The sequence below is a fragment of the Nostoc sp. genome, from assembly GCF_036917195.1.
GTDB lineage: Bacteria > Cyanobacteriota > Cyanobacteriia > Cyanobacteriales > Nostocaceae > Nostoc.
This window is the reverse complement of the sequence record NZ_JBALDG010000071.1, coordinates 57,672-173,014: the sequence shown is the minus strand read 5'-3', so window position 1 is coordinate 173,014 and position 115,343 is coordinate 57,672. Positions and strand designations below refer to the sequence as shown.

The window sequence follows — 115,343 nt, the reverse complement described above, 5'->3', positions numbered from 1 at the left end:
TCTGCTGTAATTAGGTGGACTTCATGCCCTAGCTTTACCAGTTCCGGGTACAACTCCGCTACATGCCGCGCAATTCCCCCAACAATCCTCGGCGGAAACTCCCAACTCAGTACTAGTATCTTCATCTGCTAGACTCCCCGACGCTTTACAAATATCTAAAAAACTACATTTATCTAAAAATACAAGGATGCTGAATGCAGTGAGTATGTTTACTAAAATTTTTAGATGTCTTTAACAGTGATTTTGTTAAAGCTTATCAAAGGTTATCAACTGTATGCTATGGATAATAAGCAAGGTCAGGGTAAGCGCATCTTGTCAATAAATCCTCAAAGATGATCAATAAGTAAGCATTATTGATCATCTTTTAGGCGACGCCAAATAGCCCATCATAGACATTGCTTTGAGCCTTACGAAACAAACCAAACGAGAAACTCTGATTATTCGTTCATTCACAAACCAAGGTTTTTGTCAAGACTAATTTAGATGCGTTTACCGTGTAAGCGAGGTACAATTCTAATTCCTAATGACGCTCGCGGACTCGCTACCGCTACGCTAACGTAATTCGTAATTAGGACAATTGAGCGCCCCTTTTGCAACTAACTCAGGCTTTAAGAAGGGGTAAGTAGCTGTTCAGTAATTTCTAGGTTTTCAAAAGCATTTGAGCCTGGAGAAAAAGATTGTCTAATACTCATTTCACTTTAATAATGATACAAATACGTTAGTAGGGGCATGGCAATGCCCATAGGTGTCAACTTAACGTAAAACCGTTGTCAAGACATAATCTTGAATTTACTCACTTACCATCAGTCTTCGCGTTACCCCACCCCGGTTTTGTCTAAAGCCAAAACCGCCCCTCCCCTTACCAAGGGGAGGGGTTGGAGGTGGGGTAAAACGTATGTTGTGTAAGCGTTTGAGCTTAAGTTGACACCAATGGACAGAGACTGGAAACGAGGTTTTAAAAGAGTTTTAGCTTAAGTTGACACCAATGGGCTTTGACTCCCCCAACCCTACTAGTAAAGGGGGTTAGGTCTTCTTTTATGTTTTTTCAGGTTGAGATGTAGACGCAGCCAATTGTCTCTGAGGATTAAGCACTTTTAAATTAGCTTTGATCCAAGCGCAGTACTGCCATAAAGGCTTCCTGGGGTACGTCCACGGTACCTACAGATTTCATTCGCTTTTTACCTTTTGCTTGCTTCTGTAATAGTTTCTTCTTCCGGCTGATGTCACCGCCGTAGCACTTGGCTAGCACGTCTTTCCGCAAGGCGGGGATGTGTTCGCTGGCGATAACTTTACTGCCAATAGATGCCTGAATTGGCACTTTAAATTGATGGCGGGGAATTAGTTCCTTGAGTTTTTCTGCCATTGACCGCCCGACGTTGTAAGCTTTATCCCGGTGTACAATCATCGCCAAGGAATCTACGGGATCACCGTTAATCATGATATCCAGCTTCACCAGAGGATTTTCACGGTAGCCAATCAGGTGATATTCCATGCTGGCATAACCGCGCGATCGCGACTTCATCTGGTCAAAAAAGTCAGTCACAACTTCCGCCAAGGGGAGTTCGTAAGTGAGGGTGGTTCGTCCTTGGGTGAGATATTTCATATCCTTGAAAATGCCACGGCGATTTTGTGACAACTCCATCAAGGTGCCGACATAGGTTTCCGGCGTAATCATCTCTACTTGGACGTAGGGTTCTTCAATTTTTTGGCGATCATTGGGAGAAGGTAGACGGCTGGGATTATCAATGTACAGTTCCTCCCCTTTCAGGGTAATCACTTTATAAACCACCGAGGGGGCTGTAATGATTAAATCGAGATTATACTCTCGTTCTAGCCGTTCCTGGACAATTTCCATGTGCAGCAAGCCCAAAAACCCGCAACGGAAACCAAACCCCATCGCGCTAGAAGTTTCTGGTTCGTAGTGCAGCGCCGCATCGTTGAGTTCGAGCTTTTCTAAGGCTTCCCGCAAGTCTTCAAATTGATCAGCATCAATGGGGAACATCCCACAATAAACCATCGGGTTGGCTTCTGCGTAACCTGGTAAGGGTGACTCTGCTTTGGCCTTACTTAGGGTAATTGTGTCTCCCACCCGAGCATCAGCTACAGCTTTAATTGCCGCTCCTAAATAGCCGACTTCCCCAGCGTGCAGTTCTTCAACTTGCTTTTGAGTTGGAGAAAGGACGCCTAACTCATCAATTTCAAATTCTTTACCAGATGCCATTAAATGGATGCGATCGCCTTTTTTCACGGTGCCATCCATCACTCGGAAATACACAATTACTCCCCGATAGCTGTCGTAATAGCTATCAAATATTAACGCCCGTAAGCGTTCATTTATCGTATTGGGTGGTGGCGGTATCCGCTCGACAACTGCTTCTAAAATCTGATCAATACCAATACCTTCTTTAGCAGAGGCCAGAATTGCACCACTGCAATCTAGACCGATAATTTCTTCAATTTCGCCTATTACCCGTTCTGGTTCAGCCCCTGGCAAATCAATTTTATTCAAAACCGGGATAATTTCCAGGTTATTCTCTAACGCTAAATATACATTCGCCAAAGTTTGCGCTTCCACACCTTGGGACGCATCTACTACCAATAGCGCTCCTTCACAAGCCACAAGAGAGCGGGAGACTTCATAAGAGAAATCCACATGTCCCGGAGTATCAATTAAATTCAGCACATACTGCTGACCATCCTTAGCTGTGTAGTTCATCCGGGCAGCTTGCAGCTTAATTGTAATCCCGCGCTCCCGTTCCAGATCCATATTGTCGAGAAACTGTTCCTTCATCTGTCGGTCTCCAACAGTGCCAGTAGCTTGCAGCAAGCGATCGGCAAGGGTTGATTTCCCGTGGTCGATGTGAGCAATAATACAAAAATTGCGAATGCGAACTGCGGGAACGTCAGTCATATACTATCTTTGCCTTAGCAGCAACCAAAGTTAAAAGAGCAATTTACTTAATGTATTTTAATGCTTTCTTAGCCAAGACGCTCCTAGCTTTTAATGCTGAGTTCTGTTAGCGGATAGCTATGGTTTAGCCCGTGCTGAGTTAGGAGTTAAGAGTTACTATTATCTCTCCTGCTCCCCTGCCCCTCTGGTTACTGAGCTTGTCCTGAGCGTAGCCGTAAAGCCTACGGCATAGCTACGCTCGTTGGCGCAGCCTCTAGGTAGAGAAGGGCGCAGTCGTAAAGCCTGCGCCATAGCTACGCTCGTTGGCGCAGCCTCTCCAAGAGTTGTATGCCCTTCTGCCTCCCCTCTTCACCCCATCTTTAAGTTTCGATCTAAATAGGTGGACTTTTAAGAATATTATGAAAGTCTATTTGTCACTGCTAGTAATCATCAGCTAGGAGCGTACAATAAATGTAAATAAGTACATGTAGGGATCGTGGGCAATTACCACCCGTAATTGCCCGGAATCACTGATTTATCGGCAAAACTTCTAGAGCCATTGTCTAGTCAGTTATATGAAAAATGCGATTTGAAAGTTAAAGCTGTTACTTTGGTGCTATTTCAGGGAACTATGTAACTGTGCCCTTGAAGATTTTTCAGCGAATTAGCCCAAATGATGAATATAACTACTTTACAAAGCTTTAGACAAAACCAATTCAGAGTATATCAAATCTATGAATATGCAAGGGAAAACTACCGAAGCGGAAAACACACGAGCCGATAAGGTAGAAATTGCTGTCCGCCTAGACTCCGAGTTACTAAAGCAAATTCAGCATCTCACCAATGACCCAAGTAAAGTCATTGAGGTGGCGATTCGCCAGTGGTTACGGGGTGAAATCCTTAGGGATGACGAACTGACGCGCACCCCTGTGCGTACCCCTGTTCCTCCTCGGGGTGAATGGAACGATTGACGTAATCAATCTGCTGTCAATGCAAGTTAAAAAAATGAAGTTTGCCAATCTAGATTTCAAAACACCAAGAAATACCCAATAAAACGAAAAAGCTGTAAAAATTTCTGCATAAATTTGAGCAGCTTTAGTAAAATTACGGTCGGATACCCTTTGTCTATCCAACTCAATTAATGACTATTACTGCCAATTCCCAATTGCCGAATGTATTTTCCCAAAATCTGGAATCTATCACCAGTAAGACTGATGGCTCATTACCAACTCTAGGAGCCGAGTTGGTGTATACGCAAGACGGGGCAGGGCGCTATCTGACCTTTTGTTGGCAGCAGAGCGAACTTCTGGGGTTAAATACTGAAAAAGTAGTTGACGATCTCAACCAGTCCCAAACCTTTGCCCCAGTGGATAAGGTTACTTATTTGGAACGATTGCAGCGAATTTTGACAAGTTTGATGCCAGAAAGGTTTCAGTGTTGGTTTAGCTACCACCAGAAATTATTTGAATTGGACTTAGTGATTAGTCCGATTATGCCAAGTTTGGGAACGACTGCCACTACAGTTTTAGTGATGGGACGGTTAGTGCAAGCGACACTAAACAAAAAACAAGTGCGTGTGGCATCAAAAACGCCCACACAAATAGAGTTGGCTTTACGTTCACAGCAACACCAAAAACTGGTAAATCGCATTACCAGAAATATTCGCCGGACATTGGATTTAGATATTATTTGGCAGCAAACAGTTGACAGTTTGGGAAAAGCACTGCGGCTAGAGCGCTGCATTATTTGTCGTCCTTACCAGCCTTGTAGCTTAAAAGTGAAAGTGATGGCTGAGTATCATCAGCCAGAACTCAACTCAATCATACTAGGCTCAGAAGAAATAGATATAGCTTCTGAGCCTGCCTTTGCTCAGGCTTTGACAACCCTAGAACCAGTTGTAATGGAAGTGCCTGGATACAAACAGTCTGGGCGGCAGAAAACTTTGGTGGTTGCGACTTGCTATCAAGACCAAGCCAATGGATTGGTTGCCTTGACTTGGCAGGATGAATGCTACACACTAACAGAATCGGAATTAGAACTGGCAAAAGAAGCAGCAGATCAATTGGGAACTGCGATCGCACACGCTACTTTATATAAAGAATTAGAAGCAGCGCGTCAAAAAGCGGAAGAAGCTTCCCGCCTCAAAAGCGAGTTTCTGGCTAATGTATCCCATGAAATTCGTACCCCCCTCAACGGGATGATCGGCTTTTTGAAGCTGATTTTAGAAGGGATGGCAGATGACCCAGAAGAACAAAACCAATTTTTGGCAGAAGCTCACCAATTATCGATACATCTGCTGAATATCATCAACGATATTTTGGACATTGCCAAAATTGAAGCGGGCAAAATGGATCTAGTTTACGCTCCAGTCAAGCTAGATGAGCTATTCAGTGATGTAGAAAGTTTCATGCGTCCCCAAGCAGAAATGAGAAACCTCAGCCTCCGGATGCAAATGCCTGCTACCTCTGATGAAATCATTGTCCTAAGCAACTACCAACGATTGCTACAAGTTATGCTCAATTTACTTGGTAACGCCATCAAATTTACCCATGAAGGTGGTGTCACTGTCAGTGCCGATTTAGTACTCAAAAAAGCGAAGCCGAACTTTCAAGGTCAGGAATTTCCTGGGATGGTGAGAGTACGTGTGGCAGACACTGGCATCGGTGTTTCTTTGGACAAACAAGATAAACTGTTTCAATTATTCTCTCAGGTGGATGGCTCCCGCACTCGTCAGTACGGCGGTACAGGTTTAGGACTGGCAATATCCCAGAAGCTAGTGGAGGCAATGGGCGGCGAGGTACATTTTTATAGTCTGGGCGAAGGACTTGGTTCAACAGTGACATTTACAGTGCCACTATATCAACAGCCAGTCATGGTTTCATCTAGTGATAGCGACTCAACAAACAGTGCTGAGTGCTGAGTTAAGAGTTAGGAGTTAGGATACTTGGCAATACTGGGTTTTAAGTTTTAAACATTATTATTTAATAACAAAATTGGGGATTGGAGATTGGAAAGAATTCCGTCCATAGTCCACAAAAAAATTGTATAATTATAAGCTGGGTTGAGGAAAAAAACACAATAAACGCCTAAATGTTGGCTTTTGCTTTGCTCTACTCAATTTACGAAAAATAATATTTTTGACTTCTTTTTACGGTGACGTATAGTTAAGAGCATTAAATCCTGCGTTCGTCGGACTGCAAAGCAGAATCTAAAGGCTAGAGTAAAGTAAGCAGGCTCACAGCAACGTAATTACTGTCTTCTTTATCAGGCGCCCTCTCTAGGCAGCCTCAACTCTTGGAGAGGCTGCGCCAACGAGTCCGCCTAGAGAGTGTCATTAGTAATTACGAATTACGAATTGTTAATGCCCAATGACGCCACTTGCCTCAACCGGAGGAACCCCGGCAACGCAGTGGCTCTCCCCAATGCCCATCATTAACTTAGCAGGTCTAAAACTATGGAACTTACAATTGACAACGTTGAAACAGTCTTAGATGAAATGCGCCCTTATCTGATGTCTGATGGCGGCAACGTGGAACTCGTAGAACTCGATGGGCCTGTTGTAAAACTGCGGTTGCAAGGTGCTTGTGGTTCTTGCCCCAGTTCTGCAATGACCCTGAGAATGGGTATTGAGCGCCGCCTCAAGGAAATGATTCCCGAAATTGCAGAAATTGAGCAAGTGGTGTAAAAGTTAGGAGTTAGGAGTTAGGAGTTATGAGTTTTGAATCAACTCCTAACTCCTCATTCTTAACTCCTAACTATTTTTATGTCCCATCCTCTTTACATTGCTTTTATCTGGCATCAACATCAGCCGCTGTACAAATCTCCTGGCAGCGGCGTTTCGCTATCTTCGAGTCAGCAGTACCGTCTACCTTGGGTACGTTTGCATGGGACTAAAGATTATTTGGATTTGGTATTGCTCTTAGAGCGGTATCCTAAGTTACATCAAACGGTGAATTTAGTTCCATCGCTGATATTGCAACTTGAAGATTATATTGCTGGTACTGCTTTTGACCCTTACCTTACAGCCAGCTTGACACCAGATGAACAACTCAACCAGCAACAGCGGGAATTCATCATCCAACACTTTTTCGATGCCAATCACCACACCCTGATTGACCCCCATCCCCGCTATGCCGAGTTGTACCAGCAAAGGCAGGAGAAGGGGCAAGCTTGGTGTTTGGCAAATTGGGAATTGCCAGATTATGGTGATTTGCTAGCTTGGCACAATTTGGCTTGGATCGATCCGCTCTTTTGGGATGACCCAGAAATTGCTGCTTGGTTAAAACAGGGACGAAATTTTACTTTAAGCGATCGCCAGCGCATTTATTCCAAACAGCGACAAATCCTCAGCCGCATTATCCCCCAACATCGGAAAATGCAGGAGGCAGGACAGCTGGAAGTTACCACTACGCCCTACACTCACCCGATTTTGCCCTTGCTAGCTGATACCAACTCTGGTCGGGTAGCTGTGCCCAATATGATATTGCCTGAGCAGCGATTTCAGTGGGCAGAAGATATTCCCCGCCACTTGCGGAAAGCTTGGAACTTCTATAAAGAACGCTTTGGACAGATACCTCGTGGTTTGTGGCCTTCGGAACAGTCAGTAAGTCCACAGATACTTCCAGACATTATTAACCAAGGATTTAAGTGGATATGCTCAGATGAAGCCGTCTTAGGGTGGACGCTGAAAAACCTTTTTCATCGGGATGGGGCGGGGAATGTGCAGCAACCAGAACTGTTGTACCAACCGTATCGCCTGCAAACCGCAGAGGGCGACCTGTCAATTGTGTTTCGTGACCACAGATTATCAGATTTGATTGGCTTTACTTATAGTGCGATGCCAGCAAAACAGGCAGCAGCAGACTTAGTGGGACATTTGCAAGCGATCGCTAAAATGCAAAAAGACAGTCAAAGTGAACAACCTTGGCTAGTTACCATCGCTTTAGATGGGGAAAATTGCTGGGAATTTTATCCCCAAGATGGCAAACCCTTCCTTGAAGCTTTGTATCAAAGTTTGAGTGATGAACCCCACCTCAAACTCGTTACTGTCTCCGAATTTTTGGAAGAATTTCCAGCCACAGCCACTATTCCCGGAGGGCAACTACATAGCGGTTCTTGGGTGGATGGCAGCTTCACCACTTGGATCGGCGATCCTGCGAAAAATCGTGCTTGGGATTACTTGACAGAAGCCAGGAAGCTGTTGGCAAGTCATCCTGAAGCAACGGAAGAAAACAACCCACAAGCGTGGGAAGCATTATATGCCGCAGAGGGTTCTGACTGGTTTTGGTGGTTTGGTGCAGGACACTCCTCAAATCAAGATGCCATCTTTGACCAGTTATTTCGAGAACATCTGTTTGGCATTTACAAGGCATTAAATGAACCTGTACCGCCCTATCTCAAGCAACCAGTGGAAATCCACGAAGCACAGGGAAACCACACCCCACAAGGGTTTATTCATCCCGTCATCGATGGTAAGGGTGATGAACAAGATTGGGACAAAGCTGGACGCATAGAAATCGGTGGGGCACGGGGGACAATGCACAATAGCAGTGTCATCCAGCGACTTTGGTATGGGGTGGATCACCTCAATTTTTATTTGCGGCTGGACTTTAAAAGTGGCGCAGCACCAGGGCAGGATTTGCCAGCAGAGTTGAATTTGCTGTGGTTTTATCCAGAAAAAACAATGGTCAACAGCCCAGTTCCCTTGGCAAATTTACCAGATGCAGCCCCACTTAATTACCTTTTCCATCATCTTTTGGAAATTAACTTGCTGACACAATCGATTCAGTTTCGGGAAGCTGGAGACAATTGTCAATGGCATCCCCGTTTCAGTCGCGCTCAAGTAGCTTTAAATAGTTGTTTAGAGTTGGCAGTGCCGTGGGCAGACTTGCAAGTTCCGCCAGATTATCCGTTGCGCCTGATTTTGGTGCTTGCGGATGAAGGGCATTTTTCCAACTACTTACCAGAAAATGCTTTGATTCCCATTGAGGTGCCTTAGAACTCGCTACCCCTGGTGTCACAAAATACTTATACCAATTCTTTGTGAAATTGCACAAAATCAGGCTTGGTAAGACTTGGGGCAAAATTCCCTTGTTCTACGTAACCTCATAGGTAATCAGTATTAGTACAGTGGGTACGTAAATTCAGCTACCATCTCAATTAACAAGACTTGGGGCTTAACAAGGGGCTTAACAAAAGGATTTTGCCCCTTGTTAAAGGTCGGCAAAGTTGCGCCCCTACAGGTGATTCATGTGTTGCAGAGATTTTTGGAAAACATATTTAATTCTTTCTTGTGAATTCGTAAGTTCTACAAAAATTTATTTTTGCTTTTTGAATTTTTAACAGAAAAGTAATGATGATTTGGCAAAGATGCAGTAATTTTACTGTTGCCAAGGAATATTTGTCGTAAGATTAGAGACATTTCAAAGTAAATATCCTATACTAATGAATCGCTTTTCTCAGAAAACAACGAATTCTCAAGAGAGCATTTCACAGCAAACTCAACTTGGTCAGATGTGTGGTTCCAAGAAGCTATTTCGCGATCGCTATGAAATATTGCAAATTTTGGGTAGAGGTGGTTTTGGCATTACCTTTTTAGCTAAAAATACCGTATTACCTGGGAAGCCTCTGTGTGTTATTAAACAGCTTTGTCCGAAAGTGACTAATCCGCAAAGTTGGCAAAGGGCATGTATGCGCTTTGAAAAAGAGGCAAGAACTTTGGGTCAACTCGGTAGTCATTCGCAAATTCCCATGTTATTAGACTACTTTCAGGCGAATGGAGAGTTTTTTTTAATTCAAGAATACGTACCGGGTTTGACTTTGGCACGAGAAGTGCGGCAAACTGGGCCCAAAAGTGAAACCTCAGTTAAACAGTTTTTACAAGAATTATTACCAGTATTACAGTATCTTCATCAACATCGTGTAATTCATCGGGATATTAAGCCCCAAAATTTATTGCGGTGTGAGGATGATGGGCGGGTAGTGCTGATTGATTTTGGTGCGGTGAAAGAGCAATTAGTTGATGTTTGTGAAAAGTCAATTAATCAAGCTGTAAACACCAATTTTATTGGGACTAGAGGATTTGCACCACCAGAACAGTTTTCTCTACATCCAGTTTATGCCAGTGATATTTATGCACTGGGTATAACTTGTATTTATATGTTGACTGCTAAAAATCCTTTAGAGTTTGAGTACGACGCGAATTCTGGTGAGATATGCTGGCAAAAAGAGGTAAATATTAGCAACAGTTTCGCTCATATTTTAGGAAAAATGGTGAAAGTTACGTTAAATGATCGGTTTAAGACTGCTGATGAAGTGATGAAAGCTTTAAGTAATAAAAGCTATTTGCCTACTTTGGCTAACTGTCTAACTACCCAAAAATCAAATAATAAAAGTATTACACAACACGAAAATTCTCCCGAAAATCCTGATGTATACATACCACCTGTTGCCAGAACTGCTAGTGCTATTCGGAAATGGAGAGCAAAGCTCAAGTAAACAAGGTGACAGAATTAAGTTGAAGCTTTATTTGGCTAAGGTATCAAATGAATAATTAATCATCGGCGATTTAAAATATTAAAAACAAATTTAGTAAGCATTTTGACTTGATTTCATAGTCAGTAATGGTTAATTAATCAGGGTTTAACTTAATACTTAGTCACTTGTCGCTTGCCAATATACAAGCAAAATTACTAGGGCTAATATTTCAGAAAAAATTTCTATTCAGATTATTATATAATCGAAAGAATAATTAATCCTATGGCTCTCGTAGTTTTCCACAGATAAGGAAGACTGACTACTATTTACAAACGCAAACGATATAAGTAATTCCCCAATCCCCAGACAGGGTTTTCTACCACAAGTAAGCGAGAGTCAATTTTCTTAAGGGAAAGTTAGGGGCAAACTTAGCCTAAGTTGTCATGCAGTCGCGCCTGTCAGATCATGATCTGCTGCTTAAATCCCGATTGCCCAAATCCCCTGAATCCCAATGGAAAGAAGTTTTGCCAAAGTTGTAGCACCCCATTGGTGTCACTTTTAAGAAATCGCTTCCGTGTCATTCGAGTCCTTTCAGATGAGGGGGGATTTGGCAGAACCTATCTATCAGAAGACGTAGATAAACTCAATGAACGCTGTGTTATCAAGCAATTAGCTCCAAAATTCCAAGGAACTTGGTCGCAAAAAAAGGCGATGGAGTTGTTTGCAGAAGAAGCGCAGCGACTACAAGACCTTGGGGAACATCCCCAAATTCCGACTTTGCTAGCTTACTTTGAGCAAGATGGCTGCCTATATTTAGTGCAGCAGTTTATCAATGGGGAGAATTTGTTAAAGGAGTTGCAACAGCGCAAGGCATATAAAGCTAGGGAAATTCAATCTATTTTGCTAGATTTACTGCCCATCCTCAAATTTATCCACGATCGCAAAGTCATTCATCGGGATATCAAGCCGGAAAATATTATCCGCCATAAAAGTGATGGGCGATTAAGTCTGATTGATTTTGGTTCGTCAAAGCAATTCACCGCGAGAGTTCAGCAGAAATCTGGCACATCCATTGGTTCGCATGGTTATTCTCCCCTAGAACAGATTAGAGATGGTAAAGCTTTTCCCGCCAGTGACTTATTCGGTTTAGGGGCTACCTGCTTTCATCTGCTAACGGGAAATTCCCCCTTTCAGTTGTGGATGGAATCTGGGTACGCTTGGGTAAGTAATTGGCGGCAATATTTGCGGAGTCCATTAAATCCGGAGTTGGATTTTGTGATCGACAAGCTTTTGAAAAAAGACATCCAGCAACGTTACCAGTCAGCCGATGAAGTCCTCACAGACTTGACTCCAAAACAACTACTTGCACTACCACCAGCCGCGAAATCCTCTGGAAAAATACCACCAACTAGAGCACCATATTTACCAAAAAGTTATTTCTTACTGAGAATTTTAATTTTGTTAAGTGCTTTGATTCTGTTGTTCGGATTCCAAAAATCTTGGTATAAACATTTTCGCCGGATTCAGACTAGTTTGGTCTCTAGGCTTCAGCACAATAGCCCTGGCAAAGATGAAGCGCTTTTAGGTCAACCGCCAAAGATTACCTTGGCAAAGGTTTCCTTAGCTAACACCCTCCAAGGACATGGAAACTCGGTTTTATCTGTCGCCATCAGCCCCGATGGCAAAACCATTGCCAGCAGTGGCGGCGATCGCACCATCAAACTTTGGAATCTAGCAACCGGAAAAGCAATCTCTTTACTCAACGGGCATTCTCAGCAGGTAAATGTTGTAGTCATCAGCCCAGATGGCAAAACTCTGGTTAGTGGTAGTGATGATAACACCATCAAAATCTGGAATCTGACAACGCGAAAGCAAATTCGCACTTTGCAGGGGCATTCTGACTCAATTCATGCCCTAGCCATCAGTGCCGATAGCGAGACTCTAGTTAGTGGCAGTGATGACAACACCATCAAAATCTGGGATTTGGCAACAGGAGAGCAAATTCGGACACTAGCAGGGCATACATTTTGGGTGCGATCAGTAGCCATCAGCCCTGATGGTGTGATTCTTGCCAGTGGTAGTTTTGACAAAACGGTCAAAATCTGGAATCTAACAAAGGGATACTCAATCCGCACACTAGAAGGAAATTATCAAACAGTAACAACCGTAGCAATTAGCCCAGATGGGAGAACTTTAGCCAGTGCTAGCCGCGATCGCACCATCAAACTTTGGAATCTACCTACGGGAAAAGAAATTCGCACACTGGCGGGACATGGCAACACTGTCACATCCGTAGCCTTCAGTGCCGATGGTAAAATTCTTGCTAGTGGTAGCCGCGATCGCACCATCAAACTCTGGAATCCAGCTACAGGAGAGGAAATTCTCACATTGGCAGGGCACACCAACACTGTGACATCCGTCGCCTTCAGTCCTGATGGCAAAACCCTTGTCAGTGGTAGTGAGGACAATACTATTAAGATTTGGCGGTTGTCTCAGTGAGGAGAAATCATCTTGAATGTAGTCAAAACAAGGTTTGGGATCTGAGCAGCCAAGGCAGAAAGCGTGGTTAGTAGGTAATCTCTAATTTGGATGCACTGGAAGGGAGCATAGTCTTGTTGCAAAGCAGAAAACTTTCTATACAAAAGTTTTGAATTGATGAGTAATTTTGATAGATTAAACCTTTTAGATTTTCTTAAATCCATGTGAGTTCGATAAACCTCTCCCTGTCTTGAACTAAAGTTCAAACCTCTGCCTCTGGGACTCCTAGAGGCACAGGTTTTGCCTAGTAAAACCTCTGAGAGGTTTTTTATTCGACATAAAGCGATTGTTTCAAATAACCTAAATTATCAGAAGATAGTCAATCTGTATTTACCGAGTTCATGTGGATTCCAATATTTTAATTATTAAGCCCACCCCTGACCAAAATCACTGAATTTTTAAACCAGAGGCGATCGCTGCGGAAATATTGCTTTCACTTATCGGCATCTGTCATCCCTGAAGACGTAATTTTTAGTTTTAAAAAGAAATATTTTCCCTTCTGGAATCGAGCTAGCTTTAATGCGATCGCTAACTACACTATTGCCTAATTTGCCATGCATCGGAATCTATATGTATACCAAAATGCTTATTTAGCTGATCACAAATGCAACTTTAAGCAGATTTATATTTGCAGCTAAAGATTGATGCTGGTTCTGCCAGAATTTAATAAACTTTAATTACAATTAAGAGCAATTTAACTGAGGAATGTAATCGTGAAACGCTTTAATGTCTCTAAAATTCTGGGAAGTAGTGTTCTAGCTTTAAGTTTGGCTACGTTGCCCACAGTTCTACCTGCTTCTGCTCAGACAACAACCACTCCTGATGCTAGTGTTACAGATACTACTACAGGTCGCACTGCTACTGACGGAAATCATCGGGATGGTGATTGGGGTTTACTGGGCTTGCTCGGTTTATTTGGTTTATTTGGTCGCAAGAGCCGCAGAGGCGATGATATTGTAGGTGATGGTGACTCTAATGTGGTAGGCTCCTCTGGCTCCCGTTCTAACTTTTAGGCAGCATGTAAAAATAAGTTGTACAAATTTGATTTTGAATGGGTTGCTAAATATAGCTTTCACATGAAAATTGTTCAGGTTATTTTTACACAGTTCCTTGATAAGGAGTTGCATTGTAATTTGGCGTAAGTTCTAAAGATAATTATAGGTAAAGCCTGCATTGGCAGGCTTTGTTTATGTGTTTACATTTTTTTGTATACATATAATTGGTAAAAAATGGAAGATTCAGTATTTATTATATTTCTTGCCTTTGGGTGTATTTGGATTTTGATGGGAGTTGTAGGTTGGATTGCGTTTTTAAAATCTGAAGGTGAGGAAATCAAGTTTGGCAAGTGGGGACTTATAGTTGCTATTCCAATCCTAATACCAATAATTGCTGCTTTGATTATTGGCATATTTTATCATTAACTGTTAATTGCACCCCTAACCAAAATCACTGTACTTTCTATACCAGAGGCGATCACTTCTGGAATATTACCTTGAATCGCTTGCTGCAACAATCCCTTATGCGAAGCTCCCAAAACTACAACATCTTAACCTTCGGTTTTCACTAGGTTAATCACACCTTCAGCTACTGAATTCGCTTGGACTGGGAGAGCAACTACAGTACTGGATAATTGGCAACGACGCATCAAATGGCGGATGGATTTTTCAAAAACTGACATATCTGGCTTGTGTTTAGATGGCTTAAACACTTGTGTCAGGCGAATTTGCGGTTTACTTCTCAATGTAATTAAAGCCGGTAGCAATTTAATCGCTAACGGGGAATTGGGGCCACCAGCCATTGGGACTAGCCAGCGATTGAAGGAGGGCTGAGAATGAAGTGTTAATAACCCCAAAATAAGACCAATTGCCGGTAATGCTAGCCATGTTGGTAACAGGTGGGCACTATGGACTCGCCATGTCCCCAGCAATCCTGATCCCACTTTCAGGAACACCGCAGATAAGGCAGCAACCAGACCGATCACACAAGCTTCGGCGATCGCTATACCTCTTCTAGGTTACAACCAGTTGCGAAAGCGCTGATTCATACCAATTTTGGATTTTAGATTTTGGACTTTGGCTTACCTCGACTTCGCTACTTCGGCTTCCTTCAGCACAACTTGCTCAGTCAAACGATTTTGGATTACAAGTCTCTTAATCCCCTGATTTTTAAGGAGGAAAAGAGAGGATAAAGCCTTAACCCAAGTGTATTGGACTACACAAGTACTGTGTTCAATTAAGAATTACCTAGCTTGCTTCTCGCCTCTGGCGAGTATTACGTTAGCGTAGCGTCATTACGAATTATCTAATTGCTTCTCCCCGTGGTGGATAGCCCTTCTACTATCAGAGATGGAGTATAACAAGAACCATTCCAATCAGCATCGTTGCCCAGTGCAACCAATTGCTTCAGGGCTGTGTAGACATTACCTGCAACCATCGTATCTTTAACGCGCCCAATTACCTGACCATTTTGCACGCGGTAGCCTAAATCAACGTTGATAGAAAAATCTCCAGAAATACTGCCGCCATCACCCAGCATTTGATCCACAATCAAGCCATCATCTAGTTGTTGAATTAAATCTGGTAGTGATGCCGAACCTGGCTGGATGAGAAAATTAAATAAACCAGGAGTGGGATAGCTACCTAAACCAGGGCGAAAACCATTTCCAGTGGTGTCACTACCCAGTTGGCCTTTGCTGGTACGATCGCCATAAAAACGCTGTAAAGTCCCGTTTTGAATAAAAACTAAAAATTGAGTCGGAGTGCCTTCATCATCGAAAGGACAACTGTAAGGGCCCGCTTTTGGGTCTTGGTAGAGGGTGAGGCTGGGTGCAACTACTTGCTTCCCCAAACGTTCTCCCCAAGGGGAAGCTACTTCTAATACTCGTTTACCATTCAAAGCTTCTTGCACAGTACTCCAAAGCATATCAGCGGCTTTAGAAGTGAATAAAACCGGGACGCGACCAGTAGGAGGTGAGACATTTTCTCTGGCCCAAATTAACCTCTGTAAAATTTGATTAGCTAATCTCTCCGAGTGGAGTTCCCCCCGCTTAGTTTCACCATCGGAAACACTTAAAAAATCATCGCCACGCACCCATTCTGCTGATATATAGCAACTGAGGGTAGTGTCGGTGTAGTGACAATCTAAACCTTTGGTATTGATTAGTCTAGTGGTTTCAACATCACATTCCCAGTCACCATTGCACACAACATCGGCATAGGCATCGCGGATGAGTGCGATCGCTTCTTTGCCCCAGTCTACCAAAACCTCTATCGGCACACTTTCCCCTAAATCTGGGTAGGAGGGTTGAAAGTTAGAGCCTAATTCTACTGTTTCTTGTTGATTTAGTTGACTTAGTGCCAGAGCTTTTTCTACCATTACCTCGGCGAGGACAGAACCGTAAGCCACCGTAAGTCCCGGACGCCCGTTTCGCCAAAGCCGCAATGCTGTGCCTTCAGATTGGTTGGTTTCTAGCTGTTTGAGTCGGTTTGCCTCAAAAAACACTGGACGAGAAAGCGATCGCGACTGATACACCTCAGCAGCTTCGGCTCCAGATTTTATCGCTAGTTCCAGCAACTGTTCGGCTAGTGTATCTTGTGACAAATTTTCAGAACCCATGACCCTTAGTGCATTGTGGATTTTGAACCGCATATCAACGCTGTCTCAAGAAAAGTGCGATGTCTACGACGGGCTACGCCTACGCACTTTTTGCTGATGGACGCAGATAACTATCAAAAAATCATCAGCGTGTTTTTGCAGTTGTGATTTGGAACCGCAGATTAACGCTGATGGACGCAGTTAATTATCCCAAATCATCGCCATGTCTTAACGGATCTTAGCGATCGCCATTTTCAGTCATTAGTCATTAGTCATTTCTGCCCAATCTCCATTTTCAAAGGTTAACCTCTTGCAACAGCCAAAAACCAGCAAAAGATTCTGCTTTGGGATCAGACTGGACACCGAGAAAATGCACCCCGTTAGCTTTTTGCTTGGCTTGTTCAAAACCTTTGGCTTCTGCTAAGATTTGAGGTTTTTTGATATTTGCCACAATCCAGCTTTCAGTTACACCAGTTTCTAAAAGCAATCTCGCCTCTTGGCTGCTGTCAAATTTTAAGAAAGCCAACTCCAAACCAGACATCCAGCCTGCCAAGGGCAATGCTCTAGATGAAAAAATCAAAATACCAGGAATACGGGCTTCGGGTGAAACTTGCGCCAACTCTAGGGGGAAAGCTTCACCAAACCCAATTTCCCACTCTGGCATATCTGCAAAATCCACAGCATCTAAGGTAACAAATACCCACTGCTGTCCTTCCAAAGCATCTGGTAAACGTTGCGGCAAAGGTTTTTCTAAACGGACTGAGGGATTAGTCCCCCCTTGATACCCTGATTCTTGAGGATACACTTCCTCCATCCGCTGTTCTAACCATTGGTTGAGAACCAAAGTGCGGCGGCTAGGCTGGGCGGGAATACCCAAGTCAAGGCATGCTTTAGTAATCATGTTGTTCATTTGGCGGCGGAAAAAGCGGATTTTAATTGGTGCTTTTCCAGCTTGGTTAATAGCCTCCTGTAATGCTGTCCGCAACCAGCCCGAATTTACCTGGGTACTGGGACAATATTGAGCATAGCGAAACAAAGAATCTGCTTTTGTGCTGATATCCAAGGGGCTTTCGCAGACTAAGACTTCCCAAACTTTTTTCTGATTAGCGTCCAATATCGGACGGGAGTAAAAATCGATTTCCCAAATACTGCCCATGTTTTGCGGTAAAAATCTGGCTGTTATGTTTTCCTGATATTTTGATCATACGAGTGTTAGGGCAGCATTGGGCATTGGGCATTGGGAATGCAGATTTTGAGTATCTGAGGTGGATGAATGAGTCTTTGAGGTGGATGAATGAGTCTTTGAGGTGGATGAATGAGTCTTTGAGGTGGATGAATGAGTCTTTGAGGTGGATGAACGAGTATCTGAGGTGGATGAACGAGTCTTTGAGGTGGATGAACGAGTCTTTGAGGTGGATGAATGAGTCTTTGAGGTGGATGAATGAGTCTTTGAGGTGGATGAACGAGTCTTTGAGGTGGATGAACGAGTCTTTGAGGTGGATGAATGAGTCTTTGAGGTAGATGAATGAGTCTTTGAACTTAATGCTTCAAGTTCTAAGGGAACTCCAAAAAATAAATTATTCAATTTCTGGAATAAAAACGATGTTCCATCCCCCAGCTAAGTGCCCCCTGCTCCCCTGCCATAAAAGCAATGGGATATTTTTTTACTTGGAAGTCCCTAACTTTTCACCATCTCCCTTATTTCTTATGACAGTTTGATAAATTACAGTATAAATAATCTGTTATAGATAATTAATATGAGTAGATTGCAGAAATTTGGCTATTGGACTTATGTCTTCTTAACTATTGCTATAAGTTTACTTGTACTCCGAGTTAATTTTTGCTTGTTAACAGTGTCAGCCAAAGATTATGCACCTGGACAACTTAGTCCTGATGCACTAATGCAATTAAAGAACATCAAACGACGGTTAAATGCAGGTGAAGGAAAAACGATGCAGGCGTTTTTCCCAGAAGGATGGTTTTTTAGCCATATAGTCTATGGTTACAGTTGGGTGAATGTTGCTTTGTCTTCAAAGTCCGAACCTCTTCGCCAACAAGCAATTCAAGAGGTGCGTTGGGTTTTATCTCAAGTAGATACACCCGAAGGACGCGCACCTTTTACAGCAGATACCCAAGTTGCCAATGGCGTCTTTTATTTAGGTTGGAGTAATCGGTTGTTGGGTGGACTATTAAAAATTCAGTCACCAAAAGAGCGATCGCTCCAAGATATTACTCAATTTCGTGCCCAATCTCAAGAGTTAGCCCAGGCGTTTACAAAAAGTCCTACTGTAACCATTGATGCTTATCCCGGACAAGCTTGGCCTTGTGACCAAACCGTAGCTTTAGCATCTTTAGCTTTGCACGATGAATTGTTTGATAGTAATTATCAACCAGTAATTCAGCGTTGGGTTAGCTATACTCGCCAGCATCTTGACCCACAAACAAATTTAATTCCTCATAAAATTGACGCTGTGACTGGTGAAATTAAGATTGGCGCACGAGGTACTAGTCAAGTCTATCTTTTGCCGTTTTTACTAGAATTAGATTCAAAGTTTGCAAAACAGCAGTATGCTCAGTTTCGCAAACAGTTTGTTCCCTCAGTCTTAGGCTTTTTCCCCGTGAGGGAGTATCCCCTCAACGCTGATGGCCAGGCAGATGTTGACTCTGGGCCACTTATCTTTGGCATTGCCCCAACCAGTACAATTGTCAGCATTGCTCCAGCACATGCTCATCAAGATACTCAGTTGTTTGAGAGTACGCTCGCTATCATTGAAATTTTAGGATTACCGCTAGTATGGGGTGAGGAAAAGTCCTATGCTTTGGGGTTATTGCTAGTAATTGATGATTTTTTGGTTTGGGGCAAAACTTTAGTACCCTGGACGCAGGTTAATAATTCCGTCTACACCGAACAAAGACTTGCAAACAAGATTCAGTTCTTGATTTTAGGTTCTGGAGTTGTGTTGCTTGTGCTTTGGAGTCCAATTGTTGCCAAACAGTTTTTAAACAAATATGCTTGAAATTGTTGACTGATACACCCTAAGATTCCACTTCAAAAATTTGGCGTTGCTGAATTGAAAGTATCCCCTCATTTTCCACGATTGATCCAAACGCCTCTGAGGCCAGCTGCTTTAGCTCCGTGATAGTCTTCTATGATGCTATCGCCAATATGCCATGCTGCCTCTGGGGAACATTTATGTTTGTGTAAGGCAATGGCAAAAATTTGAGGATCAGGTTTAGCTGCACGTACCTGGGTAGAAATGGTAACCGAGCTAAAAAACTCTTTCAATCCCAAACTTTGCAATACTGAGTAAATTCGAGAATCAAAATTGGACAGCACCCCCAAAGTAACTCCCAACCGCCGCCAGTTGATCAAAGCTGGTAAGACATCAGGATAGATAAACCACGGTTCCCCAGTACCAAAGTGAATGTAAAGTTCGCTAAAAAAAGCTGAAAAGTCAGAAAATTGCTTGAGAACACCAGCACTTTCAAAAGTGTTCAGGGCAATTATCCGCCACCAATCAAACTCACGCTGGGGAATATCTTGTAGTTCTGCATCTAGAAATATCGGCGGCGGCGCGGCTTTAAAGCTTTTGATGAAGGCTGTATTCAATCTTTCGGCTGAAACTGTAACGCCAAAATCCTGGGCTATCTGACCATAAACTTCGCCCACACTGCCTTTAACGTCGAAGAGTGTGCCCACACCATCTAACAAAATAACTTTCGGTTGTTCCATCAAAGTTTGAAGATTTTGAATGTTGAATTTTAGATTTTGGCTTGTTAGAGAGCTTCTGTGGGTAGTAGTCTAACATCTGCTAAGTAGGTTGGCGCAAATAAAGCAAATCATCGTAAATGTCTTGGTTATTTACCAACGCCCCTCAGGAGTGCTGTTAGCGGATAGCTATGGTTTAGCCCGTGCTGAGTGAGGAATCTCAGTTTTTTACTCAGAACTAGGAACCTCAAAAAAGAGGAACTGTTTTGCCCCATGACGCTAGTTGCTCCAGCGGATAGCAAGTCATCTACCCAAAGGGAGACGCCAAGGGCGAACGAGCGTCACGAGCGTCGGGAACCTCCGCAACGCACTGGTTCACCAATGCCCAACCTTAAAGTTACCGAGAAAGTGTTTCTATGATCGGACGGACAAGCCAATTAAAACCAACTTTAAGTTGATGGTCTAAAGTTGGCAACCTATATAAATAGGCAATCCGCCGGGCGACAGATGCCAAGCGTCCATCTAGTTTAATTCCCAAACCAGTGAGGGTGGCGTTGTCTATTCCTAGTGCCATCATTTCTCCTAACTGTTGGTAGTGAAAGGGAAGGAGGGGGCGATTAGTCAGAGTTGCCCAAATATTCCAAGCAGTATAATCAGCTTGTTGGAAAGCCGCTTGTGCGGTGGCGGGGACTTGCTGTCCTTCAGCATCATGACAGTCTACTAAATCTCCCAAGGCAAAGATTTCTGGATGATCAAGGACTTGCAGATTGGATGTAATGCTGATTTGACCACGCTGATTTTGCTTCAGGGGAAGAGATTTCACTACGGGCGCAACCCTGGTTCCCACAGTCCAAATTACCAAATCCACGGGAATCTTGTCTAACTGATTTTTGTACTCTAGGGAGATGGTATTTTGCTCTATTAATTCCACTTTGGTTTCTAAATCCAGAAACACGCCACGCGCTTCTATTGCTTTCTTTGCTGCTTCCCGGTTAAACTCTGGGGAAGTTCGCAAAATTTGGTCAGCGATTTCAATGATCCGAAAGCGTCCTCTTTCACCTAGTCTGTCGGCTAACTTACAAGCTAACTCTACACCACTGTAGCCAGCCCCAACGATCGCTACCCGAATTTTATCAGCATCGGATTCTTCTAAAAATCGCAGGCGTTCTTCCAAACGGTAAACATCAGAGATTGTGCGGAATGGGTAGGCGTAAGATGTTGCACCAGGGACTAAATCTAACGGTGTCTCACCTCCTAGCGCCAGCACCAATCGGTCGTAAGGGATTTCTGGCCCTTCATGTAGATTTACCCGTCGCTGGTCGATGTCAATTCCAGAGACAAGCCCTTGATAAAAACGCACTCCTGTGCCTTGTAAAAGTTCTTCAAAGGGTGGGGCAATTTCCCAGGTTTGCAGTTCACCAGTGAGTAATTCGTAAAGTAAAGGAGAAAATAGGAAGCGATCGCTTTGATCTACCAGAACAATTTCGGGTTTTTGCGTAGATTCCCAAGGTAACTGGCTTAAGCGCAAGGCTGTGTAGAGACCACCAAAGCCTCCGCCAAGGATACAAATTCTAGAAGTTTGTTGAGTCATCGATTCTATGTATGGGACGGTCAATGCTAGCTGGGCAACTAACTTCAGTCTAGTCAGTTAAAGCGGACTTTTCAAAATCCCCTAAAGTTTTTGAGAGATAAGTCATTAGTTTTAGTCCACTTGTCGCGGTTATCTAATTGAAGATTCGCTATATTTAACGGTTAACAGGCAACGGCTAAAAGGAGTTAAAGAGATGGAAATTAAGCCAACTGACCCATCGCTAGCACTCATGGAAATTCCCTCTGGCTATCTCAACATTATGGGTTACGTTGATCAGTCAGAAGTTAATGGCCCTGGTTGTCGTGCAGTCGTCTGGGTACAAGGTTGTCTTCGTGAGTGTCCTGGCTGCTTTAATACTGACTCTTGGTCATTTGAAGCTAACCAATTGATTGCTGTTGATACCCTTGCCGAGAATATTCTTAGCAATTCTCGCAACACAGGTGTAACCTTCTCTGGTGGAGAACCCTTTTGGCAAGCAACTGCACTGGCGTCTTTAGCTCGTCAGGTAAAAGCTGCTGGGTTAAATGTAATGTCTTTTTCTGGGTTTACTCTGAAGCAACTACAGTCCCAATCTGCACCGCCAGGTTCCCAAGCTTTATTAGAACAACTCGATATCCTAATTGACGGGCCTTTTGTCCAATCTCTGGCAATTAATTCTCCTAACTCTCCAGTTTCTTCCAGCAATCAACGGGTTCGTGTGTTAAATCCAGCTTTCCAAGACCAGATTACTTGGGCTAGCGATCAGATAGAAATCCACATCCTCAAGGATGGTGGCCGCATTGTCACTGGCTATCAAGGTGGGCTGGAATTAACGTAGTGGGGCATTGGGCATGGAGAGTTAAAACTTGAAGGTTGACCTTCTAAGGGTCAAATTAACAATTTCCCCGCTCTCTCAATTGAAGAGAAGCTATAGCGTTCTCATTTGGATGCAAGGGGCACAGCGTTACTGTGCCCTTACGAGTAGTTTGTATTCGATGCAATTCAGGGACATAGCAATGCTGTGGCAAATATTCCTGATCGCAATTCCTTTAGTAGCGTGGATGGGAGCTATTTTGACTTCAGTGATCGTTATTTTGCTCAGTCGTACAGATCGGGAATTTTAGTAGAGCGGTTGATTTTAGGCAAAGTGGTGGTGAGTTCTTTATTTGTTGCTGTACAAAGTACATTGCTGCAAAAAATAAAGCCAATTATGCAGGTGGCGATTATGTTGGGGTAAGTTCAAAAGGCACGTATGCACAATGTCTTTGGGCTAGTTTTGTAGTGGAATGTTTTGGGAAAGCCAATGATACATGAGCCGCCTAATTTCTATCCCCCATCAACTTGCATTTATGCCAATTACCCCGATGATTATTAAAGCGATTGACATAAGTTTGATGAATGTGGCAGATTCACGAAACCAGATAATACCAATGATAGCAATTAGGATAGTTCCCAATCCAGCCCAGACAGAATAAGCCACACTCACTTCAAGTCTCTTGAGAGCAAAGGTAAAAGAAGTAAAACAAAGTCCATAGAAAACAAATATTAATACCGAAGGGAGTATTCTAGTAAATCCTTGCGATAACTTCATGCAAGTTGTGCCTGAAACCTCAAAAAGGATTGCTGCAATAAGGTAAATCCAACTTGTTGACATATCTGTTATCAGCAGTTTGTTAGGAATCTCTTATTATCTCTGTGAAATTCAAAAAATACAAGAGGTCAGCCCCTTTAAGGAAGTCAAAAGTCATTTGTACTGAGCGTAGCCGAAGTAAAAGTCAAAAGTTAAATTTTTATCATTAATCGCATGAATATACAATAAATTTGTAGGATACATTACACATACAAGCTTTAAGAGTAGGGGTATAGGTGACGCTCGTACCGACGTTTTAAATAAAATTGCTATATTTCAAGTCTACTTTTGTAGAGTTTACCGAAAACACACTATTTGAAATTACCGTACTTATTATTAAGGAAACTTATGGTTCGGTAATCTTCCCAAATCAGGTGATAAAAACCGAATTTAAACCACTTTTATTTTTTAATACTATGAGAACAAAGCAAGGAATCAAATCCTCAATTAGTTGGACAGTAAAGATACTGATTACCCGAAGTAGAGATATGACATTAGTACGTTGGAACCCTTGGCAGGAATTTAACACAATATAACGCCAAATCAATCGCTTATTTGATGAAGATATGCCAACTACATTTTTGGATAGAGGTTTATCCAGAGTTCCCGCTGCTGAGTTAAAAGAAACTGAAGATGCAATTCATCTAAAACTAGAACTTCCGGGAATTGAAGCTAAAGACCTGGATTTGCAAGTTACAGAAAATGCTGTATACCTTAGTGGTGAGCGAAAGTCTGAAACGAAATCTGAAGATAAAGGTGTGAGCAAAAGCGAATTCCATTATGGTAAATTCCAACGTGTAATTCCTTTACTTGCTCGGATTCAAAATACTAACGTCACGGCAGATTATAAAGATGGCATCTTGAACCTGACACTACCCAAAGCTGAAGAAGAAAAGAATAAAGTTGTCAAAGTTAATCTAGCATCATCTGGCTAATTTCAGCTTGATATCTGCTAACTATCTATGAAACTAAATAAAAAGCGCTCCCCTTTTGGAGAGCGCTTTTTAATGTGAATTACTCAGCCTATAAAGATTTATTACGAAAGTGCAAAATTTTAAATCTAGTAGAGTGTGTTATCGCTGAGAGTACGACACCACCTCAGATTTGAAGTGCGCTAGGGTGAATGTTCTAACGCACCCGACAAAACTTGCTCTTTATTAAATCCACATTTCTTAGTTAAGCGTTAAGCGCTTCTTCTTGATTGGTTTCGATAACACAGTCAGAAGTGGCATAGGCAACGCAGGTGAGAACCCATCCCTCGTCCATTTGATCGTTGTCTAAGAAATTCTGATCTGATTGGTCAATTGTACCTGAAACCAGCTTTCCGGTGCAGGTAGAGCAAGAACCAGCGTTACAGGAATAGGGCAAGTCCAGCCCATTTTCCTCGTTAGCGATCTCTAAAATGTACTCATCATCAGGAACTTCAATTGTTTTTTCTCCATCTGGAGTACGTAATGTAACCTTGTAAGTTGCCATGTAAAAATTCCTAGCTAAATCTAAACCCTATGTTCGATACTACGGGTTTATGTGCAGCTCGTCTAGAGTCAAATGTGGTTGATTACTCTACATCACCAAGGGCTTAGTGTGAACTAGAAGTGAGAGTAAAAAATGTTGCGATCGCTTCAGCAAATCCTTCAAATGAACTATAATCTTTGGACACAATAGAGACATCTACACCCAACTTTTGGGCATTGGCAGTTGTATAAGGGCCGAAACATGCAATAATACAACGTTCATAATCGTTTTGCGAGTTAACCATTGTCAAAAAGCTTTCTACTTCCGCCGTGCTACTAAAGGCAATTACATCAATCATTCCTTGACGCATCAGGTTTAATTCAATACTGTAGATACTTGTGTCTAAAGCCTGTGTAATATATGTAGGTACGCGAGTTACTTCTATGCCCAATTGTTGCAAATCCGTAATTAAATTGGGTACAACATCAGGCTCAGGCAAACCAAGAACTTCTGGAGCCGGGAGCAGGACTTTTTTCTTGTGAATTTCGGGTAGTTTCGCTAATTCAGCCACAATTCCGGCTGGGCTAGATTCTGTGGGGATTAAATCTACTTTGCCACAAAAAGATGATAAGCTTTCTGCGTCTTCTCCTAAAGCACATAAGTGGCATTTTTGTACCACAGATACGGGAATATCTAAATCATTCATCCGCTGAAAAAATGCAGTGATACCGTTTCTACTGGTGAAGACAATCCAATCAAATTCATCTATATGGCCTAGAGCGGCATCTAACTTAGTATAGTTTGATAAATAGCAGGTTTCGATAGTAGGCATGAAAACAGGTAAACCACCTTGTTTGATGATTTGTTCAGCTAACCTATAAGCATAATTTCTCGGTGCTGTGACTAAAATTCTCTTGCCATATAGAGGTAATTCTTTAGATGGAGTGAGCAGGTCGATTTCTATTGATGGGGTGTGCATTTGTTTATCTGTCATTTCATTGCTATTCCACTTTAGAATGCAATCCGCTTGGTGTTTGTGATATTTTGCCCACATTTCTGTAACGATTCAGGATTACTTTCAAGGTACTTCTGGCATATCCCTTCCACTACAAAGGGCTTCAATTGCATCAGAGCCAGAATTCCCAATACGAATCAACGTGTCATCGTAGCCTGCATATACTCCTCCATTTGAGTCCATCATTAGAGTCATATGATAGCTGAAAGCCTGACCGATTAAGCAAAGTGGTACACCTATCCGTTCGCTGTATTTTTCCACCCAACCTGAATCAATATCTGCAACAGCAACAGTCGGATTGATGTAAAATTGGTCTTTTTCGTCTTTAACGCGGTGGTGTGGATATACTATTAGCAAACCTCCAAAACGTTTCAAAAAATCCAATACAACCTCATGAAGGGAATAACCTTCTGACTGTAAGCTTTTCTCATATTCGCTGGTATCCACACAACGGTCTTCGCTCCATCCTGACTGTTTTAGCAATGCCCTTGTTTCTGCTGAAAATACTGCCATAAGTAATTATATTTATTAGGGGAGGGAATCAAGGCAGAGGATTTAATTGGGGAGAGTAATGAATAAACTATATAGATATGAATTAAGTGAACTATTTCTAATAATTATTAGAAATACAGAATATCAAGCAAATACTCTCACTTTTTGAATGTTTACATAAATATAACAGTTATATTTTTTAGCTTTTCCTCAGCATAATCTATTACTACTATTTGAAGTGCCAAATGTGGGCTATATAAATCCTAGCCATTTTTCTAGGGTGAATTCTCCCCATTTTTCCGATGCCATCTGTGCATACAAAACGTCACGATATGAACATCTAAGAACGTTTGCACAAAAATCTTATGTCTTCATTACTAGACCTGTCAAACAGTTTAGCTGACACCGTAGAACAAGTTGGGAGTACTGTGGTTGCGGTGAATGGGGGTACACGTCGTTCCTCAAGTGGCATTCACTGGCGTCATGGAATCATTGTTACCTCTGATGAATCCCTCCAGCGCTATGACGACATCACCATTACTCTATCAAATGGTAGCACTGCACCAGTAACCCTCGTCGGTCATGACTCTAGCACCGATATCGCTGTTTTTAAACTAGAAAATGTTGAAATACCTGTGGCAAAAGTTGGCGATGCCAAAACGCTCAAAGTCGGTCATCTGGTACTAGGACTAGCAAGAGGTAGCGAAGGTGACTTAAAGGCGGCGATGGGTGCAGCGAGTGTGGTTAGCGGTAGTTGGCGGAGTATGAGTGGCGGAAATATTGACCAATTCATCCGCCCAGACATCAACCTTTACTCTGGCTTTGCAGGTGGGCCGCTCGTAGATGCTGGTGGTTTTGTAGTAGGTATGAATACATTGGGGCGACGTGGTACTGCTCTGACTATTCCCACTGCTACAGTCGATCGCGTGGTTGACCAATTAGTAGCAAAAGGACGCATTTCAAAGGGCTACTTGGGTGTGGGAATGCAACCTGTACGTTTACCAAAGAATCTGAAAACTGCTCTTAATTTAACTTCTGCAACTGGGGTAATTGTCGTTAATGTTGAGCCTTCTGGGCCAGCTGACAATGCAGGTGTGCTGCTTGGCGATGTTTTGGTAACGTTCGATGGCGTCACTGTGGGCGATACAGGTGATGTGCTGGGGCTGCTCAATAGTAGCGATCGCATTGGTAAACCTGTCAACGTGCAAGTTGTCCGGGGTGGAGTGTTAATTGAGTTAGCGATCGCAGTTGGCGAACGACCTACTAAGGAGGAATAATCCCAATTTGGGATGGGTTTAACTAGCTCTGTGAAGATTTATCTAAATTTTCTATTCATTTGAGCTTTTAAACTTGGAACTTCCACCTTTTTACTCGAAGGTTGAGCTTCTGAACTCGGAACTTCCACCTTTTTGCTCGAAGGTTGAGCCTCTGAACTCGGAACTTCCACCTTTTTGCTCGAAGGTTGAGCCTCTGAACTCGGAACTTCCACCTTTTTGCTCGAACATTGAGCCTCTGAACTCGGAACTTCCACCTTTTTGCTCGAACATTGAGCCTCTGAACTCAGAACTTCCACCTTTTTACTCGAAGGTTGAGCCTCTGAACTCGGAACTCTCAGAATTTGCTTTCCAAAGTTAGGTTGACTGATATCTTGCAGCATTCTCAATTATCCCAACCCGACTAAAAACTATTGTCAGCCAACAGATTCTACTTTGACATGGGGAAAAATTGTATAACATGGCAAACACAACATTAACTAACATCGCTGCTGAATTGACAGAGGTAGCTGCTAAACTACGCGATCGCACTGTCAAAGTGAAAAGCGGCTCTTTGGGAGTCGGTTCCGGTGTAATTTGGCAACCTGACGGACTAATTATCACTAATGCCCATGTAGCAACCAGCAACCGCGCAACTGTGGAACTGGCAGATGGAAGAGTATTTGATGCCGTGCGTACACAATTTGATCCACAGCAAGATTTAGCAGCCCTGAAAATTATCGCCACTGATTTAACTGCTGCAACTATTGGCAATTCTGAGGCGCTACGAGTGGGTGAATTAGTTTTGGCGGTGGGTAATCCGTTTGCTGATAGTGGTGCTGTGACAACTGGGATTATCTATGCAAATAATCAGCGGGCTGTTATGGCTGATTTGCGGCTGTATCCTGGAAATTCTGGGGGGCCGCTTGCCGACTGTCAAGGCCTTGTCGTGGGAATTAACACCATGATTGTTAATGGTTTGGCTGTGGCAGTTCCCAGCAGCACCGTTGAGCGTTTTTTACAAATAAATAGTCGTCCGCAACTGGGAGTTACACTGCAACCTGTGCTTTTAAATCGGCGTAACTTGGGTTTATTGGTGTTGTCAATTTTACCTGACAGTGCAGCGGAAACTGCTGGTGTGCAAATCGGCGATGTTTTAATTGGAGTTTCGGGGCAATTATTCACTAGCATGAATGACTTACCCAAATATCTCCATGACAGTAAAGGATCTGTGCCGCTACAACTCCTACGCGGTGGGCAGCAATTCGTGATTTATGTTGCCGTGCAAGCTGGGAAAACTGCTGTGGAGGCGACATGATCCGAGTGATGGTAGTTGCTACTTCCCCTGTAGTCCGGGCAGGGTTATCAGCTGTGGTAACTACCAATCCTCGGCTGACGGTTGTGGGGAGTGCATCCGATTTGGATGTATTGGCAAGGGAAGTTGGGCAATTACAACCAGATGTGGTGCTGGTAGATTTGAGCAGCAATCTTCAACAATCGGTGTGGGAAAAATTGCTGCTTATTCAAGAGGAGCAATATCCATTAGCAATGATCGTTATTGTTGAGGAACTCGACAGCATCGATTTAGAGACGGCATTACGTTCTGGTATCCGGGGGATATTGCCCAGTAGTAGCACAGAGTCAGAAATTGTCGCTGCTGTGGAGGCGATCGCTTTTGGTTTGGTGGTGCTGCACCCAGATGCTATAGAATTATTATCTATCCGGGAAAAAGTGGTGGCGAATCCCGTACAAACCTTGACACCACGAGAGATAGAGGTTTTAGGAATGCTTGGGTCAGGGTTGGGAAATAAAGCGATCGCTAAACGCTTGCACATTTCTGAGCATACCGTCAAATTTCATCTCTCATCCATTTTTCAAAAGCTCAGTGTCTCCAGTCGCACTGAGGCTGTTGCTGTGGGTGTGCGACTGGGTTTGATTATGCTTTGATCTGTAGTGATTATTAGTTGAATGCAATTGATCATGAGCTAAGTACAGCATTTCATCACAGCAGTTTTCATGTATTTGAACCACATCTGTCGTAGGGGCACAGCAATGCTGTGCCCGTAGAGCGTGGTCTATTTATCTGAAAATAAAGGACGCGAAGATGATTGGAACACTTCAACTCAAATGCTCAGAACGTAAATGAGATAGAACCAATGACGGAAAAAGGAGTGCCAGCGAAAGCGTCACGAGATTCACTTGAGCCTGTGTAATAGGTTATGTCGAACAAATTCTGGAAGTTTATCTGTGCTTTCCAGTTGTTCCGGCGGTAGAAGATAGAGGCATCAGTGCGGAAGTAACTGGGAATCTCAAACGAATTGTCTAAATCTCCTGCTTTATCACCTACATAATAAAGCCCTAAACCAAATCCTAAATCCTTGAAATTTCCTTGTTGAATTTGATAAGTGTTCCACAAACTTGCAGAGTGACGAGGCGTGTTAGTAAATCGATTGCCAACAGGAATTATATTGTCTTTACTCACGAAGACATCGGTATAAGCATAGGCAGCGATAATGTTCCATCCCGGCAGAATTTCACCTGATAGATCAAACTCGACACCCCTACTTTTTACCTCTCCCGATAAAACAGAAAAATCTAAATTTGCTCGATTGGGATCAGCCGTTGGTACATTCGTCTTCGTAATCTCAAAAGCAGCAGATCCAAGAAATTGAGAAAAATTTCCCCAATCAACAATCTTTCTCAAAAATCTTACCAGGAATAGATTTTTTGTGAATGAGTCTGTCTTCTTCGAGAGCGACTTTTTCTTCTTGCAGCGCGACTTTTTTGGCAAATGCTCAACAGCGTTTCAAATAATCTCCAGGATTGATGCCGAATTTTTTGCGAAATGCAGCATGAAACGAAGTTGGACTGGCATAACCAACAATTCGTGCAACTTGTTTAACACTTAATTGCCCCGCAATCAAAAGCGTAGGCGTAGCCCGCCGCAGGCATCGCGCCTGTTCCATGCGATAATCATGCAAATAGCCAAACACTGTTGTGCCGAAAAGCTGACGAAAGCCCTCTTGAAGTTTGCGTTCATTTAATCCGGCTTGTATTGCTAACTCTGTTAAAGAGGGTGGATTGTCAAAATTTCCTAATAAAAGATTTCTCGCCAAGTGTATGCAATTAAGATCATCTAGTTTCAATGCAGTAGAATTGTGCTTGCCCTGTTTTACTTGCAACTCCTCTTCAACCGTTAGCATCATTAATTCCAGCGCCTTGCTCTCTAGATACATCCGTTTAGTCATTCCGTAGTTAGGACAGCGCACTATTTGCTGTACAATTTCTTGCATTGCTGGTGCGATCGCTCCACTACGGATATATCTTTTTTGTGTTGGTTTTCTGACTAGATGTTTTAGCTGTGGGGAAACTTCTCCTTCAACATTACCTGTAAAGGAACGAAATAGCTCTGGTGACATCGAAATATTTACTTGCACATACCGTTCGTTTGCTAAACTTGCATTAACTGCACTGGGATATACACCATTTCCAAACAACCAATACTGTCCTTGCTTCCAGGTGAAATGATTCTTTGGATGCCCATCCCAACCTTCACCACCTCCTGAAACATAGAAGCCATAATTTATACAGCCTTCACGTTCTGGGACTTTAATAATTAGGCGCTCATGGAGTTGATAATTGTTGATTAGTAATCCCAATCCCTCGCGTAATTGAATATCCCGGCTATATCCTTCGCCAAACTGAGATGGGTACTGCCAAAGAATATCAAATTCATCTGAAGGATCGGATCGTAGCGTTGTTTGGTTTGTTCAACTTCAAAATAGACATCCCAAAAGAGATTCCGCGAAATGGTGATGGTCATCTTTGAGCTTCAGCGATTGCAATACTTGCAATAGTTTCTCATAAAGTCAGTGTGAAGCGATGTCTATTGACAAGCCGAGGAAGCGTCTGTGCTTTTGTCAATTCGTAATTCGTAATTAAGAAAGCTAGACTATATCAGGGTTTGGTGGTTTGAATGTGTTGCCTCATTTTAGATGATGCGATCGCGTAAAGCCTACGGCATAGTTACGCTTAAGGTACAGCCTAAAGTAGAGAAGTGACCCAAAGAGTATCGCCTAAAATGTCAGATAGCTGTGTGTCAAAACTCCCAAGAAATTGTTCCCTGCACTGTGAACGGATCACCATAGAAAACGCGATCCCGATACGAGGCAGAGTCAAAATCGATATTGAACAAATTCTTGAAATTGAGTCCTACCCGCAGACCCTGGAGTTTGTAGAAGATAGCAGCATCGGTACGGAAATAACTAGGTAATTCAAACGTGTTGGCTAAATCTCCCTGCCTGTCTCCGGCAAAGTAAAATCCCACTGGAACAAACGTCAAGGCAGAAGTTACTTCCGGCTGCGCGAAACACGGTTTCGTCACGGCAGAAGTTACTTCCGGGATGACAGAAGTTACTTCCGGTTGCGCGAAACACGGTTTCGTCACGGCAGAAGTTACTTCCAAGACGACAGAAGTTACTTCCGGTTGCGCGAAACACGGTTTCGTCACGGCAGAAGTTACTTCCAAGACGACAGAAGTTGCTTCCGGCTGCATGAAACACAAAAGTCTTCTCTTGGCACGAGTGTTTAGATATCTGAATACTCAGATCCCCGACTTTTTAAACAAGTCGGGGATCTAGCACCTGAAAGGAGCTGAACACCAGTATATAGATTAACGTTGACTTGTGCGCGATCGCCAGTTGGGGATTTGAGTCTGAAGCGCTCAAATGCATGATTAATTAAAATAGGACTTACGCAAAAACCCTCTCAAACTCTCATTTCTCCGTGACCTCTGCGTCCTCTGTGGTTCGTTTTCTGTTGCCTGTGCGTAAGTCCTATAAAAGATGCAAACATTGGCTTGCAAACGTGCGATCGCTACGAGTCAAGTCATAGAATGCTAAAGTAGCAGTTAGGCGATCGCACATGATCACACATATATAAGAAAAGTTAGAGCGGAGGTTTCCTTCGTTGGCGCAGCCCGCCGTACTCTTACGGAGAAGCAAGCTACGCGTAGCGTCTCGCAGAGAAGGCATCTAAACTTTGTCAGGACTTACGCAAAAATAACGTAATTTCATCATTACGAGCGATAGCGAAGTTATCCCCCCTGATGCTGGGATTGCTTCCCTACACTCCGTTTCGGTCGCAATGACAATATGGCGTTGCTTCAGAGGGAGTAGGGAGTAGGGAGTAAGGAACCCACCCTTAAAAGAGGTGGGATTGAAGCAAGGAAGTTTTATGTCTCGTACTACGTATCTCGACATAATTATTTGTTCTTAAGTGGGCTTTATACCCACAAAAGACAGTTTTTTGCACATGCATCATCCCTACTCCCTCTTCCCTACTCCCTACTCCCTTTTTGGTAAGTCCTATTTGTAAGAGAGGGGCTTGAAACCATTTTTCTTTTTCTTTCTTTTGCCTTGTTTGGTCAAAACTCCCAAGAAATTGTTCCCTGTACTGTAAAAGGATCACCATAGAAAACGCGATCGCGAAACGAGGCAGAGTCAAAATAATCAATGTCAAACAAATTCTTGAAATTCAGCCCAGCACGCAATTGCCCACGTTTGTAGAACAGAGCAGCATCGGTGCGAAAGTAGCTCGGTATTTGAAACGTGTTGTCTAAATCGCCCTGTCTATCTCCCACATAGTAAAATCCCAAACCAGCCCCGAATCCTTGCAGGGCACCAGATTGAATTTCGTAAGTTGTCCACAGGTTAAAGGAGTGTTTCGGAATATTGTTGATTTGATTGCCCACTATAGGTGTATTGTCTTTGGTAACTTCGGCATCAGTGTAAGCATAGCCAGCAATGACGTTCCATCCTGGCAAAATTTCACCTGTGACATCAAACTCAATCCCCCGGCTGCGCTGTTCTCCCACTAGGATAGAGAACAACGGGTTATTGGGATCTTCGGTGGGCAAGTTCGAGCGAGTCAGATCATAGAATGCTAGAGTCGCGGACAGACGGCTACTCAAATCTGCCTTGACGCCCACTTCGTATTGGGTACCACGCTCAGGCTTGGCTTGACCTTGGGATACGGTTGCTACTTGTGGTAGAAATGATTTGCTGTAGCTGGCGTAGAGAGAAATAGCTTTTATCGGTTGATAGACAATGCCCAATCTGGGACTAAATGCTTCATCTTGTTGGAAGTCATTGCTCACAATGTCTAATCGACGAGAATCACTATTGCCAATGTCGAAGCGTCCACCTAACAGTAGCTTGAGGTTGTTTGCCAATGTGATTTGATCTTGCAGATAAATACCCAGTGCGTCGTTCCTGATACGATAGTCCAAGATATCAATGGTCGGTCCGGTTAGTCTACTGCCGTATTGAGGATTGAATAGATCCAGCGAAGCGAGTTGGCGACTGGTATTGGTGGCAAAGGTATCCTCTCTGTATAGATTTAATCCTGTGACCAGTTGATGTTGAATACTGCCAGTAGCGAACTTGCCAACAACATAAGTATCGAAATTGTAGAAGTCATCTTTGTAGTTCTGTCCGCCGTAACTTCGATTAAAGGTACGTAAATCTGCTTGTAGGGAGCCAAAAACAGCTTCCCTATTTAGACGCAGAAATGAAGTTTGCAAGGCACTACGCACTTGCCAGTTGTCGCTAAAGCGGTACTCAAAGTTATAACCAACTCGATAGGAGCGACTATCGCTATCGTCAACTGAAGGTTCACCCCGGAAGCGATTGCGCGGAATCTTACCGTTAGGATTTGGCAGGACAGTACCATCTGCTGGAAGACCGTAATCGAAGGGTCCTTTATCTTCGTAATACTGGGCTGCCAAGGTGAGCTTGGCTCTGTCATTGATCTGCCAGCTTAAAGAAGGTGAAACGTTGTAGAACTGATCTTGATAGAAATCAACAAAGCTTTCGGTCGTCCGGGCGGCAACACCTAAACGATACAGCACCGTTTTGTCAGCATTCACTGGACCCGACAGATCAATCGCCCCTCGATAAGAATTGTAACTCCCCGCAGAGCCTTCTAAAAAGTAGTAAGGTTCCCTCAATGGCTGTTTTGTGACGACATTAACAATACCCCCCAGTGACCCTTGCCCAAACAGAACCGAGGCAGGTCCTTTGAGAACTTCGATGCGCTCTACTGTGACAGGCTCGTAGCCACCAGTACTCAGCGAACGATCTAAGAGTCCGTCTTTGAGGACATCAGCGTCAAAACCCCGAATCGAAAAACTATCAAATACGCTGCGCGGAGAGCTTCCTGACTGTACCACACCTGGTACGTTTTTTAACACATCAACCAAGCGGTATAGTTGCTGGTCTTTAATCACCTGTTGCGGCACCACCTGAATGGACTGAGGAATGTCGCGCAAAGGTGTATCGGTTTTGGTCGCAATTGATGCATCCGGTGCATTGTATCCGTCTTGCTCCCCCGTTACTACCAACTCAATCGGCTCATCACTTGTTGATGGTTTTGGCTGTGTCTGATTTTCTGGCTGACTAGCTTGGGGTGTTTGAGGTGGCTGTTGTGGAGAAGTCGCTGTTGCTGTAGTTGCTACTGCAAAAACCAGCCCTGCATGATCATCAAATAACTTAACCGTGGGCATAGCTGCAACACCGACCACTGTCTTGCATTACTGCTGTAGTTGTTCCACTGCCGCCATAACAGGACTGTTCTGTTGGACTAATAAGACATTTTAACGCTGAAGGAATTTCTCTTTCAACATTGCCTGCAAATGAGCAAAATAGCTCTCGTGCCATCCAAACAGACACAGCCAGATGATGTTGCTCTGGTGAAATTGCACAAATTTCGCTAGTATCTGCGCCACTACCCCTGAAAGAGTACTGTCCTGCCCCTGCTGTTTGATGATTTCCTGTATGAATATCCCAAATTTCATGGCTTCCTGAAAGACGAAAGATGTACTGTATGTCATCGCCTGCACGTTCTGGGACTTTTACAACTAAGCGGTCATCAAGTCGGTAGTCGTTGATCAGCAGTCCCAATCCCTCTCGTAACTCAATGGTTCGGCTGTATCCTTTGCCAAACTGAGATGGGTACTGCCAAATCATGTCAAATTCGTCTGAAGGATCGTAGCGTTGCTTGGTTGGTTCATCTTCAAAATAGATTTCCCAGAAGTAATTCCGCGAAATGGTGATGGTCATCTTTGAGCTTCAGCGATTGCAATACTTGCAATAGTTTCTCATGAAAGTTAGGTGTGAGGTGATGTCTATTAACAAATCGAGGAAGCGTCTGTGCTGAGTGTTAGTCTCCCTGAGCAGTTAGACAGTAAATGTATAAATGTAGTTAAATTGCTAGAATCTAGACAGCTTGAGCATTCTCATCAGATGCTTTTTCTGCAACAGATTTTAAGCGGCTAGGGGACTTCCAGAGAATAAATTAACTAATAATTTATTTAGATGATAGTTTTCTTTCTCTCCCCTGTTAAGAGCTCCCTGCCCCCTGCCCCCCGCTGCCTATTTGTATCAATCTTAATGTGAAACGGTATAACCAGCGCTTGAAGTCTTCCCGGTCTTGAAGGGGTATACCGAGAATTTCTGCTCATGATATCTTTTATTGATGACACGCCCCTCAACGCACACATTTCTACGATTGAAAGAATTACCATGACTTCTGACAAACATTCTGTATCTTTGGATGACGCACGAGGAATACTAGCGGCTGGAGAAGCGAAGGCTCGTGCAATCGGACAACCAATGAATCTTGCGGTTATTGATGCTGGCGGGAATCTTGTTGCTCATATTCGGATGGATCGTGCATGGATCGGAAGTATCGATATCTCAATTAACAAAGCATTTACTGCTCGTGCGTTTGATCTCTCTACCAAATCCCTTGCTGAGGATGCTCAACCAGGAAAACAATTTTATGGTATTCACGCCTCAAATGGAGGACGAATCATGATCTTTGCCGGGGGTATACCACTTCAACGTGATGAGCAGATAGTTGGTGCGATCGGAGTAAGTGGTGGTAGCGGTGAACAGGATCAAGCTGTAGCTGAGGCAGCTGTCGCAGCTTTCTAATACCATTACGTTCTTGAGGAAAAAGTTTTCGATTTACTGAAATATTTGTTAGAAACTCTTGTAATATATTACATGTTCGTGTATGCTTAGTCCACGAATCGGTTCTGACGGGTGCTACCCCGTGAGAGGAAACAGGGAAAGTGTAGTGAAACTCTACCGCTGTCCCGCAACTGTAAACTTCAGCTATCAGTCATCTGTTTTCAGTTATTTACTGTTTACTGGTCACTGCTGACTGGAGAAGTCAGAATGCCTGCCGAATCAATTAATATCGTCTGATCTGCGAGGTACAAAATGACGGTTCAATCTTCTAGTTCAGTTCAGCAACAAGTTGCCGGTCGGGTGCTATCAGTACCTGTACAATCAGCGCTCTATGTCGCACTATGTTCTTTGACTCTGTGGACAGTTTATTTCACTACATACCCTGCGATCCATGACACGACTCATACTCTGCGTCACCACACACTGATGGTCAGTTGCCATTAGTTGATTAGAGTCAATGATTAGCAGGAGTGAAGAAATCAAATGACAAAACTTAAGTGGTCTAAGCTGATCGGTGCGATTTGCATGATCGGAATCGTCCTGTATGGTTGGATCGGACTTTCCCAATCCCCTCAACCATCGGTGCGGCTAACAACGAATCCACCGATTAATCAGGTTCGACCCCTTGAGGCTGAAGCCACCACAGTTTTGGGATCAGGGCACTACAATCGGCCAGTGCAGCTGATGCTGCAAGCTGTAGATGCTCAAGGGCAATCTTTAAAGGATGCCAAAATCCACTTGCAATTGTTTACCGCTGCTAAAAACCCCTGGTTCACAACAGATTTTCCAATCGTCGAGGGGACAAAGTTGCTGGACATTGAGGGCAATGCACCAACAGGTCAGTTGCAGGTTCAACAAACCCTGCCGATCCGGGGAACGTATCAACTCCTGGTAGCAGTTACTCCGCTCGTTGCCAATGCGTTTGAGCCGATTCAGCAAAAGCTGACGCTGACGTTGCCTGAAAATTCCTTAAAGTTCCGCTACTTTGGTATCCTGGTTGTGATTTTGCTGGCAGTTGGACTATTAGGAGGTTGGGTGATTGGGGGCAGACAAGCGATTCAACCGGGAGAAATTGCCCCGCAACAGGTACGATTGTTGTTGAGTGGATTGATTGTAGTAGCGATCGCTGCACTCCTCTGGGTTAACATCAGCGCTGAACTTGCCGAATCGCACCATAATATGTCGATGCCAGGCATGGGAGAAGAAGTTCCCTCCTCTGGTAAGCCCGCCAAATTGCAGTCTCAAGGACTTTATATGCAATTATCGGGTGACCAGAGTGCAACGGTGGGTCAACCTGCCAAATTGCAGGTCAGCCTCAGTGATCCCACAACCAGCCAACCTGTGACAGATGTACTGTTGAAGGTAACAACTACCCAACTCGAAAATAATTGGGTGGCGTTTGCTTATCAGGGGACTCCAGACAGCAACGGAAAATTGGCGTGGGAGCAGGAATTCTTTGACGGTGCCCCCCATAGTATTGTTGTCGAGGTTGCACCGCTTGCAAACGCAACCCGGCAATTTCAGCCATTCCAAGTTGCAGAGAATATTCCAGTCGAAGGTGTCGCTCCGCCGATGTCTGTCCGATTGATTTCGCTGACTTACTTCACCGGAATTGTGGTAATTGGTTTGCTGCTGGGACTGTGGCTGCGACACCGGCAGACTCCGCGTAGTGGGATGACTTGGAAGCGTAGCGTTTCTTAGTCAATGTCAACCAGCGTTATTGCTATATCAAACAGTTTTGCCCGAAAGCGTAGCGTTTTTAATGCAGGGGAATACATTAACATTCCCTTGGAATGCATTGGCATTGCATTGAGATGCATTAACAATGCATCCTGACGCATTAACAATGTATCCCGATGCATTAACAAGGCGGCCGATGCATTAACAATGTATCCCGATGCATTGGCATTGCAGGGTATTGCTAAATTTAATTCGCTACGAATTAATGAAATGCTGTACTTAATTTCTTTGCCCAATGACCAAACAGGCTAATTGCCTAAAATCCATGTCGGATACCATTAAGTGTTCGACATGAATTTTTATAGACACATGAATCATCAACACATTATATTCGTCTGTACAATTTGTGGAAGTAGTCATCAGACAAAACAGTATGTTGCTAAAAGCGACGGTGAACTGCTGCTAGAGAAATTACAAACCCTATATCATGACTGGGTGTTACAAGACGAGTTCTCGATTCAACCCGTTGAATGTATGGGTGTTTGTGAGCAGGCTTGTGCAATTGCTTTCGTCTGTTTTAACAAACACACCTACTTATTCGGCGATCTACCTGCTGATGCTGAACGTGTAGAGAAGACAGCAACTGCTGTACTTGAGTGTGCTAGTCAGTATCACGCCAAGCCGGATGGTTTACTCCCCTACGCCAAGCGCCCGGAACCGCTCAGAGCCGGAGCGATCGCCCGGATTCCACCTATGCCGACGGAACTTTCAAAAGCGGACATTGCAAATCATTTTCCCTGATCATGAATCGTCTTGTAGGCGATTTGATGGGTGGTATTTATGGGGATTGTAATGCGTAAATTTTGAATTCGGAGCGTCCCTTGCGCGTCTTGGTAGAAAAGCGACGTGACATATAGCCTCCTATGAGGTCATGGTGTATGTATCACATTTGATTCATCACTTTTATGAACATTTTAATGCTATCTTCCACCTTTCCCTACCCACCAACGCGCGGGGGAACTCAAGTAAGGACATTTAATTTACTTAAATACCTGAGTCAACGCCATACTGTTACCCTCGCAACTCAACGCGAAGGCGATGTGACAGACGCAGAAGTAGCAGGATTACGCGATTGTGTGGATCATCTAGCCGTTTTTGAACGTCCGCCAGATTCTGGAACCACCGGAATATTAAAGAAAATACAGCGATTCGGTAGATTTTTGCAACAAGGGACACCGCCAAGCGTACTCAATCGCTACTCAATTGAGATGCAAACGTGGGTTGATAACTGGGTGGAAGCGGGAAAATGTGATGTGATTACCTGCGAACATAGCGTCAATGAAATTTATGTACCATCGCATTTTCAGAAACAGCTAAAAACTATAGTTAATGTTCATAGTTCTGTTTACGCAACTTGTCGCAACCAATTAGCAACGGGTATTTCAGAAAATTCCCTCAGAGACAAAATTAATTTGCCACTTTTGCGTCGTTATGAGCAAAATTACTGTGCTAAATTTTCGGCAATTGTAGTGACAACAGAAGAAGATAAAATTCAACTACAAGAGCTTAATCCCAATAGTGAAATTACAGTTATTCCCAATGGCGTAGATTTAGTTTCTTTCCCAAACCGTAGCACCGATCCAGGAGGACATCGCTTAATTTTTATCGGTGCAATGGATAATTTGGCAAACATTGATGCTGTCTGCTTTTTCAGCAACGAAGTCTTGCCCGAAATTCAAAAACTTTATCCTGATACAACTTTCGATATTGTCGGTTCTCATCCAGTCCCAGAAGTTTTAGAACTTGCTCAAAAACCAGGAATTAATGTGATTGGGCGTGTACCTTCGATGGTAAAATATCTACATCAAGCCACCATCTGCGTTGTACCCATGCGAACTGGGTTTGGCATTAAAAATAAAACTTTAGAGGCAATGGCAGCTGGTGTACCCATAGTGGCAAGCGATCGCGGCTTAGAAGGATTAGCCGTAGATGTTGCTAGTGATTCTTTACGGGCATTACGAGCGAATAAACCGGTAGAGTACGTCACCGCTATTAGTCAACTATTTGATCATCCACATCTGCGTTCAGAATTGTCTGACAACGGCAGACAACTGGTAGAAACAGAGTTCACTTGGGATATTGCTGGTAAAAGCTATGAACAAGTTTGTCTGAGGAGAGAGTAATATTAATTCGTAATTAGCACACAGATAAAAATGCTTAGTCTAATAAATATCCCACCACTAGCTTCTAGATAAATTCTAATTGTTCTTTCTTGTCGGTGTGGGACAAATATGTGTAGAGACGTTGGATTGCAACGTCTTTACTTCAATTGTGCAAATTATCTTATCTAAATCGTATTGGTTCAGGGTTAGCTCGTGAAGAAGTACGTCAATTATTGTCAAACCGAGTTGAAGACCCTAACACAAGTAATTTCTTATGCTTACGTTTATTCTTATTTTTGAGGGTAGTCAAATAATTATCAACGTAGCGAAAAGCAGCGGCACCGTCGTAATCAGCAATGGCTATAGCTTGCAAGAAAACCTTTGAAGGAATTTCAAACTCTAAAAATTTTTCCGTCAAAATTAACAAATCTTTATCTGTAGCGGGAAAAGTAGTTTCTTCTGCTTCTTCTGGATCATGGAAGATATCTTCAATTAATGTTTTGTACACTTTGTACCTCCCCAAATGCATAAGATGCAAAGCCTGTGATAAAGTTTAGCTGCTGCTCGCGAGTTTGTAAGTTAACTGGGAGTTCAGTTCCAGGACATCCTATCTCCTGTAAAATCTCTAAACAATAAGCACTGAGTTCAGTGTGTGGAGCTTGCTCCAACTCTTGAGCTAGTTCTAGAGCCATCTCCAGATTGACTTGGATAACCATCGTTACAGGGTTGGTCATAAACACGCCCTAATAAACTGGATGCTCTAAGTTTTGATCACAAGTACAAATAGCGTAACGGTGTTTTTGCGGAATTTGTGAAGAGGACAAAATAAAGTATCAGCGCATTTGCGGTTAATGTATCCGAAATTATCTAAACTATGCTAAGAGCTAGACAATTTCAATCTGAGTGCGATCGCTGCACCAGAAAATGTTGGCGTAACCCTTTGGAGATTTTGCTGGGCGCAGTGTGTCGTAAAGCCTGTGGCATAGCTTCTCTTCGAGACGCTGCGCGAACGCTTAGGGCGCAACCTCTGGTAGAGAAGACAAGCGATCGCTCTAAAAAATTAAGTACAAATGCCTAATAAATAATAAGCCATATAAATTATAGATGTCAACGGGTCGCGCTCAGGATTAAGAGACTTCATTGATCTTGTTGGGGACGCCATTTGAGAAAAAGAGGCAAGGGAGAAAAAGGATTTTCGGTACGAGCCGCCGCCATTAGCGGCGAAATCTTTTGATATTTGAGCGCTGTTCTGCCTTACCCCTGCCAACAACTGCCTCTCGCTGACGCATTGACACAGAAGCCAAAATAGCAGATGTGGTTTTCAAGGCTTGTAGCTAAATTTTTCAATTACCTTTTAGCCATGCCTGGGTTGGGCTACATCTATGCAACTAATAAAAGGTGATTAGCAAAAGGCTGAAACAACCTATTGACGTTGATACATAAGACGATGATTTTGTATAGTCTGTAGATCACAATTTTATTACTTCTCAATATTTCCGACACAATAACAAATTTTTGAGAAACCTAAATTTTTATGCATTTTTCTTTCACTACATATATAAAATAAAATTAATTATATTTAGGTATATTTCATCAGAATTTTATAATTACGAACATTGTAATATGTAAATATTACAACGATCAAATATATTTGAACCGTAAAACTACAAAGGTATATATTATTATGTCCATTAATGTAGCGAAGCAACCCCAAACCCTTGCAATTCCTTCATTTCACTTCACTTGATTCACAATGACAAATGTATATTTAATTTTGCACTACTACTTAGATATGTCCCAATCTTTGCCTGGGGTATCTGCCACAGCTGACCTGTAAGCTGAAACTATCTGTGCCAATAACTTTCCTCGTCATGATACAAACATAAGTAATTGTCTTTGTACCTCATGTCAACTCTCACCATCTAGCCCTGAATAAGTTTTGGCAACAAAACCATTAAATATAGCAGTTGCTTCTCCTGTCAAAGACGCTACGCGAACAACTATCTCGACCAGAGCAATGCATTGCCTGATTCTGGGTGTTGAATTATTGCATTTTGATGATATTTATTTTTCTAAAAAATTAAGGAGGAAGGCTTGTGCCCTTTACGAGCAATCAATTATTTAAATTATCTGTCAAATATCTACCAGCAATCACAGCTATAATAACGGTTCTTCCATTACCAGTTAAAGCAGCTACATTTTTAGTAACTGAACGCGCTGTTTTGGGAAGCAATGATCAAGTCGATTGGGGAAGTTTAGGTAAAGTATTCAATCCCTCCGCTCCTGACTTTTCTACTTTTTTAGCTAACTCTTTTTTAGCAACATCACAAGGTGGTTTAGGGTTAGATATAAATATAGCTCCAACTAATAAACCTCAGATTACTCCACCGTTTGTCTTTCAAACTTTACCTCCACCTGGCATTCGGACTAACTTCGCTCAAGGAGATTTTGTTCTCTTTGGAGGTATAGATCCAACAGGTTTTCAACCTCTTCCTCCTGGTGCTCCTGATCCTCGTCCTCAGGGGAATGGAGGGCCTTTTAGCATTAGTTTTGCCCAGCCAGTTTTTGGCGCTGGTGCTCAGATAGCTGTAGACATTAGTAATTTGGAAGTTGAAACTTTTATCACCGCTTTTGATAGCACCAATAACCTGTTGGGTAGTTTCTCCGTTCTAAGTACTTCGTCATTAGCATTAGATAATTCGGCAGTGTTCTTGGGGATTCGTAGTGATACTCCAAACATCTCGCGACTCGTTTTTAGCAGTTCTGAGCCACAATACGGCTTGGCCATTAATCAGTTAAGTATTCTTGCAGTTCCCGAACCAACTTATACCTTGGCGATATTAGCTTTTGGTGTTTCAGGTGCTGTTTTGAAACTATGCCAACACGTTTGACACTCCCATGAAGTCAAAATACTTCATTTAATAAGTTAGAGGTTTCGGACATATTCAAACTTCTGTAATACCAATTACTTATGAGGTTGCTCGCGAAAAATGGGCTTAAGTCCATTCTCTCACCAAGCTTTATTTTATGCAGTCTCACAAAAAATTGGTATAAGTTCGTAAGTTCCACATAATTGTTATCTTTAGCCAAATTAAAGTCAATGTCATACAAAGAATTAGAAAGCATTATAGACGCTAAGATCCAAAAAGCTATACGGAAGCACGAGTTCATAGTTGCTTTCATTAGTAGTATTATTGGCTTGATTTTTATAATGGGTTTGTTCCATGCTATTTTGCTAAACCACACTCAAATTAATGCATTTTGCTTGAACTGATTAGTGGTTGCATTCAATGGAATCTTTATTATTAAGTGTTCCCTAATGTCCATAAAACTAATCTAAGTTACACATATTTTTTATAAAAGGGAATTGCACTTATGGAGAGTACAAATAATAGCAGGTCTATATTCGTCTTATTTTTAACTGTATTTATAGACTTGCTCGGCTTCGGAATTATCCTGCCGATACTACCTTTGTATGCTGAACAATTCGGCGCAAAACCTAATGAAGCGACTCTACTTATAGCTATTTATTCTTTAATGCAGTTCTTATTTGCACCATTATGGGGTAGTTTTAGCGATCGCTACGGTCGCCGTCCGATTTTATTATTTACTTTATTAGGTTCTGTAATTGCATACGCTGGGTTAGGCTTTGCCAACTCATTATGGGTTTTGTTTATTGCTCGTAGTATTGCCGGGATTATGGCAGGGAATATTGCCACTGCTCAAGCGTACATAGCAGATATTACCACGCCAATTAATCGATCTCGTGGTATGGGCATAATCGGAGCAGCTTTTGGTCTTGGCTTCATTCTAGGCCCAGCGATTGGAGGTCTTTTGATTGGGTCTGATGCGGACAACGCTAACTTCCATTTACCCTCGTTGTTCGCAGCCGGATTATCTTTATTGGCATTGCTTTGTGCTTTGATGTTACTTCCAGAATCTCTAAATTCTGAGACTAAAGCCAAAATCAAAGCTTATCGCTACCGTCAGCAACGGCTGAACTTGCTACATCTGTCACAGCGTCCCCAGTTTTGTATGCTTGTTGGTATCTATTTTTTAGTAACCTTTGCTGTTGCGGCTATGGATTCTACATTGGCTTTATGGTCTAAGCAGCAATTAAACTGGGGTCCTCAACAAACTAGTTATCTTTTTGCCTTCATGGGGATTGTCAGCACAATCATTCAAGGAGGACTCATCGGATTCCTCAAGAAACACTTGGGTGAAATAAAGTTACTTATCTTGGGGATATTAGGGTTAGGTTTAGGATTGCTGCTAATTGGATTCTCACAAAGCTTAACTTTATTGTTGGTGTCCACCACGCTTGTAGCATGGGGAATTAGTGTCAGTCAACCAATATTGAACAGCCTGATTTCCCAGATGACCCCCCCAGAAGAACAAGGACAAATATTAGGAATTGCCAGTTCTTGCTCTGCGTTGGCACGCATTGGTGGGCCAACGTGGGCAGGGGCTAGTTTTATGAAATTTGGGAGTTCTGCTCCTTTTTTGAGTGGATCTTTAGTAATGCTGATAGCTTTTACTCTTAGTTTGCGAGTGACTAAAAGCGCATCTGAATCAAAGACAGAACGTGTAGCTTGAAAATCCTGATTTCAAAGTAAAAAGGTAAGGATTCAGGATTCAGAAAGCTTTGAGAACCAAGCTTAATAATTTTTTGAACAGCCTTGTACTAAAGACTTTAAATCCCAAATCTAAAATCTAAAATATAAAATCTAAAATTAATATGACAGGTCGCCGAGTATTGTTTTTAGGCATCTTTGTAAGCATCCTCCTCACCTACGCAATTTGGATCGGTGGGAGCATTCCCGCAAGCATCATCAAACTTCCTGATCAAGGATTAAACTGGTACTACTGGAAGCTTCCCAATCCGACCTTTTGGAGTCGAGCCACGGCTTGGGGCATGTACCTTGGGCATCAGTTTAGCATCTGGGCATGTATCTTGTGGGCGCAGCGATCGCAGTTGAAATACAAATCAGCGTTGCACCCGATAAATTACCTTATGCTTGCCATTAATGGTGGATTCATTGCTTTACACTTTCTCCAGACCTATATTTGGTACGATGCTCTAGCTCAAGATACTTCAATTTGGGCTTCCCAAGGTGCGGTTGTCCTTCTACTGGTCTTCGTACTGATTTTGGAAACGCCTCGACGCGGTTTGTTTTTCGGCAATTCTGTTCCATTCCATCAACAGTTTTTGCAAATTATCAAGCTGTACCATGGCTACTTTTTCTCCTTTGCCGCTATCTACACCTTCTGGTATCATCCAATGGAAGCGACTTTGGGGCACTTAATTGGTTTTCTCTATATGTTCTTGCTTCTGCTCCAATCATCATTGATCTTTAACCGCACCCATGTAAACCGTTGGTGGACATTCACTTTGGAAATTACGGTGCTTTTACATAGTGTCGTTGTGTCGTGGATGCTAGGACAAAGCAAGTGGCCAACATTTCTCTTTGGTTTTCTTGGCATTCTGGTGCTTACCCAACTCCACGGTCTACCTGTAGGTATCTTGACTAAACGTACAATCTACGGAGCCTTTTTAGTGAGTGTACTGGCCGTTTATGGACTGACTGAACGCGGCTTGGGCAGAATTTACGAAGTAACCTATATCCCTCTGATAGAGTTTGGGCTGGTTGGGGCAATTTACTTAATCTTCCTGCTCATCTTATGGACAATTTCTCGTTTACCTGTGAAGACGTAACTTCTCAATGAATCCCCCCTCCTCTAGCCCTATTCGTTGCAACGCTTCCCGTAAAATCCGATCGGCGCTCGATGCGTGAATGTGATTCAGTGCATGTCTGCCAGGGAACTAATGCAGATTCTTGCCCCTGGCGCTGGCGTTGATAGTCGGCGTGTAGGCTTCAAGATATGCTTTCAGAATCGGGTGAATCTGGATTTCCCGCGTGTCCCGTCCGCAACAATACTTTCCTAATTTGGTTCAGTTGCCAGCATTCTCAATCTAGGAGTTTCAGTAATAGGGTTTACCATAGTAATCAAACGTTTAGGTGAAATTGAACAGCGCCTCAAACTTATACAGAAAGATGTCAAGCAACTAAATCATAAATTTGATCTTTCTGTCTATGCAAATTTTCGTCTAAACCTTTAGATTTACAACTATGTAATAATTCAATTTTTATGTATTCTTAAAAACGACGGATTATGGCGCGGTGATTTGGCAACGGAAAATATGGTCTAAGATGCCATAGTGCGGTATTGCACAAGATAACTGAATCAACCGCCATAACCACAACATCGAAAAGGAATCCCAAACATGCAAAAAATCAAATTGAACAATGGTGTCGAAATGCCGATCCTCGGCTTCGGCGTCTTTCAAATGAAAGACCTCGGCGAATGCGAAAACGCGGTGGTCGATGCGATCCAGGCGGGCTATCGGCTGATCGATACGGCTTCATCCTACGGCAACGAGGAAGCCGTGGGAAAGGCCATCAAGCGCAGCGGCGTGCCGCGCGAGGAACTGTTCATTACCACCAAGTTGTGGCTTAAAGACGCGGGCGACGGAAAGACGAAAGCGGCGTTCGAGACATCGCTGCGTAAGTTGCAGTTGGATTATCTCGACCTGTATCTGATCCACCAGCCTTACGGCGATGTGTATGGCGCGTGGCGGGACATGGAGAAGCTGTATCAGAACAAGAAAATCCGCGCTATCGGCGTCAGCAATTTTCATCCCGATCGGCTGATGGACTTTATGCTGAACAACAAGGTGAAGCCCGCCATCAACCAGATCGAGACGCATCCCTTCCATCAGCAGGTCGAGACGCAAGCATTCCTGAAAAAAAACGATGTGCAGATCGAATCTTGGGGACCGTTCGCCGAGGGGAAGAACGATCTTTTTACTAATACAGTGCTGCAAGCCATCGGCGACAAATACGGCAAGTCGATCGCGCAAGTCGTCCTGCGCTGGCTAACACAGCGCGGCGTCATTGCCATCCCGAAATCGGTGCGCAAGGAACGGATGGTTCAGAACCTTGATGTTTTCGACTTCGAGTTAAGCGCGGAGGATTTGACCGCGATTACCGGGCTGGACCAGGAAACGTCCGCTTTCTTCGACCATCGAGACCCGGAAAAAGTGAAATGGCTGGTGACCCGGTAAGCAGTCGGCGCGATGCCGGCCGCCGGCGGCACTTTTGGCCTGTCTCAAAAACGACCGTTTTTGATAATCTCTGCGTGAGAGTCACCGTGGCATGTAAAAATAAGGCGTCGCCATTCTCATAAATAGTTCTTGAATCAGCGATGGAGCAAAAACCCCCTCCAGGTGAGGTTTACGATTGCACATAGGACAAAATGGCTCTTTCGTTAGCCCGCTCCCCTTTGTGGCAAGTTCAAAGTTCGTTTCCAGATCACCCCCTTTTTTTAAGTACCTGCCTTAATCAGTCAGGGCTCGGGAAAAATTGTTTCCAAAATACCACTTACGACTTTAGAGTGTTGAAATAACTCAAATAGCTATTTATCTGAAGGCGAGGTATGACAACAAACTTTAGTCGGCGTCAATTTATCTTGTTTGGTTCAGCAGCGTTTGGTACTAACTTACTGGTGCAAGCTTGCAGTAGTAAGCCGACGACACCAACAGCGACAACAACGGGTGGTGCTAAAGGGTTTAAAATAGCGATCGCTCTCCCTGGAATGATTACCGACAAAGCCTGGAATCAATCTGGTTATGAAGGAATAAATCTAGCAAAACAAAAGCTAGATGCAGAAACCGCCTATGTAGAAAAAGTAGCACAAGCTGATCAAACAGAAGTATTAACAGATTTTGCTCGGAAAGACTACAATCTCATCTTTGCCCATGGCGGACAATTTGATGCCGCAATTGAACAAGTCGCCTCACAGTTCCCCAACACATTTTTTGTTGGAGTAAATGGTAATCTCAAAGGTGAGAATATTGCTTCTTTACGAATAGATCACCTACAAGCTAGTTATTTGTGTGGCATTATCGGTGCTTCTATCACTAAATCTAATAAATTAGCTTATATTGCTGGAGAGAAGTTTCCCGCTACCGAGGGAGAACTGCGGGGATTTGAATTAGGGGCAAAGTCTGTTAAACCAAATATCCAAATTATTTCTACTTTTACGGGTGATTGGAATGATGTTGCCAAAGCCAAGGAAGCGACTATCGCATTAATTTCTTCCGGTGCTGATGTCATCTATCAATGGTTAGATAATGCTTCAGCCACAGTCTTACAAACAGCAGGTGAAAAAGGGGTATATGCTTTTGGTAACACAAATGATCAATTAGACGTTGCACCAAATGCTGTCTTAACCAGTGCTGTCAAACGCTTAGATTTAGCCATAGCATATATAGCAGAATTAGCTAAACAAAAACAAATCAAAGGACAAATATATACAATTGGGCTAGAAAAAACAGATATATTATTTCTAGGAAAGTTTGGGGCAATGATACCGGAGGCAGTTAAACAAAGAGTATTGAATGCAAAGCAAGAGATTGTTAATAAAAAAATCGTTTTTGAAGACTGCAAAGAGGCTGGTAAGGATACACGCTGCGTGAAGAGAACAACATAGGTTTAGCATATAGATATCTTAAAAAACTTTTGTAGTCAGGACTATAGTCATAAAATCTGGGCTGAGTCCTGACTCCGAGCTATCAGTTTTGTAAACATGAACTATTTACGCTTAAAAAATATTACCAAACGCTTTGGTTCTTTTATCGCTAACGACAATATCAGTCTCTCTGTTGCATCTGGAACCATTCATGCAATACTAGGCGAAAATGGTGCAGGCAAGAGTACTTTAATGAATATTATTAGTGGACTCTATCAACCTGATGCTGGTCAGATTTATCTTCAAGAACAACCAATAAAAATTACCTCACCAAATGAGGCAATTAAACTCGGTATTGGCATGATTCACCAACACTTCATGCTTGTACCTCAATTGACTGTCACAGAAAATATTATCTTAGGAACAGAGAAAACTTGGCGGCTGAATCTACAATATAAACAGCAAGAAATCGCCGCATTATCCCAAGCTTATGGATTAGAAACTGACCCTACTGCCAAAGTTGAAAATTTATCTGTTGGGGCACAACAACGGGTAGAAATTCTCAAAATTCTCTACCGTCGAGCAAAATTGTTGATTCTTGATGAACCTACAGCCGTTTTGACACCGCCAGAAGTAGAATCATTAATTGCTATCTTGCGCCAATTGGCAGCCGCAGGCAACACAATTATTTTTATCAGTCATAAATTAGAAGAGGTAATGAATCTCTGTGATTCAGTAACAGTTTTGCGCCAGGGAAAGGTAGTAGCAACAACATCAACTTCAGCGGCGACACCTCAGCAGTTAGCAACATTGATGGTAGGACAGGAAGTAGCTTTCCAGTTAAATAAAAGTCCTACATTACCAGGAGAAATTATCCTGTCGGTACAAAATTTACAAGTTGCTGATCAAAGAAGTATTCCTGCTGTAAATAATGTATCTTTTGAACTGCGGGCGGGAGAAATTTTAGGAATTGCTGGTGTCGAAGGGAATGGACAGCGAGAATTAGCTGATGCGTTGGCAAAGCCCGTCGCAGACATCGCTCTTTTGCGGACTATTAAGCAGGGTAAAATTGAGTTTACGCACAAGCATTCCTTAGTGGGCTACATCCCAGAAGATAGGCAGACAATGGGATTGGTGTTACAATTTAGTATTGCCCAAAACTTGATTTTAAAAGCTTTTAAATATCTGCCATTTTGTCGCCGTTTTTTGTTACAACAAGAAGTGATCGCAAATCATGCCCAAGCTGCAATGCAAGAGTTTGACATTCGGGCGAATGGGATTGATATCAAGGTAAGTCAGCTTTCAGGAGGAAATCAACAAAAAGTAGTGTTAGCGCGAGAACTGGCGCAAACACCAGCTTTAATTATCGCCATGCAACCCACAAGAGGGTTAGATGTAGGGGCGACAGCAGCCGTCCATTCTCGAATATTAACAGAACGCGATCGCGGTGCCGGAATTTTGTATATTTCTACTGAGTTAGAAGAAGTGATGACAATGAGCGATCGCATTGCCGTAATCTACAGAGGTGAGTTTGTCGCTATTTTGGATGCACAGACGGCGACAGTGGAAGAAATTGGTTTGTTGATGGCTGGAGGACAAATAGGGAATAAAATACCAAATCTTTTTGGAGTCTAATTACAGAGGTAATAAATGAAAAACTTGCATAGCAAAATTGATCCTGGAGTGAAAGCAGCAATTGCATCAGCCATTGAACAGTATCGCCAGCTTGGTCAATCAATTAGCATTACGCAGGATGAGAAAATTGTAACTTTAACTGCTGATCAGATTTCAGCAATTTTGAATCAACAGAATCGCAGAGAAGGCGATCGCTTTAGGAAAGTTTCAAAATGCAATTTTCTATATTCCCAGTTATGCCCCAGTACAGAGGTGTGCTGGGATTCATAGGAATTAAAGAAATGAGATATAAATGACACTAATTAATCGGATTCATCCAAGATTGCTGCCCATACTATCACCGCTAATTGCGATCGCCTCCGCCCTGATCGTCGGTGCTGTCCTGATGCTAATTGCTGGGGCAAATCCCATCACCGCATACAGCATCCTATTTCAAGAATCTCTCTCTACTTACTTTGGATTTGGTAACACCCTCACCAAAATGACACCGCTATTGTTCACCAGTTTAGGCGTGTTAGTAGCATTGCGGGCTGGGCAATTTAATATCGGTGGGGAAGGACAAATTTATCTGGGTGCATTGGGAAGTACTTTAATTGGGTTATATGTGCAAGGATTACCTGCGGTGATTCATATCCCCCTAGCACTTTTGGCAGGATTTTTCTTTGGTGCAATTTGGGGTTGGATTCCTGGTTATCTCAAAGCAATGCGCGGAGTGAATGAGGTAATTACTACATTGTTGCTCAACTATATCGCAGTGAATTTAGTTAGCTACCTCGTACAAAATCCATTAATGGCAACAGGTGCGCCTAGTCCTTATTCGCCATTAATTGCTAAAACATCCCGTTTGCCGATTATATTACCACAAAGCCTCGCTCATGCTGGTATTTTATTCGGTTTAATTGCCGCAGCTATTTTATGGGTATTGTTAGTGCGATCGTCTCTAGGTTATCAAATTACGGCAGTGGGATTTAACCCAATTGCCGCCCGTTATGCCCACATATCTGTTGAACGTACCATTATGCTGGTAATGGCTGCTGCGGGTGGTTTAGCTGGGTTAGCTGGAAGTTGTGAGGTGATGGGGTTGAAATATCGGCTATTTGAACAAGTTTCACCAGGTTATGGATTTGATGCCATTGCGATCGCTTTTTTAAGTCGTGGTAGTGTTGTCGGTGTAGTATTGACTTCTTTGTTTTTTGCGGCGCTTCGTAGTGGTGCGAATCTAATGCAGCGTAGTGCAGGTGTGCCGGTAACTGTGGTTTATGCGATTCAGGGTTTTATGGTGTTGTTTATTGCTATCAGTTTCGCAATTGAAAGAGAGATAAGAGGAAAAACCCAGAAGAGCGCAAATGTTTAACGCACAATAACACAGACAAAACTCTGCGAAACTTTGCGCTTTCCTCTGCGAACCTCTGTGTTTAAAAAAGCTCTATGAATAATCTCAACTTCTTCTCTGATTACTTGGTAGCTACTTTGCGTCTAGCTGTCCCCTTGGGATTTGCTGCCCTTGGAGGATTGTACTCAGAACGGTCGGGGGTGTTAAATATCGCCTTGGAAGGGATGTTGCTTACTGGCGCTTTTACTAGCGCTGCTGCCACTTTCTCCACTGGAAATCCCTGGCTTGGTATCCTCGCTTCCTTAATTGCTGGGGGATTAGTCGGACTACTCCATGCTGTTTTATGTGTGACTTTGCGTGTTGACCAATTGGTGTCTGGACTAGCAATTAATCTTGTCGCATCTGGGTTAACATCGTTTTTGGCCCGGTTAGTCTTTAATGGCAGTAGTACACAGCAGTTACCTGGAATCGGGGCAATTACTATTCCTGGTTTAGCCAATATTCCCCTGATTGGGCCGTTACTATTTCAAGAAGATATTTTAGTATATTTATTGTTTATGTTAGTTATTTTAACTACATATATTTTATTTAAAACTAGCTTTGGACTGACATTGCGAGCAGTAGGAGAATCTCCTAAAGCTGCTGAAACGGCTGGGATTTCGGTACAAACTGTCCGTTATATCGCTGTGGTGATTAGTGGCACTCTTGCAAGTTTAGGAGGTGCTTATTTAACTCTGGTACAAGTAAGATTTTTTGCCGAGGGGATGAGTGCTGGTAAGGGATTTATTGCGATCGCAGCATTAATTTTTGGCAGATGGCATCCTTTTGGTAGTGCTTTGGCTTGTTTGCTGTTTGGGGCTACAGAAGCTTTACAACTACGAATTCAGGCATTAGGGGCAAATATACCTTACCAATTTTTAGTAATGCTACCTTATGCGATCGCTTTATTGGCATTAGTGGGTAAGTTGGGAAAATCTACACCCCCTAAAGCTTTAGGTACTCCCTACTTTGGAGAAAATCATCACTCAGACTAAAAAAACGTTCCTTCGACGAATATTTTTAACCCCTGATCTAACGGCAAGAAAGTAAGATCACCTTTCAACCATCTGTCAAAAGTTATCTCAATCATCTCTACTAACGGTTTTTTGCTGTTGATAACGCAGTTTAAACTGCTGTTGTTGTATTTTATGATCCACAATTGGATCAGGATAGCCAACAGCATGACGTTCTAAAGGTGGAATTTTACCAGTAACTAAATATTCTGGATCTACAGACCGCAATTCTGATACCCATTGTCGAATATATTCCCCCTCTGGATCGAATTTTTGTGTTTGACTGGCTGGGTTGAAAATCCGCACAGGTTTGGGGTCCATGCCGCTAGAAGCACTCCATTGCCAACCGCCATTATTGGCAGATAAATCCCCATCAATCAACTTTTGCATAAAGTATTTTTCTCCTAATTGGGGATTAATTAGCAAGTCTTTGGTGAGGAAACTGGCGACAATCATCCGACAACGGTTGTGCATCCAGCCACTTTCGTTTAACTGGCGCATTGCTGCATCTACAATCGGGTAGCCTGTTCTCCCCTCGCACCAAGCTTGGAAATATTCTTCGTTAGTTTGCCAAGGAAAGTTTTTGAAGGTGTCACGGAAAGCACCATCAGCCAATTCGGGAAAGTTATACATTGCATGTTGATAAAACTCTCGCCAAGCTAATTCTTGTTGCCATGTGCGAATATTAACTGCTGTTTCCTCACTGCGGCTATTTTCTTGTGCTTCTATGGTGGCTTGCCAAACGGTGCGAATGCCAATTACGCCAAATTTCAAAGCTGCACTCAGTTGCGATGTTCCATGAACTGCGGGAAAATTGCGCTGTTCTTGGTATTCAGTAATAGCTTTAGCGGTAAATTCCTCTAGCCGTTCTTGCGCCGCCGCCTCTCCGGGTGAAATAATCAATTCTCCATCCCAAATAAATCCTAAATCTTTCGCTGAAGGTAATGCGATCGCTCCTGCAAGTTTGGCAATTTCCTGTTCAGCTGCTGTTAACCCCTCAACATTTTGCAGTGTTTCTACTGGTTGAGCCTTCGGCTTGCTAATCCAATTTTTCCAGAAGGGGGTGTAAACCGTGTAAGGACTGTTACCACCCGTGCGTAACTCATCTGGGGAGTTGAGGATTTGATCCCAGTTTTGGTTAAGAAACTGAATACCTTTTTCTTTGAGGGCATTTATAACGGTGCGATCGCGTTCTTGCGAATAAGGTTCTACATCCCAATTCCAAAAAACAGCTTTGGCATTTATTGCCTCTGCTAAAGCTGGTATCGCTTGTACAGGATTGGCGTGGAGTATTAATAACTGGCTACCAACTTTTGCATATCGCTCTTGGAGTTTCTGCAAACACCCAATCATATAAGTTACTTTCACAGGAGCAACATCATCCCGTTCCAGAATATGCGGATCAAGGCAAAACACCCCTACCACTTTCGGACTCTGCTGTTTTGCCGCAGCCAGTCCCGTATTGTCAGAAATGCGTAAATCGCGCCGATGCCAAAACAGAATTAAGTCAGACATTCCATACTGGATATAGTTCACCCGTACTAGCTTAGATGCTAGTGGTACCAATGAGCATCATTCTGGCGATAAATTTCTTCTGTAACTGGGGAAGGTCTCTCTGGGGATAAGGAGTAATAGGGAGTGAATTGACAGGAGTCACGAGGAAATTAAACTCCGGTTTGTCAATCGAGAATAGTGGTTTTTTAGCTCACAGTTGAGTATACTCTTCTTAACAGTTAATTAGTCTTTTTGTCATGGCTAACCTACTACTTGACGACGGCACAATTGAGAGTGATTTAGGCGAAATAGCTCGTGAACTTGCCCCTCTTAGCATTCAACTCAGACACTACGATCCAGGAACATCACTCCTCTTCCCCAACCTGCTAGACCAGGACGTTTTAACGGAGTCTGAGAAACGTTATTGTGTAGAATTCCATAACAGCGTTTTTGAATTTATTCACCAAGAAAATGGCGCTCTCTGGTGTGATTTGCTAAATATGCATCCAGGTTCCTTCAATCTTCACCACCTGATAGCAACCTACGGCCGTTACCACACTCATCCTGCGGCTGAACCCCTCTATGTGTTGGCAGGAGAGATGATCTATGGTTTCGTGCAACCTGATGGCAGCCAGGTACAGCTTTTAGTTCAGGCACAAGACTATCTCTATATCCCCGCTGGCGTTGAGCATTGGTGCAGCCCAACTGCATCGTTGAATTTCAAAGCAGTACGCTATTTTGCGATGCCTGCGGCAGGCTGCGCCAACGCCGAGGGTTGGGTTCCAAATTATACAGGAACTCAAGTGAGTGATTCGCTCAATAAGCCGCGTTAAATTACCATAGCGAAGAATAAATGTTGTGTGTAAAACGTAAAAGTAGTGATCTAAGCACCAGCAAGAATTTTCAGCCCTTATTATCTAAAATACACACATCTTGGCTCAATGCCTATTAGATTATCGTCCATTAGCAAAGAAAATAATAGATCAATCATGACTCTTAAACAAGACCAAGTGCTGCCAGAGGATATCGATGAGATTATCAAAGCACTTTATAAAGACACGACTAAAAAACTGAAAAACAAATTAAATTACTAATGAAGTTAGGGATATTACTAAAGGTTAATTAATATGTATGAGTGAGAGTAGAATAGTCCCTATAAAAATAAATCGCTTCGGCGAAGCCAAAATCCTTAACCCTCAAAAGATAACCTTACTATTTACTGAGGGACTTGTTAACCCCCCTACTCAATTAGAGGATTTAAGCAAGGCGCTATTAGATTTATCTACAGCCGACTTAAGAGAATATAGCAATCCTAAATGAGTCGTGAAAATCTCCAATTCCTCTCTCTGCGCTACGGGCAGTTTGCTCAAGTCGGGAAACCCGCCCACGCAACTGCCCTCCTCTGTACCTCTGCGGTTAATATATTTTTACAAATGATTTAGGACTGCTATAGTTAAATAATGTTGCTCAAAACTGACCACTTCACTCAACTTCTTCACAGCGAATTAATAGCGTTTCCATCGCCTCTGCTAAAGAAATTAACTCTGTCCAAGAGGAGCCACTAACTAAATTTTGGGCGTGAGCTAATCGATTTCGCAACTATTCCGCAGACTTAAGGAAGCGTTCACCAAACCGCTTGGACTTTAGTCCCAGTTGCTGGAGAAGTTCTGGTAGATTTAAAATTAACTCTCGCTTATCACAAAATTGCAAATAATCTAACAAATCGATAGCTTCGTTTCTTTCTTGGCTCTCTCGCCATAGCCGTTGAGCAACTTCTAAGCGTTCAGGTTTGAGGACTTTTTGCCAAGAATCTTGGGGATAATAAATCCGCACTAGCCGCAGCAAATTCATTTCTAGTAGCGTCACCAAGCCAAACAGTAGCATTCGCGCGGGTGCTTTCTGCAAGTCACCACAGGTAACAATCCCACTTACCTGATTGCAATCCAAGACAAATAATCGCGGAGTTTGCTGCAAAATTGGTAACAACTTTATAAGTGGGGTAGAAATGGCAATTAGTTCTTTTGGATGAAACACTCGTTGATAGTCGCTACACTTGCCTTCTTTACCTTGAATCAAACTAGAGCGTTCTACATAACCGCTAATAATATCTCCCGTCTCAACGCCGATAACATCAAAATTTTGTGCCTGCATCCAATGCAGCGCTTCTGTCACCTCTGCATCAGCTGGCATAGCTTTGAGGGGTTCTGCCACGTATTCAATGGTGATATTGTTCTCAAATAAACTCCGCAGGTCTTGAGAACGCGATTTTAGGTGTTTCATCCCCCTGCTGTGAACTCACGTTAAATAATCCTACGGCACTCATGCGATCGCCGCTTTCGGTTTTTTCTGCCAGGTTACCATTGTGTAGGCATCGCTATCTCAACAAATATCATAGTCCAATTTTATACCATCATAGTTGGTATTAAGAGAGTGACGGTTATACATTCTCAAGTAACAAAATATTTTGCACCTACAAAAAAATATTTATCTACTTATCTATATCAGATTAGTTGGTTAATTTTCGCTAAAAATGTCGAATATCCTGACAAAAAAAATGTTATTACTAAAACGACATGTCAAATTGATACTTGCTAGAATTTTACCAAGATAACCAAAATTGATAATATTATTATGCCAAGAAAAGAACAGGGATGGGTCACATTTCAAACCTCAGAGGACGAGCGGAAGATTCTGGAGGAGTTTTGTGAACAGTCTCAACGCACCAAGACTGAGATTCTGCGGGAACTCGTGCGTAGTCTCAATCAGCACTCACCAGCACCAATCTCACCACCAAGTCAACAAGAAAAACAGGAAGATATTTATACTCAAAAGCCTGAGATAGAAAGTAGTATTCAAAAAAAATCACTAAAAGTTAGCTCTCGCAATATTCTTAAAGGTGTTGTTAAACGAGTTATTTATGGAGCAGTTAATAGTGAGGTGACTCTAGAGATTATTCATAAAGTAGAATTAACCTCTATTATTACCAGAGCTTCTGCAGAAGAGTTGGAACTATCTGAAGGAAAAGAAGCTTATGCAGTCATTAAGTCTAACGATATTGTCATTGCCAGAGAGTAAAAAAATATTTATTTTTGGCGTTGGATATTAAGAGGATGAAGTTTCCTCAGTAACATTTTTAATTTTGGAGAACTGCAAGATAAATTGATTATATTTTGTTTAATAGCTTTGTGAAAGCTAGGATGAACGCGGTCATTTCAACAATTTGATTTTTATGTTCCAAGGCAAAGCCGTTGTTTGCCACAGGAATTTTCCAGTGAACTACTGATAGTCATCATCTAACAAAAATAAAACTTCCTCTCCAACTACCGTAGTTTCGGCTGTTCACTCCATTACGAGTCGTCCCATAGTAAGAACCTGCTCCCGGACGAATTCTAATTCTCACTTGTCCACCATTTTTAGTTGTAATTAGTCCGGCATGTACAGCCGCATTGCAAATTGAAGAATCGTCGGTATAAACGTCAGTGCCCCATACCTTGTAAATATAACCATTTGGTGGGCAAATGAATGCGAAATCTTGGTTTACCTGTTTACGTAAAATTGAGGCTGTGCTATTCCATTGTAGTGATCCTGGTGATCGTGTTGAACCAAGGACAATAAAACTTCCTCTCCAACTACCATAGTCTCGGCTGTTCACTCCATTACGAGTCGTCCCATAGTAAAACTCTGCTCCCGGACGAATTCTAATTCTCACTTGTCCGCCATTTCTAGTTGTGATTAGTCCAGCATGTACAGCCGCATTGCAAATTGAAGAATCGTCGGTATAAACGTCAGTGCCCCATACTTTGTAAATATAACCATTTGGTGGGCAAATAAATGCAAAATCTTGGTTTATCCGTCCACGTAGATTTAAAGCATTATCGCCCCACTTTATTTGCTGTACTACGGCTAATTGTATTGTTCTGTTATCCCACAGTTCTGAAGTCTTTAGAGATTTGGCTAACGCAGAATCGACTAATGCTGTTAACGATATTACAAGCGAAACGAAAATCGGTAATCTCACGTCCAGACTCCTTTCTTAAAAATCACTTAAGTAAGTCGGCGCTAATATTTCAAGCTAAGTTAAGAAATTTAAATGTAGGGGAGCCAGTGCGTTGCGAACTTTCCCAAAGTTGTAGCAACTGGTGAACCAGCGCTGCAAGAAGGTTTCCTTCTGTAGGCGACTGGTGTTAGCGCAGCGTTAGCGAGTCATCGAGCGTCACCCGAAGGGCGTTGCGTTGTCGCCAGCGCCGCACCGTCAACAATTCAAGGTGCGTTAGCCTACGGCATAACACACCCTACTTCTACCTCCAATTTATATTTCTTTATATACATTGAATTTTTCTCACCGATTTAATTAGATATTCATATGAATATCTAAGCAGTGTCAATATGCTAGGTGTAATTCTGTTGACATACTCCCCCGAATTCAATTCGGGGGATTCTAGGCTCAAACAGCAACCGCAGTCTCCGACCGTCTTACGTCGCCTAACCCAACCATTGATGCCCCAACGGTTTGAATATTTTTAGACGCGTTGTCATCGCGCCCATTCACGGACTGACATGATGGACAACGCCACTCTCTGACTGATAAATCCAAACTTTTTAAGATGTGGCCACAGCAAGAGCAAGTTTTACTTGAGGGATACCACTGGTTAATATAGACTACCCGCTTCCCCTTTTTTCTCGCCACCCACTCCAAAATATTTAGAAAGTTAGAAAGTGCTAAATCACTAACCTTTCTTCCCCAAAGACGCTTCATGCCCTTGAGGTTTAGCGTTTCAAAACACAGCACATCAAATCTATTAGTTAGGTTATGCCCTAACTGACAAAACCAATCAATTCTGCGGTTAGCTATGTCTTCATGGGCGCGTGCTAGATTTTTCCGGCGTTGCATAAATGCGGGATGAATCAGTTAAACACGGGTATTTCCTTATGCTTTAAGTAGTAAAGTAGCAAGCGAATTGAGTATTTAAGCATATCTACTGATTTGGAATAGCATAATGTTTTGCGATGTAGACGTGCTAGATAATGACGCAAGCGGGTATTTTCGCTTTCTACTCTGGTCATATATATTTTACTCACAATTTGGTCTCCATCGGGGATAAAACTTGGGTAAACTTTCCAGCCATCTGTCACATAGAAATAGCTCTTCCACTGTTTAACAATTTTCCATAATGGCTGAAACATTTCTGCACTATGGTCTCCTAAAACCCAGGCTAAAATACCCTGATTAAAGTGATTTACTGCCGTAAAGAGCCAAATTTGGTTTTTTTTGAACCTATAAATGTCTCTAATTCATCCAATTCTCCAACTTCTGGAATGATATCTTCTTTTGGTACATCTGAAAGTTTTTCTCCTAATTGTTTGACCCAATAAATAATAGTAGTATGATCCACACCTTTAATTCGTTCTATGCCGCGAAAACCCATCCCGTTGAACTACATTTTTAAGCATTCTTGTTTCACAGCCTCTGAATATCCTTTTGGTGGATCGTACACATCGATAAATTGGCGTTAGCGGAGCGAGGCGGAACGCACGTCGCAGCTGGTACAAATGTGATGAAAGTTTACCTCTTCGCTTTCCGTTCTTACGAATTTCCCTAGCCTCGCAGTATGGACATTGCACAGTAGATGACCTCAACTCATCCCTCTATTATGCAACGCCATTTTTCCTTGCTCGTTCTCTGTTGGACGAGCCTTTCAACTTCTTGGAGTGACATCGATTTGCTTTCTTGATTGCATTGAGTGATTGTTTAAAAAATGGAGATTGCCCCAGATCATATTCACTTGCTGGTGGAATATGATCCGCATCGCTCAATATCTCAAATAGTCAAGGCATTTCAAAGGTCGCTCATCTAGATACCTGAGACAAGAATTTCCAGAATTAATGAAGCTTCCTAGTTTGTGGACACATTCATATATGTTTGACACCACTGGAAAAGTTAGTACACAAAAAGTACTGAAGTATATTAATGATCTGCATCACGGATGAATAAATTCATTCTGTTCGCTTATATCCGTCACCTTTTGGCAGGCGGCTTTACGCATCACGGCTTGTAAAGTTTTTACGTCACTGAACAACCCGTTATAAACACATCACTTTCTAAATTGTGTATATATCTATCTAAAGATAGAAATCATTGGTGAAAAATGAACATCACACGGGGATTTATCTTTACGTCTCCAATCTCTGCGTTTTCTCTCATTTTGAATGGTTTTAACTCTTTGAGTACGGTAAACCGTATTTACTCGTTAGTTCCCAAAGATTAATTTAATTGTTAAGTTTAGTTACATAAATAAAAAAAGACTGCAACCATTGCTAGACAGGAGAATTTATGAGAAGTAGTAGTATCCTTGACGATCAAGACAAACTGAACAACTTTGTGATGCAGCCTGGACATTACATCACACAAGTCAAGCTGTCTCACAAATAAGACTTATTTAACATTGTTTAACATTACTATGAAAGCGACAGATCAATTAGTGCATTTTTTAAAGGAAGAGTTGGGTATTTCTGGTGGAGCAGTTTCTCTTGCTTTGCGACATTGTGAGCAGACCCCCAACTTTCTAGCCATTACTCTCTGGCAGTATGGGCTGGTAACACTGGATCAGTTAGCCCAAATTTTTGATTGGTTGGAAACAGTATAAGCTGCTTCAACTATTCGGATGGTAAATATGCCGACTTTCGCAGAAAGTCACATTCTCAACAGTTTTCATTCTAAGGATTGGTAACAACATCTATGGCAATTAAAGAACAGCCTAAGTCACCTCGGTTTCGGCTCATTGCTAATATATTGCTGGCAGTATCAGGGCTATTCCTGCTCTTAAATTTATTTTTGCCTGGTTTATTTGCTTCTGGTCCTGCTGGCGTTCCCTATAGCCTATTTATTCATCAAGTACAGGAAGGGGAAGTCAGCCGCGTTTCCGTTGGTCAAAACCAGATTCTTTACCAAATAAAAACAGAAAATGCCGAGCCGGGCCAGGTGTTTGCAACTACACCAATCTTTGATTTAGAGTTACCCAAACTGCTAGAACAAAAAGGAATTGAGTTCGCTGCTACACCTCCACCCAAGAATACTTGGATTACAACCCTCTTGAGTTGGGTGATTCCACCACTGATTTTTATCGGCATTTGGCAGTTCTTTCTCGCCCGTGGTGGTGGTGGCGGTGGTCCCCAAGGTGTTCTCTCCATTGGTAAAAGCAAAGCTAAGGTTTACGTTGAAGGCGAATCAGCTAAAATCACCTTTGCAGATGTGGCTGGGGTAGAAGAAGCAAAAACTGAGTTAGTGGAAATTGTGGATTTCCTCAAGACTCCAGGGCGCTTTACGCAAATTGGCGCTAGGATTCCCAAAGGTGTGCTGTTAGTTGGCCCTCCAGGTACAGGTAAAACACTTTTAGCGAAAGCTGTAGCAGGAGAAGCAGGAGTTCCATTCTTCAGCATCTCTGGTTCGGAGTTTGTAGAATTGTTTGTCGGTGTGGGTTCTTCCAGAGTGCGGGATTTATTTGAGCAAGCTAAAAAACAAGCTCCCTGTATTGTATTCATTGATGAATTGGATGCGATCGGTAAGTCTCGTAGCAGTAACGGCTTCTACGGTGGTAACGATGAGCGGGAACAGACCCTCAACCAATTACTAACTGAGATGGACGGGTTTGCAGTTGGGGATGCAACGGTAATTGTACTAGCAGCTACCAACCGCCCTGAAATACTAGACCCGGCATTGCTGCGTCCAGGCCGCTTTGACCGCCAAGTATTGGTAGACCGTCCCGATTTATCTGATCGTGAAGCAATTCTCAAGATTCACGCTCAAAAGGTAAAATTAGGAGATGATGTCAATCTAAAAGCGATCGCTACTCGTACCCCCGGTTTTGCTGGCGCAGATTTGGCAAACTTGGTGAATGAAGCGGCATTATTGGCAGCTCGCAATCTCCGTGAAAATGTTGCTCAAGAAGACTTCGCCGAAGCAATTGAGCGGGTAGTCGCCGGTTTAGAGAAGAAAAGTCGGCTGATGAATGAGACTGAGAAAAAGATTGTTGCATACCATGAAGTTGGTCACGCAATGGTCGGGGCGCTAACCACAGGAAACGGTCGCGTAGAAAAGATTTCGATTATTCCCCGTGGGATGGCAGCTTTGGGCTACACTCTGCAACTACCAACTGAAGACCGCTTTTTGATGAATGAAGATGAACTGCGCGGTCAGATTGCGACTCTGTTAGGTGGACGTTCCGCCGAAGAGATTGTGTTTAACAGCATTACAACAGGTGCTTCCAACGATTTGCAACGAGCAACCGACTTGGCAGAACGGATGGTAACAGCCTATGGTATGAGCAAAGTTTTAGGGCCACTGGCTTACCAACAAGGACAACAAGCGATGTTCCTGGGTAATGGTGCGGCTAATCCCCGGCGGGCGGTGAGTGAAGACACATCCAAAGCTATTGATAGTGAAGTCAAGGAAATCGTGGAAACAGCCCACGAACAAGCCCTAAATATTCTCAGAGAGAATCGAGACTTGCTAGAAGGGATCGCTACTCAACTCTTAGAAACAGAAGTCATTGAAGGGGAAAAACTGCACAGTCTGCTGAGTCAAGTTAAACGTGTAGCTCATTCGTAATTCCTAGTTAAGAAAGTTAGATTTTATCCGCAGAGGGACGCAGAGAATAACTCTGCGTTCCTTTGCATTTGAAAAATGCCACTCATTTTCATATCGCAATCAGTAACGGCAACACAACATATACTCTTTTTGGCATTGCATTGATCAATCGAATCCAAGGTGCTACTTTTAGTACCTTGCAAGCCGTACTTAGAATGATAGCAAAGCGTTAATCACAATTAAACAATCACAAAATTGTTTTCCGTTAGTGTCACACCGCCTAAAAGTTGTGCAAATTCTACCTGAGTAAACCCACTTGAACCCATAAAATATTATCATAATAAGGTGGGAAATAGGGCATTGGGCATTGGTTATTGGTTATTCCCCCCTCTGCCCCCTACCCCTTATGCCCCTCATCCGTTTATCCACTCTTCAAGGAAAGCGATGGATTTTTAATACTCCGGAACTGACGGATCAATTTCTTTACTCCAAGCGGTAATTCCGCCTTTGACATTTGTCCCGACAATCCCGGCTTCCTTGAGAATGGCGAGGGCTTTTGCCGATCGCCCGCCCATCTTACAATGAGCAATTAAGCGGTGACCATTCAACATTTCCTTCACCTTAGCAACGCCATTGCCATTTTCAATCTCTGGTAAGGGCACCAAGACTGAACCAGGAATCTTAGCAATGTCGTACTCATGAGGGTTGCGGACATCCAGCAGTACAAAATCCTTTGCACCGCTATCCAGCAATTCCTTCAAATCCTTGACGGTCATTTCTTCACTTTCCATCTGCTGTTTTGCCTCCTCTGCCTTAGCTTGTGGAATTCCGCAGAATTGTTCGTAGTCTATCAGTTTTTCAATGACTGGGCGAATCGGGTTAGGACGCAGCTTCAACTCTCGAAATTTCATATCTAAGGCGTTGTATAGCAGCAACCGTCCGCTCAAGGTGTTACCTTGTCCCAGAATGATTTTGACAGTTTCAGTCGCCTGGATTAAACCAATAATTCCTGGCAAAATTCCCAATACGCCACCTTCTGCACAAGAGGGAACCATTCCTGGTGGTGGTGGTTCTGGGAAAAGGTCACGATAATTTGGCCCAGCTTTGTAGTTAAATACACTTGCCTGCCCTTCAAACCGCAAAATCGAACCGTAGACGTTGGGCTTGTTCAGCAATACGCAGGCGTCGTTGACTAGATATCTGGTAGGGAAGTTATCAGTACCATCTACCACTATATCATAAGGTTGGAGGATTTCAAGGGCGTTTTCGGAACTCAGGCGAGTTTCGTAGAGATCAACTTGACAATAGGGGTTAATCTCGTGAATGCGGTTTTTTGCCGATTCAATCTTGGGTTTACCTACCCAGGATGTACCGTGGATTACTTGGCGTTGCAGGTTGGAAGTATCAACAACATCGAAATCGACAATCCCGATGCGTCCAATACCCGCCGCCGCCAGATATAAAAGTAGTGGTGAACCTAGTCCACCTGTACCGATACACAGTACACTGGCAGCTTTTAGGCGCTTCTGTCCTTCTAGTGCTACTTCCGGTAAAATCAGGTGTCGGGAGTAGCGTTCGTAATCATCTTTGGTCAACTGGATTTCATCCAGATTGGGATTGAGCATAGTAATCATCATGTGGGAGAGCGGAATATTAATCCTATCGAAAAACTGTATCTTCATAGGACATAGAGAGTGGGGAAGACGAGTTTTCATCCGTGGTGGCGGCGAAAACCACTACGAGTGACTGTCTTTAAACTAAGCCGTTAAATTATATTTTCAATTGCCTCTGCTTGAAACTGATGATGATCATCAAGGCTCCAGCTTTCGAGTTCTCCAGCTTTGCCGTTTTGGACGGAAACTATTATATACGAGTATCCCTGCCAAGCGTATAGGCGATCGCATTCTGAAGGGATAGCAGGATGATCTGGGTGGGAGTGAAAAATGCCGATAATCTTCAGTGAGCGATCGCGTACTTCCCTTTGTGTTTTTAGCATAACTTCGGGTGCGATCACATATTGCCGTTTTTTACTTTCTGCTGTGCGTTCCCCTGGAAACTCAGCAGCCGCTTCTGTATTCCAGGCATTTTCTGTTGGCATGATTTCTACCACAATTTTGCTTCCATTACCCAGATAGCCTAAAATTATACCGCAACACTCGTCAGGGTAAGTGCTTTCGGCATGAGTACGGATGGTTTGCAAGTGTTCTTGGCTCAGTCTGATCATCTCTGCATTTGTAATTTTGGTAACCTATAGCGATTCTTGCTTAAATATTAAGATATTGTTAGGCGAGCAAGATCATAGTTGCAGCCACGCCCAATCAAGGCGTTATATCAAGTCCGGTTAATTAGTTATGATTCCCACAGTCGTTGCAGCCTACACGCCAGATGCTCTACTTGAGGAGACCCCTTTGAGCACTGGCTCCTCTTAGAGGATAAGGCGAGCCAGCGTTCAAAAAGTCAAATATGTATTTCGTATCACTCCTTGAAATATTTGCCTACTGCTTTCTGCTTTGTTATTACTTATAGATTAAAAGATATGAAAAATACACAAGTTTCAGTATTTATATATAGATTGAGCGGTCAATAATGTGAAGAATATGCACTGCATGGGTGCGGCTGCTTTGCAAGTGTTCTTGGCTTAGTCTGATTATCTCTGCATATGTAATTTTGGTAATTTATAGCAATTCTTGCTTAAATATTAAAATATTGTCAGGCGATCAAGATCATAGTTGCAGCTACGCCCAACCCAGGTGTTAGCGTTAGCATAGCCTTTGGTAGAGAAGCTTATCGTACCCCTACGGGGATGTTGCTACGCATAGCAGATGCACCAGAAGCGATCGCAGCGGTCAAAAGTTGCATATTTGCGGGATGAATTGGCGGCTAGAACCAGTGAAACTTTGTTCCGCATTAAACAAAATCATCCTGTGATTCAGCAACGCTAAATAAAAATATATATTTTGTATTACTCCTTCAAATATTTGCCTACTGCTTTCTGCTTTGTTATTGCCTAGAAACTAAAAGAATATGAAGAATACACAAAGTTCAGTATTTATATATAGATTTACTCAGTCAATAATGTAAAGAATATGCAAAGATGCTGATTTCAGCATAGACAATTAAGTAAAATATAGACTATGTATTTATTTTGAGACTATTGAGATGAGATGTTCTCTATTTTCAAGCTAGACACCCACACAGAATAGCCTACAAGGAGGGCAGAAAAATTTCTTTCCTAAGCAAGAGTCAACTGTGACTATTTTCTCTTTTAGTAAGACTTAAGCATTGGCAAAAAAACTAAATATGAAGGGTGAGTTTTAGGCATTCAATTGTGAGATTTTTTGATGCTTGTTCAGTGATTTATACTGAACAAAGATGATTAATTTAGCCTGAAATGAGCGATGCTCGTGAATACACACGCTGATTAATTTGTACAGTGCTTAAGACTTAGATAGTTTGAGATAGTTAGCAATGCTACGTAAAAGCCTTTTCATGAGGTGAATCTTCCAAAAATATTACTGTTCCTCAAGGGTGACGGATAAAGTATGCCGTAAAACATCAAATTGAGGCGAATTTTTCTGCCGGAAAATAGCACTTACAGCAGGTTGAGAACTGAAGTTACTGAAAAAATCGATTTAGGTAGGTAAAAGTTATGGCAAATATCATTGGAACCAACGGTAATGATACCCTAGTGGGCAGCGACAGCGCGGACACGATTAACGGGAAAGCCGGGGATGATACTATCACAGCTAACCAGGGCAACGATACTTTAACTGGTGGCAGCGGCAAGGATAAATTTGTTTACAACTACTATTACAGCGACTTGAGCGACGGCACTGATACCATCACCGATTTCGTTGGGGTAGGTAAAGCAACAAACCCGACAGCAGCAGTGATTGCCGAAGTCGATACCATCAAATTCCTTGGTGCAGGCTTGACTGCCCGAAATCTGCTGCTCACCCAGAATGGCAACAATCTGGAAATCACCTTTGAAGGGGTACCATATACCAAAGTCATCCTGAAAGATTTCAAATTAGAAGACTTAGATAACCTGAAAGCTTCTGATACAAGACCAGCTATTGGCAATATCCTGTTTGATGGGCAAACTAACATTACCGATAGTTTTGATGTCCTATATGCCAACTCCACTGATCCGAGCATTGGCATCAAGAACACGGTGACCTTCCTCAATGACCTGGACAATAACATTACGGGTTTAAACAACTCAGATGATGTAGTGAATGGTCAGGGGGGTAATGACAAAATTGACGGTTTGAGTGGCAACGACCTTTTGAGAGGTGGTACGGGGAATGATACTCTCATTGGTGGTACGGGCAATGATACTCTTGTCGCTGGTATAGGGAATAACAGCTTTGGTGATTTTGGTGACAATAACTCGGATGTTAACTATTTATTAGGCAATAACCTGCTATCTGGGGGCGATGGCAATGATTTTCTCTTTGCCTCTGGCTACTACAACAATGGACCTATTTATTATGCCTCAGGCAATAACACCCTCAACGGTGGTGCTGGTAACGATATCTTGAATGTTGATGCTTCAACAGGCAATAACCTACTGGATGGTGGCGCTGGTAATGATACTATTACATCTAGTGACGGCAACAATACCTTAACTGGTGGCGGCGGCAAGGATACATTTATTTACGACTTCGGCTACTTAAAGAACACTGATACCATCATTACCGATTTCAATGGCGTAGGTAAAGGAACAAACCCGGCAGCAGGAGTCATTGCCGAAGTGGATACCCTAAAATTCCTTGGTGCTGCCTTCACTGCTCAAAATCTGCTGCTGACTCAGAATGGCAGCAATCTGGAAATCACCTTTGAACAGGACTTTACCAAAGTCATCCTGCAAAACTTTGTTCTGGAAAACCTGGATAACCTTAGCAAATCTACTGGAGCCGCTGTAGACTTGGCTAATATCCTGTTTGATGGGCAAACTAGCCCTATCGACAGCTTTGATGTCTTCAATGCCAACTCCACCCAAAGCACTATCTTCAACAAAAACACAGTTACTTTCCTTAATGACCTCTCCAACAATGTTAATGGCTTTGACAAATCAGATGATGTGATCAATGCTCAGGGGGGTAATGACATCATTGACGGCTTGAGTGGCAACGACCTTTTGAGAGGTGGTACGGGCAATGATACTCTCATTGGTGGTGCGGGGAATGATACCCTCGTTGGTGGTACAGGGAATAAATTTAGCTTGAATGCTAGCGATTCAACAGGCGATAACCTCCTATCTGGGGGCGATGGCAATGATTCTCTCTCCGCCTCTGGCGATCCTACCAGATACGGCATTGTTAACTCTTTAGGCGATAACACCCTCAACGGTGGTGCTGGTAACGATACCTTGAATATTAACTTTTCAGAAGGCGATAACCTACTCAATGGTGGCGATGGCAACGATTCTCTCATAGCCTCTGGCTACTCCATCTACTACGCAGGATTCTCCACCACTTCTGGTCAGAATACCCTCAACGGTGGCGTTGGTGATGATACATTGAATATTGACAATTCAACAAGCAATAATCTGCTGGATGGAGGCGATGGTAATGATTATCTCTCCGGTTCTGGCTACTACCGCAACGACTTCGACCAAAGTTTTTATTTTGTCACATCAGGCAATAACACCCTTAACGGTGGTACTGGTGATGATACATTAAATATTGACTATTCATCAGGGAATAACCTCCTCTCTGGTGGCGATGGCAATGATTTTCTCTCCGGCTCTGGCTTCCAGTACAACGACTACTACGGGCGCAGTTTTACCACATCAGGCATTAACACCCTCAACGGTGGTGCTGGTGATGATACATTGAATATTGACAATTCAACAGGCAATAACCTGCTCTTTGGAGCCGATGGCAATGATTCTCTTAGTGCTTTTGACGCCTCTGGCAATAACACCCTCAACGGTGGTGCGGGGAATAATACTCTCACTGGTGGTACGGGCAATGACTACCTCGATAGTGGTACTGGTAACGACCTGCTGCGGGGTAATGCGGGAAATGATACTCTCATTGGTAGTGGAGGTACTAACACACTCAACGGTGGCGCTGGTGACGATTACTTAAGTATTAACTCTTCGGGTTCTGACTCTTTTGATGTCTTTAATCTGCTCTCTGGGGGCGATGGTAATGATTCTCTATTTTCCTCTTTTTCCAATGGAGCAATCGGCTCCAGTTTAAACACCCTCAACGGTGGCACTGGTGACGACTACTTAATTGTTAATGGTCCTAGTGGTTCAAACATCCTTAATGGAGGTGATGGGAATGATTATCTCTCCGTCTCTGGCTTCTCTAATTCTATTTATTATGGTAACACCCTTAACGGTGGCAATGGGAATTATACCCTCACTAGTGCCAATGGCAATGATATCCTGGTAGGTGGCAACGGGAATGATACGTTTGCCTTCAGTAGTTACAATGACGGCGTTAATAGTATTAATGACTTCAACGCCACTAATGACCTGATTCAGGTATCGGCTTTTGGTTTTGGTGGCGCGTTATCAACACCTTCACTTCAGAAAAGTCAGTTTACCATCGGAACATCTGCAACGACCACTGCTCAACGATTTATCTATAACAACATTACAGGTGCGCTGTACTATGACCAAGATGGCAGTACGGGTGCATTTACTCAGGTAAAATTTGCACAATTATCTGCTGGATTGTCACTAACCAACAATAATTTTGTGGTTGTTTAATTATAATTAGCGTTCTTCTATCACTAGGCAGCACGCAATCGGAGGTTCTATTTTAAGCACCTCCCATTATATTGTTGAATACAATTACTGTTAGCAGAGAATAGATGTTGGATTTTGTTCCTCAACTTTGGGCATGGGTGCGGATGGTTTGCAAGTGTTCACGTCTGCGCTCATAATTTTGGTAACCCATAGCGATTCTTGCTTAGATACAAAACATTGCCAGGCGTAGGCGTAGCCCGCCGCAGGCATCGCTTAATCTTGATCATAGCCGCATCTACACCCAACCCAAGCGTTAGCGTTGGTGTCGCCTCTGGTAGAGAAGCTTACTTACCATACACCCTACGGGGATTTTGCTACGTATAGCATTCCGCAGGAAAGGTATCGCTGCAATCAAAAGTCAAATATGTATTTTTTGATCAGTCCTTTGAGCATTTACCTGCTGCTTTCTGCAAATAAATAATTGCCTATAAACTTTAAAAATGTGAAGAATAGACAAAGAGAAGTATCAATATATATACTTGTCGGCAAATAATATCAAGAATCTGTAAAGATTCTGCTGAAATCAGTATAAATGTCTAAGTAAATACGCTAATATCTAGTCATTATCAGGTTATTTAAATGTTCCTGTTTTCAAGCTAGACACCCACGGGCAATAGCCCACAACCAGACCATAAAAATATCTATTCTCTATTAAGAGTCAATTGTTCGCTATTTTGAAGAGAGTAAGACTTAAGCATTGATAACAAAACCAACTATCAAGTATGAGTTTTAGGCATTCCAGCTTGATTTTTCGAGGTTTTTTCAGCGAAGGCTAGTTTACAGCTATTTTCAGGTAAATAGACCACGCGGTAGGGGCGCAAGGCCTTGCGCCTCTACGACAGATGTGGTTTAAATACATGAAAACTGCTGTAGGCTATGCCGAAGTTACTGAATCAAGGATAATTAAAAAAAAGCCTAAAATTATGTATTTGACTAGAATGCACACGCTGATAATTGTGTACAGTGTCTAAGATTTAGATAGTTCTCAATAGTTGGCAAGTGTTATTTACAAGCCATTTAAAGGGTAAATCTTCGAGAAATATTACTGATCCTTAAGGGTGAAGTTAAACTATGCCGAAAATATCAAATTTTGGCGAGTTATTTGTTTCCTAAAACAGCACTAACAGCAGCACTAATAGCAGATTGAGAACTTAAGTTACTCAAAAAATCGATTTAGGTAGGTAAAAATTATGGCAAATATCATTGGAACTAACGGTAATGATACTTTAGTGGGCAGCGACAGCGCTGACACGATTAAGGGTCTTGCCGGGAATGATACTATCACAGCTAACCAGGGCAACGACACTCTCATTGGTGGAGGCGGTAAGGATAAATTTGTTTACAACTTGGGTGACGGTACTGATACAATCACCGATTTCGCTGGCATTGGTAAAGGGGTAAATCCCACAGCAGCAGTGATTGCCGAAGTGGATACCATCAAATTCCAGGGTACTGGCTTAACTGCCCGAAATATGCTGCTTGCCCAGAATGGCAGCAATCTGGAAATCAACTTTGAAGGGGTGCCTGATGCCATAGTTATTCTAAAAAACTTCAAATTAGAAAACTTGGAGAATTTGAAAGCTTCTGGAACAACACCAGCTCTTGGTAATATCCTGTTTGATGGGCAAACTAGCATCACCGATAGTTTTGATGTCCTAGATGCCAACTCCACCGAAACTAGCATCGGCATCAAGAACACGGTGACCTTCCTCAATGACCTGGACAACAATATTACGGGTTTAGATAACTCAGATGATGTCATCAATGGTCAGGGGGGTAATGACAAAATTGACGGCTTGAGTGGCAACGACTTACTGCGGGGTGGTATGGGGAATGATACTCTCATTAGTGGTGCGGGCAATAATACCCTCAACGGTGGTGTAGGTAACGATGACTTGAACGTTAACAGTTCAACAGGCAATAATCTGCTCTCTGGGGGCGATGGGAATGATTCTCTCTCCGTCTCTGGCTACCAGTACACCAACTACCCAGATGGCGACGACCTTCGCTCGTCTGGCAAGAACACCCTCGATGGTGGGGCTGGTGACGATAACTTGAATGCTAGCGGTTCAACAGGCGATAACCTGCTCTCTGGGGGCGATGGGAATGATTCTCTCTCCGTCTCTGGCTACTACCAAGGAAATCCCTACTTCAATAATGACTCTCGCTCGTCTGGCAATAATACCCTCAACGGTGGTGCTGGTAACGATACCTTGAGTGCTAGCGGTTCAACAGGCAATAATCTACTCAATGGTGGCGATGGCGATGATTCTCTCTCCATCTCTGGCTACTACAGCTACACCCCTTACGAAGATCCGTACGAACTCCGCGACCTCTCCACCACATACGACTCTCGCTCGTCTGGCAATAACACTCTCAACGGTGGTGCGGGTAACGATAACTTGAATGCTAGCGGTTCAACAGGCGATAACCTACTCTCTGGGGGCGATGGCAATGATACTCTCTTTGCCTCTAATGCCTCTGGTAATAACACCCTTTATGGTGGTTGTGGCAATGATATCCTCACTGGTGGCCGTAGCAATAACACTCTCAACGGTGGTGCTGGTAACGATACCTTGAGTGCTAGCGGTTCAACAGGCGATAACCTACTCTCTGGGGGCGATGGGAATGATATCCTGACAGGTGGTTTTGGTAATGACACCCTCTATGGAAATAATGGTACTGATACCTTTGCTTTCAATAGTTACAACGAAGGTGTTGATCGTCTTTATGACTTCAATGCCACTAATGAAATCATTCGGGTATCGGCTGCTGGTTTTGGTGGCGGGTTATCTATAGGTTCACTTTCAGCTAATCAGTTTACCCTTGGAGCATCTGCAACGACGATCGCTCAACGATTTATCTATGATTTTTCTACAGGTGGACTGTACTTTGACCAAGATGGCAGTGCGTCTGGATTTACTCAGGTAAAATTTGCACAATTATCTACTGGATTGTCACTAACCAAAAACAATTTTTTGGTTGTCTAATCGTGATTAGAACTCTTTCATCACTTTAGACATGGATTGTGAGGTGCTGAAAATAGCACCTCGCATTCGATTCATCAATGCAATTAGCTAAAGCTGATTTCGCGCTTTGAGTTGCAGATATCGCTCAACCAACTGATCGGCAATTTTATTTGCTGGTGCATCTAGTATCAATACACCTTTTTGTTTCAACTGGGCAAATGCTACTTGTCGTTGCATTAATAAATCGAGTGCCACTGCACGGGCATAAACATTTGTAACATCATCTGTGAAGGTGTGTGCCAGACGATCAACTTGCGGATCTCGCAGAGTAACGCAAAATGGGAGATAGCGGGGTGCTAGCTTGGAGAGTGCGGACAGGAGTTCTGTAGAAGCGGTGACATCAACTAAGTCGGTAATCACCACTACCAGCGCCCTGCGAGTTTGACGTTGCACAACATTTGTCACCGCCCCCAAATAATCAGATTCAAATAATACTGGTTGAATTGGAGTCAGGCGATCAATTAGCTGATTCAAATGATGTTGACCACGTTCTGGGGGAATCCACGTATGCATCTGGCGGTCAAATACACCAATACCCACGCGATCACCTCGATGTAAACCCGCCAAAGCTAAGGATAAAGTTGCATTCAAACCCCAGTCAAATCGCTGCAAACTCTGCACTTTTGCCGTCATCAACCGCCCGCGATCAAGTAAGATCAGTAAGGTTTGTTCCTGTTCTGGTTCCAAAACCCGCACCAGTGGCGTTGCATTTCCATAGACCCCAACCCGACGGGCGGTAGCTTTCCAATCAATAAACCGTAAATCGTCACCAGTGCGATAGTTCCGCAGTTCGGCAAACTCTGTACCAATACCAGTTTGGCGAGATTGGCGCATTGATCCTGATGATTGCAGTGTCAGACGAATTGTGAGCGATCGCAACCCCACTAAATCAGGATAAACTTTCACTGGCAGACTTTGGGGAATTTGCCAATCATCCCAAGCTAATCCCCAAAGTCCTAGCTGTCGGACTTGAATATTTCCCCAAGGAAACTCTCCTCGCTGTGTCGGGTTGACAGTATACGTCAATTCCTGGGTGCTGTTACTCTCAACAATAGCCTGGAGTGCGGGTGCAGATACGCCAAACCCTGTTGGGTAGTAATCGCAGATTTCAATTAGGGCGTTGGCATTTGGCGATGTTACTTTTAGGATCACCGGATTATCCCGCCCAATCGATAATCGTGACGGTAATTCGCGGGTAATTTGCACGCGAGAACGCCGCACCCGTAAACCATCTATAACCATCAATCCTAGAATGATGGCATCAAATAACAAAGTGATGGCGATGGTTGCTCTAATGCCGAGAAACAAGGATAGGATCGGGGCGTAGGCGTAGCCCGCCGTAGGCATCGCTATACCCAAAACCAACAATAAATAAACTCGTCTGGAAGGAACCATTTTTTAGAGTGAGAAGTTAGGAGAATGACGATTAGCTTAACCTACGTCATCATGGGCAAAGCAGTTAAAGAGGAAGTCTAAGGCAATGTCGGTAACTGTCAAATTGCGGTTTTGCATGGCGTTGGGGAATTAAAAAGCTTAATAGCATTAATAGCAATCCTAAATTATTTATTACTACTGCGTACACCGGAGGGGTTGCCAAAGGCACAGGGTATTTAGGGGTATCTACAATGATTTTGCTTGTGTACAGAGATGTATGTACACCGTAGTTACCAAGGAGAGGGGAGTGTTTGCTTAACTTAAATACGGGGTGAGGTGACGACTGTATTGCACCGAAGTCAGAACAGCTATATAGCAATCCTAAATCATTCACGAACAACAAGATCCCGGACTTGGTAAAAGTTGTCGGGGATTTGAGCCTAGCAATTTTCACAAATTAAATAGGATTGCTATAGTGTCCGTTTAAATTAGCCGTAAAAAAAGACCTCTAAGAGATTTTACTACGTAAAACTGTCCCTCTCGCCCGCCCAAGAGGGACAAGCTTGAACTTGAGTTCAGCGTCTGTGCTTTGTATCAGTTTAATTCTTGCGATCGCCCTACAGCCCTTTGGGCATCCTACGGCAGGCGTTGGCAAAGCCATCGCTTTCGTGTTTAATAAAAGCAAATTTGCTAAGTTCCTATATTGAATTCGGGCAGTCGTTGATTGAATTCGGGCAGTCGTTGATTGAATTCGGGCAGTCGTTTATTGAATTTGGGCAGTCGTTTATTGAATTCGGGCAGTCGTTTATTGAATTTGGGTAGTCGTTGATTGAATTTGGGTAGTCGTTGATTGAATTTGGGCAGTCGTTGATTGAATTCGGGCAGTCGTTTATTGAATTTGGGCAAGGCAGAGGGCAGAAGGGAAAAATAAAAATATTTGCGTATACCTTTGTGCCTTACCCATTTGAGTTTAAAACCCTCACCAAATTTTTAATTTGGTGCAAAACAATTAGCGCAAAGTCTGTAGACGCTTCTATGGCTACTCTACGAGTTCTCCGTTCGCGCAAGCGTCTCTGTAGGAGAAGGAGTACCCGCAGGGTGCGGAGGCTTCTTCCGTAAAACTCTCTGCTTTTTTGTAAATTTCTGGGCGATGTCTAGCGACAAGCCGCAAAGCGGCTACGCATTCAGGAAATTCATCATTATACTTGAACAGGAAACTACGTTAACCCTTACACCGGAGCGATTCTCGGCAATAACTTAAAGCCAAGCTTTGTGAATAAGTTTTTTGAAATCGCCTACCCGCTCCACTATACTCTTTTAGGTGGTGACATTGGCTATAAGTTTGTTGGCATTATTGGTTTACTGATGTCCTTTATGAGCATTACAGGTATCATCCTGTGGCCTGGTTGGCGTCGGTTAATATCTGGTTTCAAAATTAAGTGGAATGCTCATCCGAAGCTGGTTAACTTTGATGTTCACAAAGTTGCTGGCTTTGTCGCGGCAGTATTTTTGATATTTGCATTTTTCACAGGATTTTGCTGGAGCTTCTCTGAGTTTGTCAACCCGATGATCTACGCACTCACCTTTAGCCAAAAGCAAGCAGATCCAGTATCTATTCCCATTGCTGGTAAGTCTGCGCTCGGACTTACAGAACAATTAAAAACGGCTCAAGCTGCTTTACCGGATGCATCGCTTAGGAGAATTTATTTTCCAAATAAACCAGAAGAAGTCTTAACGTTTAGCTTTAAACTTCCTCAAGAAACTGAGGACTACGGTCAAAGTACTGTTTATCTTGACCAATATAGTGGTAAAGTTTTACGAGTGGATAGTTCTTTGAAAATGTCGTTAGGCGATCGCATTCTCAACTCTTTTGGCGCTTTACACTTCGGTACTTTCTGGGGACTGCCATCCCGAATTTTCTACGTCTTCGTTGGGCTTGCACCATTAATTTTGTTCATCACTGGTTTTGTGATGTGGCGATATCGCTATCGGGCAAAAACTGTAGTTAGCGATTCCACAATACAAATGTCACACTCAGGTCGAAATTAACTGACAATTGAAGTTGTGATGGCCAAAGCGCCCACCTTTTAGACAATGCTTTCGGCAACTTCTAGCCGTGTACGTACCCTCAAGACACTGTTCATTAAACTACACTACCCAACTACTAACTATCACCATTTTTCAGACATGTTTAAAGCAAGTGGCGTGGAAACCCCCTCTGAGCAACTGCCTCACCACAACGGAGTCGCTTGACTTGAGCGAACTTTTCAAGACGGATGCAAGAATCTTCAATTCCAAAATCTAAAATTTAAAATCTAAATTCGGTGAATGCAGCAGTGAAGGGTGTTGAGGATTTGAGTTCCTTGAATAGGGACTTAGGGCTAGCAAGTTGTAAACAAGTCGGAGTAGTTCATGTTGTGTACTCGGCGTTAATCTTCACGTAGTCATAACTCAAATCGCAACCCCAAGCTTTACCTGCACCATGACCGTTGCCAACGCTGACTGCAATGATCACTGGATTATCTACTCGTTGAGCCTTGATAGTGCTTCTATCAAAGGATAAATCATTACTATTATTGGTGGCAATGAAGTCTTTGGGCAGGGAAGAATCAGCAGCAGTTTGTTTTAAATAAGCGCTTGCTGCCGCACGATCAAAGGTTAAAGGTTGCCCATTTTCTAACATTAAAAAATCCCCTAGCTTAATTTGCAGGTTTTCTTGCTCAAAGGGCACACCTGCACGTCCAGCGGCGGCGGCGATGCGTCCCCAGTTGGGGTCACGTCCAAAGATTGCAGATTTAACTAAGGATGAACCAGCGATAGTTTTGGCTATTTGCCGGGCTGAGAGTTCATCGTGGGCCCCTGTTACTTCCACTTCAATTAGACAGGTTGCGCCTTCACCATCACGAGCGATCGCTTTGGCTAAATGCTGACAAACTGCTGTTAACATGGCTTCTAATTTCTCTGATTCTGCGCCCAATTCTGTAATTGCTGGGGTGCGAGATTGACCATTTGCCAAGGCGATTAAGCTGTCGTTAGTGCTAGTATCACCATCCACGGTAATCGAATTAAAGCTTCTATCAGCTGCTCTTGCTAACATCTGCTGCCAAAGAACTGATGAAACCGCTGCATCACAAGTAACAAATGCCAGCATGGTTGCCATGTTGGGGTGAATCATGCCGGAACCCTTGGCAATACCGCCAATTCGTACCGGGCGGTCGCTTATAGTTGTCTCTAGGGCAATAGATTTTGTTACCAAGTCTGTGGTGATAATCGCTCCGGCAGCAGCATCTGAGCCTGTTTCTGATAGTGCTGCTATTACCTTGGGAATCCCGCTTCGCAAAGCATCCATCTTAATTCTTTGACCAATCACGCCAGTGGAAGCCAATAACACAGATTCAGATGGGATGTTCAGTGCTTGGCCTACTGCCATAGCCGATTCTAAGGTATCAAGGTAGCCTTCAGTCCCTGTAGCGGCATTTGCTTGTCCAGCGTTGCAGAGGATGGCACGAGCGCTATGTTTGGCTTGCAAGCGTTGGCGACAATATTCTACGCAGGCAGCTTTAACTTGGCTGGTGGTGAATACACCCGCTGCGATCGCTTCCACCTCTGAGAATATCAAAGCTAAATCTGGCAACCCGGAAGGTTTCAACCCTGCGCTAATTCCCGCCGCCTGATACCCCCTTGGGGCTGTGATGCCACCTGTTATTTTTTGCCAATCTGCCATTATTCTTCCTTACAACTATCAAGTTGGATAGGTCAACCCCTTTGGGGGATTCAAAATTCAAAATTCAAAATTCAAAATTAAAGTATTTCTACTTGTTGTGAGTTGATTTACTGATGGCAATAATAATGCACGAGTTGGCGATTAGCATAATTGTTTTTACCTTTCTTATGACGAAAGACAAAAGCGAAAAAGGAGAGCCACTTGGGTCGCTCTCCAGATCATTACCATGCATTCTTTTTTTCACACCAATTCATTGATGATGTCAGGGTTATTACTTAGTTTATTGAAATTATTTCTAATAATGTTATGAGTTTATCCGTAAATATCACAAAAATAAAATAAAAAAGAGAGCCACTTAGGCAGCTCTCCAGATCATCAGGGTGCATCTACTTACCACACTATATCATTTTATGTATGCGGGTTGTCACCAGTTTTTATGTGAAGATTCTGTGAAGAAGCACCGGGAAAATACTTACTTGGGGCATGGGGCAATTCAATTTTGGATAATGGAATTGATGATAGCGCAGCGTAAAGCCTGCGGCATGGCAACTCTTAGAGAGGCTGCGCCAACGCTTAGAGCGAGTCCGCGTACTCCTACGGAGAAGCAAGCTACGCGCAGCGTCTCGTAGAGAGCGTCTTTTAGATTAAATTTCAATCCAAAATCTAAAATTCTTACTCCTGTGCCCCCCTCACCAAGCATTGTTGACTATGACAGACTACTAGGCATTCAGTTTTTTCTCCACCAATTCGTTAGTCAGCTTAGGATCAGCACGTTTGGCTGTCTTTTTCAGAACTTGTCCGACAAAGAAGCCTTTGAGGTTGGTGTTACCGTTGCGATACTTTTCTAGTTCTTTGGGATTGGCGGCTATTACTTGATCAACGATGGGTTCTAGTACACTAGGATCGGTGATTAACTCCTGACCAGCAAAGGCTTTCTCAGGAGAAATACCACTGAGCAAATCTGGCAACTTTTCTTTAGCTTGAGCATTGCTAATTTTGCCCGTTTCAATGCGAGTGATGATATCAGCTAAATTGGTGGGAGTCAGGGCGATTTCAGTAATACTGAGTTTTTGCTTATTGAGGTGGGCTGCGATATCTTGAGTAATCCAGTTTGCAGCAGCTTTCGGATTTGCTCCAGCTGCGATCGCAGTTTCAAAATATTCCGCTACGGGATGATCTTCTGTCAACACTCGCGCATCGTAAGCCGAAAGCCCCAACTCACTTTCATAATGATGGCGTTTTTGGGCTGGTAATTCTGGTAATTCGCTGCGCCATTGCTCTAATTGGGCACCTGACACCTCAATTGGTGCTAAATCTGGTTCGGGGAAATAGCGGTAATCGCTAGAACCTTCTTTTACCCGCATACTACTTGTGCGTTGAGCGCCTTCTTCCCACAGACGAGTTTCTAGGATAATGCGATCGCCAGCTTCGATGGCGGCAATTTGGCGCTCAATTTCGTAGTCAATCGCCCGTTGGATGGCGTTGAACGAGTTCATGTTTTTAATTTCTACCTTGGTGCCAAACTCCTTTTGTCCCACCGGACGCACAGAAATATTGACATCGCAACGCAGAGATCCTTCTTGCATATTGCCGTCACTCACGCCGAGATACCGCACAATCCGGCGCAACTCTTCGGCATATTCAGCAGCTTCTAGTCCAGAACGCAGGTCGGGTTCTGAGACAATTTCCATTAACGGTATACCTGCGCGATTGTAGTCTACCAGAGAATAGGAAGAACCCGAAAGGCGATCGCTGCCTGCATGAACCAATTTTCCAGCATCTTCCTCCATATGCAGACGCGTAATGCCAATACGTTTGCGAATGGGGTTACCCTCAGCATCTACCAATTCAATTTCTAACCAACCATGTTCTGCGATCGGTAGATCATATTGAGAAATTTGGTAATTTTTCGGTAAGTCTGGATAAAAATACTGTTTACGGTCAAATTTGCTATATCTAGCGATTTGACAATTTAGTGCCAAACCAGCCTTGACGGCGTATTCTAATACTTTTTCATTGAGTACAGGTAAGACCCCAGGTAAACCCATACAAACCGGGTCAATGTTAGTATTGGGGTCAGCACCAAATGCCGTAGAGCTATTAGAGAAAATCTTGGTATTGGTACTCAGCTGACAATGGGTTTCTAGACCAATAATCGCTTCATACTCAGTTTTTACGGTCGTAGCAGTGGTCATAATATCAATATTTTGGCATAATCCTTCTAGTGGTACTATTGTAGCGGCGTATTGAGTTGCCCTGAAGACGGTTATTTGGGTGAGTAATGCTTACCCTCTTGAGCTTGAAAAGGAAGATGCAAACCTAAGGTGAAGAAAATCTTAATCATTGGTTCTGAGGGTGCTGGTAAATCTACCCTAGCCCGCGAACTGGGAACCATCTTAGGTTTAGAAGTCATTCACTTGGATGCTTGGTACTGGAATCCTCGCTGGGTTGAGACTATTACCGGTAGCCAAGGATAAATTACTATAAAAAGGTATTAAATTCAATAAAGTTCAGTTAAGGATTTCTTCCTTCTCTCTGTGTCCTCTGCGCCTCTGTGGTACCCTGCGGGAAGCTGCTTTGCATCTACGTTAAAAAATTTGACTTTGACAAAGAGTTTTAGTCTTAAATTAACTGTATTGGTATTAAATTGGCAAATTATGTCAGGGAGCAACTAATATTATGATTGATATCAAAACAGCAGTGAATGCTGCCTATGAATACATAAAATCCCTACAAGAAATGATGGGTTCTTCATTAAGAGATTTGAGACTTGAAGAAGTTGAGCTTTCTGAGGATAAAAGCTTATGGTTGATTACTTTAGGGTTTGATATTCCTAAAAAACCTCCTCAAAGCCAATTTGAGAACTTAATTGCTACCTCTGGTGCTTTTACTACTGTGTTGTATGAACGAGAATATAAACTTTTTAAAGTAAATTCTCAAACTGGCAAAGTAGAAGCAATGAAAATTAGACAAGTATGAAAGATGTGATTAATTCCTTAATTCGTCGTTATCACCAAAAAGGAATTTTAATTGATACAAATATTTTACTTCTCTACTTTGTTGGGACGGTTAATCGAGAAAGAATAACCCGATTTAATCGAACGCAGCAATTTATACCAGAAGATTATGATCTGTTGCTAAGAATCATTGGCAGATTTCGGAAACTTGTAACAACCCCAAATATTTTGACTGAAGTTTCTAACTTTGTGGATAAACTTGTTGAACCTGAACGTTCTCAGTGCTTTGCAATATTTGCTCTATTTGCTCAAAATGTTGATATGTTGGATGAATACTATGTAAAGAGTTTAGATGCTGTTAATACTGAAAAATTTTTTAAATTCGGACTTACTGACAGTGGAATTTTGACTTTATCTAAAGGGAAGTATCTTGTACTAACTGATGACTTCAAGCTAGCAAATTATCTTCTGAGTGTAGAAGTTGACGTAATTAACTTTAACAATATTCGTATCTTTAACTGGTAGTAAAAATATGAAATTCAACCTCACGCCTAAAGCAATACGCTTGGGTTAGTAATAATTAGCCCCGAAGATTCCCCCAACCTACCTACGCTAGTCTGCTCAACAGGGGGAACTCCCGCACACGGCTGGCTCTAATTCCCTCCTTTTTAAGGAGGGTTAGGGAGGATCAAGCCTTTACACGTCATAAGGGAATTAATTAAATAATTATTAAAAATATACACCCTTATTAATGCCTCAAACTCTTTAATAATAAATCAAACTATTAATTAAATATTAGCACTCAAGGCTTGTTAGTGCTAATTTTTGACTGAGGTTTAATGCCTATGATATAGACTAAAACTATACTTTTTCTAGATGCTTTAGTTACTTGTCAGACATTATATTAAAAAACTAAAGCTTTACTGCAAGTAATTTAAAACTGAGAGTACTAGAATGAAATACACTTTTGATATTGTAGGAGTATCTCCACTTTTACAGTTTTTTAATCACCAACAGCAAAATGGGCAAAAACTACCCCACCAAGGCGTGGAATATTTAGGAATGTATACGTGTACACTAGATACGTTTCTAGAATCAGTGGAATCAGTTCCAGCAAAGTGGGGTTGGAATCTAGATCAAGTGGTAGATACCGTAATTCAGTTTTGGTTGAACAACTCAGACAGTATTCGTTATTGGAAAGTACGTTTAAGTGATGCTGGTAAGGATAATTTACTAGTCGCAAGATTGGCGGATATAACCGCCTTACAAGCTGAATTTGAATCCCTACTAGATAAGAAGTGGTGAAGAGATACTTAGAATTGAAGAAGAATTCAAGAGCGGAGCAAGAGTTGCTCCGCCTCCAGTTAAAATCAATAGTTTTCTCTGTTATTCTCATTTTCAAGTGCTTTGAAAATTTTGAGATATAAATTTTCTACTCTTTTCGTCTGAACTTCACAAAATGAAGCATACTAAGTTAAAATAGGAGCGCCATTTACTAATTTTTTCGGGAAAACATTAACTTTTTTATAGCAATTAGTCAAGATATTCTAAATTTAATAATTGCACTATGTATTGCTCCTAAAACTCTAGTAAAAACCTTAGAAAAAATCTATTTTTTTAATATCTAAATAAACTATTAAAATCTAAATATTATAAACTAACTATAAAAAACGTAAATGTCCGCAATATGCCTTTACTGAGCGCACTTATAGAAAATTTAAGAGTGTGTCTGCGTCCATTAATCTTAGGCACGTTATTGTTTATTTTCAGCTAAATTTCAATAGTACTTTTTCAGACATCAATATTCGCTTTACCACTGATACGGACTTTACTTCTGTGTATGCATACAAATCATGCAAACCCAATACTTGCCAAACTTTCTGCTTTAACTTTGTTGTGTCCTGGAAACAATTGCAAATTAAGGTTTTGAGATTCATAGCCACCTGAAAATTCCAACTTAGTTGGTCTAAAATATAGCGTTAAGTGTTGACAATCTATAAATAATCGAATAACAAGGTGGCAGCAGCATTAAAAAAAGCGTTAGTGCATTCCTACCTAGAAACTAATTGACGCCCTTGATGAAACTTCATACGGATAACAGAATTATGCCAGAAAATACGGTTAACAAAGCTACCAAATTAGACAATCAGGCTATTGCCTATAAAGAACGCCTCAATTCTTGGGCGATCGCTCGTCTACTTCCTAATACACAACGGGAAATTGTTGCTCGCTTCCGCAGCCGTTCTGATGCCGATGGCTATATGCGGCACCTCCCCCAGGAAATACCAAATGCTTCCTACATGGTTGTTTTTGATTGTCAACACCAAGAAGCTGTCATTTAAAGTACAAGTATAGGCAATAGACCTATCTTGAAAATAGGGAACAGTTTACAGGTGATAGGGAACAGAGAAAGAGATTTTCGTTCTAAATTGTGTTCGCGTAGGGGGTGCTTTGTCCTGACTCTGTTCATGAGCGTCTCTTGCAAAAGGGACTTTTGTACTCTTATGGTGAAAAGGGAAGGGTTAAGGGGGAAGGAAAATTCAATCCCTATAACCCTTGCTCTTAATCCCCACTACCCTTTTCTTGTGATCATGGGCGTAGCTTACTTAAAAGTAGCGGTACAAGAAGTCTGCCTCTGGGCGTATACGCACTTGTAATAAAGTTAGGGCATGATAAAAGAATTAAAAATACGTAGGCGTAGCCTGCCCTTAAATATCGCTTACACTCCAGATTGCAATTCACCAAATTTACGATGTTTAAATTTTGGATAATGGAATTGTTGGCGGAGCCTCTCGTAGAGAAGATTCAAAATCCAAAATTTAATCCATGTTTGAGAGCAGGAAAATTTAAACGTAAGAATAATTCTATTTTCCAAAATCTAAAATTAATTGACAAGCAAGTAACTTGATTGCTGGGGTGAATCTAAATTCTATTATCTAAAATCCAAAATTGATTGACGCTTCACTTAAAAATTCTGGATATTGCCAACGAGCATATTGACCTTTGTATTCTACCTTTCCAAATCCGAGTTTCTGAGCCACCCTTGATAATTCACCAAAGAGTAAGCCTTTGCGCGTCTATGTTGGTGAGGGAGTAACTTCAAGTTTATTCGCATCAGCGACACATTACCGATCGCGAGTGCGTTTGGTAAAAAAGCCTAGTACAGCAGGCGCATAAATCTACCTACCATCTCAATTAACAAGACTTGGGGTAAAATCCCCTTGTTAAAGATAGCCAAACTTTTACCACTGTGTACTAATACGGACAATTTGTTGCTATCAAAAAAATGGTAATTATAACTATAAGTTATTAAGTTTTTCTATAAATAATATACATTATTCTACTTAAAAATAAATTCCGTAATTGCACTGATGCTATTGAGATTTTAGATTACTTAAAAGTAAAAGTTAGTCCAATAATCCCTGAAAGTACTGGAGGGTTAATAAGTGGTTAAACAGCACCAATATGACTGGTTCAAAGCTGTGAAATTTTTTCGCAAACGAAAATTACTAACGCTGTTGCTGGGGATTTTCTTCTCAATCTCTGTAATCCTACTTTGGCAGAGACTTTTTATCCTAACTCTAGGGTTATTAACACAATTAATATTGATTGCAGGGTTATTGGTTGTTGTGACGCTGACATTATCAATCTATTTTGCCTTGGTGATCAAAGCAAGCAACCAGCAAATAACAGCACTAAATCAAGAGTTAGCTCACAAAGTTTTTAAACAGAAACAGCTAGAAATTGCCCTTTCCACCAGCGAAAATCGTTTGCAGCAATTGCTGGAAACTGTCAAAGTCATCCCTTGGGAATTAGACTTGAAAACTTGGCGATTTATTTACGTTGGCCCACTTGCGGTAGACTTGCTAAATTATCCGATCGCCGAGTGGTACGAGGAAAATTTTTGGGTCAATCATCTGCATCCAGATGACAAAGAAAAGTCTGTTCGTTTTCGCCAAGAAGCAACTGCTAGGTGCGAGAATCACGAATTAGAATACCGGATGTTAGCAGCTGACGGGCGAGTTGTTTTGCTGCGAGACGTTGTTAACGTAGTTGAGGAAGCAGGAATTCCTACTATGCTGAAGGGGTTTATCTTTGACATTACTGATTTGAAGTTGGTGGAAGAAACCTTGAGACTGAGGGAGAAGGCACTTGCTGCTACCAGTAATGGAATTATTATTACCGATGCCACACTCGCCAATAATCCAGTTATTTACGTCAACTCAGCTTTTGAGCAAATAACAGGCTACAGTGCTAGTGATGTGATTGGGGAAAACTGTCGATTTTTTCAAGGTGCAGATATACAGCAATCAGCACTCAATGAACTGCACTCATCTATTCAAGCTGGAACAAGTTGCAAAGTTATTCTCTGCAACTATCGCAAAGATGGTATCTTGTTCTGGAATGAATTAAGTATTTCTCCTATCCATGACGAAAATGGCAAGTTAAGCCACTTCATTGGAATTCAGACAGATATTAGCGAGCGCAAGCTTGCCGATGCCAGTCTGCGTTGGCAAGCCCTCACCTTTGAAAACATGCATGATGGCGTAATTATCACAGATTTAACCGGAAATATTATTGACTGGAATCCTGCTGCCGAAAGCATGTATGGTTATACCAAAGCCGAAATTTTGAATAAACATCCCAGTATTTTGCATCAGCCGGAAGTAGCTGCAATATTAAGCACCAAAATTCTCGAAAAAATTAACCAGCAAGGACGCTGGTCAGGGGAAATACACTTTATTCGCAAAGATGGTAGTGAGGGAATTTCCGAAACAACCGTGGTCTCTTTACAGGATGAACAGGGGGAAACTGTTGCTACTGTTGGGGTCAATCACGACATTACCGAAAATAAACGAGCTAAAGAAGCGCTGCAAAGGCAATTGCATCGCACCCTACTACTTGAACAAATTACTCAGGAAATTCGTCAAAGTCTTGATACCAGGAAAATCTTTGAGACGGCTGCTACCCAAATTGGACAAGCATTTAAAGCTGAACGCTGTCTGATCCATTCTTACATTAGCGACCCCACACCCCGAATTCCTCTAGTAGCAGAGTATAATATTCTCCCTGGTTACTGCTCCATGTTGAAATTGGAAGTTCTCATGACCAACAATCCCCATGCCGAGCAGATGATGGCACAAGAAATAGCGATCGCTTGTCCAAATGTGTACGTTGATCCTTTATTCCAGGCGGCTGAACCTATTTGCCGACGAATTGGGCTGAAGTCTATGCTGTCAATCCGCACCTCCTATCAAGGAGAACCTAATGGTGCGATCGGCTTACACCAGTGCAGCTATTTTCGCAAGTGGACACAAGACGAAATCGAATTACTAGAAGCAGTGGCGGCTCAACTAGGTATTGCTCTAGCACAGGCTCATTTACTGGAACAAGAAAAGCGCCGACGGGAAGAACTTACCTTGAAAAACTTTGCCTTGGAGCAGGCAAAACATCAGGCAGAAGCCGCAAATCGGGCAAAAAGTGAGTTTTTGGCGATGATGAGTCACGAAATTCGGACTCCAATGAATGCTGTTATTGGCATGACTGATTTACTGCTGGATACTGACCTCACGCCTCAACAGCAAGACTTAGTGGAAACAGTTCGTAGTAGCGGAGATGCTTTGCTCACCATTATTAACGACATTCTAGATTTCTCCAAAATTGAGTCGGGCAAACTGGAATTAGAAGAACAGCCTTTTGATTTGAGAGCTTGTGTGGAGCAAGCTATTTCTTTATTAGCCCCTAAAGCTGCTCAAAAGGATATCGAATTAGCTTACCTGATCGAGCCGCAAGTTCCCACTCAGATCATCGGTGATTTGACTCGTCTGCGCCAAGTCTTGATGAATCTCCTCAACAATGCCATTAAGTTTACTGAAAACGGAGAAGTGGTACTTTCTGTTGAACTGGGGGCTCTTTGCTGGGGACAAGGGGGAGCAGGGGAGCAGGGGGAAAATTCCTCTCCTGTGCACCCTCTCTCCCAATCCCCACTCCGTGGGGGCCCCGAGTCCCCCTGCCCCTCTGCCTCTTCCCAGTCTGCGATACCTGTTGGAGAGCCGCAACTTCTCTACGAAATTCAATTTGCCATCAAAGATACAGGTATTGGCATCGCACCAGAGAAGATAAAGCGGTTATTTCACCCCTTCACTCAGGCTGATGTCTCCATGACTCGACGATATGGCGGCACAGGATTGGGACTGGTGATCAGCAAGCGGCTAAGTAAGATGATGGGGGGCACCCTTTGGGTGGAAAGCCTTGGGTTTGTTGGCGGCAATCCTAGCCCTAGATGGGAAAGTAGAAAATTATTATCATCTCCAAGTTCTTCCCAAGGTTCAACATTTTACTTCACTATTACGACCAAAGTGCCTGCTGTACCAGAAGCTGAATTTAGTAATTTGCCAATACACCTTGCCAGAAAGCGCCTGTTGATTGTGGATGACAATCTGACCAACCGCAAAATTATCAGCTTGCAAGCAGAGTCTTGGAAGATGCAAGCTTATGCCGTCAAATCTGGTAAAGAAGCTTTAGATCAACTTGCTCAGGGAACGCAGTTTGATATTGCCATTTTAGATATGCAAATGCCGGAAATGGATGGCATAACCCTAGCTCGTCAAATCCGCAAGCAATCTGGTTGTCAAAATCTGCCTTTGGTGATTTTGACCTCTTTGGGTAGAGGAGAAACTTCCTCTGACTTTAATGATGTTCAGTTTGCTGCCTCTTTGAGTAAACCCATTAAACAGTCTCAACTCTACGATGTTATTACCCGTGTTTTGACAAATCAGCCGATCCAAGCCAGTATTTCTGATTTTCTCTTGGTTGATCGGCATTTGGCCCATCGACTGCCACTGCGGATTCTTCTGGCAGAGGACACAATTGTCAATCAGAAAGTTGTCTTACTGATGCTACAGAAAATGGGTTATTCAGCTGATGTCGTCACCAATGGGCTAGAAGTACTCAAGGCTTTGCAAAAACAGCCCTATGACGTAGTGTTGATGGATGTCCACATGCCTGAAATGGATGGGTTAGAAACAACTCGGAGAATCTCTCAAGAATGGGGAGTCGGTTTTCGTCCCCATATCATTGCGATAACTGCCAATGCAATGCAAGGCGATCGCGAAGTCTGTCTTGCTGCTGGTATGGATGACTACATTAGCAAACCCATTCAGCTTCAAGAGTTAGCTGAGGTACTCAGTAAATGCCCACCCCAAAGAAGTTCTGAATTCACTTCCATAGTTAAACTCGGTAAAGTGATCTGCAAAGAATTGCAATCTTCGCCAAATATCCTCCAGTCAGGACAAAACCAGACATTAAAAAGCGCCAAAATTGATCCTAAAATGCTCCAATCCTTGTGGGATATCGTCAGAGGAGATCATGTTGCATTTGCTGAATTAATTGAGTGTTATCTGACAGAAACACGGAGACTGGTGCAAGATATTAGCACAGCGATCACAAATGAGGATGCCCAGACTATATGGAAGACAGCCCACCAACTCAAGTCCAGCAGTGCTTCTGTTGGAGCGATCGCCTTGGTGCAGCTTTGCAAGCTGTTAGAAGCACAGGGACGCAGCAGTAAATTAGAAAACAGCTTAAAATTATTTTCACAACTATATCAGGAATATGAACAAGTTAAAACAGCCTTACAAAAAGAACTTGCGAAGGAAGCACCATGAAAGCCAATGCTCAAGAAAGTCAATCTTTAGTTCTAATTGTTGATGATGAACCTTTTATCCGCCTGATATTACGACATTTCTTGGAGCGGGAAGGGTATCAAATAGCAGAAGCTCAAAATGGTATAGAGGCAATAAATGTTTTTAAGCAATTCCACCCTGATATAGTACTCCTTGATGCCATAATGCCGGATATGGATGGGTTTGAGTGTTGCGCTCAGTTACAACCTCTTGATTGTAGCAAGCACACTCCAGTTTTAATGATTACAGGACTTGAGGATCAAGAGTCAGTTGACCGTGCATTTGCAGTAGGGGCAATGGATTATGTTACCAAACCGATTCACTGGGCAGTTTTACGACAACGGGTAAAACGCTTGATTCAGCAATCTCAGTTACAGCAAAAACTGGAAGCCGTTAATTTGGAATTGCAGCTATTAGTTACTATCGATGGATTAACTCAAGTCGCTAACCGCCGACGGTTTGAAGAGTATTTTAACCAAGAGTGGCAGCGCCTGAAATGGGATCAACAGCCTCTTTCGCTGATTCTGTGCGATGTTGATTTCTTCAAATTATATAACGATACCTATGGTCATCGGGTAGGCGATCGCTGTCTTCAAAAAATTGCTAAAGCCATTAAAGATATTATTAAATGTCCCGCAGACCTAGTTGCCCGTTATGGTGGGGAAGAATTTGCTGTGATTTTACCTAACACAGACACTAAGGGGGCGACTCATGTTGCCGACAAAATTTGCCATGCTGTCCGCACACTAGCAATTCCTCATCAAAATTCCCAAGTTAGTCCTCATGTAACTATTAGTGTCGGATTTACGACAGAAATTCCTCAGCCAGATTCTGACTTGGAAAAAATGATTTCCGCAGCGGATTGGGCGTTGTATCAAGCAAAGGCAGCAGGACGCGATCGCTTTGTGCAAAATATTTTACTAACCAAAAGTAAAAATTCCGGCTAGTGCGCCAAACTTCAGATATTTTTACCCTATTTTCAATGTATCGGCTTGTATATATCGTCTGCTTATTCTATGCCTTGAAAATGCTCTTCCTCACCTTTAAACTATTCATCGAAGACGGATCAATTAGATGATCATGTTGCAGCCGACCTACAACAATACCAGAATGAATACCAATACGTTCCGCAAAATCAATCACATCAGTTTCATATTTAAGATTCGCTAATTCCCCCTCATACTCAAGTGGGATCAAAAATTCCTGTGACCATTGATTTGCTTGGCATTCCTGCTCCGATTTCAAACTTTCCCCACTATCCCATTCATCAAGAAAAATATTTTCCTTATCATGTAGCAAAATATGTGTAGCGCCCTTAGTGGGCTAGCATAAAGAGAATCAGCGTTATGAGTATCGAAAAAATTGTAGAACAAGCTTTCGAGGATGGGTATTTGATACCAGCAATGGAAGCAGAAATCGGGCGAATCGTTGATAATGCCTCAGAACTCTCAATCAAAGAGTACATGGCGTTGGATCGGCTGATGGGCGCACTTTTGACTGGTGAGATTCTTAGGGGTTAGTCTCGGAATTATTCATACTAAGTCCTAATAAGCGTCAGTACTACCGATAAGGAAAAAGGGCGATGAGGCTCCCAAAGTCTGCATTCTAGACCATTTTCAGTGTAGACAGAATCGCCGTTCCCATTCGTGTGACAGTAGATCGGTTCTTGACACCAATGACAACGTGTTAGGTAAGTTTTTACACTAACTAGTAAAGAAGGCAGAGGTAAAGCTGTCTTTGGTAATGCAAACTTACTTGAATTGCATTGGTGTCTACCACTTCCATTAGGCTCCCAAGGTTGCCATTTACCAGGAGTAAGCTCCGACATGATGATGGAATCTTCACAGTGTTTGCAGTACCTTGGATAAGCCATTGATGATTCTGGTACGAATGTCTGTTTTAATTAATTTGCCCAATATTAACGCTCTACATCATCTACCCGAATGGTGATCGCTTGTGATCGGACATCGACCTCATCACGCCAGGTTATTTTGGTAAATAGATTTGTTATGTTTCTAGAGAATCTAGCATATCAACTAATCAGCAACGCCTAAAAATCTACTCCTCGTTTGAGTTCTACACCTTGATTGGCATAGTGTTTGTGGCAATAAACCTCTGAGTGGACGCTAGCCAAGTCGAAGTACGCTGGTTGATTTTGGCAGCGACCAGTGATAATGATTTCGGTGTCGCGCGGTTTGCGGAGCAAAGCTTGAACAATGGGTTCAACGGGGAGGAGTTCTAAGTCAACTGTGGGATTGAGTTCATCGAGGATGATAGTTTTATACAGTCCAGAGGCGATCGCAACTTTAGCGATTTCCCAACCTCGTTCGGCTTCTACGTAGTCTAATTCTTGCCGGGAATTTCGCCAGACGATCGCATCTCCACCGCAGCGCTGATGATCCACCACTTCTGGATATGACTGCTGCAAGGCAGCGATCGCTGCGTCTTCTGTATACCCGCTACCACCTTTAAGCCACTGCATAATCAACACACGGGTAGACCCAGGATGATTAATTCCTCTACCAATGGCCTGTAAAGCTTTGCCCAAAGCACTGGTAGACTTGCCTTTCCCAGCACCAGTATAAATTTCAATCCCTTCAAGTAAGAAGGCTTTAGCTGTTGGGTGGTGATAAGGTTTCATTTCTGAGTGCAAATCTGCAATATCGAGCAACTTTTGCGGCGCAGCGCGTCCGGTGGCGATGATTTCTAACTCTTGGGGTTTGAATTTTAATGTCCGTACCACTTCATCCACTGGTAGCAAACCTAGATCCAGAACAGGGTTAATTTCATCTAAAACCACAACTGAATATAAACCACTGGCGATCGCACCTTTGGCTACATCCCAACCCCGCTCCGCTTCATCTCGGTCAAAGGGGGTAATTTCCTCATGCCCAAAAAATTCGGCCCTCCCGGTGCGAACCTGGTCAATTAAATGGGGAAAACCGCGCTGCAAAGCTGCGATCGCGCCATCTTCATCATAATCACGTTCCGGCCCTTTTAAAAACCGCAGCAGTAAAACTCGGTTAGAATTGCTAGGCGTATTTATCCCCAAGCCAATGGAGCGCAAAACCACTCCCAAAGCCGCTTGAGACTTACCTTTACCCACGCCATCGTAGACGTGAATTTGACCAATGAGCCGCTCCTGACGCACTTGCGCCGTGCGAATACCAATACCGTTCCTTGTCATCTCTGGAAAAGCTATAACGTGGCAATCTTTAATCTTACCTAACGTCTTGTACTCTCATCTGAGAAACTACCCCTCTAGCACGCTCGTACAAGCATCAGCTTGATATATTAACAATATCAATAAAGGAATACTGGCACACCAACATGGTAAAGGACAAGAACAATGTGATAATTTCCGCCATCACCCTCACTATCCCAGTTATACTCTCTACAGTTAACCCTTACCGTTGACCATTTATGCCTGAAAATTGGATACTTCCCAGGATTTTTCCCATTGGTGGAATTCTGTTTGACTTTTTATTTGTACTAATTGCCATCCCCATCGAAGCATATGTTTTCCACAATCGACTAAAATTTGACAAAAAATCCAGTATTTTTTATGCCATTTCTATCAATCTGTTTTCTAGTGTGATTGGTTGGATCATATTTTTTGTATCAGAACCAATGTTGCCGATCCAGGTGAAATCAGAATTAATTAACTATATGTTTTTTAATAATTTTAAATCACCGAAAACACAAACGTTAATAATCTTAACTGCTTTTGGAGTTTTCTTTGCTACTTTTTTGATGAAATTTTTCCTTTTAAGAGGATTACTAGTATTATTAAATGAATCATTTGCTAAAAAAGAAGAGGAACTTCAAACATCTCAACGGCGACGTTGGCGGAGTTTTAGCAATCTGAGATTACAAAGTACCAATTTAGTCACTACTACGTTAATAGCGAATTCTGTAAGTTATAGTGCTATCACCATTATTTTATTGTTTCGCTCAAAGTAGGAAGAATTTACTTCAAGGCAAGAATAGTGATTAATCAGGTGTGGTGAGGAATATGAATACGTTATTTAAAGATGTATTTGGGATTTTTAAATTTGCTGAAGGGCTTTATGCGGGAATTAGAAAGGTATTAATTCCACCCAAAGCTTATTCCTGGCAGACATTTATTTATCTAAGTATTTTTTCTTGGGTACTTTCATATTGTGCTACAGGTTATATCAAAGATATAATTGCCTTTTTTGGTTGGTTATTTTTAATTGCTGGCACAGCTTGGTATACAACTGAAGATCCTTTGAGGGTTCCTGGTACTTTTATGCCAGTCGGAGCAGTAATCACTGGATTCTTAGTTAGCGTTTTTGCCTTTGGAAATCAACAGGATGTAATTACATCAAGAACAATCGTTTTTTGGCCGACAATTTCAGCACTAATTACAGCAATACCAGAATTTATTGAAGGAACTGATACAGACTCTAAAGCTCGAATTCCTAAGCCAGAAGACCGCCAAAGAATCATAATTTTAGTTGCTAGTAGTATGCTGCTAAGTTGTTGGATTCAGTTTTTCTTTGTGATGGATAATTGGTTCCAACAATATCCCAGTTTGCAGGCAGATACTTTTAAACGTAGTGCCTTTGTTGTCAGAACAGAAGAACGAGTAAAAATACCGCAAAACGGTGTTGTAATTTTAGAAAAACTTCAACCAAGAGTAGTAGAAGAAATAGCTCAAAGACCTTGGTCGGAAGTAGAAAAATGGTTGCTAGATGCGAAACAGCGGGTAATAACTCTGGGTACAGAAGTAATTCAAAAAAATCTGGGGAGATATGAAGAGAAAGAACTATGGCACGTTGAACCGCGTGTAGCTAATACTAAGTCTGGATATATATTAGATTTATTAAGTATTTGGATAGGCCCAAGTTCTAAGCCACGGGGCTATTACTTGAAAAAATCTTGTCGGATTGAACCAGTTGCAGCAACTAACAATTCAGGGGATAAGATTATAGTTGCAGAAATTGAATGCGATCGCATCAATAAATTAATTGTTGGATCACCGCCTCCGCAGCAGTAACTCAATTTTTGATTTTAGATTTTAGATTTATTCTCGCATTTTAATTTGGGGGCAACTTTTACAAAACACGTAAGGGACAGACATTTTTAAATTCTTTGATTTTAAATTATTCAAAATTTAAAATCTAAACTTTGGTGAGGGAAAAATAATAAATGACTATTAACAGAATTTTTGTATTGGCAAAGAATGTGTTTCAGGAAGTGGTACGCGATCGCATCCTATATATTATTGGTTTTTATGCGTTAATACTTGCCACCGCTTTCCATGTCCTTCCTGAATTTGCAGCTACGACTGAAGACAAAATGTTTTTAGACTTTGGGATGGCGGCGATGAATGCCATCGGGTTAATTGTGACAATATTTATTGGTACGGGACTGGTTAATAAAGAAATTGAAAAACGCACTGTCTTAATGTTAATTGCTAAACCTGTCAGCCGCAGCGAAATTATCGTCGGCAAATACTTGGGTTTATCCGCAGTACTAGCTGTACTTATCGTCACGATGACAGCAATTTATCTGATATTTCTGCAATTTGGTAACATTCCTCATCCAACGGTGAGCATTCTAATTGCGGTAATTTTCTTATTTTTGCAGTTATCATTAATCACTGCTATAGCTATTACCTTTGGTGTTTTTACTGCTTCTTTGCTAGCGACTATTTTAACCTTTGCAGTATATTTAATCGGGAATATTACTCAAGATTTAGTACAACTTGGTCGTCTTAGTCACAACCCTGGTATGGAACGTCTAACTCAAGGTTTGTTTCTCATCTTACCAGAGTTATCTCGATTAGATTTGAAAAATGATGCTGTTTATGGTCTGCAAGCACTACCTGACACAACTGCACTGATTATGAATGCTGGCTATGGCTTACTTTATAGTGCCATGTTGTTAGCGATCGCTATTTTTATCTTTTCACAACGCGAATTTTAGTCATTGGGCAAAAGAACAAACAGAAAGTTATTCTCTCCTAACTCTGCTAATTTTAGATTTTAAATTGAAAGAAAAATCTAAAATCTAAAATCTAAAACTGAATCACTCCTAACTCTTTTAATAAATCATTATCTGAGGTTGCTTAATTGTGCCATCAGGCATGATAGTATTTCGGAACTTAGCATAAATTAGGTTTGTCTCCCAAAGGTTTGCCTTACTCAAGTTTGCCTTGGTTAAATTTGCCCATGTCAGGTCTGCACCAGTTAAGTTGGCCTCAGTTAAATTAGCTTCTAGTAATTTTGCTCCACATAGCTTTGCTCCTGTGAGATTTGCTCTAACTAAGTTAGCTTCAATCAGTGATGCTTCAATTAATTTGGCTTCACTTAGGTCTGCTTCTCTCAAATCTACATCACACAAAGAAGCACCCCAAAGATTACTATTTGTGAATTTTGCCCGCCATAAGAAAGTTCCGCACAAATTTGCTCGTGTTAAATCAGCATTAATCAAATTAGCTTCACACAAAGATGCTTCATACAAATTAGCTTCACGTAAGCTAGCTTGGATCAAATTTGCGCCACTTAAATTAGCACGAGTGAGGACACAGCCACACAGATTTGCATCACGCAAATCCGCTCCTATAAAGTTAACACCACTTAAATCAATTCCTTTCAGGTCGATTCCACTCAAGTCACATCCACTGAAATCTCGGCGCTGAAAATATTTATTTGTAATTTGACTTAATATAAATTCCTGCTTATCAGCATAATTTTTCATGGTATTCACCTCTGGGTGTAATTTATCTCAAAAATCGAGTAGATAGTTACTGTATATTGAGAGTACACCCCAAATGCAGATCAGCTGAGTAAATAATCAAAAAGAAATTATTAAAAAATCGCAAATTACCTGAAAATACGCTTTTGAAGTGGTTTTTAAAACAAAAAATGCTGACATAGGTCAGGAAACATTGATAAGTCAAGTTGGTAGGGTGCGTTACGCTAAAGACTAACGCACCACTTTACTAAGGTTGATAGCGAAGGCTAAAGTAAAAACCATCATCCTGGGCGTTATTACCGCGATCGCTCAGATCGATTTGAGGTTCGCGCTTGATATAGTCTTGACCAAATTTAATTACACTGGTACGGCCAATACCAAAGAGGGTTGCAAGGTTATCGAAGAGAAAAGTTTGACCATCCTCATAGGTAAATCCCAAGGATAGGGCAAATTCAACTCTTGGCGATCGCAACTATCCCACTTTTAATCACCTCATTTCTGCTTGCCACCGACTATATTTTGGAACAAATCCCCTATTTACGAATTACGATTTATTTTAATTACTAGTCAGTTTTTCAACTTTGAATTTGGAATTGCTTATGTCTAACCTACCACCACTGAATACAGAAACAATTTGGGCAATTCTTGACGAGAAACTTGATGATGCCACAGTCAACCAGTTGCTATGGCATTATTTAGGCTATCGCTATGATTCCTCAACTGCACAATGGGACACTAGCCAAGTTGCACCAGAATGGCAAGATGAGTACCCACAACCACCAGATTTCATTGAATCTCGCCCTGCAACAGTCAAGTTGACTCGTTCCATTCCTGCTGAAAATAAACAAATGCTAAAAGAAAAACTGGGTTTCAAAGGTTACAAAATTGGTGAATTTGGGCCTCGACAAACTCGCAGGGCGACGGCGGCGAATTGGTTGTTAAGTTATCTGCAACAAACTAACGGCAAAATTGAGTAATCTCATACGGCAGATATTTATAGCAATCCAAAATTATTTCTGATAAACAAGATCCCCTACTTCGTAAAAGTTGTCGGGGATCTATGGGTTGCAATTATCACAAATTAAATCAGATTGATCTAGTAAAAAATATCTTATTATTACCAATATTGTTCTTATTCCAGAATATCTGCTGTTTTATAACTTAATAAAAAGCTATTAATTTATTTAATAAAATCTTGCAGTTGGATAGAATAATATTTAAATTTACCTAGTATTATCAGACCAAATTGCAGTAAGTAAATTTGAATATTAATCAAAAAATAAATGCTATAAACACTCAAAAATTGCCAACAAATAGTTAATTTTTATAAAGTATTTATCAATTATTCCTGAAGATAGAAGCAGTAATTATATAATTATTTCTCTAGATTGATTTGCAAATTCAATTGAGCATCAGAAAATACTTCTATCAACCATTGATATTACAAACACTTCTATGGCAAAGCCAATTGAATTTAATTTATTTGCACCTTACAACAAAGGAGCCGCATTAATTGGTTCTTTTTCTGATTGGCAAGAAATTCCAATGGAAAAAGGTGATGATGGTTATTTTCGTACAAGTGTTGAACTAGAAGACGGCGTTTATAAATATAAATTGCGCGTCCAGTCAAATTCATGGTTTTTTGAACCAGAACAATGGGTTGATATCACAGACCCCTATGCAACTGATATAGATGAACAAAGTGGAAATGATGATGGTGTTATCCAGGTAAAAGATGGTAAAAGGATTATTGATACCTATATTTGGCAACATGATGATAAACCGTTACCTGCTGACCAAGAATTGGTAATTTATGAATTGCATGTTGGTGACTTTTCTGGTGGTGAGGATGACCCTTATGCACGAGGTAAATACAAACATGTTATTGAAAAGTTAGATTATTTGTGTGAACTGGGAATCAACGCTATTGAGTTGATGCCACTTAAAGAATATCCTGGTGATTATAGTTGGGGTTATAATCCCCGCCACTTCTTTGCAACAGAATCTAGTTATGGTTCAACTGCTGAGTTAAAAAAATTGATTGATGAGTGTCATGCTAAAGGTATTCGTGTGATTCTTGATGGTATTTATAACCACTCAGAAGCATCTGCTCCTTTAACACAAATTGACCACGATTATTGGTATCATCACTCTCCCCATGACCCTGATAATAACTGGGGACCTGAGTTTAATTATGAACATTATGACGAAAAATTAGATATTCATCCTGCGTGGAAATTTATTGGTGATACAATCCGTTTTTGGATTGAGGAATATCATCTTGATGGTATTCGCTATGATGCAGCGCGGCAAATTGCTAACTACGACTTCATGCACTGGATTGTTCAAGAAGCCAAAAAAACTGCTAGCATGAAGCCTTTTTACAACGTTGCTGAATACATTCCTGAAGCTACCAGCATTACCAATGTAGATGGGCCAATGGATGGTTGCTGGCATGATAGTTTTTATTACTGCATTTTAGAACATATCTGCGGTGATACATTTGATTTAGAGCGTCTTAAAGATGTCATTGACTGCAAGCGCCAAGGCTTCTTGGGTACCATTAATGTGGTAAATTACCTCACCAACCACGACCATAACCATCTCATGGTTGAATTGGGGAACCGTGAGATTTTTGACGAAGATGCTTTTAGGCGGGCTAAATTAGGAGTAACCATACTGATGACTGCTGTTGGTGTACCTTTGATTTGGATGGGAGAGGAATTTGGCGAGTATAAACCTAAACAACCTGAATCATCCAAAATTGATTGGACGCTGTTAGGTAATGATTTAAATCGTGGTTTATTTGAATCATACAAAGGCTTAACCAACCTGCGTAAAAATAATCATGCCCTCTACACAGAAAATATTGATTTTATCCACGAAAATCCAGAGGCTAAAGTATTAGCTTATACTCGTTGGAATGATGAAGGTTCTCGTGTAGTTGTGGTAGCTAATTTTTCAGAAAATTTTCTAGGTGACTATCATGTTCCTAATTTAGCAAGCGGTGGTACATGGCACGAGTGGACAGGGAATTATGATGTCGAAGCTAGTGACGATGGTATCATAGCTGATTTGGGACCATACGAAGCCAAAGTGTTTGTATGGCAGTAATCATATACACTGCTGCTGAGTCAGTAGTCCAATAGGAAAAAAAAGGGGAAACATTTTTCCCCTTTTTCAGTTAATATCTTACTCCTATACAGTTTAATTAGAAATTTGTCAAGCAGAAAACAGGCTATTTTAAAATATCATCGGTTTGTGTTACAATTTTGAGTTGAAGTGCGGATATAAAATTGCCAAATCATCCCCATGCATAACACATTATTTAATAGTAATATCGACAACGCTAACATTGAGATTGACAACGCTAACATCGAGAACGATCGCATTTTATTAACTCCCAATGAAGTCAAATCAAAATTACCTTTAACACAATTAGCTGAACAAAGAGTTTTAGCATTTAGACAGGAAATAGAACATATCCTGGATTTTCAGGATCGCAGAAAATTTATAGTAGTTGGCCCATGCTCAATCCACGATCCAAAAGCAGCGCTCGAATATTCTGAGAGATTGAAAATATTAGCCGAGCAAGTTAAGGATAACTTGCTACTAGTTATGCGAGTGTACTTTGAAAAACCAAGAACAACTGTAGGCTGGAAAGGATTAATTAATGATCCAGATATGGATGATTCTTTCCATGTAGAAAATGGTTTGTTAATTGCCCGGAACCTGTTATTAAAAATTACAGAATTAGGATTACCTGCTGGCACAGAAGCACTAGATCCAATCATCCCTCAATACATTAGTGAACTGATTACATGGTCTGCCATTGGAGCACGCACGACCGAATCACAAACTCACCGCGAGATGGCAAGTGGGCTTTCGATGCCTGTAGGTTTTAAAAACGGTACTGACGGTAATATTCAAGTAGCTTTGAATGCTCTACAATCAGCTAGAAACCCGCATAATTTTCTGGGAATTAATCAAAACGGACAGGTCAGCGTATTTCAAACTAAAGGTAATGCCTACGGTCACGTAATTTTAAGGGGTGGTACTCAGCCCAACTTTGATCCAGCAAATGTCAAACTGGTTGAAGAGAAATTAAAACAGGCAAATTTACCACCGAGAATTGTGATTGACTGTAGCCACGGCAATACCAATAAAGATTACAAATTACAAGGTATTGTCTTAGAAAATATTATTCAGCAAATAGTGGATGGTAATACATCAATAGTTGGCATGATGTTAGAATCCCATTTGTATGAAGGTAATCAATCAATTACTACTAAACAAGAAGAATTAAAATATGGTATTTCTGTAACTGATAAATGTATTGGCTGGGAAGAAACTGAAAAAATTATTTTGGCTGCTCACGAAAAACTTAAGTAAATACCATAGCGGAGGTTTTCAGAGGCTTTGAATCTTACTCCCCAATTTTAGTAGGGCTTGTCATTACCCAATATATGACAATTCCCGCTTCGTTTCTATCCCCCATTGGAATTCTGTTCCAAGGCTAATAGCTTGCATTCCTCTCAAGATAAATAAACAAGAATTTTATATCATGTCCGCTTGATTACTTATTAAACCTGAAGAAGCCCACTCCACCAAAGCTATGCTTTGTCTTTTCTAAGAGCAAGCGGGGCTAGGGTGTACACATAAGTCGAAAAAAGCTCGATTTCCCCTTGTTATCTCGTTTCTCTGGTTCCTATGCTTTGTATAGGAATATTGGTATTCTCATCCAATCGATAACTACTGTAACATCAATATTAATCCTAATAATTCCTCTGTTTATTCAGATTTTCTTTCAATAGTGTTACATAACAAATATTCCGGTAAATATGACCCCGAATTCTACTATGGTTTTTTTTTGAATTAGCGATGTCTACGACAAGCTTGTTTACGAGATGCTACGCGTAGCTTGATTCTCCGTGTGGGTACGTTTACGCAAGCAAATCTACTAAGCCTGTAATGCCTTAAACCACTTATTTAAAACTGTACTGATGGTTTTCTTAATCTGATGCTTACGACTCCATTTTTGGAATGCCATTTCATACTCTTCGCCTTTGATTTGAAAGGTATTCCAAACATCCAGCCCTACAAATAATCCGCAGAATAGCAAAATGTACAGCGACCAAGAAATTCCGCCACCAGTGATCAAATCGACCAGTATCAAAAAGCCATTGAAAATTGCATAATTCCCTAGACGCTTCTGAAATCTTCTGATACGGTAGGCGTCAAAAGCTTTTCGCTGTTGGACTTGGCTCTGTAGCCCTACCCAATCACGTTCTGCTAATTTTAAAGACTCAGGTGAAATTTCTAACTCAGCAGCAATTTCTAATATCTGCTCATAAGAAAATTCTGTGTCTTTGTCATTAGCTTGACGAGCGATCGCTAAGTGCAGAATTTGTTGGACATCTTCTTGGCTATAAGAGCGGATGCTTTGAGGTTCAAACGCCGTCATAATTTTTTCTCTTATATTAGTTTTAATAGAAATTTGCTACCCAATAGATTTTAAGCAGCTACGCCAGTACTATTTCCATTATCTCTACATTAGCAAATCTGGATGTTGTCGCGCGTCTAATGTATTGGATTTTTAACTTTGAGTAAAATGCGTCAATCCCTTCTCCACTTTTGGTTGTCGATAGGCATAAATATCTTGAATAACTTGCGCCCAACCGTTAGCGACAGATTCGAGAATGCGATCGCCTTTTTCTTTAGTTAGGGTTGTGGCGTCGCCAATCACTTCACTTTTACTGATATCTGGCGTCACCCAAGCCACAGGTAACTTACCTTCCTAACTCAGTAAACTAATTTCTGACTGTTCTGGGGGATACTCTGCAACAGTTTTCTCTAGCTTCAGTTGTTCTGGCAAAATCGATAACATAATGCTAGTTTCAGCATCTACAATTAACCGCAGATAAGGACCATGTTATTCAAGTTGCCCCCACAGGCTGGATGATTACCACATTTTCCTTATCTGGTATTGCCTGGATGTCAGTCCAGGTGAGGTAGATAAAAAAGCGTTCTAGAGGAATGAAACTGTTCATATTACTTGGATTACGCCATTTTTATCTTAACGGGATTGATACAAGAAACAAGATTGTGGGCAAACTAACTTTAGCTAGAAAATTTATTCTTTGCTCACATCTTGCACTTAGCCCTGGTGACTCTGATCGCTAAGTGCAAGATAGGAGTCATTAAACTGCCCAATAACTTTAAGCAATGAACCTTCTTGGCTTGCCATATTCCAAAAAGTTACCACTGCGCCTTGTACTCATAGTCCCCTTTGTGATCCAAATCTTTGGTGCTGTCGGATTGGTGGGGTATCTCTCGTTTAAAAATGGACAGAAGGCAGTTAATGACCTAGCTAATCAGTTGATGAGCAAAACCGATAGCCTAGTTGACGAACACCTTGATACTTACTTAGCAACCCCGCATCAGATTAATCAAATCAACATTGATGCAATAGATCAAGGGCTACTCAACTTAAAAGACTTGGAAAATACAGGGCGTTACTTTTGGAAACAAGCGCAGGTATTCAAAAATGTTAGCTGGATTGGCTATAATCTAGAAACCTATGAAGAGGCTGGGGCGGGTCGTTGGCTGGCAGGTCAAGGAATTGTAATTAATAAAGGTTTTGCAAACAAAGACTACACTTACGCAGTAGATAGCCAGGGAAATTGCACTAAATTACTAAAATCTACAGACTATGACCCGCTAGCTGATGACTGGTACGCTGAAACGGTAAAAGCAGGCCGACCTATTTGGAGTCAAATTTCCGTAACAGAGGGATTTGAAGGATATATCGTAGCTTCGGCAGATCGTCCTATTTACGACAATACTCACAAATTGATTGGTGTGATAGGCACCGATTTACTGCTCTCGAGTATCAGTGATTTTTTGAGCAACTTAAAAGTTAGCCCAAGAGCAAAAACTTTTATTATTGAACGCGACGGGCTATTAATAGCTAATTCTAATAGCCGCAGGCCATTTACGTTGATAAATGGTAAAACGCAACGCTTAAGCGCATTAAATAGTAGTGATCCCTTAATTCAAGCGACAGCAAAGTATTTACAGCATAAATTTGGCAACTTTAAGGTAATTAAAGACACCCAAATACTAGATTTTGAGTTTAAAGGCGATCGCGAATTTGTCCACGTTATGAATTGGCAAGACGAGTTTGGTCTCGATTGGTTAGTAGTTGTCGTTGTACCAGAAAGGGATTTTATGGCACAAATCAACGCCAATAACCAGACAACAATTTTACTGTGTCTTGGTGCATTAGGTGTAGCGACAATTTTGGGAATCTACACTTCTCGTTGGATTATCAAACCTATTTGGGAGTTAAGCCAAGCTAGTAGTGCGATCGCATCTGGTAACCTAGACCTAGCAGTAAAAGTTTCTGGGATCAAAGAACTTAGCATCCTTGCTCAATCCTTTAACCGAATGGCAGGACAGTTACAAGAGTCTTTCACCAACTTAGAAAATACCAATCAAGATTTAGAAAAGCGGGTTGAAGAACGTACCGTAGAACTCAAAGCAGCAAAAGAAGCAGCCGATGTTGCTAATCAAGCAAAAAGCGAATTTTTAGCAAACATGAGTCATGAACTCCGCACTCCCCTCAACGGAATTCTCGGCTACGCTCAAATTCTGCAACGCGATAAAACCGCTACTTCCAAACAAAAGAACGGACTTAGCATTATTCAGGAGTGTGGTTCTCACCTATTGACACTAATTAATGACATCTTAGAGCTTTCCAAAATTGAGGCAAAAAAACTTGATATTTACACTACTGACTTTGATTTAGAAAACTTTCTTCTGGGAGTACGAAATATCTGTAGTATTAAAGCAGAACAAAAAGAAATAGATTTTCAATATGAAGTAATTAACCAGTTACCTACTGCTATTAATAGTGATGACAAACGTTTAAAGCAAGTGTTAATTAATCTTCTGGGTAATGCTATTAAGTTTACAGAACGAGGGAAAGTAACGTTTTCAGTAGGAGTCATAGAAGATGAAAAATATGCCATACAAAAGAAAAAAAATATTAATACTTGGAATATCCGCTTCCAAGTTGAAGATTCAGGCGTAGGAATGACTCCTGAACAATTAGAGAAAATTTTCTTACCTTTTGAGCAAGTAGGGGATAGCAAACATAAATCTGAAGGCACAGGTTTAGGATTAGCAATCAGTTGTCAAATTGTAGAAATGATGGGAGGTAAAATCAAAGTCGAAAGTACACCAAATAAAGGTAGTAAATTTTGGTTTGACTTAGCTCTACCAGAAGCTAGTAACTGGATATCATCACAGACGCCTGAGTTAAACAAAAACGTAGTTTCTTACCAAGGTAGACAACAGATAATTCTAATTGTTGATGACCGTTGGGAAAATCGCTCTGTAATTATCAATCTGCTTGAACCTGTTGGTTTTAAAGTCCTTGAAGCAGAAAATGGCGAAGAGGGTTTAAAGAAAGCTCAAGAATTTCAACCAGATTTGATTATTACCGACTTAGCAATGCCGATAATGAATGGCTTAGAAATGACGCAACATTTACGCGCTCAATCTGAATTTAAAGATACGGTAATTATCGCCTCTTCTGCAAGTGTATTCAGCTTGAATCGTCAACAGAGCCAAGAGGCAGGTTGTAATGACTTCCTGCCTAAACCAGTGCAAAATTTTGAGTTATTTGATAAATTACAATATTATTTAAATTTAACATGGATTTATGAAGAAAAAAATAAATTTTTAGAGAGCATTATTCCTCTAGAAGAAATGATATTTCCACCAGAGGAACAGCTTATTAATTTGTATAAAGCTGCTCAGACTGGTTATATTCAAGAAATTCAATATGAAGCAGATTATATTAAAAGTTTAGACAAAAAATATACAACTTTTGCTAACAAAATATTAAAATTAGCAGAAGATTTTGATGATGAAGCGATTGTTAATTTAATTAAAAATAAATTTAACTTAAATTAGAGATGAATAATTTTCAAAAAGAATTGATTTTAATTGTTGATGATATTCCAAATAACCTCAAGGTTCTATTTGATATTTTAAACAATTTTGGCTTTAAAGTCTCTATTGCCAAGAACGGTGAAAGTGCATTACAAAAAGCGCAAGAGACATTACCAAACTTGATTTTATTAGATGTAATGATGCCAGGAATTGATGGGTTTGAGACCTGCCGTCGTCTAAAAAATAACCCAAAAACTAAAGATATTCCAGTGATTTTTATGACGGCGCTTTCTGAAACTGTGGAAAAAGTCAAGGGATTGCATCTGGGTGCAGTAGACTATATTACTAAGCCTATTGAACATGAAGAGGTTTTAGCCCGGATCAATGTCCACTTAGAACTGCGGAGAATGCAGTTAAAGTTAGTACAAGAAGAAAAAATGTCTTCTTTGGGACAATTGGTAGCCGGAATTGCTCATGAAATTAATAATCCAGTTAATTTTATTTATGGGAACTTAATTTATGCTCAAAAATATATTGACAATTTATTAAAAATATTGCAATTATACGAAAATTATACACCAGATACTATCCAAGAAATTCAAGAATTTTCAAAATTCATTGAATTAGATTTTCTCAAGGAAGACCTTCCTAAACTTTTATCATCAATGATGGTGGGATCTAACCGCATTCAAGAAATTGTGCTATCGCTCCGAATTTTCTCACGATTGGATGAAGCGGAAATTAAAAAAGTTGACTTGCATATAGGTATTGATAGTACTTTAATGATTTTGGATAGTCGCTTGAGAGCTACACAAAAGCGTCCAGCTATGGAAGTGATTAAGGAGTACGGTGAAATAATACCTGTAGAGTGCTATGCAGGACAAATGAATCAAGTGTTTATGAATCTTTTATGCAATGCTATTGATGCAATTGATGAGAAGATTAATAATGTGCAATCAGCGAAAATAGAGAAAGCAGGGCTAGATAAATTAACTTCCTTACCTATTAGATTGCCAACTCCCAATTCTATATTACATAAATCTGAAATCGGATTCACACCTCAAATCAAAATTTGTACAGAATTAACTAAAGACAAAAAATTTATATTAATTAAAATTATTGATAATGGGGTAGGAATGTCTAGAGAAGTACAACAGCGTATATTTGAACAATTTTTTACTACTAAAGACGTAGGTAAAGGAACTGGTTTAGGATTAGCGATCACTCATCAAATTATTGTAGAAAAGCATAGAGGAACATTAGAAGTCAAGTCAGTTTCAGGAGATGGCTCACAGTTTATAATTACCATTCCAATTTATAGGATTGAGGATTAAGGACACTCGGTGATTTAGTTACAGCTGTTTGCTTTTTAAGTGAGGTAAAAAACGCAGGACTCTTTCATCATATGTAAAAAGTTTCTACCTTCTGCCCTTCTCCTGTTGGAGACGCTACGCGAACGGGTGACGCTCGCAGGCTCGCTAACGCTGCGCTAACGGCAGTCCCCCAGACGCTCAAGGACTCGCTAACGCTGCGCTATCGACGGGAACCGCCAAGACGGGGGCTGCCTCAAAACCCGTAGCTTTGTACTTCATGCAAAAGAAAACTGCTGTATAAACCCGCCCAAAGTAAGCCGGATTTTTTCCTATGTGTAAATTGGGAGCGATCGCTTGTAAATCCCCATGTGAAGAACTCTAGCTATATCCAGTCTAATCAAGATGCGGCAGAGGATAATAACCAGATAGGGACTAATAACAAGGACTTAAGCTAATGGTTGAAGAAAATGGATCGATTCGTACCCTATCAGTAGATATTGGTGGTAGTGGCGTTAAGGCTATGGTTTTGGATATTACGGGGAATCCTGTAACGGAAAGGGCACGTTTAGATACACCCCAACCTGCTACACCAGATGTTGTAATTAATGCAATTGTTGTGTTAGCGGCGGCTCAAGGTGAATTTCATCGCGTTTCGGTCGGTTTTCCTGGTGTGGTGCGGTCTGGAGTCACGGAAACAGCGGTAAACTTACATCCAGATTGGATTGGATTTGATTTGGAAACAGCATTATTAAAACATTTAAATAAGCCTGTGCGGGTGATTAATGATGCAGATATGCAGGGGTTTGGAGCGATCGCAGGTAAAGGCGTAGAATTGGTGATTACTCTGGGTACGGGCTTTGGTTCGGCTTTATTTATGGATGGTAAGCTGGTACCGAATATGGAAATGGGGCATCATCCGTTTCGCAAAGGAGAGACTTTTGAGCAACAGTTGGGGCGTGCAGAGTTAGAAAAAATTGGTGAGAAAAGATGGAACAGGCGTTTAGAAAAAGCGATCGCATCCTTGGAACATCTGTTCAATTATGATTACCTTTACATTGGCGGTGGTGAAGCCGTGAGAGTGAATTTCCAGCTACCGTTAAATGTGAAACTTATCCCCAATATCACTGGTTTATTAGGCGGTATTGCTTTGTGGCAAGATGAGAAAAGGTAAAAAGTTTTTCAGTAGCCACAATTGGGCGTACTAAGCGCTAAGGGCGGGTTAGATTGGTTGCAAAGGCTATTAGCACCCATAGCACCCACAGGAGCTTTATCATCCTAACCGACGTGGAAACTGGAAGGCTACCAGAGAACGAACTGACTAAAGAATTGATTTACCACTGCGACTCACTCAAGAAAACAGTTAATGAGCAAGGCGAGAAGCTGCTAGGTGGTAAGCACATCTAGGGTAAGCTCATGAGCAAGGTAGTAAACTTGTTGTTCCAAGTATTGTGTAAAATAATTCCCGTAGTATGATGTTATAGACCCTTCATACAAATGAGGGGTTTTCAAATCTGATAAAGTTTCAATTACCCTGAAGTTTGATAATCTTTATAAGTCGTTGGGAAGAATCCCCAATGATATGAACCGAGAGAAAATCTGTTTGATAAGTTTGGTTTTGGGTTGCGAGTGCGATCAATCTTTCAGCTACCCTAAAGTTGATATATAAAAGAGCAATTTTCAAATGACTATTTACTTTTATAAGGTTTGGCAGCCTTATGGCTGTTTTTCTAACTTTTCTCCCCATAGAATCCACATCCAGGGTACTTACTGGCCAACGGTTGAGCATTATTATCAAGCGCAAAAGTTTGTCGGCAGCACAGATGCGGCAATTATACCCCTCATTCATGCCGCCGCCACCCCAGAAGAAGCTGCCGCTTTGGGAAGATGTAACACTCGCCAATTCCGTCGAGATTGGGATTTGGTGAAAACTCAAATTATGCGAGAAGCTGTACTCAAAAAGTTTCTCACTCATCTTGATATTAGAGAAGTTCTTCTGAACACAGGCGATGAGATTTTGGTTGAAAACTCCCCAACCGATTCTTTTTGGGGCTGTGGTGCTAATAAAACAGGTCAAAACCATCTCGGTAAAACTCTCATGAGTGTGCGTGAAGAAATCCGTAAGTTATTATCTTTAACGGTAATTTACGAATAATTTCATCAAAATAGTTGCATTCAAGATAAAATCAGCAATTACACGGATAACATTCGTAAAAAGTTAATTAAAAATTATTTTTGTCAACAGTAATCAAACTAAAAAACTAATTATTTAGTATTAAATATAATTAAATATTATGTTTTGATAACTCGTTTATCTCTGGTCTTGATTCTTTCCTGCTTTCTATTTTACAGTTCTATGCAGCCTCACATAGAATTGGTATTAATTTGTCACCAATGGACGGGGAATAGTAAAATTTTCCAGCCACAAACATTTGAAAAAGTTGCCAATACCAATAATTTAGTTATTTATTTGAAAAAATTTTAATTAATTGCCTTAAGGGGCAAAAATGAGAAAAAATATTTTTAATTATAGGCAATTATTAAAGTATTTATTTCAGTAATATCACTGAAATAGTTTAATGATTGAGAAGATAAAATTAATAGGTGTCAATGATTAAATTTAACTCTAGACCAGAGAATCAAGGGATTGTGAATTGATAATTCTCATCAGGGATAATTATAAAAAAAATTATACTTCAGTCATGGTGTATATAAGCAATGACATTTACCGATAAACCAAAAGGTTTGCAGCAAAACTTAGACCAAGAAAGTTTACTGCATCGGATGATAAACCAAATCAGGCGATCGCTCGACCTGCAAGAAATATTAACGACTACCGTTACTGAAGTACGTTTATTTTTGCGTTCAGATCGAGTAATGGTGTATCGCTTTGATGCTGATGGTAATGGTGAAGTTATTACTGAATCTATTCATGACCAGCGTCTGCCATCGTTATTGGGGTTGCGCTTCCCAGTTCATGATATTCCCGAAGCGGCCAGAGATATGTTTTTGTCAGTGGGACAACGTTCGATTGTCGATGTAGCAAACGAGAAGATCGGGCTATCGCCTCTACAATTAAAAGAAACTGGCAAACCCCTACAAACTAATATCTACTATCGGCAGGTAGACCCGTGCCATATTCAATACTTAAAGGCAATGGGCGTACAGTCTTCTTTGGTAGTACCAATTTTACATTGCGACCCACAAGAACAATCGGCAAAGCCTAAATTGTGGGGATTGTTGGTATCTCACCATAGTGAACCGCGAAAGATTTTGAAGCGGGAACTAAAAGTATCGCAGCAAGTTGCCGATCAGGTAGCGATCGCGATCGCTCAAAGTAATCTACTCAGCGAAACCCTGGCCAAGCAAGAGCGAGAAGTTACTATTAACCGAGTTACCACACTATTGCATAAACTACCGGCAATCGAATTGCAGGGAGCGCTAGAAGAAGTTATTACTGCCTTCAATGGAGTAGGTGGCAGGCTTTACATTGAACAGAGTCGGGAACTATACACTTGGGGCGACCAACCTACACTCCCCTACGAGTTAGATAATAGTATTATCGAACAGCATCCTATGTGGCAAAACTGGATGGCTGAGTGGAAACCAGGTAATATTTGGACAACTGTTGACCTCTATAAAGAACCACGTTTGCGAGTTTTGGCTTTAGCATTCCGTTCTACTCAAATTCGCGGACTCATGGTGATTCCCTTACATTACCGCGAAAAATTTATCGGTGTATTAAGTATTTTTCGCTCGGAATTTGAAACGGAAATCTTGTGGGCGGGACTATGTGAACAAAATCGGCGACAACTTTTACCCCAGCTTTCCTTTGAGGTTTGGCGAGAGCAAAAAAAGGGGCAAGCAGCTCAGTGGAAACCGGAAGATATCTTATTGGCGCAAGCCTTGTACGACCATTTCTCAATGGCAATTCAGCAGCAGCAAATGTATAAACAGGAACAAGCCCTGAATGTCAACCTAGAACTGCGAGTGCAAGAGCAAACGGCTGAACTCGAAAAATCATTACTGCTTACCAAAGTACTCAAACAAGTCACAGAGCAGATTCGCCGCACATTGGACTTGCAGACAACCCTGCAATCCATCGTCCGGGAAGTCCGTCCCTTGCTAAATTCAGATCGGGTACTGATTTTCCAACTGAAGAGTAAATCGGTGATTGTGGAAGAGATTAATGGCAATTGGCAGTCAACTTTGGGAGTAAAAGCACTACCGGAATGCTTTCCTGATCAGTATACAAGTCCATACTTTCAGGGCAGAGTACAGGCAATTAACAACGTTTCAACAGATCCTTTAAGTGATTGTCATCGAGAGTTTTTGCAGAGTCTGCAAGTGCAAGCAAACTTAATAGTTCCGATAAACATGGGTATGCAACTATGGGGGTTACTAATTGCCCATGAGTGTAAGGCTCCCAGAAATTGGCAGGATGCAGAAATTGATTTATTGCAACAGCTAGGAGATCAGGCTGCGATCGCCATTCAACAAGCAGAACTCTACAAACAAACCTGTGATGCCGAAACTGAAGCCAGAAATCAAGCTGCACATTTAGAGCATACCCTACATGAACTCCAAGAAACACAGACAAAATTGATTCACACCGAAAAAATGTCTGGTTTAGGACAGTTGGTAGCGGGTGTCGCCCACGAAATCAACAACCCCGTTAACTTTATCTACGGTAACCTGTGCCACGCCTGTGACTACACCGAACAACTGCTAGAAATTTTACGCCTCTACCAGTTACACTATCCCCTCCCGCATAGTGAAATTCACGTTGCAATCAAAGCGATCGATTTTGAATTTTTGGTAGAAGACCTCCCGAAAATCATGACCTCAATGCAAGTAGGAACTGAGCGCATCCGCTCAATAGTGCTGTCGTTACGAAATTTTTCTCGCTTGGATGAGGCTGAAAACAAGCGCGTTGACTTGCATGAAGGCATTGACAACACCTTATTAATTTTGCAACATCGGCTGAAAGCAAATGCTGAATTTCCAGGTATTCAGGTAATTAAAGACTATGGGAACATCCCCCGGGTGGAATGCTATGCCGGCCAAATGAATCAGGTATTCATGAATATTTTCAGCAATGCCATAGATGCTCTGATAATGGGGGCTGAGGACTGGAGACTAGGGACTGGGGAACTGAAGACTAGGGACAAGGTGGACAAAAGGAATACCTCATGCCCAATACTGACTATTTATATTTCCACTAAAATCTCAGTAGACAACTCTCGTCTGTTGATTCGTATTTGTGACAATGGTCCCGGAATGACTCAAGAGGTGAAAAAGCGAATTTTTGACCCGTTTTACACTACCAAACCTGTGGGCAAGGGTACAGGATTGGGACTGGCAATTAGCTATCAAATTATTGTCGAAAAACATGGTGGAATAATGGAGTGTATTTCAGAACCTGGCAAAGGTACAGAATTCTGCATTGAAATTCCCGTCAAGTCTCCAGCCAAAATCAATAAACTTTTTGCATAAATAATTCATGGTATAATGGAGTATTTTAAAAATTTGCTTTTTATATCAATCAGACATACCAATGAACTAACAAAAGTTCTCTGTATAGATTTGATATGCGATTTTCTCACTCCTTTTCAGAAGATTACAAAATGTTAGTTTCAAAACTTAAAGATTGAAATAAGAATTACTCAATTTATCCAAAAGGCTTATGATAAAATTTTTAACAACATTAGACTAAAAAAAAGATTTAGAAGCTATCCAGGACCTGTAATATATTAACTTAGATTAAAAATGCTTAAAAAGTAAAGTTTCGTTGCAAAAAAAATCCCTCCCATCCCCAAATGATAATCTAACAGTTGAAGCCACTAAATAAGCTTCCCTGGCAGATATAACAGCTGCATTAGGAATGTAGTAAGAGGTAAAAAACGCTGTTTAATTTACATCTGTCTCGTCAAAAGACAGCAACACCCAACCCGAAAACTGCTATTTCCTCAAATATGGAAGATTAGGGGACGCTGTAACTGATTTTCATTACTTGTTTACAGAAGCGATGAAAGTGAGTACATCCCTGGATAGAATAAAGAAGAGGAGGAAATAGTTCAGCAATTAGAGGTTTGGGTGTTGTTGTGTTTAAAGAGAAGTCTGAGATAGGGTCTCCTCTGAGTGTAAGATTATACGAAGTTGAATAGTGAGAAATAGTTGAAATAGCGCCTTATGTCAATTATTGCGCTCAGAGCGTGGTATCTACAGGATTATGAGCCGATTCCAGAACTGGAAAAACGTCCGCCAGACATTCGCTTAAGCAAAAAAAGCCTGTTGAAATCAGCATTGCGAGCAGACTTTTTGGAAGAAAGCGACGAAGTTAAGAAATCAACTTGGTTTGGACGCTATCTAGAAGGGGAAAATATTGAATTTTATATTGAAGGTAGTGGTGGCTATTGCGTAGCTAATATTGACTTAATTAGTCATGAAATTTATTTCACCAAGCAGGCGGTGTTAGCTCAGTTAGAACCAACGATTTTTTTGTGCTATCAAACTGAGTATGCCGCAGCGACGAATGTTTTAAGAGAAGAACTGCAAAAAAGTTTGGACAGTTTAAACAAGCGATCGCGCTTTCCCCTAACATTAGTAGAATCCTCTCGTCCCAGCGGTGCGCCTGTACGGATTAACCGCATGATCATGCGAAAAATCCGTAAGAGTTTGTTATTTATCGCTGACACCACGCCCATTGTTAGTATTGATAGTAAAGAAACCTCCCAATTAATTCCCAGTCCGAATGTCTGTGTTGAGATTGGCTATGCTATTCAAAGTAAGCGGTCTGAACAGATTTTACTAGCGCAAATGCAACGCCCAGATTTTGAAGGTGAATTTCCCTTCGACTTACCGACACAGCAAATTTTACAATTCCAAGACACCACAGAACTAAATAAAATCCTCACAGGAACCATTGAAAACCAGCTAGCACGATTCAAATTGTTTTTTTGAGCAAGATAATATTACTTACCAAAAAATCGAACTATAACACTCCTAAATCAATCGTGAGAGTTGGCTCATTGACGCTCTCAACTGCAAACTCTATTTTTAAAGTTGCTATTCAGAGCTTTTCTCTGTAACTATATCTAAAAATTTTTTCCCGAAATGGCTAATATATATGTTTTCGCTATTCATGTCTGAATACCTTGGTTTTCCCTGTAAGGTATTTACATCACACAATCCTCTTTCTGCTAAATTATACAAACTCTCTTTTACCATTTCTTCCGTAGGATTTTCTATTTGTCTTTGTTGTAAGCCTATTACAATTTCAGAGTTAGTTAATCGATTTCCTCTTTTACGATAATCAAACATAAATTCCAAAACATTGGCGTCTATACTATTTAAAAGTCTTAACGCCTCTATATATTTGGGATGAATTTGATGTCCCAATATTGCTGATTCCAATAAATTAATCCATTTCTGTTTAATTACTTCGTTTTTATCTCCTATAAGTACATGTTTTAATATAGGTTGTAATGTTTACGGTTCAACATCTTCTATTTTCTCTATCAATTGTTCAGGTTTTATATCTTTTAAAGTTGGCTTTTTTATAAGCCTTTTTACTGCATCAATCAAGTTTTCAGCTTTCTTCTTTGTAAAATTGCCTATTGTTATTATTTCTTTTTCAAAGAGGGCTTTAACTAAAATTGTTATCGCCGCCTTATCTGCACCACTTAAAATTTCAGTAATGATTGATGTTATCTCCATGCTTTCCTTTTATCTTTGACGTTGAAAGAATAATATTACTGTTGCATACTTACTCTAAGTAAATATTCCGGTTTTTAACGTAACTTTTACTTTTAAATATAAGTTTTTAAGTAAAGATTCTTAGATAGTACGGTATTACATTAATAAATATGGAAGGGAGAATCATGAATTATTCAGATAGGTACACTCAAGAGAAGCTGTTAGCTTTGCATAAAGCGAAAATGTATCTTGAAATCGCTATCGGGTTACTGAGTCAGTAATCATTCATTAATCTCTGTCAGCTAACTCCCTTCATCCTAGAGGGTAGTTTTTTGTAAGTGCCTTAGAGTACAGGGTAAGGGTATGTAAATAATGTCTGAAGTACTTAGAGTAATACTTCAAAAACTCAGAAGATAAAAGATATAGGAGTATTTAGGCAGTAAGAAAGATGAGAGAGTGAGCATTTTCTGAGTGAAAATATTAAGTATTAATTCATACTTGTTAAGTATGCTTAAGTATTGAAAAGCAGGATTTTGAGTATTATTTGAGGATTTAAACAAGAGTAAACGCTAAAAAGGTTGATTTTACGTTGATTAAAATAAACGAACAGGTTTTTTTTGTAGCTGAGAAGTAATCGAACTTAGCCGATCAACCACAGAAATCATGTATTTGTAATCTGGTACTTGTCCATTGGATATATACCCTACTTCTTGAGTTAAACCTGAAGGTGCATCGCTCATTACTTTGCGGATGAACTCTTGACGGTTACGTTCTACATTCGGCCCAATCAAGACCACACCTAATGGTACATAGTGAGGGTCTTTAAATAATATGCGGAACTCGGTTGGGCCCAACTGTGAACCGTAGAGAGCCAATTCCGCCTCCGAGACAGCACAGGCGATCGCTTTTCCTTGGGCGACCAATTCCAGCCCGGCTTTGGGTGTAGGTGCAAATAGGATCTCTGCTAGTGTTGTACCATAAAGATTGTAAAGTGGGAAATAATATCCTGTTGCTGAACCTAACTGACCTAAAGCCACTGTTTGACCTTGGAGCTGTTTTAAGTCAGATATTGGATTGTCTTTGCGAACAACGAAGATTGAACGCAAATTACTAATACCTATTAAAGGAAACAGGGGAACATATTGGTGACGTGCGATCGCAATAGCTGCTAAACCTGGTGGAGCAAATACCAATGACCAAGCACGAGCCTGAAGGCGCTCTACCGCTCTATTTTCATTAAAAGCAGGCTCTAGCTGAATATATGAGTTTGTCTTTTCACCCAAGTAACTATTGAATTTAGCATATTGGTTAATTATCTGTTCACCTCCACCATAGTTGATAACACCAATAGTTAACGTGCCCTCAAACTCCTTTGGTGATTGGCAGGCAGCAAATGTCAAACCTAGCAGATTAAATAGAAATAAACGACGGGGAAATCGCAAAAACATCATTAATTATGGTTAAAGAAATAACTTGGTTTTCAGGACTAATTTAGATAAGTTTGACTGCTACCTAAATAGGTTACATTGCAACAAAAAATTAATATTTATTTAAATATTGTTGAGATGCTTTCTAACAGGTATAAATAAATATTAGACAAACTCAGATCCCACCTTCGTTGCTTAGGTTATGTTAAACAACATTACGTTAAAAAACTTAAAAATAGGTGCTAAATTTAACTTACTTTTAATATTAGTTTTCATAGTCAGTATTGTGGGAAGTGGTGTTGCCTTATCCAGTGTACTTCAAGGGAGAGCGCAAAATGAAGTGGCTGCTCAAGCACAGACTCTCATCCAAATGGTGAACGCAGTTAGAGATTATACACAAAATCGGATAGTTCCTCTATTGGAACCTAGACTAGATAGTAACCCAACGTTTATGCCTGAAGTAGTACCAACTTTTTCCTCTAAAGAGGTTTTTGAGAATTTTCGTAAAAAGCCGGAATATAAAAACTTTTTTCATAAGGATGCAACACTTAATC

Annotated in this window: 95 protein-coding genes, 9 pseudogenes and 1 riboswitch (2 of these 105 cut by a window edge); of the genes and pseudogenes, 63 read left to right on the top strand and 41 right to left on the bottom strand. The window is 41.6% G+C overall.

Features of this window, described 5'->3' with window-relative positions; all coding sequences use genetic code 11:
• A protein-coding gene (locus tag V7K40_RS23870; RefSeq protein ID WP_334964111.1) for a glycosyltransferase family 4 protein crosses the window boundary here: on the bottom strand, window positions 1–125 show its 5' end (the start). It extends 1,063 nt beyond the left edge of the window; 125 of the gene's 1,188 nt are visible here — the first part of the coding sequence; it begins with the start codon at window positions 123–125; the stop codon falls past the left edge of the window.
• Window positions 126–1,099: 974 nt separating this feature from the next.
• Window positions 1,100–2,911, bottom strand: coding sequence for a translation elongation factor 4 (gene lepA, locus V7K40_RS23865; protein WP_334964109.1), 1,812 nt, complete (start codon window positions 2,909–2,911; stop codon window positions 1,100–1,102).
• Between the two features lie 713 nt (window positions 2,912–3,624).
• Between lepA and V7K40_RS23860 the strand changes: the two genes are divergently transcribed.
• The 8 genes from V7K40_RS23860 to V7K40_RS23825 all read left to right on the top strand — a co-directional run bounded on the left by V7K40_RS23860 (window position 3,625) and on the right by V7K40_RS23825 (window position 14,325).
• On the top strand, window positions 3,625–3,861 hold the full coding sequence (locus V7K40_RS23860; protein WP_334964107.1) for a hypothetical protein: 237 nt from the start codon (window positions 3,625–3,627) through the stop codon (window positions 3,859–3,861).
• Between the two features lie 170 nt (window positions 3,862–4,031).
• On the top strand, window positions 4,032–5,810 hold the full coding sequence (locus V7K40_RS23855; RefSeq protein ID WP_334964105.1) for an ATP-binding protein: 1,779 nt from the start codon (window positions 4,032–4,034) through the stop codon (window positions 5,808–5,810).
• 534 nt (window positions 5,811–6,344) lie between these two features.
• Window positions 6,345–6,575, top strand: a complete 231-nt coding sequence (locus V7K40_RS23850) for a NifU family protein (protein WP_012408256.1) — start codon at window positions 6,345–6,347, stop codon at window positions 6,573–6,575.
• A gap of 78 nt (window positions 6,576–6,653) precedes the next feature.
• A complete protein-coding gene (locus V7K40_RS23845) occupies window positions 6,654–8,888 on the top strand; it encodes a glycoside hydrolase (RefSeq protein ID WP_334964103.1) in 2,235 nt (744 codons plus the stop codon).
• A gap of 446 nt (window positions 8,889–9,334) precedes the next feature.
• A complete protein-coding gene (locus tag V7K40_RS23840; RefSeq protein ID WP_334964101.1) occupies window positions 9,335–10,387 on the top strand; it encodes a serine/threonine-protein kinase in 1,053 nt (350 codons plus the stop codon).
• A 444-nt stretch (window positions 10,388–10,831) separates the two neighbouring features.
• On the top strand, window positions 10,832–12,865 hold the full coding sequence (locus V7K40_RS23835; protein WP_334964099.1) for a serine/threonine-protein kinase: 2,034 nt from the start codon (window positions 10,832–10,834) through the stop codon (window positions 12,863–12,865).
• Window positions 12,866–13,617: 752 nt separating this feature from the next.
• The gene (locus V7K40_RS23830) at window positions 13,618–13,917 is read left to right on the top strand and encodes a WGxxGxxG family protein (protein WP_334964097.1); all 300 of its coding nucleotides are present in this window, start codon (window positions 13,618–13,620) and stop codon (window positions 13,915–13,917) included.
• Between the two features lie 216 nt (window positions 13,918–14,133).
• Entirely contained in the window at window positions 14,134–14,325 is a 192-nt protein-coding gene (locus tag V7K40_RS23825; RefSeq protein WP_334964095.1) for a hypothetical protein, read from the top strand.
• Here the strand turns inward: V7K40_RS23825 and V7K40_RS23820 are convergent.
• From V7K40_RS23820 to V7K40_RS23810, 3 genes and pseudogenes are all read right to left on the bottom strand, one after another.
• A pseudogene (locus V7K40_RS23820) lies at window positions 14,322–14,729 on the bottom strand (universal stress protein); the annotation flags it as partial. The gene V7K40_RS23825 and the pseudogene V7K40_RS23820 overlap by 4 nt on opposite strands.
• A gap of 476 nt (window positions 14,730–15,205) precedes the next feature.
• Entirely contained in the window at window positions 15,206–16,519 is a 1,314-nt protein-coding gene (locus V7K40_RS23815; RefSeq protein WP_334964093.1) for a TldD/PmbA family protein, read from the bottom strand.
• A gap of 274 nt (window positions 16,520–16,793) precedes the next feature.
• Complete coding sequence (locus V7K40_RS23810) at window positions 16,794–17,654, bottom strand: Tab2/Atab2 family RNA-binding protein (RefSeq protein WP_334964091.1); 861 nt, start codon at window positions 17,652–17,654, stop codon at window positions 16,794–16,796.
• A gap of 53 nt (window positions 17,655–17,707) precedes the next feature.
• On the opposite strand from V7K40_RS23810, the gene V7K40_RS23805 reads away from it, so the two are divergent.
• Window positions 17,708–18,019, top strand: a complete 312-nt coding sequence (locus tag V7K40_RS23805; protein ID WP_334964089.1) for a hypothetical protein — start codon at window positions 17,708–17,710, stop codon at window positions 18,017–18,019.
• 236 nt (window positions 18,020–18,255) lie between these two features.
• A complete protein-coding gene (locus tag V7K40_RS23800; protein WP_334964087.1) occupies window positions 18,256–19,515 on the top strand; it encodes a hypothetical protein in 1,260 nt (419 codons plus the stop codon).
• Between the two features lie 68 nt (window positions 19,516–19,583).
• Here V7K40_RS23800 and V7K40_RS23795 read toward each other — a convergent pair whose 3' ends face one another.
• Window positions 19,584–20,231, bottom strand: coding sequence for an HAD family hydrolase (locus V7K40_RS23795; protein WP_334964085.1), 648 nt, complete (start codon window positions 20,229–20,231; stop codon window positions 19,584–19,586).
• A gap of 249 nt (window positions 20,232–20,480) precedes the next feature.
• Between V7K40_RS23795 and V7K40_RS23790 the strand changes: the two genes are divergently transcribed.
• Window positions 20,481–20,627 carry a hypothetical protein gene (locus tag V7K40_RS23790; protein ID WP_334964083.1) on the top strand — a complete coding sequence of 49 codons (147 nt, stop codon included), beginning with the start codon at window positions 20,481–20,483 and terminating at the stop codon, window positions 20,625–20,627.
• Here V7K40_RS23790 and V7K40_RS23785 read toward each other — a convergent pair.
• Window positions 20,605–21,798 (bottom strand): NAD(P)/FAD-dependent oxidoreductase, encoded by a 1,194-nt coding sequence (locus tag V7K40_RS23785; RefSeq protein WP_334964081.1) that lies wholly within the window; start codon window positions 21,796–21,798, stop codon window positions 20,605–20,607. The two genes, V7K40_RS23790 and V7K40_RS23785, sit on opposite strands and share 23 nt — an antisense overlap.
• A 193-nt stretch (window positions 21,799–21,991) precedes the next feature.
• Here V7K40_RS23785 and V7K40_RS23780 point away from each other — a divergent pair, with 193 nt between their 5' ends.
• Window positions 21,992–22,615, top strand: coding sequence for a 4Fe-4S single cluster domain-containing protein (locus tag V7K40_RS23780; RefSeq protein WP_334964079.1), 624 nt, complete (start codon window positions 21,992–21,994; stop codon window positions 22,613–22,615).
• A gap of 183 nt (window positions 22,616–22,798) precedes the next feature.
• Window positions 22,799–23,014 carry a hypothetical protein gene (locus V7K40_RS23775; protein ID WP_334964077.1) on the top strand — a complete coding sequence of 72 codons (216 nt, stop codon included), beginning with the start codon at window positions 22,799–22,801 and terminating at the stop codon, window positions 23,012–23,014.
• A gap of 99 nt (window positions 23,015–23,113) precedes the next feature.
• Here V7K40_RS23775 and V7K40_RS23770 read toward each other — a convergent pair whose 3' ends face one another.
• Entirely contained in the window at window positions 23,114–23,431 is a 318-nt protein-coding gene (locus tag V7K40_RS23770) for a multidrug efflux SMR transporter (RefSeq protein ID WP_334964075.1), read from the bottom strand.
• Window positions 23,432–23,949: 518 nt separating this feature from the next.
• Between V7K40_RS23770 and V7K40_RS23765 the strand changes: the two genes are divergently transcribed.
• Entirely contained in the window at window positions 23,950–24,342 is a 393-nt protein-coding gene (locus V7K40_RS23765; RefSeq protein ID WP_334964127.1) for an Hsp20/alpha crystallin family protein, read from the top strand.
• A gap of 241 nt (window positions 24,343–24,583) precedes the next feature.
• Here V7K40_RS23765 and V7K40_RS23760 read toward each other — a convergent pair whose 3' ends face one another.
• The 3 genes from V7K40_RS23760 to V7K40_RS23750 form a co-directional block, all read right to left on the bottom strand.
• The gene (locus V7K40_RS23760) at window positions 24,584–24,883 is read right to left on the bottom strand and encodes a ferredoxin (RefSeq protein WP_334964073.1); all 300 of its coding nucleotides are present in this window, start codon (window positions 24,881–24,883) and stop codon (window positions 24,584–24,586) included.
• 103 nt (window positions 24,884–24,986) lie between these two features.
• Window positions 24,987–25,856 (bottom strand): uroporphyrinogen-III synthase, encoded by an 870-nt coding sequence (locus V7K40_RS23755; RefSeq protein WP_334964071.1) that lies wholly within the window; start codon window positions 25,854–25,856, stop codon window positions 24,987–24,989.
• A gap of 84 nt (window positions 25,857–25,940) precedes the next feature.
• The gene (locus V7K40_RS23750) at window positions 25,941–26,390 is read right to left on the bottom strand and encodes an SUKH-3 domain-containing protein (RefSeq protein ID WP_334964069.1); all 450 of its coding nucleotides are present in this window, start codon (window positions 26,388–26,390) and stop codon (window positions 25,941–25,943) included.
• Between the two features lie 344 nt (window positions 26,391–26,734).
• Between V7K40_RS23750 and V7K40_RS23745 the strand changes: the two genes are divergently transcribed.
• Window positions 26,735–27,646: a PDZ domain-containing protein gene (locus V7K40_RS23745; protein WP_334964067.1), complete on the top strand. Its 912-nt coding sequence runs from the start codon at window positions 26,735–26,737 to the stop codon at window positions 27,644–27,646.
• Between the two features lie 38 nt (window positions 27,647–27,684).
• Here the strand turns inward: V7K40_RS23745 and V7K40_RS23740 are convergent, their stop codons facing one another.
• Window positions 27,685–28,026, bottom strand: a complete 342-nt coding sequence (locus tag V7K40_RS23740) for a hypothetical protein (RefSeq protein ID WP_334964065.1) — start codon at window positions 28,024–28,026, stop codon at window positions 27,685–27,687.
• Between the two features lie 77 nt (window positions 28,027–28,103).
• Here V7K40_RS23740 and V7K40_RS23735 point away from each other — a divergent pair, with 77 nt between their 5' ends.
• Together V7K40_RS23735 and V7K40_RS23730 are read left to right on the top strand one after the other, a co-directional pair.
• Window positions 28,104–28,940 (top strand): trypsin-like peptidase domain-containing protein, encoded by an 837-nt coding sequence (locus tag V7K40_RS23735; protein ID WP_334964063.1) that lies wholly within the window; start codon window positions 28,104–28,106, stop codon window positions 28,938–28,940.
• Window positions 28,937–29,569: a response regulator transcription factor gene (locus V7K40_RS23730; RefSeq protein WP_334964061.1), complete on the top strand. Its 633-nt coding sequence runs from the start codon at window positions 28,937–28,939 to the stop codon at window positions 29,567–29,569. The genes V7K40_RS23735 and V7K40_RS23730 overlap by 4 nt, the downstream gene beginning before the upstream one ends.
• Window positions 29,570–29,753: 184 nt before the next feature.
• On the opposite strand, the gene V7K40_RS23725 is transcribed toward V7K40_RS23730, so the two are convergent.
• From V7K40_RS23725 to V7K40_RS23700, 6 genes are all read right to left on the bottom strand, one after another.
• The gene (locus tag V7K40_RS23725) at window positions 29,754–30,326 is read right to left on the bottom strand and encodes a TonB-dependent receptor (RefSeq protein WP_334964059.1); all 573 of its coding nucleotides are present in this window, start codon (window positions 30,324–30,326) and stop codon (window positions 29,754–29,756) included.
• Window positions 30,327–30,417: 91 nt separating this feature from the next.
• Window positions 30,418–31,281, bottom strand: a complete 864-nt coding sequence (locus V7K40_RS23720; RefSeq protein WP_334964057.1) for an AraC family transcriptional regulator — start codon at window positions 31,279–31,281, stop codon at window positions 30,418–30,420.
• Window positions 31,282–31,721: 440 nt separating this feature from the next.
• Window positions 31,722–32,186, bottom strand: coding sequence for a TonB-dependent receptor (locus V7K40_RS23715; protein WP_334964055.1), 465 nt, complete (start codon window positions 32,184–32,186; stop codon window positions 31,722–31,724).
• 271 nt (window positions 32,187–32,457) lie between these two features.
• A complete protein-coding gene (locus V7K40_RS23710) occupies window positions 32,458–32,655 on the bottom strand; it encodes a hypothetical protein (RefSeq protein WP_334964053.1) in 198 nt (65 codons plus the stop codon).
• 392 nt (window positions 32,656–33,047) lie between these two features.
• The gene (locus V7K40_RS23705; RefSeq protein WP_334964051.1) at window positions 33,048–35,186 is read right to left on the bottom strand and encodes a TonB-dependent siderophore receptor; all 2,139 of its coding nucleotides are present in this window, start codon (window positions 35,184–35,186) and stop codon (window positions 33,048–33,050) included.
• Window positions 35,173–35,742, bottom strand: coding sequence for a hypothetical protein (locus V7K40_RS23700; protein WP_334964049.1), 570 nt, complete (start codon window positions 35,740–35,742; stop codon window positions 35,173–35,175). The genes V7K40_RS23705 and V7K40_RS23700 overlap by 14 nt, the downstream gene beginning before the upstream one ends.
• A gap of 399 nt (window positions 35,743–36,141) precedes the next feature.
• On the opposite strand from V7K40_RS23700, the gene V7K40_RS23695 reads away from it, so the two are divergent.
• The 3 genes from V7K40_RS23695 to V7K40_RS23685 all read left to right on the top strand — a co-directional run bounded on the left by V7K40_RS23695 (window position 36,142) and on the right by V7K40_RS23685 (window position 38,358).
• Window positions 36,142–36,618, top strand: a complete 477-nt coding sequence (locus tag V7K40_RS23695) for a heme-binding protein (RefSeq protein ID WP_334964047.1) — start codon at window positions 36,142–36,144, stop codon at window positions 36,616–36,618.
• An 82-nt stretch (window positions 36,619–36,700) separates the two neighbouring features.
• A riboswitch (cobalamin riboswitch) is annotated at window positions 36,701–36,891 on the top strand.
• An 18-nt stretch (window positions 36,892–36,909) separates the two neighbouring features.
• On the top strand, window positions 36,910–37,101 hold the full coding sequence (locus V7K40_RS23690; protein WP_334964045.1) for a CbtB-domain containing protein: 192 nt from the start codon (window positions 36,910–36,912) through the stop codon (window positions 37,099–37,101).
• Between the two features lie 39 nt (window positions 37,102–37,140).
• Entirely contained in the window at window positions 37,141–38,358 is a 1,218-nt protein-coding gene (locus tag V7K40_RS23685; protein ID WP_334964043.1) for a hypothetical protein, read from the top strand.
• Here V7K40_RS23685 and V7K40_RS23680 read toward each other — a convergent pair.
• Entirely contained in the window at window positions 38,355–38,633 is a 279-nt protein-coding gene (locus tag V7K40_RS23680; protein ID WP_334964041.1) for a hypothetical protein, read from the bottom strand. The two genes, V7K40_RS23685 and V7K40_RS23680, sit on opposite strands and share 4 nt — an antisense overlap.
• 55 nt (window positions 38,634–38,688) lie before the next feature.
• Between V7K40_RS23680 and V7K40_RS23675 the strand changes: the two genes are divergently transcribed.
• Both V7K40_RS23675 and V7K40_RS23670 read left to right on the top strand, forming a co-directional pair.
• A complete protein-coding gene (locus V7K40_RS23675) occupies window positions 38,689–39,138 on the top strand; it encodes a DUF1636 domain-containing protein (protein ID WP_334964040.1) in 450 nt (149 codons plus the stop codon).
• Between the two features lie 164 nt (window positions 39,139–39,302).
• The gene (locus tag V7K40_RS23670) at window positions 39,303–40,520 is read left to right on the top strand and encodes a glycosyltransferase family 4 protein (protein WP_334964038.1); all 1,218 of its coding nucleotides are present in this window, start codon (window positions 39,303–39,305) and stop codon (window positions 40,518–40,520) included.
• A 205-nt stretch (window positions 40,521–40,725) separates the two neighbouring features.
• On the opposite strand, the gene V7K40_RS23665 is transcribed toward V7K40_RS23670, so the two are convergent.
• Both V7K40_RS23665 and V7K40_RS23660 read right to left on the bottom strand, forming a co-directional pair.
• Window positions 40,726–41,007: a hypothetical protein gene (locus tag V7K40_RS23665; RefSeq protein ID WP_334964036.1), complete on the bottom strand. Its 282-nt coding sequence runs from the start codon at window positions 41,005–41,007 to the stop codon at window positions 40,726–40,728.
• Window positions 40,988–41,233, bottom strand: a complete 246-nt coding sequence (locus V7K40_RS23660; protein ID WP_334964034.1) for a hypothetical protein — start codon at window positions 41,231–41,233, stop codon at window positions 40,988–40,990. Before V7K40_RS23660 ends, V7K40_RS23665 begins: the two co-directional genes overlap by 20 nt.
• A 140-nt stretch (window positions 41,234–41,373) precedes the next feature.
• On the opposite strand from V7K40_RS23660, the gene V7K40_RS23655 reads away from it, so the two are divergent.
• The 10 genes from V7K40_RS23655 (at window position 41,374) to V7K40_RS23610 (ending at window position 53,033) form a co-directional block, all read left to right on the top strand.
• Window positions 41,374–41,577, top strand: coding sequence for a hypothetical protein (locus V7K40_RS23655; RefSeq protein ID WP_334964032.1), 204 nt, complete (start codon window positions 41,374–41,376; stop codon window positions 41,575–41,577).
• 1,018 nt (window positions 41,578–42,595) lie between these two features.
• Window positions 42,596–43,390, top strand: coding sequence for a hypothetical protein (locus tag V7K40_RS23650; RefSeq protein ID WP_334964030.1), 795 nt, complete (start codon window positions 42,596–42,598; stop codon window positions 43,388–43,390).
• A gap of 484 nt (window positions 43,391–43,874) precedes the next feature.
• A complete protein-coding gene (locus V7K40_RS23645; protein WP_334964028.1) occupies window positions 43,875–45,095 on the top strand; it encodes an MFS transporter in 1,221 nt (406 codons plus the stop codon).
• A 142-nt stretch (window positions 45,096–45,237) separates the two neighbouring features.
• Window positions 45,238–46,215, top strand: coding sequence for a hypothetical protein (locus V7K40_RS23640; protein ID WP_334964026.1), 978 nt, complete (start codon window positions 45,238–45,240; stop codon window positions 46,213–46,215).
• A gap of 570 nt (window positions 46,216–46,785) precedes the next feature.
• The gene (locus tag V7K40_RS23635; RefSeq protein WP_334964024.1) at window positions 46,786–47,625 is read left to right on the top strand and encodes an aldo/keto reductase; all 840 of its coding nucleotides are present in this window, start codon (window positions 46,786–46,788) and stop codon (window positions 47,623–47,625) included.
• Window positions 47,626–47,996: 371 nt separating this feature from the next.
• Window positions 47,997–49,052, top strand: a complete 1,056-nt coding sequence (locus tag V7K40_RS23630) for a BMP family protein (protein ID WP_334964022.1) — start codon at window positions 47,997–47,999, stop codon at window positions 49,050–49,052.
• Between the two features lie 96 nt (window positions 49,053–49,148).
• Complete coding sequence (locus V7K40_RS23625; RefSeq protein WP_334964020.1) at window positions 49,149–50,666, top strand: ABC transporter ATP-binding protein; 1,518 nt, start codon at window positions 49,149–49,151, stop codon at window positions 50,664–50,666.
• A 15-nt stretch (window positions 50,667–50,681) separates the two neighbouring features.
• Window positions 50,682–50,936, top strand: coding sequence for a hypothetical protein (locus tag V7K40_RS23620; RefSeq protein WP_334964018.1), 255 nt, complete (start codon window positions 50,682–50,684; stop codon window positions 50,934–50,936).
• Between the two features lie 22 nt (window positions 50,937–50,958).
• Entirely contained in the window at window positions 50,959–52,020 is a 1,062-nt protein-coding gene (locus V7K40_RS23615; RefSeq protein WP_334964016.1) for an ABC transporter permease, read from the top strand.
• Between the two features lie 74 nt (window positions 52,021–52,094).
• The gene (locus V7K40_RS23610; protein ID WP_334964014.1) at window positions 52,095–53,033 is read left to right on the top strand and encodes an ABC transporter permease; all 939 of its coding nucleotides are present in this window, start codon (window positions 52,095–52,097) and stop codon (window positions 53,031–53,033) included.
• 87 nt (window positions 53,034–53,120) lie between these two features.
• Here V7K40_RS23610 and V7K40_RS23605 read toward each other — a convergent pair whose 3' ends face one another.
• Window positions 53,121–54,566: an FAD-binding domain-containing protein gene (locus tag V7K40_RS23605; protein ID WP_334964125.1), complete on the bottom strand. Its 1,446-nt coding sequence runs from the start codon at window positions 54,564–54,566 to the stop codon at window positions 53,121–53,123.
• 236 nt (window positions 54,567–54,802) lie between these two features.
• Between V7K40_RS23605 and V7K40_RS23600 the strand changes: the two genes are divergently transcribed.
• A complete protein-coding gene (locus tag V7K40_RS23600; protein ID WP_334964012.1) occupies window positions 54,803–55,378 on the top strand; it encodes a cupin domain-containing protein in 576 nt (191 codons plus the stop codon).
• A 649-nt stretch (window positions 55,379–56,027) separates the two neighbouring features.
• Here the strand turns inward: V7K40_RS23600 and V7K40_RS23595 are convergent.
• A pseudogene (locus V7K40_RS23595) lies at window positions 56,028–56,825 on the bottom strand (hypothetical protein).
• Between the two features lie 351 nt (window positions 56,826–57,176).
• Here V7K40_RS23595 and V7K40_RS23590 point away from each other — a divergent pair.
• Complete coding sequence (locus V7K40_RS23590) at window positions 57,177–57,620, top strand: molybdopterin-binding protein (RefSeq protein ID WP_334964010.1); 444 nt, start codon at window positions 57,177–57,179, stop codon at window positions 57,618–57,620.
• Window positions 57,621–57,834: 214 nt separating this feature from the next.
• Here V7K40_RS23590 and V7K40_RS23585 read toward each other — a convergent pair whose 3' ends face one another.
• The 4 genes and pseudogenes from V7K40_RS23585 to V7K40_RS23570 form a co-directional block, all read right to left on the bottom strand.
• Window positions 57,835–58,563, bottom strand: a complete 729-nt coding sequence (locus tag V7K40_RS23585; protein ID WP_334964008.1) for an LCCL domain-containing protein — start codon at window positions 58,561–58,563, stop codon at window positions 57,835–57,837.
• A 426-nt stretch (window positions 58,564–58,989) separates the two neighbouring features.
• Window positions 58,990–59,433, bottom strand: a pseudogene (locus tag V7K40_RS23580) (RNA-guided endonuclease TnpB family protein); the annotation flags it as partial.
• Window positions 59,434–59,450: 17 nt separating this feature from the next.
• Window positions 59,451–60,167: pseudogene (locus V7K40_RS23575) on the bottom strand (IS1 family transposase).
• A 33-nt stretch (window positions 60,168–60,200) separates the two neighbouring features.
• Window positions 60,201–60,311 (bottom strand): annotated as a pseudogene (locus V7K40_RS23570) (transposase); the annotation flags it as partial.
• On the opposite strand from V7K40_RS23570, the pseudogene tnpA reads away from it, so the two are divergent.
• The 3 genes and pseudogenes from tnpA to ftsH4 all read left to right on the top strand — a co-directional run.
• Window positions 60,302–60,533: pseudogene (gene tnpA, locus V7K40_RS23565) on the top strand (IS200/IS605 family transposase); the annotation flags it as partial. The pseudogenes V7K40_RS23570 and tnpA sit on opposite strands and share 10 nt — an antisense overlap.
• 470 nt (window positions 60,534–61,003) lie before the next feature.
• A complete protein-coding gene (locus tag V7K40_RS23560; RefSeq protein ID WP_334964006.1) occupies window positions 61,004–61,189 on the top strand; it encodes a DUF2949 domain-containing protein in 186 nt (61 codons plus the stop codon).
• A 92-nt stretch (window positions 61,190–61,281) separates the two neighbouring features.
• Window positions 61,282–63,150: an ATP-dependent zinc metalloprotease FtsH4 gene (gene ftsH4 / locus V7K40_RS23555; RefSeq protein ID WP_334964004.1), complete on the top strand. Its 1,869-nt coding sequence runs from the start codon at window positions 61,282–61,284 to the stop codon at window positions 63,148–63,150.
• A gap of 431 nt (window positions 63,151–63,581) precedes the next feature.
• Here the strand turns inward: ftsH4 and moeB are convergent, their stop codons facing one another.
• Window positions 63,582–64,754, bottom strand: a complete 1,173-nt coding sequence (gene moeB, locus V7K40_RS23550) for a molybdopterin-synthase adenylyltransferase MoeB (RefSeq protein WP_334964123.1) — start codon at window positions 64,752–64,754, stop codon at window positions 63,582–63,584.
• Between the two features lie 140 nt (window positions 64,755–64,894).
• A complete protein-coding gene (locus V7K40_RS23545) occupies window positions 64,895–65,353 on the bottom strand; it encodes a M67 family metallopeptidase (protein WP_334964002.1) in 459 nt (152 codons plus the stop codon).
• Window positions 65,354–66,778: 1,425 nt separating this feature from the next.
• Between V7K40_RS23545 and V7K40_RS23540 the strand changes: the two genes are divergently transcribed.
• A complete protein-coding gene (locus V7K40_RS23540) occupies window positions 66,779–69,859 on the top strand; it encodes a calcium-binding protein (protein WP_334964000.1) in 3,081 nt (1,026 codons plus the stop codon).
• Between the two features lie 1,229 nt (window positions 69,860–71,088).
• A complete protein-coding gene (locus V7K40_RS23535) occupies window positions 71,089–72,888 on the top strand; it encodes a calcium-binding protein (protein ID WP_334963998.1) in 1,800 nt (599 codons plus the stop codon).
• An 87-nt stretch (window positions 72,889–72,975) separates the two neighbouring features.
• Here the strand turns inward: V7K40_RS23535 and V7K40_RS23530 are convergent, their stop codons facing one another.
• Window positions 72,976–74,322 (bottom strand): DUF58 domain-containing protein, encoded by a 1,347-nt coding sequence (locus tag V7K40_RS23530; RefSeq protein ID WP_334963996.1) that lies wholly within the window; start codon window positions 74,320–74,322, stop codon window positions 72,976–72,978.
• A 585-nt stretch (window positions 74,323–74,907) separates the two neighbouring features.
• On the opposite strand from V7K40_RS23530, the gene V7K40_RS23525 reads away from it, so the two are divergent.
• Together V7K40_RS23525 and V7K40_RS23520 are read left to right on the top strand one after the other, a co-directional pair.
• Complete coding sequence (locus V7K40_RS23525; protein ID WP_334963994.1) at window positions 74,908–75,123, top strand: hypothetical protein; 216 nt, start codon at window positions 74,908–74,910, stop codon at window positions 75,121–75,123.
• Window positions 75,124–75,531: 408 nt separating this feature from the next.
• Window positions 75,532–76,350 (top strand): annotated as a pseudogene (locus V7K40_RS23520) (PepSY-associated TM helix domain-containing protein); the annotation flags it as partial.
• Between the two features lie 361 nt (window positions 76,351–76,711).
• Here the strand turns inward: V7K40_RS23520 and argJ are convergent.
• Window positions 76,712–78,025 carry a bifunctional ornithine acetyltransferase/N-acetylglutamate synthase gene (gene argJ / locus V7K40_RS23515; protein ID WP_334963992.1) on the bottom strand — a complete coding sequence of 438 codons (1,314 nt, stop codon included), beginning with the start codon at window positions 78,023–78,025 and terminating at the stop codon, window positions 76,712–76,714.
• A 719-nt stretch (window positions 78,026–78,744) separates the two neighbouring features.
• Complete coding sequence (gene gatB, locus V7K40_RS23510; protein ID WP_334963990.1) at window positions 78,745–80,220, bottom strand: Asp-tRNA(Asn)/Glu-tRNA(Gln) amidotransferase subunit GatB; 1,476 nt, start codon at window positions 80,218–80,220, stop codon at window positions 78,745–78,747.
• A 129-nt stretch (window positions 80,221–80,349) separates the two neighbouring features.
• Here gatB and V7K40_RS23505 point away from each other — a divergent pair, with 129 nt between their 5' ends.
• From V7K40_RS23505 to V7K40_RS23475, 7 genes are all read left to right on the top strand, one after another.
• The gene (locus V7K40_RS23505) at window positions 80,350–80,502 is read left to right on the top strand and encodes a hypothetical protein (protein ID WP_334963988.1); all 153 of its coding nucleotides are present in this window, start codon (window positions 80,350–80,352) and stop codon (window positions 80,500–80,502) included.
• A gap of 202 nt (window positions 80,503–80,704) precedes the next feature.
• Window positions 80,705–81,004 (top strand): hypothetical protein, encoded by a 300-nt coding sequence (locus V7K40_RS23500; protein WP_334963986.1) that lies wholly within the window; start codon window positions 80,705–80,707, stop codon window positions 81,002–81,004.
• Window positions 81,001–81,507 (top strand): PIN domain-containing protein, encoded by a 507-nt coding sequence (locus V7K40_RS23495; protein ID WP_334963985.1) that lies wholly within the window; start codon window positions 81,001–81,003, stop codon window positions 81,505–81,507. The genes V7K40_RS23500 and V7K40_RS23495 overlap by 4 nt, the downstream gene beginning before the upstream one ends.
• Before the next feature lie 429 nt (window positions 81,508–81,936).
• Window positions 81,937–82,287, top strand: a complete 351-nt coding sequence (locus tag V7K40_RS23490) for a hypothetical protein (RefSeq protein ID WP_273768019.1) — start codon at window positions 81,937–81,939, stop codon at window positions 82,285–82,287.
• Window positions 82,288–83,087: 800 nt separating this feature from the next.
• On the top strand, window positions 83,088–83,324 hold the full coding sequence (locus tag V7K40_RS23485) for a hypothetical protein (protein ID WP_334963981.1): 237 nt from the start codon (window positions 83,088–83,090) through the stop codon (window positions 83,322–83,324).
• A 1,104-nt stretch (window positions 83,325–84,428) separates the two neighbouring features.
• Window positions 84,429–88,649, top strand: coding sequence for a PAS domain S-box protein (locus V7K40_RS23480; RefSeq protein ID WP_334963979.1), 4,221 nt, complete (start codon window positions 84,429–84,431; stop codon window positions 88,647–88,649).
• Complete coding sequence (locus tag V7K40_RS23475; RefSeq protein ID WP_334963977.1) at window positions 88,646–89,614, top strand: PleD family two-component system response regulator; 969 nt, start codon at window positions 88,646–88,648, stop codon at window positions 89,612–89,614. Before V7K40_RS23480 ends, V7K40_RS23475 begins: the two co-directional genes overlap by 4 nt.
• Before the next feature lie 67 nt (window positions 89,615–89,681).
• Here the strand turns inward: V7K40_RS23475 and V7K40_RS23470 are convergent, their stop codons facing one another.
• Entirely contained in the window at window positions 89,682–89,966 is a 285-nt protein-coding gene (locus V7K40_RS23470) for a hypothetical protein (RefSeq protein WP_334963975.1), read from the bottom strand.
• Window positions 89,967–90,013: 47 nt separating this feature from the next.
• Here V7K40_RS23470 and V7K40_RS23465 point away from each other — a divergent pair.
• Window positions 90,014–90,178: pseudogene (locus V7K40_RS23465) on the top strand (competence protein ComFB); the annotation flags it as partial.
• Between the two features lie 539 nt (window positions 90,179–90,717).
• Here the strand turns inward: V7K40_RS23465 and V7K40_RS23460 are convergent.
• Window positions 90,718–91,854, bottom strand: a complete 1,137-nt coding sequence (locus V7K40_RS23460) for a cob(I)yrinic acid a,c-diamide adenosyltransferase (RefSeq protein WP_334963973.1) — start codon at window positions 91,852–91,854, stop codon at window positions 90,718–90,720.
• A 236-nt stretch (window positions 91,855–92,090) separates the two neighbouring features.
• Between V7K40_RS23460 and fraC the strand changes: the two genes are divergently transcribed.
• The 3 genes from fraC to V7K40_RS23445 all read left to right on the top strand — a co-directional run bounded on the left by fraC (window position 92,091) and on the right by V7K40_RS23445 (window position 94,622).
• Window positions 92,091–92,630 (top strand): filament integrity protein FraC, encoded by a 540-nt coding sequence (gene fraC / locus V7K40_RS23455; RefSeq protein ID WP_334963971.1) that lies wholly within the window; start codon window positions 92,091–92,093, stop codon window positions 92,628–92,630.
• 52 nt (window positions 92,631–92,682) lie between these two features.
• A complete protein-coding gene (gene fraD, locus V7K40_RS23450) occupies window positions 92,683–93,690 on the top strand; it encodes a septal junction protein FraD (protein WP_334963969.1) in 1,008 nt (335 codons plus the stop codon).
• Between the two features lie 152 nt (window positions 93,691–93,842).
• Window positions 93,843–94,622 (top strand): ABC transporter permease, encoded by a 780-nt coding sequence (locus tag V7K40_RS23445; RefSeq protein ID WP_334963967.1) that lies wholly within the window; start codon window positions 93,843–93,845, stop codon window positions 94,620–94,622.
• A 117-nt stretch (window positions 94,623–94,739) separates the two neighbouring features.
• Here V7K40_RS23445 and V7K40_RS23440 read toward each other — a convergent pair whose 3' ends face one another.
• Together V7K40_RS23440 and V7K40_RS23435 are read right to left on the bottom strand one after the other, a co-directional pair.
• Window positions 94,740–95,396 (bottom strand): pentapeptide repeat-containing protein, encoded by a 657-nt coding sequence (locus V7K40_RS23440; RefSeq protein ID WP_334963965.1) that lies wholly within the window; start codon window positions 95,394–95,396, stop codon window positions 94,740–94,742.
• 244 nt (window positions 95,397–95,640) lie between these two features.
• On the bottom strand, window positions 95,641–95,865 hold the full coding sequence (locus tag V7K40_RS23435; RefSeq protein WP_334964129.1) for a hypothetical protein: 225 nt from the start codon (window positions 95,863–95,865) through the stop codon (window positions 95,641–95,643).
• 127 nt (window positions 95,866–95,992) lie between these two features.
• On the opposite strand from V7K40_RS23435, the gene V7K40_RS23430 reads away from it, so the two are divergent.
• From V7K40_RS23430 to V7K40_RS23420, 3 genes are all read left to right on the top strand, one after another.
• A complete protein-coding gene (locus V7K40_RS23430; RefSeq protein WP_334963963.1) occupies window positions 95,993–96,370 on the top strand; it encodes a DUF1823 family protein in 378 nt (125 codons plus the stop codon).
• Window positions 96,371–96,848: 478 nt separating this feature from the next.
• Entirely contained in the window at window positions 96,849–98,507 is a 1,659-nt protein-coding gene (locus V7K40_RS23425) for an alpha-amylase family glycosyl hydrolase (protein ID WP_334963961.1), read from the top strand.
• 198 nt (window positions 98,508–98,705) lie between these two features.
• The gene (locus V7K40_RS23420; RefSeq protein ID WP_334963959.1) at window positions 98,706–99,785 is read left to right on the top strand and encodes a 3-deoxy-7-phosphoheptulonate synthase; all 1,080 of its coding nucleotides are present in this window, start codon (window positions 98,706–98,708) and stop codon (window positions 99,783–99,785) included.
• Between the two features lie 568 nt (window positions 99,786–100,353).
• Here the strand turns inward: V7K40_RS23420 and V7K40_RS23415 are convergent.
• Both V7K40_RS23415 and V7K40_RS23410 read right to left on the bottom strand, forming a co-directional pair.
• The gene (locus V7K40_RS23415) at window positions 100,354–100,857 is read right to left on the bottom strand and encodes a 2TM domain-containing protein (RefSeq protein WP_334963957.1); all 504 of its coding nucleotides are present in this window, start codon (window positions 100,855–100,857) and stop codon (window positions 100,354–100,356) included.
• 132 nt (window positions 100,858–100,989) lie between these two features.
• Window positions 100,990–101,443 (bottom strand): annotated as a pseudogene (locus V7K40_RS23410) (creatininase family protein).
• 175 nt (window positions 101,444–101,618) lie between these two features.
• On the opposite strand from V7K40_RS23410, the gene V7K40_RS23405 reads away from it, so the two are divergent.
• The 7 genes from V7K40_RS23405 to V7K40_RS23375 all read left to right on the top strand — a co-directional run bounded on the left by V7K40_RS23405 (window position 101,619) and on the right by V7K40_RS23375 (window position 112,627).
• The gene (locus V7K40_RS23405; protein WP_334963925.1) at window positions 101,619–104,375 is read left to right on the top strand and encodes an ATP-binding protein; all 2,757 of its coding nucleotides are present in this window, start codon (window positions 101,619–101,621) and stop codon (window positions 104,373–104,375) included.
• Window positions 104,376–104,377: 2 nt separating this feature from the next.
• A complete protein-coding gene (locus V7K40_RS23400; RefSeq protein ID WP_334963923.1) occupies window positions 104,378–105,688 on the top strand; it encodes a response regulator in 1,311 nt (436 codons plus the stop codon).
• Between the two features lie 433 nt (window positions 105,689–106,121).
• Window positions 106,122–106,838, top strand: coding sequence for an ROK family protein (locus V7K40_RS23395; RefSeq protein ID WP_334963921.1), 717 nt, complete (start codon window positions 106,122–106,124; stop codon window positions 106,836–106,838).
• 53 nt (window positions 106,839–106,891) lie between these two features.
• The gene (locus tag V7K40_RS23390; protein WP_334963919.1) at window positions 106,892–107,071 is read left to right on the top strand and encodes a hypothetical protein; all 180 of its coding nucleotides are present in this window, start codon (window positions 106,892–106,894) and stop codon (window positions 107,069–107,071) included.
• 277 nt (window positions 107,072–107,348) lie between these two features.
• Complete coding sequence (locus tag V7K40_RS23385) at window positions 107,349–107,819, top strand: NADAR domain-containing protein (protein WP_273767987.1); 471 nt, start codon at window positions 107,349–107,351, stop codon at window positions 107,817–107,819.
• A 563-nt stretch (window positions 107,820–108,382) separates the two neighbouring features.
• Window positions 108,383–111,160: a GAF domain-containing protein gene (locus V7K40_RS23380; protein ID WP_334963917.1), complete on the top strand. Its 2,778-nt coding sequence runs from the start codon at window positions 108,383–108,385 to the stop codon at window positions 111,158–111,160.
• A 696-nt stretch (window positions 111,161–111,856) separates the two neighbouring features.
• A complete protein-coding gene (locus tag V7K40_RS23375; RefSeq protein ID WP_334963915.1) occupies window positions 111,857–112,627 on the top strand; it encodes a hypothetical protein in 771 nt (256 codons plus the stop codon).
• Window positions 112,628–112,732: 105 nt separating this feature from the next.
• On the opposite strand, the gene V7K40_RS23370 is transcribed toward V7K40_RS23375, so the two are convergent.
• The 3 genes from V7K40_RS23370 to V7K40_RS23360 all read right to left on the bottom strand — a co-directional run bounded on the left by V7K40_RS23370 (window position 112,733) and on the right by V7K40_RS23360 (window position 114,810).
• Window positions 112,733–113,080 (bottom strand): hypothetical protein, encoded by a 348-nt coding sequence (locus V7K40_RS23370; RefSeq protein ID WP_334963913.1) that lies wholly within the window; start codon window positions 113,078–113,080, stop codon window positions 112,733–112,735.
• A 75-nt stretch (window positions 113,081–113,155) separates the two neighbouring features.
• Window positions 113,156–113,383 carry a hypothetical protein gene (locus tag V7K40_RS23365; protein WP_334963911.1) on the bottom strand — a complete coding sequence of 76 codons (228 nt, stop codon included), beginning with the start codon at window positions 113,381–113,383 and terminating at the stop codon, window positions 113,156–113,158.
• A gap of 572 nt (window positions 113,384–113,955) precedes the next feature.
• Window positions 113,956–114,810, bottom strand: coding sequence for a PhnD/SsuA/transferrin family substrate-binding protein (locus tag V7K40_RS23360; RefSeq protein ID WP_334964121.1), 855 nt, complete (start codon window positions 114,808–114,810; stop codon window positions 113,956–113,958).
• Between the two features lie 181 nt (window positions 114,811–114,991).
• Here V7K40_RS23360 and V7K40_RS23355 point away from each other — a divergent pair, with 181 nt between their 5' ends.
• Window positions 114,992–115,343: the beginning of a DUF3365 domain-containing protein gene (locus tag V7K40_RS23355; RefSeq protein ID WP_334963909.1), read on the top strand. It continues 557 nt past the right edge of the window; the window shows 352 of its 909 coding nt (coding positions 1–352); its start codon is at window positions 114,992–114,994; its stop codon lies off the right edge, out of view.

Excerpts from the sequence above, each read along its gene's own strand:
- V7K40_RS23645 (WP_334964028.1), top strand. The coding sequence starts at position 43,875 with ATGGAGAGTACAAATAATAGCAGGTCTATATTCGTCTTATTTTTAACT.
- V7K40_RS23730 (WP_334964061.1), top strand. The coding sequence starts at position 28,937 with ATGATCCGAGTGATGGTAGTTGCTACTTCCCCTGTAGTCCGGGCAGGG.
- V7K40_RS23780 (WP_334964079.1), top strand. The coding sequence starts at position 21,992 with ATGGAAATTAAGCCAACTGACCCATCGCTAGCACTCATGGAAATTCCC.
- V7K40_RS23735 (WP_334964063.1), top strand. The coding sequence starts at position 28,104 with ATGGCAAACACAACATTAACTAACATCGCTGCTGAATTGACAGAGGTA.
- V7K40_RS23670 (WP_334964038.1), top strand. The coding sequence starts at position 39,303 with ATGAACATTTTAATGCTATCTTCCACCTTTCCCTACCCACCAACGCGC.
- fraD (WP_334963969.1), top strand. The coding sequence starts at position 92,683 with ATGAATACGTTATTTAAAGATGTATTTGGGATTTTTAAATTTGCTGAA.
- V7K40_RS23440 (WP_334963965.1), bottom strand. The coding sequence starts at position 95,396 with ATGAAAAATTATGCTGATAAGCAGGAATTTATATTAAGTCAAATTACA.
- V7K40_RS23600 (WP_334964012.1), top strand. The coding sequence starts at position 54,803 with ATGGCTAACCTACTACTTGACGACGGCACAATTGAGAGTGATTTAGGC.
- V7K40_RS23420 (WP_334963959.1), top strand. The coding sequence starts at position 98,706 with ATGCATAACACATTATTTAATAGTAATATCGACAACGCTAACATTGAG.
- gatB (WP_334963990.1), bottom strand. The coding sequence starts at position 80,220 with ATGACCACTGCTACGACCGTAAAAACTGAGTATGAAGCGATTATTGGT.
- V7K40_RS23750 (WP_334964069.1), bottom strand. The coding sequence starts at position 26,390 with ATGGCAGTATTTTCAGCAGAAACAAGGGCATTGCTAAAACAGTCAGGA.
- fraC (WP_334963971.1), top strand. The coding sequence starts at position 92,091 with ATGCCTGAAAATTGGATACTTCCCAGGATTTTTCCCATTGGTGGAATT.
- V7K40_RS23675 (WP_334964040.1), top strand. The coding sequence starts at position 38,689 with ATGAATTTTTATAGACACATGAATCATCAACACATTATATTCGTCTGT.
- V7K40_RS23425 (WP_334963961.1), top strand. The coding sequence starts at position 96,849 with ATGGCAAAGCCAATTGAATTTAATTTATTTGCACCTTACAACAAAGGA.
- V7K40_RS23745 (WP_334964067.1), top strand. The coding sequence starts at position 26,735 with ATGTCTTCATTACTAGACCTGTCAAACAGTTTAGCTGACACCGTAGAA.
- V7K40_RS23660 (WP_334964034.1), bottom strand. The coding sequence starts at position 41,233 with ATGACCAACCCTGTAACGATGGTTATCCAAGTCAATCTGGAGATGGCT.
- V7K40_RS23605 (WP_334964125.1), bottom strand. The coding sequence starts at position 54,566 with ATGTCTGACTTAATTCTGTTTTGGCATCGGCGCGATTTACGCATTTCT.
- V7K40_RS23615 (WP_334964016.1), top strand. The coding sequence starts at position 50,959 with ATGACACTAATTAATCGGATTCATCCAAGATTGCTGCCCATACTATCA.
- V7K40_RS23835 (WP_334964099.1), top strand. The coding sequence starts at position 10,832 with ATGATCTGCTGCTTAAATCCCGATTGCCCAAATCCCCTGAATCCCAAT.
- V7K40_RS23490 (WP_273768019.1), top strand. The coding sequence starts at position 81,937 with ATGAAATACACTTTTGATATTGTAGGAGTATCTCCACTTTTACAGTTT.
- argJ (WP_334963992.1), bottom strand. The coding sequence starts at position 78,025 with ATGGCAGATTGGCAAAAAATAACAGGTGGCATCACAGCCCCAAGGGGG.
- V7K40_RS23540 (WP_334964000.1), top strand. The coding sequence starts at position 66,779 with ATGGCAAATATCATTGGAACCAACGGTAATGATACCCTAGTGGGCAGC.
- V7K40_RS23705 (WP_334964051.1), bottom strand. The coding sequence starts at position 35,186 with ATGCCCACGGTTAAGTTATTTGATGATCATGCAGGGCTGGTTTTTGCA.
- V7K40_RS23840 (WP_334964101.1), top strand. The coding sequence starts at position 9,335 with ATGAATCGCTTTTCTCAGAAAACAACGAATTCTCAAGAGAGCATTTCA.
- V7K40_RS23635 (WP_334964024.1), top strand. The coding sequence starts at position 46,786 with ATGCAAAAAATCAAATTGAACAATGGTGTCGAAATGCCGATCCTCGGC.
- V7K40_RS23530 (WP_334963996.1), bottom strand. The coding sequence starts at position 74,322 with ATGGTTCCTTCCAGACGAGTTTATTTATTGTTGGTTTTGGGTATAGCG.
- V7K40_RS23380 (WP_334963917.1), top strand. The coding sequence starts at position 108,383 with ATGACATTTACCGATAAACCAAAAGGTTTGCAGCAAAACTTAGACCAA.
- V7K40_RS23795 (WP_334964085.1), bottom strand. The coding sequence starts at position 20,231 with ATGGAACAACCGAAAGTTATTTTGTTAGATGGTGTGGGCACACTCTTC.
- V7K40_RS23710 (WP_334964053.1), bottom strand. The coding sequence starts at position 32,655 with ATGCCTTCTCTGCGAGACGCTACGCGTAGCTTGCTTCTCCGTAAGAGT.
- V7K40_RS23860 (WP_334964107.1), top strand. The coding sequence starts at position 3,625 with ATGAATATGCAAGGGAAAACTACCGAAGCGGAAAACACACGAGCCGAT.
- V7K40_RS23740 (WP_334964065.1), bottom strand. The coding sequence starts at position 28,026 with ATGCTGCAAGATATCAGTCAACCTAACTTTGGAAAGCAAATTCTGAGA.
- V7K40_RS23495 (WP_334963985.1), top strand. The coding sequence starts at position 81,001 with ATGAAAGATGTGATTAATTCCTTAATTCGTCGTTATCACCAAAAAGGA.
- V7K40_RS23415 (WP_334963957.1), bottom strand. The coding sequence starts at position 100,857 with ATGACGGCGTTTGAACCTCAAAGCATCCGCTCTTATAGCCAAGAAGAT.
- V7K40_RS23400 (WP_334963923.1), top strand. The coding sequence starts at position 104,378 with ATGAATAATTTTCAAAAAGAATTGATTTTAATTGTTGATGATATTCCA.
- V7K40_RS23610 (WP_334964014.1), top strand. The coding sequence starts at position 52,095 with ATGAATAATCTCAACTTCTTCTCTGATTACTTGGTAGCTACTTTGCGT.
- V7K40_RS23785 (WP_334964081.1), bottom strand. The coding sequence starts at position 21,798 with ATGACTCAACAAACTTCTAGAATTTGTATCCTTGGCGGAGGCTTTGGT.
- V7K40_RS23770 (WP_334964075.1), bottom strand. The coding sequence starts at position 23,431 with ATGTCAACAAGTTGGATTTACCTTATTGCAGCAATCCTTTTTGAGGTT.
- V7K40_RS23845 (WP_334964103.1), top strand. The coding sequence starts at position 6,654 with ATGTCCCATCCTCTTTACATTGCTTTTATCTGGCATCAACATCAGCCG.
- V7K40_RS23460 (WP_334963973.1), bottom strand. The coding sequence starts at position 91,854 with ATGACAAGGAACGGTATTGGTATTCGCACGGCGCAAGTGCGTCAGGAG.
- V7K40_RS23825 (WP_334964095.1), top strand. The coding sequence starts at position 14,134 with ATGGAAGATTCAGTATTTATTATATTTCTTGCCTTTGGGTGTATTTGG.
- ftsH4 (WP_334964004.1), top strand. The coding sequence starts at position 61,282 with ATGGCAATTAAAGAACAGCCTAAGTCACCTCGGTTTCGGCTCATTGCT.
- V7K40_RS23365 (WP_334963911.1), bottom strand. The coding sequence starts at position 113,383 with ATGGAGATAACATCAATCATTACTGAAATTTTAAGTGGTGCAGATAAG.
- V7K40_RS23625 (WP_334964020.1), top strand. The coding sequence starts at position 49,149 with ATGAACTATTTACGCTTAAAAAATATTACCAAACGCTTTGGTTCTTTT.
- V7K40_RS23560 (WP_334964006.1), top strand. The coding sequence starts at position 61,004 with ATGAAAGCGACAGATCAATTAGTGCATTTTTTAAAGGAAGAGTTGGGT.
- V7K40_RS23395 (WP_334963921.1), top strand. The coding sequence starts at position 106,122 with ATGGTTGAAGAAAATGGATCGATTCGTACCCTATCAGTAGATATTGGT.
- V7K40_RS23695 (WP_334964047.1), top strand. The coding sequence starts at position 36,142 with ATGATATCTTTTATTGATGACACGCCCCTCAACGCACACATTTCTACG.
- moeB (WP_334964123.1), bottom strand. The coding sequence starts at position 64,754 with ATGCTCAATCCCAATCTGGATGAAATCCAGTTGACCAAAGATGATTAC.
- V7K40_RS23850 (WP_012408256.1), top strand. The coding sequence starts at position 6,345 with ATGGAACTTACAATTGACAACGTTGAAACAGTCTTAGATGAAATGCGC.
- V7K40_RS23385 (WP_273767987.1), top strand. The coding sequence starts at position 107,349 with ATGACTATTTACTTTTATAAGGTTTGGCAGCCTTATGGCTGTTTTTCT.
- V7K40_RS23475 (WP_334963977.1), top strand. The coding sequence starts at position 88,646 with ATGAAAGCCAATGCTCAAGAAAGTCAATCTTTAGTTCTAATTGTTGAT.
- V7K40_RS23810 (WP_334964091.1), bottom strand. The coding sequence starts at position 17,654 with ATGGGCAGTATTTGGGAAATCGATTTTTACTCCCGTCCGATATTGGAC.
- V7K40_RS23700 (WP_334964049.1), bottom strand. The coding sequence starts at position 35,742 with ATGACCATCACCATTTCGCGGAATTACTTCTGGGAAATCTATTTTGAA.
- V7K40_RS23800 (WP_334964087.1), top strand. The coding sequence starts at position 18,256 with ATGAGTAGATTGCAGAAATTTGGCTATTGGACTTATGTCTTCTTAACT.
- V7K40_RS23360 (WP_334964121.1), bottom strand. The coding sequence starts at position 114,810 with ATGTTTTTGCGATTTCCCCGTCGTTTATTTCTATTTAATCTGCTAGGT.
- V7K40_RS23430 (WP_334963963.1), top strand. The coding sequence starts at position 95,993 with ATGTCTAACCTACCACCACTGAATACAGAAACAATTTGGGCAATTCTT.
- V7K40_RS23535 (WP_334963998.1), top strand. The coding sequence starts at position 71,089 with ATGGCAAATATCATTGGAACTAACGGTAATGATACTTTAGTGGGCAGC.
- V7K40_RS23640 (WP_334964026.1), top strand. The coding sequence starts at position 45,238 with ATGACAGGTCGCCGAGTATTGTTTTTAGGCATCTTTGTAAGCATCCTC.
- V7K40_RS23630 (WP_334964022.1), top strand. The coding sequence starts at position 47,997 with ATGACAACAAACTTTAGTCGGCGTCAATTTATCTTGTTTGGTTCAGCA.
- V7K40_RS23500 (WP_334963986.1), top strand. The coding sequence starts at position 80,705 with ATGATTGATATCAAAACAGCAGTGAATGCTGCCTATGAATACATAAAA.
- V7K40_RS23685 (WP_334964043.1), top strand. The coding sequence starts at position 37,141 with ATGACAAAACTTAAGTGGTCTAAGCTGATCGGTGCGATTTGCATGATC.
- V7K40_RS23445 (WP_334963967.1), top strand. The coding sequence starts at position 93,843 with ATGACTATTAACAGAATTTTTGTATTGGCAAAGAATGTGTTTCAGGAA.
- V7K40_RS23815 (WP_334964093.1), bottom strand. The coding sequence starts at position 16,519 with ATGGGTTCTGAAAATTTGTCACAAGATACACTAGCCGAACAGTTGCTG.
- V7K40_RS23755 (WP_334964071.1), bottom strand. The coding sequence starts at position 25,856 with ATGACAGATAAACAAATGCACACCCCATCAATAGAAATCGACCTGCTC.
- V7K40_RS23375 (WP_334963915.1), top strand. The coding sequence starts at position 111,857 with ATGTCAATTATTGCGCTCAGAGCGTGGTATCTACAGGATTATGAGCCG.
- V7K40_RS23855 (WP_334964105.1), top strand. The coding sequence starts at position 4,032 with ATGACTATTACTGCCAATTCCCAATTGCCGAATGTATTTTCCCAAAAT.
- V7K40_RS23655 (WP_334964032.1), top strand. The coding sequence starts at position 41,374 with ATGCTAAGAGCTAGACAATTTCAATCTGAGTGCGATCGCTGCACCAGA.
- lepA (WP_334964109.1), bottom strand. The coding sequence starts at position 2,911 with ATGACTGACGTTCCCGCAGTTCGCATTCGCAATTTTTGTATTATTGCT.
- V7K40_RS23545 (WP_334964002.1), bottom strand. The coding sequence starts at position 65,353 with ATGATCAGACTGAGCCAAGAACACTTGCAAACCATCCGTACTCATGCC.
- V7K40_RS23690 (WP_334964045.1), top strand. The coding sequence starts at position 36,910 with ATGACGGTTCAATCTTCTAGTTCAGTTCAGCAACAAGTTGCCGGTCGG.
- V7K40_RS23405 (WP_334963925.1), top strand. The coding sequence starts at position 101,619 with ATGAACCTTCTTGGCTTGCCATATTCCAAAAAGTTACCACTGCGCCTT.
- V7K40_RS23790 (WP_334964083.1), top strand. The coding sequence starts at position 20,481 with ATGACGCTAGTTGCTCCAGCGGATAGCAAGTCATCTACCCAAAGGGAG.
- V7K40_RS23760 (WP_334964073.1), bottom strand. The coding sequence starts at position 24,883 with ATGGCAACTTACAAGGTTACATTACGTACTCCAGATGGAGAAAAAACA.
- V7K40_RS23485 (WP_334963981.1), top strand. The coding sequence starts at position 83,088 with ATGCCAGAAAATACGGTTAACAAAGCTACCAAATTAGACAATCAGGCT.
- V7K40_RS23590 (WP_334964010.1), top strand. The coding sequence starts at position 57,177 with ATGCCAAGAAAAGAACAGGGATGGGTCACATTTCAAACCTCAGAGGAC.
- V7K40_RS23620 (WP_334964018.1), top strand. The coding sequence starts at position 50,682 with ATGAAAAACTTGCATAGCAAAATTGATCCTGGAGTGAAAGCAGCAATT.